Source organism: Methylobacterium sp. 001424705 (genome assembly GCF_059816145.1).
On sequence record NZ_JCBANU010000010.1, the window covers coordinates 1 to 111640 of the forward strand.

At 70.9% G+C, this 111640-nt stretch carries 108 protein-coding genes, 1 tRNA gene and 1 riboswitch (1 of these 110 cut by a window edge); of the genes, 52 read left to right on the forward strand and 57 right to left on the reverse strand.

Annotated features, from left to right (window positions below):
* The first annotated feature begins 274 nt into the window (after positions 1-274).
* Positions 275-2335: a M23 family metallopeptidase gene (locus AC6EUL_RS09515; protein ID WP_499869938.1), complete on the forward strand. Its 2061-nt coding sequence runs from the start codon at positions 275-277 to the stop codon at positions 2333-2335.
* A gap of 57 nt (positions 2336-2392) precedes the next feature.
* On the opposite strand, the gene gluQRS is transcribed toward AC6EUL_RS09515, so the two are convergent.
* Genes gluQRS through AC6EUL_RS09530 form a run of 3 tightly spaced genes read right to left on the reverse strand, consistent with a single transcriptional unit; the run spans position 2393 to position 5737 of the window.
* Entirely contained in the window at positions 2393-3298 is a 906-nt protein-coding gene (gene gluQRS / locus AC6EUL_RS09520) for a tRNA glutamyl-Q(34) synthetase GluQRS (RefSeq protein WP_499869939.1), read from the reverse strand.
* A 28-nt stretch (positions 3299-3326) separates the two neighbouring features.
* Positions 3327-3608 carry a hypothetical protein gene (locus AC6EUL_RS09525; protein ID WP_056219807.1) on the reverse strand — a complete coding sequence of 94 codons (282 nt, stop codon included), beginning with the start codon at positions 3606-3608 and terminating at the stop codon, positions 3327-3329.
* Positions 3609-3646: 38 nt separating this feature from the next.
* A complete protein-coding gene (locus tag AC6EUL_RS09530) occupies positions 3647-5737 on the reverse strand; it encodes an ATP-binding protein (protein ID WP_499869940.1) in 2091 nt (696 codons plus the stop codon).
* 221 nt (positions 5738-5958) lie between these two features.
* Between AC6EUL_RS09530 and trpA the strand changes: the two genes are divergently transcribed.
* From trpA to AC6EUL_RS09550, 4 genes are all read left to right on the forward strand, one after another.
* Positions 5959-6816, forward strand: coding sequence for a tryptophan synthase subunit alpha (gene trpA / locus AC6EUL_RS09535; RefSeq protein WP_056355232.1), 858 nt, complete (start codon positions 5959-5961; stop codon positions 6814-6816).
* Positions 6817-6878: 62 nt separating this feature from the next.
* Positions 6879-7787, forward strand: coding sequence for an acetyl-CoA carboxylase, carboxyltransferase subunit beta (accD, locus tag AC6EUL_RS09540; protein ID WP_499870004.1), 909 nt, complete (start codon positions 6879-6881; stop codon positions 7785-7787).
* Positions 7788-7832: 45 nt separating this feature from the next.
* Positions 7833-9158 (forward strand): bifunctional folylpolyglutamate synthase/dihydrofolate synthase, encoded by a 1326-nt coding sequence (locus AC6EUL_RS09545; protein ID WP_056278431.1) that lies wholly within the window; start codon positions 7833-7835, stop codon positions 9156-9158.
* 130 nt (positions 9159-9288) lie between these two features.
* Positions 9289-10155: an outer membrane protein gene (locus AC6EUL_RS09550; RefSeq protein ID WP_499869941.1), complete on the forward strand. Its 867-nt coding sequence runs from the start codon at positions 9289-9291 to the stop codon at positions 10153-10155.
* Between the two features lie 198 nt (positions 10156-10353).
* Here the strand turns inward: AC6EUL_RS09550 and trxA are convergent, their stop codons facing one another.
* On the reverse strand, positions 10354-10674 hold the full coding sequence (trxA, locus tag AC6EUL_RS09555) for a thioredoxin (RefSeq protein ID WP_055956782.1): 321 nt from the start codon (positions 10672-10674) through the stop codon (positions 10354-10356).
* A gap of 328 nt (positions 10675-11002) precedes the next feature.
* Here trxA and AC6EUL_RS09560 point away from each other — a divergent pair, with 328 nt between their 5' ends.
* Positions 11003-12286, forward strand: a complete 1284-nt coding sequence (locus tag AC6EUL_RS09560; RefSeq protein ID WP_056278423.1) for a PQQ-dependent sugar dehydrogenase — start codon at positions 11003-11005, stop codon at positions 12284-12286.
* 44 nt (positions 12287-12330) lie between these two features.
* Here the strand turns inward: AC6EUL_RS09560 and AC6EUL_RS09565 are convergent, their stop codons facing one another.
* The 4 genes from AC6EUL_RS09565 to rpmB form a co-directional block, all read right to left on the reverse strand.
* The gene (locus AC6EUL_RS09565) at positions 12331-12894 is read right to left on the reverse strand and encodes a TetR/AcrR family transcriptional regulator (protein WP_499869942.1); all 564 of its coding nucleotides are present in this window, start codon (positions 12892-12894) and stop codon (positions 12331-12333) included.
* 10 nt (positions 12895-12904) lie between these two features.
* Complete coding sequence (locus tag AC6EUL_RS09570) at positions 12905-13378, reverse strand: nuclear transport factor 2 family protein (RefSeq protein WP_056212347.1); 474 nt, start codon at positions 13376-13378, stop codon at positions 12905-12907.
* A gap of 72 nt (positions 13379-13450) precedes the next feature.
* Positions 13451-14380, reverse strand: a complete 930-nt coding sequence (locus tag AC6EUL_RS09575; protein ID WP_499869943.1) for an AEC family transporter — start codon at positions 14378-14380, stop codon at positions 13451-13453.
* 136 nt (positions 14381-14516) lie between these two features.
* Positions 14517-14822 (reverse strand): 50S ribosomal protein L28, encoded by a 306-nt coding sequence (gene rpmB, locus AC6EUL_RS09580; RefSeq protein ID WP_055956796.1) that lies wholly within the window; start codon positions 14820-14822, stop codon positions 14517-14519.
* Between the two features lie 317 nt (positions 14823-15139).
* On the opposite strand from rpmB, the gene AC6EUL_RS09585 reads away from it, so the two are divergent.
* The 12 genes from AC6EUL_RS09585 to AC6EUL_RS09640 all read left to right on the forward strand — a co-directional run bounded on the left by AC6EUL_RS09585 (position 15140) and on the right by AC6EUL_RS09640 (position 30289).
* The gene (locus tag AC6EUL_RS09585) at positions 15140-16057 is read left to right on the forward strand and encodes a DUF3108 domain-containing protein (RefSeq protein WP_499869944.1); all 918 of its coding nucleotides are present in this window, start codon (positions 15140-15142) and stop codon (positions 16055-16057) included.
* Between the two features lie 410 nt (positions 16058-16467).
* A complete protein-coding gene (locus AC6EUL_RS09590; protein WP_499869945.1) occupies positions 16468-19875 on the forward strand; it encodes a helicase-related protein in 3408 nt (1135 codons plus the stop codon).
* 6 nt (positions 19876-19881) lie between these two features.
* Entirely contained in the window at positions 19882-20157 is a 276-nt protein-coding gene (locus AC6EUL_RS09595; protein ID WP_056380135.1) for an RNA-binding S4 domain-containing protein, read from the forward strand.
* A 234-nt stretch (positions 20158-20391) separates the two neighbouring features.
* Entirely contained in the window at positions 20392-20730 is a 339-nt protein-coding gene (gene fdxA / locus AC6EUL_RS09600) for a ferredoxin FdxA (protein ID WP_056212150.1), read from the forward strand.
* Between the two features lie 435 nt (positions 20731-21165).
* Positions 21166-21756: a CarD family transcriptional regulator gene (locus tag AC6EUL_RS09605; protein ID WP_056212152.1), complete on the forward strand. Its 591-nt coding sequence runs from the start codon at positions 21166-21168 to the stop codon at positions 21754-21756.
* 255 nt (positions 21757-22011) lie between these two features.
* Entirely contained in the window at positions 22012-22884 is an 873-nt protein-coding gene (locus AC6EUL_RS09610; RefSeq protein ID WP_055956812.1) for an RNA polymerase factor sigma-32, read from the forward strand.
* 120 nt (positions 22885-23004) lie between these two features.
* Positions 23005-23805 carry a 4'-phosphopantetheinyl transferase family protein gene (locus AC6EUL_RS09615; RefSeq protein WP_082513923.1) on the forward strand — a complete coding sequence of 267 codons (801 nt, stop codon included), beginning with the start codon at positions 23005-23007 and terminating at the stop codon, positions 23803-23805.
* Between the two features lie 97 nt (positions 23806-23902).
* Positions 23903-23979 (forward strand) — tRNA-Pro (locus tag AC6EUL_RS09620).
* 487 nt (positions 23980-24466) lie between these two features.
* Complete coding sequence (locus tag AC6EUL_RS09625) at positions 24467-26434, forward strand: glycosyltransferase (RefSeq protein WP_499869946.1); 1968 nt, start codon at positions 24467-24469, stop codon at positions 26432-26434.
* A complete protein-coding gene (locus tag AC6EUL_RS09630; protein ID WP_499869947.1) occupies positions 26431-27537 on the forward strand; it encodes a glycosyltransferase in 1107 nt (368 codons plus the stop codon). The genes AC6EUL_RS09625 and AC6EUL_RS09630 overlap by 4 nt, the downstream gene beginning before the upstream one ends.
* Positions 27538-27850: 313 nt before the next feature.
* On the forward strand, positions 27851-29332 hold the full coding sequence (locus tag AC6EUL_RS09635; RefSeq protein WP_056379089.1) for a GumC family protein: 1482 nt from the start codon (positions 27851-27853) through the stop codon (positions 29330-29332).
* 144 nt (positions 29333-29476) lie between these two features.
* Entirely contained in the window at positions 29477-30289 is an 813-nt protein-coding gene (locus AC6EUL_RS09640) for a WecB/TagA/CpsF family glycosyltransferase (protein ID WP_499869948.1), read from the forward strand.
* A 15-nt stretch (positions 30290-30304) separates the two neighbouring features.
* Here the strand turns inward: AC6EUL_RS09640 and AC6EUL_RS09645 are convergent, their stop codons facing one another.
* The 5 genes from AC6EUL_RS09645 to AC6EUL_RS09665 form a co-directional block, all read right to left on the reverse strand.
* A complete protein-coding gene (locus AC6EUL_RS09645) occupies positions 30305-30877 on the reverse strand; it encodes an NUDIX domain-containing protein (RefSeq protein ID WP_499869949.1) in 573 nt (190 codons plus the stop codon).
* Between the two features lie 71 nt (positions 30878-30948).
* Positions 30949-31236 (reverse strand): sulfurtransferase TusA family protein, encoded by a 288-nt coding sequence (locus AC6EUL_RS09650; protein WP_499869950.1) that lies wholly within the window; start codon positions 31234-31236, stop codon positions 30949-30951.
* A 143-nt stretch (positions 31237-31379) separates the two neighbouring features.
* Entirely contained in the window at positions 31380-31781 is a 402-nt protein-coding gene (locus AC6EUL_RS09655; protein WP_499869951.1) for a hypothetical protein, read from the reverse strand.
* A 155-nt stretch (positions 31782-31936) separates the two neighbouring features.
* A complete protein-coding gene (locus AC6EUL_RS09660; RefSeq protein WP_499869952.1) occupies positions 31937-33304 on the reverse strand; it encodes a glutamate--cysteine ligase in 1368 nt (455 codons plus the stop codon).
* Between the two features lie 128 nt (positions 33305-33432).
* Positions 33433-34185, reverse strand: a complete 753-nt coding sequence (locus AC6EUL_RS09665; protein ID WP_499869953.1) for a 16S rRNA (uracil(1498)-N(3))-methyltransferase — start codon at positions 34183-34185, stop codon at positions 33433-33435.
* A gap of 285 nt (positions 34186-34470) precedes the next feature.
* Between AC6EUL_RS09665 and AC6EUL_RS09670 the strand changes: the two genes are divergently transcribed.
* Both AC6EUL_RS09670 and ubiA read left to right on the forward strand, forming a co-directional pair.
* Positions 34471-34935 carry a hypothetical protein gene (locus AC6EUL_RS09670; protein WP_056212170.1) on the forward strand — a complete coding sequence of 155 codons (465 nt, stop codon included), beginning with the start codon at positions 34471-34473 and terminating at the stop codon, positions 34933-34935.
* A 51-nt stretch (positions 34936-34986) separates the two neighbouring features.
* The gene (gene ubiA, locus AC6EUL_RS09675; protein WP_499869954.1) at positions 34987-35940 is read left to right on the forward strand and encodes a 4-hydroxybenzoate octaprenyltransferase; all 954 of its coding nucleotides are present in this window, start codon (positions 34987-34989) and stop codon (positions 35938-35940) included.
* 27 nt (positions 35941-35967) lie between these two features.
* Here ubiA and AC6EUL_RS09680 read toward each other — a convergent pair whose 3' ends face one another.
* Positions 35968-36465: a DUF6101 family protein gene (locus AC6EUL_RS09680; RefSeq protein WP_499869955.1), complete on the reverse strand. Its 498-nt coding sequence runs from the start codon at positions 36463-36465 to the stop codon at positions 35968-35970.
* A 316-nt stretch (positions 36466-36781) separates the two neighbouring features.
* On the opposite strand from AC6EUL_RS09680, the gene AC6EUL_RS09685 reads away from it, so the two are divergent.
* Positions 36782-37609: a 3'(2'),5'-bisphosphate nucleotidase CysQ gene (locus AC6EUL_RS09685; RefSeq protein ID WP_056278149.1), complete on the forward strand. Its 828-nt coding sequence runs from the start codon at positions 36782-36784 to the stop codon at positions 37607-37609.
* Between the two features lie 132 nt (positions 37610-37741).
* Here AC6EUL_RS09685 and AC6EUL_RS09690 read toward each other — a convergent pair whose 3' ends face one another.
* Both AC6EUL_RS09690 and AC6EUL_RS09695 read right to left on the reverse strand, forming a co-directional pair.
* Positions 37742-37972, reverse strand: a complete 231-nt coding sequence (locus AC6EUL_RS09690; protein ID WP_056212176.1) for a hypothetical protein — start codon at positions 37970-37972, stop codon at positions 37742-37744.
* Between the two features lie 208 nt (positions 37973-38180).
* Positions 38181-38390: a cold-shock protein gene (locus AC6EUL_RS09695; RefSeq protein WP_055956856.1), complete on the reverse strand. Its 210-nt coding sequence runs from the start codon at positions 38388-38390 to the stop codon at positions 38181-38183.
* A gap of 289 nt (positions 38391-38679) precedes the next feature.
* On the opposite strand from AC6EUL_RS09695, the gene AC6EUL_RS09700 reads away from it, so the two are divergent.
* Positions 38680-39069, forward strand: a complete 390-nt coding sequence (locus AC6EUL_RS09700) for a hypothetical protein (RefSeq protein ID WP_056212179.1) — start codon at positions 38680-38682, stop codon at positions 39067-39069.
* Positions 39070-39076: 7 nt separating this feature from the next.
* Here AC6EUL_RS09700 and AC6EUL_RS09705 read toward each other — a convergent pair whose 3' ends face one another.
* Positions 39077-39295, reverse strand: coding sequence for a hypothetical protein (locus AC6EUL_RS09705; RefSeq protein WP_499870005.1), 219 nt, complete (start codon positions 39293-39295; stop codon positions 39077-39079).
* Between the two features lie 168 nt (positions 39296-39463).
* On the opposite strand from AC6EUL_RS09705, the gene AC6EUL_RS09710 reads away from it, so the two are divergent.
* On the forward strand, positions 39464-40039 hold the full coding sequence (locus AC6EUL_RS09710; RefSeq protein WP_499869956.1) for a type 1 glutamine amidotransferase domain-containing protein: 576 nt from the start codon (positions 39464-39466) through the stop codon (positions 40037-40039).
* Between the two features lie 94 nt (positions 40040-40133).
* On the opposite strand, the gene AC6EUL_RS09715 is transcribed toward AC6EUL_RS09710, so the two are convergent.
* From AC6EUL_RS09715 to AC6EUL_RS09740, 6 genes are all read right to left on the reverse strand, one after another.
* Positions 40134-40430, reverse strand: coding sequence for a hypothetical protein (locus AC6EUL_RS09715; RefSeq protein WP_056278139.1), 297 nt, complete (start codon positions 40428-40430; stop codon positions 40134-40136).
* A 369-nt stretch (positions 40431-40799) separates the two neighbouring features.
* Positions 40800-41651, reverse strand: a complete 852-nt coding sequence (locus AC6EUL_RS09720; protein ID WP_056212184.1) for an NAD(P)-dependent oxidoreductase — start codon at positions 41649-41651, stop codon at positions 40800-40802.
* 113 nt (positions 41652-41764) lie between these two features.
* Positions 41765-42967, reverse strand: coding sequence for a pyridoxal phosphate-dependent aminotransferase (locus AC6EUL_RS09725; protein ID WP_056212186.1), 1203 nt, complete (start codon positions 42965-42967; stop codon positions 41765-41767).
* Positions 42968-43220: 253 nt separating this feature from the next.
* Positions 43221-44621 (reverse strand): sulfate adenylyltransferase subunit CysN, encoded by a 1401-nt coding sequence (cysN, locus tag AC6EUL_RS09730; protein ID WP_499869957.1) that lies wholly within the window; start codon positions 44619-44621, stop codon positions 43221-43223.
* A gap of 1 nt (position 44622) precedes the next feature.
* A complete protein-coding gene (gene cysD, locus AC6EUL_RS09735; protein ID WP_499869958.1) occupies positions 44623-45579 on the reverse strand; it encodes a sulfate adenylyltransferase subunit CysD in 957 nt (318 codons plus the stop codon).
* The gene (locus AC6EUL_RS09740) at positions 45576-46403 is read right to left on the reverse strand and encodes a phosphoadenylyl-sulfate reductase (protein WP_499869959.1); all 828 of its coding nucleotides are present in this window, start codon (positions 46401-46403) and stop codon (positions 45576-45578) included. Before AC6EUL_RS09740 ends, cysD begins: the two co-directional genes overlap by 4 nt.
* 266 nt (positions 46404-46669) lie before the next feature.
* On the opposite strand from AC6EUL_RS09740, the gene AC6EUL_RS09745 reads away from it, so the two are divergent.
* The 5 genes from AC6EUL_RS09745 (at position 46670) to AC6EUL_RS09765 (ending at position 52179) form a co-directional block, all read left to right on the forward strand.
* Positions 46670-47176: an Lrp/AsnC family transcriptional regulator gene (locus tag AC6EUL_RS09745; protein ID WP_056212195.1), complete on the forward strand. Its 507-nt coding sequence runs from the start codon at positions 46670-46672 to the stop codon at positions 47174-47176.
* A gap of 109 nt (positions 47177-47285) precedes the next feature.
* Positions 47286-49061, forward strand: a complete 1776-nt coding sequence (locus tag AC6EUL_RS09750; protein ID WP_499869960.1) for a diflavin oxidoreductase — start codon at positions 47286-47288, stop codon at positions 49059-49061.
* A gap of 130 nt (positions 49062-49191) precedes the next feature.
* Complete coding sequence (locus AC6EUL_RS09755) at positions 49192-50997, forward strand: NADPH-dependent assimilatory sulfite reductase hemoprotein subunit (protein WP_499869961.1); 1806 nt, start codon at positions 49192-49194, stop codon at positions 50995-50997.
* Positions 50998-51215: 218 nt separating this feature from the next.
* Positions 51216-51413: a hypothetical protein gene (locus tag AC6EUL_RS09760; protein ID WP_055956893.1), complete on the forward strand. Its 198-nt coding sequence runs from the start codon at positions 51216-51218 to the stop codon at positions 51411-51413.
* Positions 51414-51555: 142 nt separating this feature from the next.
* The gene (locus tag AC6EUL_RS09765) at positions 51556-52179 is read left to right on the forward strand and encodes a TetR/AcrR family transcriptional regulator (protein WP_056379065.1); all 624 of its coding nucleotides are present in this window, start codon (positions 51556-51558) and stop codon (positions 52177-52179) included.
* Between the two features lie 4 nt (positions 52180-52183).
* On the opposite strand, the gene pyrF is transcribed toward AC6EUL_RS09765, so the two are convergent.
* From pyrF to AC6EUL_RS09785, 4 genes are all read right to left on the reverse strand, one after another.
* Positions 52184-52879, reverse strand: a complete 696-nt coding sequence (pyrF, locus tag AC6EUL_RS09770) for an orotidine-5'-phosphate decarboxylase (protein WP_056278119.1) — start codon at positions 52877-52879, stop codon at positions 52184-52186.
* A gap of 79 nt (positions 52880-52958) precedes the next feature.
* Positions 52959-53603, reverse strand: a complete 645-nt coding sequence (locus AC6EUL_RS09775) for a uracil-DNA glycosylase family protein (protein WP_499869962.1) — start codon at positions 53601-53603, stop codon at positions 52959-52961.
* A 61-nt stretch (positions 53604-53664) separates the two neighbouring features.
* Positions 53665-55884, reverse strand: coding sequence for a xanthine dehydrogenase family protein molybdopterin-binding subunit (locus tag AC6EUL_RS09780; protein ID WP_499869963.1), 2220 nt, complete (start codon positions 55882-55884; stop codon positions 53665-53667).
* Positions 55885-55951: 67 nt separating this feature from the next.
* Complete coding sequence (locus AC6EUL_RS09785; RefSeq protein ID WP_056212209.1) at positions 55952-56407, reverse strand: (2Fe-2S)-binding protein; 456 nt, start codon at positions 56405-56407, stop codon at positions 55952-55954.
* Positions 56408-56699: 292 nt separating this feature from the next.
* Here AC6EUL_RS09785 and AC6EUL_RS09790 point away from each other — a divergent pair, with 292 nt between their 5' ends.
* The gene (locus AC6EUL_RS09790) at positions 56700-58235 is read left to right on the forward strand and encodes a sensor histidine kinase (RefSeq protein WP_056278104.1); all 1536 of its coding nucleotides are present in this window, start codon (positions 56700-56702) and stop codon (positions 58233-58235) included.
* Positions 58236-58240: 5 nt separating this feature from the next.
* Here AC6EUL_RS09790 and cobT read toward each other — a convergent pair whose 3' ends face one another.
* Complete coding sequence (cobT, locus tag AC6EUL_RS09795; protein ID WP_499869964.1) at positions 58241-59278, reverse strand: nicotinate-nucleotide--dimethylbenzimidazole phosphoribosyltransferase; 1038 nt, start codon at positions 59276-59278, stop codon at positions 58241-58243.
* Between the two features lie 102 nt (positions 59279-59380).
* Here cobT and cobS point away from each other — a divergent pair, with 102 nt between their 5' ends.
* From cobS to AC6EUL_RS09810, 3 genes are read left to right on the forward strand one after another with little or no spacing between them, the layout of a single operon-like run.
* The gene (gene cobS, locus AC6EUL_RS09800; protein WP_056212214.1) at positions 59381-60199 is read left to right on the forward strand and encodes an adenosylcobinamide-GDP ribazoletransferase; all 819 of its coding nucleotides are present in this window, start codon (positions 59381-59383) and stop codon (positions 60197-60199) included.
* Positions 60200-60250: 51 nt separating this feature from the next.
* Positions 60251-60466: a DUF1289 domain-containing protein gene (locus AC6EUL_RS09805; protein WP_056212216.1), complete on the forward strand. Its 216-nt coding sequence runs from the start codon at positions 60251-60253 to the stop codon at positions 60464-60466.
* Positions 60463-61152, forward strand: coding sequence for a retropepsin-like aspartic protease family protein (locus AC6EUL_RS09810; RefSeq protein ID WP_499869965.1), 690 nt, complete (start codon positions 60463-60465; stop codon positions 61150-61152). Before AC6EUL_RS09805 ends, AC6EUL_RS09810 begins: the two co-directional genes overlap by 4 nt.
* Positions 61153-61230: 78 nt before the next feature.
* Here the strand turns inward: AC6EUL_RS09810 and AC6EUL_RS09815 are convergent, their stop codons facing one another.
* From AC6EUL_RS09815 to AC6EUL_RS09825, 3 genes are all read right to left on the reverse strand, one after another.
* The gene (locus AC6EUL_RS09815; protein ID WP_499869966.1) at positions 61231-64332 is read right to left on the reverse strand and encodes an autotransporter family protein; all 3102 of its coding nucleotides are present in this window, start codon (positions 64330-64332) and stop codon (positions 61231-61233) included.
* 305 nt (positions 64333-64637) lie between these two features.
* Positions 64638-65666, reverse strand: a complete 1029-nt coding sequence (gene dusA, locus AC6EUL_RS09820) for a tRNA dihydrouridine(20/20a) synthase DusA (RefSeq protein WP_082513851.1) — start codon at positions 65664-65666, stop codon at positions 64638-64640.
* A 51-nt stretch (positions 65667-65717) separates the two neighbouring features.
* Positions 65718-66374, reverse strand: coding sequence for an urease accessory protein UreE (locus AC6EUL_RS09825; protein ID WP_056354851.1), 657 nt, complete (start codon positions 66372-66374; stop codon positions 65718-65720).
* 208 nt (positions 66375-66582) lie between these two features.
* On the opposite strand from AC6EUL_RS09825, the gene AC6EUL_RS09830 reads away from it, so the two are divergent.
* Positions 66583-66852 carry a YMGG-like glycine zipper-containing protein gene (locus AC6EUL_RS09830; protein WP_056212224.1) on the forward strand — a complete coding sequence of 90 codons (270 nt, stop codon included), beginning with the start codon at positions 66583-66585 and terminating at the stop codon, positions 66850-66852.
* Between the two features lie 87 nt (positions 66853-66939).
* Here AC6EUL_RS09830 and AC6EUL_RS09835 read toward each other — a convergent pair whose 3' ends face one another.
* Complete coding sequence (locus tag AC6EUL_RS09835) at positions 66940-68187, reverse strand: TIGR03862 family flavoprotein (protein WP_499869967.1); 1248 nt, start codon at positions 68185-68187, stop codon at positions 66940-66942.
* Between the two features lie 188 nt (positions 68188-68375).
* On the opposite strand from AC6EUL_RS09835, the gene AC6EUL_RS09840 reads away from it, so the two are divergent.
* Complete coding sequence (locus AC6EUL_RS09840) at positions 68376-69401, forward strand: TerC family protein (protein WP_499869968.1); 1026 nt, start codon at positions 68376-68378, stop codon at positions 69399-69401.
* Between the two features lie 168 nt (positions 69402-69569).
* On the opposite strand, the gene AC6EUL_RS09845 is transcribed toward AC6EUL_RS09840, so the two are convergent.
* The 3 genes from AC6EUL_RS09845 to AC6EUL_RS09855 form a co-directional block, all read right to left on the reverse strand.
* Positions 69570-70325 carry an N-acetylmuramoyl-L-alanine amidase gene (locus AC6EUL_RS09845; RefSeq protein WP_056212229.1) on the reverse strand — a complete coding sequence of 252 codons (756 nt, stop codon included), beginning with the start codon at positions 70323-70325 and terminating at the stop codon, positions 69570-69572.
* Complete coding sequence (locus AC6EUL_RS09850; protein ID WP_056212231.1) at positions 70322-71047, reverse strand: molecular chaperone DjiA; 726 nt, start codon at positions 71045-71047, stop codon at positions 70322-70324. Before AC6EUL_RS09850 ends, AC6EUL_RS09845 begins: the two co-directional genes overlap by 4 nt.
* Before the next feature lie 157 nt (positions 71048-71204).
* Entirely contained in the window at positions 71205-72080 is an 876-nt protein-coding gene (locus AC6EUL_RS09855; protein ID WP_499869969.1) for a collagen-like protein, read from the reverse strand.
* Between the two features lie 231 nt (positions 72081-72311).
* On the opposite strand from AC6EUL_RS09855, the gene AC6EUL_RS09860 reads away from it, so the two are divergent.
* The 3 genes from AC6EUL_RS09860 (at position 72312) to AC6EUL_RS09870 (ending at position 75350) form a co-directional block, all read left to right on the forward strand.
* Positions 72312-73154: an ImuA family protein gene (locus AC6EUL_RS09860; RefSeq protein ID WP_499869970.1), complete on the forward strand. Its 843-nt coding sequence runs from the start codon at positions 72312-72314 to the stop codon at positions 73152-73154.
* Positions 73051-74631, forward strand: a complete 1581-nt coding sequence (locus AC6EUL_RS09865) for a Y-family DNA polymerase (protein ID WP_499869971.1) — start codon at positions 73051-73053, stop codon at positions 74629-74631. The genes AC6EUL_RS09860 and AC6EUL_RS09865 overlap by 104 nt, the downstream gene beginning before the upstream one ends.
* 107 nt (positions 74632-74738) lie before the next feature.
* On the forward strand, positions 74739-75350 hold the full coding sequence (locus AC6EUL_RS09870) for a TY-Chap domain-containing protein (protein ID WP_499869972.1): 612 nt from the start codon (positions 74739-74741) through the stop codon (positions 75348-75350).
* Here the strand turns inward: AC6EUL_RS09870 and thiC are convergent.
* Positions 75329-77221, reverse strand: coding sequence for a phosphomethylpyrimidine synthase ThiC (gene thiC / locus AC6EUL_RS09875; RefSeq protein WP_056212238.1), 1893 nt, complete (start codon positions 77219-77221; stop codon positions 75329-75331). The two genes, AC6EUL_RS09870 and thiC, sit on opposite strands and share 22 nt — an antisense overlap.
* Positions 77222-77301: 80 nt before the next feature.
* A riboswitch (TPP riboswitch) is annotated at positions 77302-77410 on the reverse strand.
* Between the two features lie 149 nt (positions 77411-77559).
* Between thiC and AC6EUL_RS09880 the strand changes: the two genes are divergently transcribed.
* Positions 77560-78297 carry a BA14K family protein gene (locus AC6EUL_RS09880; protein ID WP_499869973.1) on the forward strand — a complete coding sequence of 246 codons (738 nt, stop codon included), beginning with the start codon at positions 77560-77562 and terminating at the stop codon, positions 78295-78297.
* Positions 78298-78404: 107 nt separating this feature from the next.
* On the opposite strand, the gene AC6EUL_RS09885 is transcribed toward AC6EUL_RS09880, so the two are convergent.
* The 3 genes from AC6EUL_RS09885 to AC6EUL_RS09895 form a co-directional block, all read right to left on the reverse strand.
* Complete coding sequence (locus AC6EUL_RS09885) at positions 78405-78659, reverse strand: hypothetical protein (RefSeq protein ID WP_056354828.1); 255 nt, start codon at positions 78657-78659, stop codon at positions 78405-78407.
* A 125-nt stretch (positions 78660-78784) separates the two neighbouring features.
* Positions 78785-79006 (reverse strand): hypothetical protein, encoded by a 222-nt coding sequence (locus tag AC6EUL_RS09890; RefSeq protein WP_056354824.1) that lies wholly within the window; start codon positions 79004-79006, stop codon positions 78785-78787.
* 186 nt (positions 79007-79192) lie between these two features.
* Positions 79193-80008, reverse strand: a complete 816-nt coding sequence (locus AC6EUL_RS09895; RefSeq protein WP_499869974.1) for a zinc metalloprotease — start codon at positions 80006-80008, stop codon at positions 79193-79195.
* A 264-nt stretch (positions 80009-80272) separates the two neighbouring features.
* On the opposite strand from AC6EUL_RS09895, the gene AC6EUL_RS09900 reads away from it, so the two are divergent.
* The 3 genes from AC6EUL_RS09900 (at position 80273) to AC6EUL_RS09910 (ending at position 82821) form a co-directional block, all read left to right on the forward strand.
* The gene (locus AC6EUL_RS09900) at positions 80273-81118 is read left to right on the forward strand and encodes an alpha/beta hydrolase (RefSeq protein WP_499869975.1); all 846 of its coding nucleotides are present in this window, start codon (positions 80273-80275) and stop codon (positions 81116-81118) included.
* Positions 81119-81143: 25 nt separating this feature from the next.
* Complete coding sequence (locus AC6EUL_RS09905; RefSeq protein WP_056278054.1) at positions 81144-81518, forward strand: hypothetical protein; 375 nt, start codon at positions 81144-81146, stop codon at positions 81516-81518.
* Between the two features lie 208 nt (positions 81519-81726).
* Positions 81727-82821, forward strand: a complete 1095-nt coding sequence (locus tag AC6EUL_RS09910; protein WP_056379146.1) for an acyltransferase family protein — start codon at positions 81727-81729, stop codon at positions 82819-82821.
* Positions 82822-82825: 4 nt separating this feature from the next.
* Here the strand turns inward: AC6EUL_RS09910 and AC6EUL_RS09915 are convergent, their stop codons facing one another.
* Positions 82826-83683: a glutamine amidotransferase-related protein gene (locus tag AC6EUL_RS09915; protein ID WP_499869976.1), complete on the reverse strand. Its 858-nt coding sequence runs from the start codon at positions 83681-83683 to the stop codon at positions 82826-82828.
* Between the two features lie 145 nt (positions 83684-83828).
* Between AC6EUL_RS09915 and AC6EUL_RS09920 the strand changes: the two genes are divergently transcribed.
* Positions 83829-84122, forward strand: a complete 294-nt coding sequence (locus AC6EUL_RS09920; protein WP_499869977.1) for a hypothetical protein — start codon at positions 83829-83831, stop codon at positions 84120-84122.
* Positions 84123-84132: 10 nt separating this feature from the next.
* On the opposite strand, the gene AC6EUL_RS09925 is transcribed toward AC6EUL_RS09920, so the two are convergent.
* Positions 84133-84342 carry a hypothetical protein gene (locus AC6EUL_RS09925; RefSeq protein ID WP_056212257.1) on the reverse strand — a complete coding sequence of 70 codons (210 nt, stop codon included), beginning with the start codon at positions 84340-84342 and terminating at the stop codon, positions 84133-84135.
* Between the two features lie 180 nt (positions 84343-84522).
* On the opposite strand from AC6EUL_RS09925, the gene AC6EUL_RS09930 reads away from it, so the two are divergent.
* The 3 genes from AC6EUL_RS09930 to AC6EUL_RS09940 all read left to right on the forward strand — a co-directional run bounded on the left by AC6EUL_RS09930 (position 84523) and on the right by AC6EUL_RS09940 (position 87785).
* Positions 84523-84846, forward strand: coding sequence for a hypothetical protein (locus AC6EUL_RS09930; RefSeq protein WP_056212260.1), 324 nt, complete (start codon positions 84523-84525; stop codon positions 84844-84846).
* A gap of 60 nt (positions 84847-84906) precedes the next feature.
* Entirely contained in the window at positions 84907-85356 is a 450-nt protein-coding gene (locus AC6EUL_RS09935; protein WP_499869978.1) for a GNAT family N-acetyltransferase, read from the forward strand.
* Between the two features lie 227 nt (positions 85357-85583).
* On the forward strand, positions 85584-87785 hold the full coding sequence (locus AC6EUL_RS09940) for a transglycosylase domain-containing protein (RefSeq protein WP_499869979.1): 2202 nt from the start codon (positions 85584-85586) through the stop codon (positions 87783-87785).
* Positions 87786-87898: 113 nt separating this feature from the next.
* Here AC6EUL_RS09940 and AC6EUL_RS09945 read toward each other — a convergent pair whose 3' ends face one another.
* From AC6EUL_RS09945 to AC6EUL_RS09955, 3 genes are all read right to left on the reverse strand, one after another.
* Entirely contained in the window at positions 87899-89416 is a 1518-nt protein-coding gene (locus tag AC6EUL_RS09945; RefSeq protein WP_499869980.1) for an FAD-dependent monooxygenase, read from the reverse strand.
* Between the two features lie 115 nt (positions 89417-89531).
* Positions 89532-90809 (reverse strand): OprO/OprP family phosphate-selective porin, encoded by a 1278-nt coding sequence (locus AC6EUL_RS09950; protein WP_499869981.1) that lies wholly within the window; start codon positions 90807-90809, stop codon positions 89532-89534.
* Positions 90810-90892: 83 nt separating this feature from the next.
* A complete protein-coding gene (locus AC6EUL_RS09955; protein WP_499869982.1) occupies positions 90893-91732 on the reverse strand; it encodes an aldo/keto reductase in 840 nt (279 codons plus the stop codon).
* 273 nt (positions 91733-92005) lie between these two features.
* Between AC6EUL_RS09955 and AC6EUL_RS09960 the strand changes: the two genes are divergently transcribed.
* Positions 92006-93073: an adenylate/guanylate cyclase domain-containing protein gene (locus AC6EUL_RS09960; protein ID WP_056212270.1), complete on the forward strand. Its 1068-nt coding sequence runs from the start codon at positions 92006-92008 to the stop codon at positions 93071-93073.
* Positions 93070-93552 (forward strand): YaiI/YqxD family protein, encoded by a 483-nt coding sequence (locus tag AC6EUL_RS09965; RefSeq protein ID WP_499869983.1) that lies wholly within the window; start codon positions 93070-93072, stop codon positions 93550-93552. Before AC6EUL_RS09960 ends, AC6EUL_RS09965 begins: the two co-directional genes overlap by 4 nt.
* An 88-nt stretch (positions 93553-93640) precedes the next feature.
* On the opposite strand, the gene AC6EUL_RS09970 is transcribed toward AC6EUL_RS09965, so the two are convergent.
* The 9 genes from AC6EUL_RS09970 to AC6EUL_RS10010 form a co-directional block, all read right to left on the reverse strand.
* Positions 93641-93916: a BrnA antitoxin family protein gene (locus AC6EUL_RS09970; RefSeq protein ID WP_056278029.1), complete on the reverse strand. Its 276-nt coding sequence runs from the start codon at positions 93914-93916 to the stop codon at positions 93641-93643.
* Between the two features lie 23 nt (positions 93917-93939).
* A complete protein-coding gene (locus AC6EUL_RS09975) occupies positions 93940-94164 on the reverse strand; it encodes a hypothetical protein (RefSeq protein ID WP_055956977.1) in 225 nt (74 codons plus the stop codon).
* A gap of 304 nt (positions 94165-94468) precedes the next feature.
* Positions 94469-95398: a DMT family transporter gene (locus tag AC6EUL_RS09980; RefSeq protein ID WP_499869984.1), complete on the reverse strand. Its 930-nt coding sequence runs from the start codon at positions 95396-95398 to the stop codon at positions 94469-94471.
* Positions 95399-95455: 57 nt separating this feature from the next.
* Positions 95456-96724: an arsenic transporter gene (locus tag AC6EUL_RS09985; RefSeq protein ID WP_056278021.1), complete on the reverse strand. Its 1269-nt coding sequence runs from the start codon at positions 96722-96724 to the stop codon at positions 95456-95458.
* A 51-nt stretch (positions 96725-96775) separates the two neighbouring features.
* Positions 96776-97891 carry a metallophosphoesterase family protein gene (locus tag AC6EUL_RS09990; RefSeq protein WP_499869985.1) on the reverse strand — a complete coding sequence of 372 codons (1116 nt, stop codon included), beginning with the start codon at positions 97889-97891 and terminating at the stop codon, positions 96776-96778.
* A gap of 5 nt (positions 97892-97896) precedes the next feature.
* Positions 97897-99222 (reverse strand): MFS transporter, encoded by a 1326-nt coding sequence (locus AC6EUL_RS09995; RefSeq protein ID WP_499869986.1) that lies wholly within the window; start codon positions 99220-99222, stop codon positions 97897-97899.
* Positions 99223-99380: 158 nt separating this feature from the next.
* On the reverse strand, positions 99381-100922 hold the full coding sequence (locus AC6EUL_RS10000; protein WP_499869987.1) for a glucosamine inositolphosphorylceramide transferase family protein: 1542 nt from the start codon (positions 100920-100922) through the stop codon (positions 99381-99383).
* Between the two features lie 66 nt (positions 100923-100988).
* Positions 100989-102296, reverse strand: coding sequence for an NAD(P)/FAD-dependent oxidoreductase (locus AC6EUL_RS10005; protein WP_056212286.1), 1308 nt, complete (start codon positions 102294-102296; stop codon positions 100989-100991).
* A gap of 117 nt (positions 102297-102413) precedes the next feature.
* Positions 102414-102893 (reverse strand): DUF2721 domain-containing protein, encoded by a 480-nt coding sequence (locus tag AC6EUL_RS10010; RefSeq protein WP_056212365.1) that lies wholly within the window; start codon positions 102891-102893, stop codon positions 102414-102416.
* 208 nt (positions 102894-103101) lie between these two features.
* On the opposite strand from AC6EUL_RS10010, the gene AC6EUL_RS10015 reads away from it, so the two are divergent.
* Complete coding sequence (locus tag AC6EUL_RS10015) at positions 103102-103302, forward strand: hypothetical protein (RefSeq protein WP_056212289.1); 201 nt, start codon at positions 103102-103104, stop codon at positions 103300-103302.
* A 116-nt stretch (positions 103303-103418) separates the two neighbouring features.
* On the opposite strand, the gene AC6EUL_RS10020 is transcribed toward AC6EUL_RS10015, so the two are convergent.
* From AC6EUL_RS10020 to AC6EUL_RS10030, 3 genes are all read right to left on the reverse strand, one after another.
* The gene (locus AC6EUL_RS10020) at positions 103419-104648 is read right to left on the reverse strand and encodes an adenylate/guanylate cyclase domain-containing protein (RefSeq protein ID WP_056212291.1); all 1230 of its coding nucleotides are present in this window, start codon (positions 104646-104648) and stop codon (positions 103419-103421) included.
* Positions 104649-104789: 141 nt separating this feature from the next.
* On the reverse strand, positions 104790-105809 hold the full coding sequence (locus AC6EUL_RS10025) for a helix-turn-helix domain-containing protein (protein WP_056278004.1): 1020 nt from the start codon (positions 105807-105809) through the stop codon (positions 104790-104792).
* 111 nt (positions 105810-105920) lie between these two features.
* Complete coding sequence (locus AC6EUL_RS10030; RefSeq protein ID WP_056379012.1) at positions 105921-106817, reverse strand: helix-turn-helix domain-containing protein; 897 nt, start codon at positions 106815-106817, stop codon at positions 105921-105923.
* A gap of 104 nt (positions 106818-106921) precedes the next feature.
* Here AC6EUL_RS10030 and AC6EUL_RS10035 point away from each other — a divergent pair, with 104 nt between their 5' ends.
* From AC6EUL_RS10035 to AC6EUL_RS10050, 4 genes are all read left to right on the forward strand, one after another.
* Positions 106922-108475 (forward strand): sensor histidine kinase, encoded by a 1554-nt coding sequence (locus AC6EUL_RS10035; protein WP_499869988.1) that lies wholly within the window; start codon positions 106922-106924, stop codon positions 108473-108475.
* Positions 108468-108890, forward strand: a complete 423-nt coding sequence (locus tag AC6EUL_RS10040) for a response regulator (RefSeq protein WP_499869989.1) — start codon at positions 108468-108470, stop codon at positions 108888-108890. Before AC6EUL_RS10035 ends, AC6EUL_RS10040 begins: the two co-directional genes overlap by 8 nt.
* Before the next feature lie 85 nt (positions 108891-108975).
* Positions 108976-109599, forward strand: a complete 624-nt coding sequence (locus AC6EUL_RS10045) for a response regulator transcription factor (RefSeq protein WP_499869990.1) — start codon at positions 108976-108978, stop codon at positions 109597-109599.
* 163 nt (positions 109600-109762) lie between these two features.
* Positions 109763-110701 (forward strand): pirin family protein, encoded by a 939-nt coding sequence (locus tag AC6EUL_RS10050; RefSeq protein ID WP_499869991.1) that lies wholly within the window; start codon positions 109763-109765, stop codon positions 110699-110701.
* A 202-nt stretch (positions 110702-110903) separates the two neighbouring features.
* On the opposite strand, the gene ggt is transcribed toward AC6EUL_RS10050, so the two are convergent.
* Positions 110904-111640, reverse strand: the final stretch of a protein-coding gene (gene ggt, locus AC6EUL_RS10055) for a gamma-glutamyltransferase (protein ID WP_499869992.1). It continues 841 nt past the right edge of the window; 737 of the gene's 1578 nt are visible here — the last part of the coding sequence; its start codon lies beyond the right edge, outside the window; its stop codon occupies positions 110904-110906.

The window sequence follows — 111640 nt, forward strand, 5'->3', positions numbered from 1 at the left end:
CCGCCAATCGTCAGGAGATGCAAAAGCAAGCCGCCAACCCCGTTGGCCGCCCGCCGATGAACCGGGGTATACGGATCACTCCCAGACCCGTCAACTGCCGGAAACGAAAAAACTTCCCCGTGGGTGTCACGGCGCCCCTCCCCTCCTCCGGTGACGGGCGCGCCGAAACGTGCCTCAATCTCGACATGCTGGGCCACGACATCCGTCGCCGGTCGCTTCGCAGCGCCCTGCGCGGGGACTCCGCGTCGCCGATACACAAATCAGGAATGTCAGAGTGAAGCGCGGCCGTCTGAAGATCGGGGAGCGGGACGGCCCAACGGAGGCGCGCGCGCCGGGACGGTCGCCGAACGGCAGCCTTCCGGCCCTCGATCTCCTCGGTCCCGACGCCGCGCGGATCGACCGGCGCGACGTCAATCTGCGCTGGCTCTGCGCCAGCGCTCTCACCGGCCTGACGGGCGCGGCGCTGATCGGCGCGGCGATCCACGTCTCCCTGCAGAGCGAGGTCTCCTTCGCGGCGATCCCCGAGCGAGCCTCGAACGCCGTTCGGCCCGCCCTCAGCGACGGCACCGCCAACGTGGCCCGCAAGAGCGACCGGCTGGTGCGGAACCTGATGATCGCCTCGGCCAAGCAGAGCTTCCGCTCGCCCGTGACGGTACGGCTCGGCGACCGCGAGATCATCAAGGTGCGGCCCTTCATGCGCGTCTCGACCGCGCTCTCGATGACGACGGGCGTCTTCGCGACCGAGATGCCGCGCTTCGATCCGATGAAGCTCAGCACGGACGAGCCCCTGGAACGCGCGCCCGAGTCGGGCCTGGCGGATGCGCCGGGCGCCGAGGTCTCCGTGATCAAGCGCGATCTCGCCGGGATCGACGTCGAGGCCGGCGCCCCGGCCCTCTCCGACGACGACGTGGCGGCGCAGATCGAGGAGGAGCGGCGCCTCTCGGCCGAGGCGGGCCGCCGGGCCGCGATCCCGATCGCGCCCCAGATCATGCTGTCGCGGACCCTGCAGCAGGGTATGGCGGCGTCACGCTTCGATCCGGCCGCACGCCTCGGCGACGAGGGCTCGCCCTTCAAGTCCATCGACGTCCTGGTGGTGCCGGAGAACGTCACCAGCCTAGCCAAGAGCGGCGCCGGCTCCGAGCCGCCCCTCGTCGAGGAGCGCGACCTCGCCCTCAAGCGCGGCGAGACGCTGGAGGCCGCCCTCAAGAACACGGCGCGGGCCGGCGACGACCAGATTCGCGGCATCGTGGCCGCCCTCGGCGGGCGCACGCGCACGGCCGACCTTTCCGAGGGCCAGCAGTTCCGGGTCCAGGTCGCACCCGGGCCACGGCCCGGCGATCCGCGTCAGGTGACCCGCGTGGTGCTCTACGGCGAGAGCGGCATCGAGGGGATCGCGGCGATCAATGATCGCGGCACCTTCGTTTCCGTCGCGCCGCCGACCGAGGACGCCCCCTCGCGGGCGGCGCCGGCGGTGGCGGACGCTTCCGAGGACGGCGAGGAGGACGGCGGCACGGGTCCGCGCCTGTATCAGAGCCTCTACGAGACGGCAGCCCGGCACGACCTGCCCCGCGGTGCCGTGGACGACCTGGTCAAGATCTTCGGCTACGACGTCGATTTCCAGCGCCGGATCTCGCAGGGCGACAGCCTCGACGTCTTCTATACCTTCGATGACGAGGTGGCGCAGGGCTCCACCGAACGGCCGGAACTGCTCTACGCCTCGCTCAATCTGGGCGGCGAGGTGCGAAAGGTCTTCCGCTTCCAGTCCCCCGACGACGGGACGATCGACTACCTCGACGAGCAGGGTCGGTCGCTCAAGAAGTTCCTCATCCGCAAGCCGATTGCCGACGGCATCATGCGCTCGGGCTTCGGCTATCGGCGCCACCCCGTGCTCGGCTACGCGAAGCTGCATACCGGCGTCGACTGGGCGAACCCGATCGGCACGCCCATCGTGGCCGCCGGCAATGCGACGGTGCTTAAGGCGGATTGGGATTCGGGCTATGGCCGCCGAGTGGAATTGCAGCACATCAACGGCTACGTCACGACCTACAATCACATGTCCCGCTTTGCCCGCGGCATCACCGCCGGCGCCAAGGTGCGCCAGGGCCAGGTGATCGGCTATGTCGGTTCGACCGGCCTCTCCACGGGTGCCCACCTCCACTACGAGGTCATCATCAACGGGCACTTCGTCGACCCGATGAAGATCCGCGTCCCCCGCGGGCGCGAACTCGACGGGCGAATGCTCGCGGAGTTCACCCGCCAGCGCGAGCAGATCGAGGGCACGATGCAGAAGTCGCGCACGGCCTCCGCCATGGCCCAGCGCGACGCGATGCGCTGATCCCGGCCCCGACGGTCCCGTCCCTCATATCTGCATTCTCGGGCTGATCGCCGCCGCTCAGGCGAAACCGAGGCGGGCCCGTATGCCCGCCGGGCTCTCGCCGGACGCGCGCAGGTCGGCGAGGGAACGCGAGCCGCGGGATTTCGCGAGCTTCTCGCCCGAGGCGTCCCGCAGCAGGGCGTGGTGATGGTAGCGGGGTGACGGCGCCCCGATCAGGGCCTGCAGCAGGACGTGCAGGTCGGTGCTGGCGCGCAGGTCTTCGCCTCGGACCACGTGGGTGATGCCCTGCACGGCATCGTCCATCACGACGGCGAGGTGATAGCTCGTCGGCACGTCCCGGCGGGCGATGACGGGGTCCCCCCACCGTGCCGGATCGGCGGCCTCGTCCCGCTCGATGCCGATTTGGCGGACAGCCCCCCTCCCCTCCCCCGCCGCGACGGCGAAGGTCCGCACCACGTGCGGGCCGGGTGACGCGGCCAGGGCCCGGGCCGTGTCGAGCCGCCAGGTATGCGGCTCGCCAGCGGCGCGTCGCCGATCGGCGACCCTCTCGGGCAGGGCCCGGCAGGTGCCCGGATAGAGCGGCGCTCCGTCGGGGTCGCGGGGCACCGGCGCGCCGCGGCCGGCGTCGGCCTCCACCACCGCGGCGATCGCGCCGCGGGAGCAGAAGCACGGATAGGCCAGACCGCGCTCGGCCAGCGCGGAGACCTGGTACCGGTACGCGTCGAGATGTTCCGACTGTCGGCGCTCGGGGAGCGCGAACCGCAGGCCGAGCCAGGCGAGGTCCTCACGGAGGCCCTGGATCAGCTCCGGGCGCGACCGGACCGGATCGATGTCCTCGATCCGCAGCAGCAGGCGGCCGCCGATGCCCCGCGCGAGGGCGTCGTTCAGGAGGGCGGAGGCGGCGTGTCCGAGATGCAGGCGGCCGTTCGGGCTGGGGGCGAAGCGGAAGACCGGGGCGTTCACGGACGGATCCCTCCCGGCCGCCGGTCGATCAGCCGCCGACGCGGCGCAGGCAGCTCTGTTCCTTCGCCACGCAGGCGATCCCCGGCAGGGAGCAATGGATGCCCCCCTCGCCGCGCTGGCAGACGCGGCAGCCGTCGCCCCACTCGGCACAGGCCGTGTCCTCGCTCGGCGCCACGCTCGCCCTGGGGTGCGACGGCGCCGGTACGGCGGCCCCGATCAGCACCGTCGCGGCGGTGAGGGCGACCACGCCCCAGGCGACGCGGCGGTCGTGGGTGCGCGTCGGCGCGTCGGATATGCGGTCATCGGCCATGGCGCGGTGTTCGCGCGGGCGGACCGGCGTGTCAACGTTCACGCGGCTGCCGCACGACCAGCCAGCAAGTCCGGCAGGGCCCGGAGATCCAGGGGCTTGGCGAGAAAATGATCGAAGCCGGCCGCTCGGGCCTCCCGCTCGTCGTCGCGGCCCGCATTGGCGGTGAGTGCGATGAGCCGGAGTGCGGAAGCGCGAGGCCCGCTCTCGCCGGCGCGAATCCGTCGGGCGGTCTCGAGCCCGTCGAGCCCGGGCATGCGGATGTCCAGGAGGGCGAGATCGAAAGGCGCCGCGTCGGAGGCTTCGCGGATGCGAGCGAGCGCCTCCTCCCCGTCCCGCGCGAGGACGACGATCGCCCCGAGGCGTTGCAGGGCCTTGGTGGCCAGGAGGGCGTTGATCGGGTTGTCCTCGGCCAGGAGCACGCGCGGTCCGCCGGAGATCGGGGCAAGCAGAACCTCCGATCCTGGCTGAAGGGCGGCCCCGTGCGCGGCCTCGTTCGGCGTCGCCGGCCGCTCGCCCCGCGGGGGGGCCGGCGCGAGCAGGCGATCGAACAGCGAGCGGGCGCGCACGGGCTTCACGAGGTAACTGTCAAAACCGGACGCGGCCGGCGCACCGAAGTCGCGTCGATCGAAGGGGGAGAGCAGCACCAGGCAGCAGCGCACGCCGTGCCGCCGCGCCTCCCCGGCGAGGGCTCGAACGGCGGCGTCCCCGAGGGTCCGATCCGCCAGGAGGGCGTCGAAGGCGGCCCCCGGCAGCGCGGCGAGTCCCGCCTCGAGGTCCGGCACCACCCGGGCTGAGGCCCCGGACCGCGTCAGCCGGCGCGCGAGGTAGGGCGCCTGGAACGGCGAGCTCGCCACGATGAGGACCCGGCGTCCCGCGAAACCGGGCGGGCGCTCCCGTTCCGCCTCGGCGACATCGAGCGGAAGGGCGACGGTGAAGGTGCTGCCCGTGCCGAGGCGCGACGTCGCCTCGACATGGCCACCCATCCGGGTGACAAGGCGACGCGTGATCGCGAGGCCGAGCCCGGTTCCCTCGTGCCGTCGGCTCGCACTGTCGTCGCCCTGCTCGAACTCCTCGAACAGGCGCGGGATGCGGTCCTGCGGGATGCCCGGACCCGTGTCCGAAATGGCGATGCGCAGATGGCCGTCCCCGTGGGTCAGTTCCACCCCGACGCCACCGGTCCCCGTGAACTTGATGGCGTTGCCGGCGAGGTTCACGAGGATCTGCCGGACCCGGTCCGCGTCGCCGATCACGAGGCGCGGGACGTCGTCGGCGACGTCCACGGCGATCTCGATGCCCTTGTCCTGGGCGCGGGGCGCGAGCAGCTCCACAACGCCCTCGGCGATCTCGGCCGGATCGAAGGGCTCGGCGGCGAGGTCGAGGCGTCCCGCCTCGATCCGTGAGAAATCGAGGATGCCGTCGATTAGGGTCAGCAACGCCTTGCCCGAGGTGCCGATGGCCTCGACGTAGGTGCGCTGCTCCGGATCGAGCCCGGTCTCGAGGACGAGGTCGGCCATGCCGAGAATCCCGTTCAGCGGCGTGCGGAACTCGTGGCTCACGGTGGCGAGGAAGCGCGACTTCGCCACGTTGGCGGCTTCGGCCCGGGTCAGGGCCTCGTCCAGGGAGCGGGCGGATTCGACCCGCTCGGTGATGTCGGCACCGGCACGCAGCCATTGGGTCTCGCCATTGCTGCCCGGCACCGCCATCTCGATGAACGTGTACCAGCGCGGCGTCCCCGTGGCCGGGGCGAGCCGCATCTCGATCCGGCGGACGCCGTCCGCCTGCCGCACGTTCTCGCAGGTCTCCAGCACCTCCGGCTGGCGGGTCGTGCCGAGGAGCGACAGGGGCTCGGCCCCGACGAGACGGCCGAAGCCCGCGTTGGCGAAGGTGATCCGGCCCTGGGAATCCCGTTGGACGATGATCTCCGTCGTGGCCTGCACCAGGGCGCGGTAGCGCTCCTCGTTCTCGGAGAGGCGCCAGATCCGGTCCTCGAGATGCTCGGTGCGTCCTTCCTCTTGCGCGACCGGCCGGGGGCCAACTCTAGCCCGATGGCTGCGCGCGCGCAGAAGCCATCCCGCCAGGAACGCCAGGCCGGACGGGAGAAGGACAAGGACGATGTCCGGCAGAGTCATGCAGCCAGCCCCTGGCGGGTTGGGACCCCACCGGGGGCCGACCATGCCGCCCGAGGTTGAAGGCCGGCTTTCGAAAGGCTGTTAAAGGTTCGTTGCCGGCCCCCTTCGGGATTGACGCGGCGCGCCGTACGCTTCACGGGCCGGTCGCGATGGTGTAGGCGCGGCGGCTTGATCCCGGGCCGCGCTCCCGGCGGCTCCGAGGAACGCGAGACGTGAGTGTCATGACGGCTACGAGTTCGGCAAATCCCGGTCAGGCGCGGATCGCCGCCGCCTTCGCGCGCTGCCGCGCCGAGAAGCGGGCGGCCCTGGTGACCTACGTCATGGCCGGCGACCCGGATGCCGAGACCTCCCTGAAGGTCCTGCAGGCCCTCCCGGCCGCGGGGGCCGACATCGTCGAGTTCGGCCTGCCCTTCACCGATCCAATGGCCGACGGCCCGGCGATCCAGGCGGCCGGCCTGCGCGCGCTCAAGCACGGGCAGGGTGTGGTGCGGACCCTCGACCTCGTCCGGCGCTTCCGCGCGGGAAATACCGAGACGCCGGTGATCCTGATGGGATACTACAACCCCATCCATGCTTACGGCGTCGCGCGTTTCCTCGACGATGCCCTGGCGGCCGGCATCGACGGCCTAATCATCGTCGACCTTCCGCCGGAGGAAGACGACGAGCTCTGCCTTCCGACGCTGGAGAAGGGCCTCGCCTTCATCCGGCTCGCCACGCCGACCACCGACGAGAAGCGCCTCCCGGCCGTCCTCGCGAACACGGCGGGCTTCGTCTACTACGTCTCGATCACCGGCATCACCGGTACGGCGAAGCCGAACTTCGACCGGGTCGCGGAAGCCGTGGGCCGGATCCGGCGCCACACCGACCTGCCCATCGTCGTGGGCTTCGGCGTGCGCACCGGCGCGGATGCCGCCGCGATCGCCCGCGGCGCCGACGGGGTGGTGGTCGGCTCGGCCCTGGTCGATGCCATGCGGGCGACTCTCGACGAAGAGGGCGCGTCGAAGGGCGGGACGGTCGAGGCCGTCAGCGCCCTGGTCCGCGAGCTGGCCGAGGGCGTTCGCTCCTCGCCCCGCGCCTGACGCAATTTACAGAGACCTTTCGGCTCGCTCGCTTCGAGCCCGCACAAGGACGCCGTCGCATGATGGTTGAACCGATGAACTGGATCTCGGAGGTCGTTCGCCCCAAGATCAAGACGTTGTTCAAGCGCGAGACCCCGGAGAACCTCTGGGTCAAATGTCCCGACACGGGCCAGATGGTCTTCCACAAGGAGGTGGAGAGCAACCATTGGGTCATCCCGGGCTCCGAGCACCACCTCAAGATGAGCGCCCAGGCGCGCCTCAAGATGATGTTCGACGAGGGCACCTGGATCGACGTGCCCCTGCCGGAGGTCGCCGCGGACCCGCTCAAGTTCCGCGACGAGAAACGCTACGTCGACCGCCTGAAGGACGCTCGGGCCAAGACCGGGATGACCGACGCCTTCAAGGTCGGCTTCGGCCGGGTCTCCGGCCTGCCGATGACGCTGGCGGTGCAGGACTTCGCCTTCATGGCCGGGTCGCTCGGCATGGCGGCAGGCGAGGCCTTCGTGCGCGGCGCCGAGACCGCCCTCGACAAGCACACCCCCTACGTCCTGTTCTCCGCCTCGGGCGGCGCGCGCATGCAGGAGGGCATCCTGTCGCTGATGCAGATGCCCCGCACCACCGTGGCGGTGCGCCGGCTCAATGCCGCCAAGCTGCCCTACATCGTGGTGCTCACCAATCCGACCACCGGCGGCGTCACCGCGTCCTACGCGATGCTGGGCGACGTCCATCTGGCGGAGCCCGGTGCGCTGATCTGCTTTGCCGGCCCCCGCGTCATCGAGCAGACGATCCGTGAGAAGCTGCCCGACGGGTTCCAGCGCGCGGAATACCTGCGCGACCACGGCATGGTCGATCAGGTCGTGCACCGGCACGCCCTGAAGGACACGATCGCCAACCTGTGCGGTCTCCTCATGAACCAGGAGCCCGGAGCGCAGCCGGCCCGGACGGCCACGCCGGTCCCTGAGCCCGTCTGAGGCGCCACACCCCGCTCCCTTCCCTTCGCGACACGACGTTCGATCATGGATTCCTCCGACGCGCTGATGGCGCGCTTCCTCGCCCTCCACCCGCGCACGATCGACCTGTCGCTCGGGCGGATCGAGCGCCTGCTTGCCCGGCTCGGACATCCCGAGCGCAAGCTTCCGCCGGTGATTCACGTCGCCGGCACCAACGGGAAGGGCTCGACCATCGCCTTCATGCGGGCGATTCTCGAGGCGGCGGGGCTGGCGGCCCACGTCTACACCTCGCCCCACCTCGTGCGCTTTCACGAGCGCATCCGCATCGGCGCGATCGGCGGCGGCCACTTCGTGCCCGAGGACCAGCTCGCCGATGCCTTCGCGCGCTGCGAGGCCGCCAACGAGGGCGAGCCGATCACGGTGTTCGAGATCACCACAGCGGCCGCCCTGCTGCTGTTCTCCGAGCAGCCCGCGGACGTGCTCCTCCTGGAGGTCGGCCTCGGCGGCCGGGTGGACGCGACGAACGTGATCGACAGTCCCGCGGCCGCGGTGGTCACGCCGATCGGGCGCGACCATGCGGAGTACCTCGGCGACACCGTCGAGGCCGTGGCCACGGAGAAGGCCGGAATCTTCAAGAAGGGCTGCCCGGCGATCATCGCCGCGCAGGACTACGCCGAGGCCGATTCCGTGCTCTGCCGCCTCGCCGAGGCCGCCGGGGCCACGCCGATCCGGGTCGGCAACCAGGATTTCTCGGTCCATGCCGAGCGTGGGCGACTCGTCTACCAGGACGATCTCGACCTGTTCGACCTGCCGAAGCCGCGCCTGAACGGCCGGCACCAGTTCACCAATGCGGGCACGGCGATCGCTGCCCTACGCGCGGCCGGCTTCGGCGATATCGGCACCGCCGCCATCGAGGCCGGCCTGAACTCCGTCGAGTGGCCCGGACGCCTGCAGCGGCTGAACCGGGGACGCCTGTCCGAGCTCGTGCCGCCGGGCGCCGAGCTCTGGCTCGACGGCGGCCACAACATCGACGGCGGGCGCATCCTCGCCGCCGCCATGGCGGATCTCGGCGAGCGCTCCGACGTGCCGCTGGTTCTCATCGTCGGGTTGCTGGGTACCAAGGACGCGGAGGGGTTCCTGCGCAATTTCATCGGTTTGGCGCGGGTGCTCGTGGCGGTTCCGATCGCCGGCCAGATGGCGGCCAGACCCGCCGACGAGGTGGCGAGCATCGCGGCGGAGGTCGGCCTGAACGCGCAGTCCGCGCCGAGTGTCGAGGCCGCCCTGGAGAGCCTGGCCGATATCGCGTTCGAGCAGCCGCCACGCATCCTGATCTGCGGTTCGCTCTACTTGGTGGGCGCTGTGCTGACCGCGAACGGGACGCCTCCCACCTGATTTTCCTTAACTTTTCCCGGGGTTCGCTCCCGACCACGTCAGCTCTGCTGTGTGACCCTGGCGCTACATCTTGGCTGTGGAAACTGCAGTAGGTTCTCCCTCGATCGGGCATATCGCTGGGGATCAAATAATGAAAAAGCTTCTTACGTCTTTCGCGGCCTTCACGGCCCTCACCGCGGCCGCTTCGGCCGCTGACCTTCCGCGTCGCGCGGCGCCCCCGGTGTTCGTGCCGGTGCCGGTGTTCACCTGGACCGGCTTCTACGCCGGTTTCAACGCTGGTTACGGCTTCGACGCCTCCAGCAACAACCAGCCGACCGTCATCGGCGTGAACGGCGCCAGCACCCTGGTCCTGCCGGGCACCACCGCTGTCGTCGCCTTCCAGAACGGCCAGAGCAACGACGGCTTCGTCGGCGGCGGCCAGATCGGCTACAACTACCAGTTCACCCCGGGCTCCGGTGTCGTGATCGGTGTCGAGGCCGACGCCCAGTACGTCGACTTCGGTCGTGAGCGGAACCGCTTCTCGGCCACCGGCCCGCTGGCCGCCCAGCAGGTCTTCAACCCGGCCGGCGTCTCGGGCCTCGACTACTTCGGCACCGTCCGCGGTCGCCTCGGCTACGCCTTCGACCGCACCCTCGTGTACGGCACCGGCGGCTTCGCCTACGGTTCGGGCGGCGGTCGCGACTTCGGTCTGACCAACCGCAGCCGTGACGACTTCCAGACCGGCTGGGCTGCCGGCGGCGGTATCGAGTACGCGCTCCCCACCGACTCGTTCCTGAACTTCTTCCGCTCTTCGGCCGTGACGCTGAAGATCGAAGGTCTGTACGTGAACCTCGACCAGGGCAACCGCAACAACGGTGTCTTCGCCGTCAACAACGCCGGCCAGGAAGTCAGCGTCACCAGCCCGGGCGTCGTGCTCGTCAGCAGCGGCCGCCAGGTGCGCGACACCGAGTTCGCCGTCGTCCGCGCCGGCCTGAACTACAAGTTCGGCTCGTACTAAGCCGACACTTCGGGTCTCGAGACGGAGAAGCCCGGCCGAAAGGCCGGGCTTCCTTCGTTTGGGGCTTCACCCTGTTAGGCGCCCGCGCGGATGCGGGACTCCCGCCCGCGAAACGAAAAAGCCCGGCTTCGCGCCGGGCCCTTTGCATTTCAGGACCACGCCGCAGCCGCCGAGTCGGCGACCAGGCGAGCCAAGGGCTCAGGCGCTGGCCTGGATCCAGCGGGACAGATCGCCCTTCGGTGCTGCGCCGACCTTCTGGCTCGCGAGCTGGCCGTCCTTGAAGATCAGCAGTGTCGGGATCGAGCGGATGCCGTACTGGGCGGCGATTCCCGGGTTCTCGTCGACGTTGACCTTCGCGATCTTCACCTTGCCCTGGAGATCCGCCGAGATCTCCTCAAGGGCCGGGCCGATCTGGCGGCAGGGGCCGCACCACTCGGCCCAGAAATCCACTACGACCGGCTCCGCGGACTGGAGAACGTCCTGCTCGAAGCTCGCGTCGGTCACTTTCACCGTCGCCATGGGGAAACTTCCTTTCCGGTTCCGCGCCTGCGGACCCACCTCTTCGCCGTCATCGCGCCGCGAGACTGTGCGCTGTCGACCAGACTTGGCGATGGCGCGGGGAACGGTCAAGGCATCCCGCACGGTAAGCAGGGCTGACCTCCATCCGGAACGGGGATTGTCCACGGCCCCCGCGCCGCCCGCCCAAGCGATCCGCACCGTCCCAACCCTCGTCAAAGCGTGTCCGTCGCCCCATGTCCCTCTCGTCCCTGCCCCGGCGGGCCGATCGGCCGGCCGACGGGGCTCGATCCGAAGCCAGTCCCGGGACCGGCATGGAGGAACATCCGACGTGAAGCGCACCCCGTATCGCCTGCTCGCCACCGCAGCCCTCCTCAGCCTCGGCACAGCTGTCCATGGGCAGGAGCCGGCAGGGACCGAACCCAGGCAGCCCCGGGTGGGCGGCGATGCCTTCGCGGCACCCACCAGCCCGGCGACCGGCAACAGCCCGGCGGAGACGGAAGCACCGAACGCGCCTTACAAACCCCTCCTGCCGAACCAGACCCGGGCCCCGAAGCCCGAGGTCGCTACCAAGGTGAAGACCGAGGTGGTGGCCAAGGGCCTCGACAGCCCCTGGGCGATGGAGTTCCTACCGGACGGCCGGATGCTCGTGACCGAGAAGGCTGGCAAGCTGCGGATCGTCGCCAAGGACGGCACGCCCGGTCCGGCGATTCCGGGGGTGCCGAAGGTCGACGCGCGGGGTCAGGGCGGTCTGTTGGACGTCGCCCTCAGCCCGAGCTTCCCGGCTGACCGGCGGATCTATCTCAGCTATTCGGAGCCGCGCGAGAAGGGCAACGGCACCAGCGTGCTCCGCGCCAAGCTGATCGAGGAGAACGGCGTCGCCCGTCTCGACGAGGTCAAGGTGATCTTCCGGCAGATGCCGACCTATGACGGCGACAAGCATTTCGGCTCGCGCCTCGTGTTCGCGCCCGACGGCAAGCTGTTCGTCACGGTGGGCGAGCGCTCCGACAAGGCCACCCGTGTCCAGGCGCAGGATCTCACCAGCGGGCTCGGCAAGGTGTTCCGCATCGACACCGACGGGAATGCGCCCAAGGACAACCCGTTCTCGGGCGGCGAGAAGGCCAAGCCCGAGATCTGGTCCTACGGACACCGGAACGTCCAGGCGGCCGCCCTCGACCCGCAGGGCCGGCTCTGGACCGCCGAGCATGGCCCGAAGGGCGGCGACGAGCTCAACCGGCCTCGCCCGGGCGTGAATTACGGCTGGCCCGAGGTCACCTACGGCCTGGAATACAGCGGCGAGAAGATCGGCGAGGGCAGGACCCAGGCAGGCGGGACCGCGCAACCGGTCTATTACTGGGATCCGGTGATCGGGCCCTCGGGGATGGCCCTCTATACCGGTGACGCCTTCCCGGACTGGAAGGATGCCTTCCTCATCGGTGGCCTCGTCAGCGAGGGCCTCGTCGTGGTGAAGCTCGACGGCGACAAGGTCGTGACCGAAGAGCGTATTCCCCTGCAGGCCCGCATTCGGGATGTCCGGGTCGGCAGCGAGGGTGCGGTCTACGCCGTCACCGAGGGAGCGGACGGCAAGATCCTGAAGCTGACTCCCGGCAGCTGAGCCCCCCATCTCAGCCCGGCGGCCCGGCGGCATGGCCGCCGGCCTCAAGGTGACGGGATCAGGCGGAACCGCACCCGCTCCAGGGTCCGCCCGAAAGCCGCGGGCTCGTCCAGGGCGCGCGCCAGGACAAGCCCTCCTTGAATCGCCGCGATGGCCTCCTCGGCGAGGTCGGCCGCCGCCTCCGGGCCGTGTCCGCTCCGCCGCAACGCAGCGGCCAGCGCATCACTCCAGGCCGCGAAGTATCCGGCGATGCGCGCGGCGAACCGATCCCGTCCCCCCGTCAGGGCGAAGGCCCCGACGAGGCAGGCCCGGCCGCCGGAGCGAAAATAGGTGTCGGTTTCCGACAGCATCCGGGTGATCGCCGCACGCGGATCGGCCTCTTCGCGCAGCGGCGCGTAGATCCGGGTCTCGAACCATGCCTCGATCGCCGCGAGCACGGCCTCCGCCATCTCCGCCTTCCCCCCCGGGAAGGCGTGATAGAGGCTCCCCTTACCGAGACCGGTGCGTGCCCCGAGAAGCGCAAGGCTGGCGCCCTCGTAGCCGCGCTCCCGGAACACCTCGGCGAGGACCGGGATCGCGGCCGCCCGGGCGCCCTCCCCCTGTCCCATGCCGAGATCCCTAGAGACCAAGCTCTGTCAGGCCCGGGTGATCCTCCGGACGCGGCGCGGAGCGGTCCCACCGGAACTTGCGCTCGGATTCGGGGATGGCGAGATCGTTGATGCTGGCATGACGGTCGCGCATCAGGCCGTTCGCGTCGAAGGCCCAGTTCTCGTTGCCGTAGGCGCGGAACCATTGCCCGGACGCATCGCGGAATTCGTAAGCGAACCGCACCGCGATCCGATCGCCGCCGTGAGCCCAGATTTCCTTGATCAGGCGATAATCCAGTTCGCGTGCCCACTTGCGCTGGAGAAAGGCGACGATGGCGGGGCGACCGGAAAAGAACTCCGCCCGGTTCCGCCAGCGGCTGTCCGGCGTGTAGGCGAGCGCGACCCTCTCGGGGTCGCAGCCGTTCCAGCCGTTCTCGGCGGCACGCACCTTCTGGATTGCGGTTTCCCGGGTGAAGGGCGGCAGCGGCGGACGCGCTTCGGACATGACGGCATCTCCCTCGTCCATGATCGACGCCTCGGCATCTGTACCGATCGGTACAAACGCCTGCACGAATCGTCAAGCGTGTCCGAGGATCGTGAGCCAGACGATGGTCGTGACGATCGCCAGCAGGGTCGAGAGCATCACGGCGGCGGCGACCACGCCGGTCTCGGTCTTATAGCGCGAGGCCAGCAGATAGGCGTTGATCCCCACGGGCATGGCCGCGAACAGGGTCGCCACGCCGGCATAGGCCGGCGGCATGGTGAAGACATGGAAGGCCAGCACCCAGACCGCGAGGGGATGGATTACGAGCTTCAGCCCGGTGATGACCATGGCGCTGGGCAGGTCGTGCAGGACCCGGTAGCGCACGAGCCCGGCTCCGAGGGCGATGAGCGCGCAGGTCGAGGCTGTCCCCGCCAGGGCGTCGACCAGGGACTTGACCATTCCGGTGGGGGCGAGCCCGAGCCCCTTGAGGGCGAGTCCGGCGATGAGCGCCAGGAAGATCGGATTGCGCAGGAGAACCAGGGCGAGACCGCGCAGGCGCCTCAGGATCGAGGCCTGCCCGTCCGCCTCGATCAGGAAGGTCGCGCAGCCCATCATGAGGGGCAGGTGCACTGCCAGCAGCATGAAGAGTGGGAAAGCCCCCTCCTCGCCATAGGCCTGGAGGATCATGGGCACGCCGATGAAGACGGTGTTCGACTGGCTGGAGGCGAAGCCGTGCAGGATCGCGCCGCGCCGCTCCACGCCCTTGCGCCGCAGGCTGAGGAGGGAGCCGACCAACCAGGACAGCCCGGCGCCGCCGAAGTAGCTGACCCAGTAGGACGGCGTGATCTCGCCGGTCAGGCCCGAGCGCGTCAGCGTGGAGAGGATGAGAGCCGGAACGGCGATCGAAAAGACGTATTCCGACAGGCCGTCGCTGACCTTGTCGGACAGGAAGCCGGCCAGGGCCGCGATCCAGCCGATCAGGATCAGCCCGAAGATCGGGGCGACGAGCGACAGGATGGTCATCGAAGGCGAGCCGGTGCTCCAACGCGAACGGTCGCCGTACGCGCTGAGCGTGCGGCGACCGTTCGGGAACCTGGACGGAGGCGTTGTGGGGGACCGCCGGCGGTGCGCGCCGGAGTGATTCGATCCCGCCGAAGCCTCAGGCGGCGGCGGGGGTCTCGACTTCGGCGAGCTTCTTGTGCAGCTCGCGCTTGAGGAGGCGGGCCGTCTGCGACAGCTCGATCTCGCGGGCCTTGATCAGGAAGGCGTCGAGACCGCCACGGTGCTCGACCGAGCGCAGGGCGTGAGCGGTGACGCGCAGGCGCACCCGGCGCTTGAGCGCGTCCGACTGCAGCGTGACCTGGCACAGGTTCGGCAGGAACCGGCACTTGGTCTTGCGGTTCGAGTGGCTCACGAGGTGGCCGGTCTGCACGGCTTTGCCCGTGAGTTCGCAACGGCGCGACATTGTTCTATTTCCCGTCTCGTTCCGCATGTCCGACAGGCTGGCGGGAAACCAGAACCGCGTCGCGGCAAACGGCTTCTCGCACGCCAGGCCCGGTGGAGCGGCGTTCTCGTTGAAGGCGCGAGCCTATAGGGGACTGTGCCCCTCGGCGTCAAGGTCCGAGGCGATCTTTCACGCCGTTTCGCGGACCGGCGGCCCGCGGCGTGCAAGCCTGGCTGTTCCGCGCCCAACGATGTGTTAACCATGAAGACGGACGATGCCGGCGAGATGTCTCCGGTCCGTTCGACCGGAGACCGACAGCCAACCCCGAGTCCCCAGCCATGTGCGGCATACGCAAGCGCCCCGCCCCGCTCTCCCTCCTCGGCGCCAGCCTGCTGACGCTCGCGGCCCTGCTCGCCGCCCCGGCGGCGGAAGCCCGCGCCAAGGCCGGCCGGTCGGCCTCCAAGGCGGCCGCCGCCGTCACCGTGGACTACGACATCGCTTTGGCCGGCCTAACCATCGGGAACGCCCAGGTGGCCGGCGCCTTCGAGGGGTCCGGCTACCGGATGGACGTCTCGGCACGCCTCACGGGCCTCGCCGGCGTGGTTACGGGCGGCATGGGCTCGGCCCGCGCCAGCGGCGCCATCGCGGCGGCGCCGCAGCCCAATACCTTCGCGATCGCCACCAAGACCACGAATTCCGGAATCGCCGTGCGCATGGCGCTCGCCCGCGGCACCGTCACCCAGGCGGAGATCACCCCGCCCCTCATCGACATGGGCGACCGGGTTCCGATCACCCCCGCCAACAAGCGCGGCGTCATCGATCCGGCGAGCGCCCTGATGATGCCCGTGCAGGGGCGCGCCGACCCGATGGACCCGGCCAACTGCAGCCGGACCCTGCCGATCTTCGACGGTGCGACCCGGTTCGACGTCGTGCTGAGCTACGGCGAGACCCGCAGCGTCGCCAAGCCCGGCTACAATGGTCCCGTCCTGGTCTGCAACGCGCGCTACACGCCCATCGCCGGCCACCGTCCGGACCGGCCGGGCGTGAAATTCATGGAGGACAACCGCGAGATGTCGGTCTGGCTCGCGCCGGTCGAGGGCACCCGCGTGCTCCTGCCCGTGCGCATCGCGGTCCGAACCACCGTCGGCACCAACATCATCGAGGCGACGCGCTGGACGCAGACCGGCGGACAGCAGGGCAGCACCACGGCGTCGGCGCCGGGCACTCCCGTCACGCAGGCCAGCCTGGCCCAGTGAGACGGCGCGCCGAATCGCGAATCGACCGGCCCTGCGCGCTGGTCGCGCTGCTTGTCCTGACGGGCGGCGGGGCCTTGGCGCAGGCGAGCCTGTCCACGGGCCCGGATTGCGGCGGCGATGCTTATTCGTCGGCCCAGGTGATCGAGAACCGCCCGCCCCGGCGCGGCCCCCTCACGGCGGTGCCCGACACCCTCTGCGCCGATGTCGCACCGCAGGGGGGCCAGCCCCCCGTCGAGATCGGAGTCTACCCGAGTCTCGGTACACCCGGCATGCCGCCACGGGATGGCAGGCGGGGCGATGGCGACCCATATGAGGCGCTGCCGCCACGGCAGCGCCGACCCTGACGGCGCCGCGGCGGTCTCCCCCGTTCCTGAGCCTGCCGGCCTCGCCGAAGGGACCGCCCCCACCTCATGATCCGCCCCTCCCTCTCCCCGCAGGCCCGCGCACGCGGCGTCACGGCGGTGCTCGGGCCGACCAATACCGGCAAGACTCATCTGGCTATCGAGCGCATGCTCGCCCATCCGACCGGCATGATCGGCCTGCCCCTCAGGCTGCTCGCGCGGGAGGTCTACCTGCGGGTCGTCGCCAAGGTGGGGGTCGACAAGGTCGCCCTCGTCACCGGCGAGGAGAAGATCAAGCCGGACCGACCGCGCTACTGGATCTCCACCATCGAGGCGATGCCGCGCGACCTCGACGTCGCCTTCGTGGCGATCGACGAGATCCAACTCGCCGCCGATATGGACCGGGGCCATGTCTTCACCGACCGCCTGCTGCACCAGCGCGGGCGGGAGGAGACCCTGCTCATCGGATCGTCGACGATGCTGCCGCTGGTGCAGTCGTTGATCCCCGGCGTCCACACGACGACGCGACCGCGCCTGTCGCAGCTCACCTTCGCGGGCGAGAAGAAGCTCGGCCGACTGCCCCGCCGCTCGGCCATCGTCGCCTTCTCGGCCGAGGAGGTCTACGCCATCGCGGAGCTGATCCGGCGCCAGCGCGGCGGCGCGGCGGTGGTGCTCGGCGCGCTCTCGCCGCGGACCCGCAACGCGCAGGTGGAGCTCTATCAGTCCGGCGACGTCGACTACCTCATCGCCACCGACGCGGTCGGCATGGGCCTCAACCTCGACGTGGACCACGTCGCGTTCGCGGCGAACTGGAAATACGACGGCACCCGCTTCCGCAAGCTGACCCCGCCCGAGATGGGACAGATCGCCGGCCGCGCCGGGCGCCACCTCTCGGACGGCACCTTCGGCTCGACCGGACGGTGTGCGCCCTTCGAGCCCGAGATGATCGAGGCGCTGGAGACCCACGACTTCGAGCCCCTGCGCGTCCTGCAATGGCGCAATCCCGACCTCGACTTCTCCTCCCTGAAGGCGCTGCAGGAAAGCCTGGACGAGCACCCGCGCGAGAAAGGCCTCACCCGCGCGCCCATGGGCGAGGACCAGTCGGCCCTCGAGATCCTGATGCGCGAGGACGACATCCGCGACCTCGCCAACAGCCCCGCCAACGTGCGCCGGCTCTGGGACGTCTGCGGCGTCCCGGACTACCGGAAGGTGCATCCGCAGACCCATGCCGACCTCGTCGCCCAGCTGTTCCGCTTCCTCATGCGCGGCATGGCGGGGCGCATCCCCGACGACTGGTTCGCCAAGCACGTCGCCATGATCGACCGCACCGACGGCGACATCGACGCGCTGTCCCAGCGCATCGCGCAGGGGCGGACATGGACCTTCGTGGCGAACCGTCCGGATTGGCTCGTTGATCCAGTGCATTGGCAGGGCGAGACGCGTCGGGTAGAGGACAGGCTGTCTGACGCCCTGCACGAGCGCCTTGCGAGCCGTTTCGTCGATCGGCGCACCAGCGTCCTGATGCGGCGCCTGAGAGAGAATACGATGTTGGAAGCTGAGATCACCGCCGGCGGGGACGTCACCGTCGAGGGCCAGCATGTCGGCCATCTGCATGGCTTCCAGTTCGTTCCGGATCCCGGTGCGGAAGGACATGAGGCCAAGACTCTGCGCAGCGCGGCCGAGAAGGCGCTCAGCGGCGAGATCGAGGCCCGCGCCGAGCGGTTCTCGTCGGCCGCGGACGCCTCCCTCGTGCTGAGCCACGACGGCGTCATTCGCTGGACCGGCGATCCGGTGGCCAAGCTGACGCCGGGCGACAAGCTGTTCGAGCCGCATGTCCGCCTGCTCGCCGACGAGCAGCTGACCGGCCCGGCCCGCGACAAAGTCGAAGCCCGGCTCGTCGCCTGGCTCAAGGCCACCGTGGTGCGCCTCCTCGGCCCGTTGATGGAGATCGAGACCGCAGCGGACCTCACCGGTCTCGCCAAGGGCATCGGCTTCCAGGTGGTGGAGTCCCTGGGCGTGCTGGAGCGTGCCAAGGTGATGCAGGAAATGCGCACCCTCGACCAGGACGGACGCGGAGCCTTGCGCCGCCACGGCGTCCGCTTCGGCGCCTACCACATCTTCCTGCCGGCCCTGCTCAAGCCGGCGCCCCGGACCCTGGCGGCCCAGCTCTGGGCCCTGAAGAACGGCGGCCTCGACCAGCGCGGCCTCGACGAGATCGCCCATCTGGCGAGCTCCGGCCGGACTTCGATCAAGGTCGATCCCGAGATTGCCAAGGGCCTGTACCGCGCGGCCGGCTTCCGGGTCTGCGGCGAGCGCGCCGTGCGCGTGGACATCCTCGAGCGCCTCGCCGACCTGATCCGGCCGGCCATCGCCTACCGCCCCGGCACAACGCCGGGCGACGCCCCGATGGGCGCGGCCGACGGCGACGCCTTCGTGGCGACGGTGGGCATGACCTCCCTGGTCGGCTGCTCCGGCGAGAATTTCGCCTCGATCCTCAAATCCCTCGGCTACGCACCCGAGACCCGTCCAGGCCCGGCGATCACCGTGCCGCTGCTCCCGGCGGCGGCGACCCAGCCCATCGTTCCCGCCGCGACCGCCAGCACCGACCCTATCGGCCCCGAGACGGCAGCCGACGAGAATGCTCCGGCCGAGGCCGCGGGCGAGATGGCGCCCGAGAGTGGGACCGACACGACTCCGGCCGGCGAGAGCGCGGCATCGGCCGAGATTGCCGAGCCCGAGATCGCCCCCGGCTCGACCGAGGATTCCGTTGCCGCCGACGCTCCCGAAGAGGCCGCCGGGGCCAGCCCGACCCAGGAGACCTCGTCTCAGGACAGCCCGCCGCGGGACGATGCGGCCGACGCGGTCGCCGAATCTGCCGAAGACGCTGCGGCACAGCCCGTCGCCGACGCCGCGGCTGTCGCCGAGGCGACGGAACATCCGCCGGAGAACGCCGACTTCGCCCAGCCTGAGGACGCCTCCGCGGAGGCTCAGGCCGAGACGGCTGACGGCGAGATGCCGTCCGACGTTTCCACGGCCGAGATCGCGACCGTCGAAGTCTGGCGGCTTCAGCGTCACCAGCGCCATGCCAACCCGCGTCAGAATCGTCCGCGTGGCCAGAGCCGCGACGGCGGCGCCCCGAACCGCGCCGCGGGCGAAGCGCGCCCCGACCATCGCCGTCCGGGCGGTGGAAGTGGCGAGGGCCGCGACCGTCCGCGCAGTGGCCCGCCTGGGGATCGGCCTGAGGGGGGACGCCGCGGCGGCCCCGGCGAGGGGCGTCCGGATGGGGGGCGGCCGCAGCGCCGCGAGCGCTTCGAGCCGGGCCGCACGCGACCCGAGCGTCGGGACGAACCACGGGCGGCGCCCCGCGACGAGCCGCGTCCGCAGCGGCGCGAGCGGGCTCCGGATCCGGATTCGCCGTTCGCCAAGCTCGCCGCCCTGAAGGCGCAGCTCGAGGCCGGGACCGACCGCAAGCGTTGAGGTGGAATGAAGCCGGGACGTCAGCGGCTCGACAAATGGCTGTGGTTCGCGCGCTTCGCGCGAACCCGATCGCTCGCGGCACGCCTCGTCACCGATGGCTATGTCCGGGTGAATGGAAAGCGGGTCGATGCGTCCGCCACCGCCGTCGCCCTCGGCGATGTGGTGACGGTCGCCGCGGCGCACGCCACGGTGATCGCCCGGATCCTGGATCTCGGCGAGCGGCGCGGCCCGGCGCCGGAGGCCCAGCAGCTCTATAGGATCGTGGGGAGCGACCTCGAATAGGCCGCCCGCCCGTGTCGCCCGCGCGACACCGGAGACACGGTGGTGCAGCAGGCCCGCTGACGCGCTTGTCAGCCCCTCGGACAGGGTCTAGAGCCAGCGCGACTCCATCTTGCCCATGCGACCCCGCATCACCGCCACCCCGCATTAAGGCATCCGTGCAACGATCTGCGCGAGCGACCATGCATCGGCATCGGGACGCTCCCGGCGATGCCCGGATCAAGGACTGAAGGCCCCATGACCTACGTCGTCACCGACAACTGCATCAAGTGCAAGTACATGGACTGCGTCGAGGTCTGTCCGGTGGACTGCTTCTACGAAGGCGAGAACATGCTCGTCATCCACCCCGACGAGTGCATCGATTGCGGCGTCTGCGAACCGGAATGCCCCGCTGAGGCGATCAAGCCCGACACCGAGCCGAAGCTCGAGACCTGGCTGAAGGTGAACGCGGACTACGCGCGAACCTGGCCGAACATCACGCAGAAGAAGGACGCTCCGGCAGACGCCAAGACCTGGGACGGCGTTGCCGGCAAGTTCGAGGCGCATTTCTCGGCCAATCCCGGCACCGGCGACTGATCGCCGCGCGGGGGTTCGGTGCGGTCCGTCATGGACGACGCGCACCTGACGGAGCGTTCACGAAGAGGCTGTGGAGGGCTGGCCCGCGGTCGCCCATCCCATGGCCCGGCGCCGGCAATCCTTTGATTCGTCGGCTGGTTTGTGTTATCACAAATGCCTGCCGTCGTTCGTGCCCGACGTGCTGCCTCCAGCCATCACTTGATGGGTCTCACACTCAGCTGTGGACTGGGGTCGCATGCGATCGATCGCTGAAGGCTCAGGTGCTTTCGGCGAACGCTCTCTCGTTGCGCGATCATCGGCGTGCCCGGGAACCGGCGGTTGTGCGTCACTGATGCAGATCCTTCGGACAAGGGGCTGAAGCCGGGTGACCCACCCCGGATTACAGGGTTCGGCGCGGCGTTCAAGGCCGCGCAATGTTCTGGAGGCGCTTCTCGCATGACCACAGCCAAGAAGACGACGGCAGGCCGCCAAGGCTTCAAGACCGGCGAAGCGGTCGTGTACCCAGCCCATGGTGTCGGTCGCATCACCGCCATCGAGGAGCAAGAGATCGCCGGCTATAAACTTGAGCTGTTCGTTGTGTCCTTCGAGAAGGACAAGATGGTCCTGCGCGTCCCCACCGCCAAGGCCAACAGCGTCGGCATGCGCAAGCTCGCCGAGCCGGATCTCGTGAAGAAAGCCCTGGATCTCCTCACCGGCCGCGCCCGGGTCAAGCGGACCATGTGGTCGCGTCGCGCCCAGGAATACGAGGCCAAGATCAACTCTGGCGACCTCCTCTCGGTCACCGAAGTGGTGCGCGACCTCTATCGCTCCGAGGCTCAGCCCGAGCAGTCCTACAGCGAGCGTCAGCTCTATGAGTCGGCCCTCGACCGGGTCGTGCGCGAGATCTCGTCGGTGAACCGCATCACCGAGACCGAGGCCCTGAAGCTCATCGAGCAGAGCCTTGCCAAGTCCCCGCGCCGCGCCAAGGGCGAGGCCGAGGCGGAAGGCGAAGCCGAGGGCGACGACCTGCAGGAAGAGGCGGCCTGACCACCAGACCCATCATCCCGGACGCAGTCCGGGACACCCCGTTTCCCGAAGCCCGGCGCGCACGCGCCGGGCTTTTTTCATGGTCGAGACGGCGACGCGTCGCACGCTCACGAGACCGTGTGAAGCAAGCCGCCTGCGGAACCATCCCGGCGACCTCGGGTTGTCGCGTTGCCAGGCACAGGTCCTCTGCCCGATTACCATCGGCGACGTCGACTTGTGGTCAGAAGCACACGTTTCATCGAGGCGGAGGCGGGAATGGCGGACATCGCAGGGATACGGCGGCAGTTCATACGCACGGCGATGGAGGCGCCCTTCCTTGCGCGGGATGAGGAACGGGGTCTCGCCGTCCGTTGGAAGGACGAGCGCGACGAGCGAGCCCTGCATGGGCTGATCTCGGCGCACATGCGTCTCGTCATCGCGATCGCCGGGCGCTTTCGGCACTACGGCCTTCCCATGGCCGACCTCGTCCAAGAGGGCCATGTGGGCCTGATGGAGGCGGCGGCCCGCTTCGAGCCCGAGCGCGAAGTTCGCTTCTCCACCTACGCCACGTGGTGGATTCGGGCCTCGATCCAGGACTACATCCTCCGCAACTGGTCCATCGTTCGTGGTGGCACGAGTTCCGCCCAGAAGGCGCTGTTCTTCAATCTGCGTCGCCTGCGCGCCCGCCTTATGCAGTCGACCGAAGAGCATGTCGGCGACGAGATCCACCGACGCATCGCGACGGCCATCGGCGTGTCCCGGGAGGACGTGGCCCTGATGGACGCCCGGCTCTCGGGCCCCGACATGTCCCTGAACGCGCCGGTTGGCGAGGAGAGCGAAGCCTCCTCCGAGCGCATGGACTTCCTCGTCGACGGAGCCGCGCTTCCGGATGAGACGGTCTCCGCGACGGTGGACGGCGAGCGCCGTTTGATCTGGCTGAACGAGGCCCTGACTGTTCTGTCCGAACGCGAGCTGCGCATCCTCAAGGAGCGCCGTCTCGCAGAGGACCAAGCGACCCTCGAGGCCCTTGGTCATCGGCTCGGCATCTCGAAGGAGCGGGTCCGGCAGATCGAGAATCGCGCTCTTGAGAAGTTGCGACGCGCCCTGGCCGAGCGCTTTCCCCAGACCGGTGGCAACGTCTACGCTTGAGACGTTGTCGGCGCTTCGCGAAGCCCCGCGAAACGTGGGCTTTCGCGGGTTGCGCGGACCAGCTTAAAGCACTGTCCACGCTCACCATACGGGCTTGACTGGGGCAATGACCGCAGTTGGATGGATCGGCTCATCGTGAATGATGCGGCGCACGGTGTCGCGGAGGAGGCGACGCCCGCCGCCCGGGGTTGGAATGGTGCCGTGCCTTGCCCCGGTGCCGGTACGGCAGTCTGGCGGATCGACCTCGCGCTTCGCATGGCCCTTCCTCCCGAACAATCCGCTTGGCTGTCGCAGGAGGAGCACGACCGCGCCGACCGTTTCCTGCGGGCCGAGGATCGTGCGCGCTTCGTTGAAAGCCACGCGGCGCTTCGCTTGATCCTCGCGGGATATGGGGATCGGCGGCCTCAGGACCTGATTTTCGCGCGGGAAGCCGGCGGACGGCCGGTCCTGGCGTCACATCCTCGGGCAGGCCTTCACTTCAACCTGTCGCATTCGGGATCTCTTGCACTGGTGGGCATCTCCACTGCCGCCCCGATCGGTGTCGACGTGGAGGCGATCAGGCCGGTTGGCGACCCGCTCACGATCGCGCGCGCCCATTTCCATCGGAACGAGATCGCGGCCCTGACACAGGTGCCGCAGTCCCGCCAGGGGCCGACGTTCTTTCGGCTCTGGACGCGGAAGGAGGCCGTGGTGAAGGCGCTGGGCACCGGCTTGATGGGCGCGCTCGACGGCTTCGACGTCAGCGCCGGTGATCCTTCCGGCCCTGCCATCGCCTGGGAGGATATGGACCCCGTGGCCTCCGGATGGTCGCTCTCCGACCTCGACCTTGGAACGGAGGCAGCCGGTGCCGTCGCTATCCCGCTGCCCGGCCAGTCCTGCCACCGATACCACCTCCCGAAGGACTGGGCCGCGCGGGCTTGAGAACGGCCTCGTCCGACAATTTCCCGCAAGGAAGCGCTTGCGGCCCGGAGGAGGGCTCGCTATACGTCCGCTCGCCGGCCCACCAAGCCGGCGTTGTCGGAGTGTAGCGCAGTCTGGTAGCGCACCACGTTCGGGACGTGGGGGTCGCAGGTTCAAATCCTGCCACTCCGACCAGTATCATCAAGACCCTGTCTTTCCCGAGATCATCGAACACCAGAAGCTGTCCGGCTTTTCGTGCGAATTATCCTGACGGGAGCGCCTCGCGACGTCACGATCTCGGCCGATCGACGTCCCTCTTCGCCTGAAAATTCGGCCCGCGCGTTCGCGTGACAGGCAAGCCCCTGTCCGCTCGGACTGTCCGTCTGGAGTGAGGCGATCGCACGTTGGGGGTACGTCGGGGTCGTCCGCCGGAATTCAGCTCCGCGCATACGGACGATTCAGATCTTCCCCCGCATCCTGTGCGGCGGCCCTCGGCATTCCCGACGGCGCCCAGGCAAGCAGTGGTCGGGCGAAGGGTGATCGGGCAAGCGTGACGGACTTATCGGACAGATCCGTCGCGCAGCCGACGGTCGATGGAGTCGCGGACCGCTTCGGACCCCGTGCGCATGGCATCGCGGCCTGGCCCTTCGGACCACCCCGTCCCGCTCTGGTCGTTCCGCCCTTGACGAATCGTGCCTGGCCTCGCCTGCGTGTCGTCACGCTGGTCCATAGCTCGTGCGACGGGCCGCTCGCCGCCACCCGGGCGTCCGTGGAGGCTCAGGGCTATCCGAACCTCCGCCACGACCTCATCCCGTTGGCAGAGGGCGCGGTGCAGTTGCCCGTCATCGTCGCGGACGAGGGGTGGGACGCTCTTCTGGTCCTTCGTCCGGGGGATCTTCTGGCCCCGGATGCGCTCGCGGCCCTCGGCCTGCAATTCCTTCTCAGTGGCGCCGATGTCGTCGTCGGCCTGCGAGTCGTCTTCGATATGGGACCACTCGGTCTCGACGCACCGGCGGCGGCGCCGGGGACGCTCGTCGATCCCGCGCCGCCGGACGGGCCGCTCGCTCCCTTCACCGGCGGCGAGGTTCTGCTCAAGCGCTCCTGCGTGCAGGCCGCCGGCGGCCTCGACCCCGAGGCCGCGCATCCAGTAGCCGCCCTCTGGCCCCACCTCGTCCGACAGGGCGCCGCACTCGCACGCGTAGGCCGACCGGTGCTCCTGCACTATGCGCCGGGCAACGTTGCGCCCGCGATGGCCTCCGGCCTCTCGGTGGCTAGCCTGACCGACCAGGGTCAGCTTGGCGGCGCCGGGATCGCCCACCGGCGCCTATGCGATGCGCTTGCCCTTGCCGGCCACGCCGTCGGCGATCACTGCCTCGGGGCAGAATCGCCGCCGGCCGCGGCCGAGTGGGTCGAGCGGTTTCCGCAGACGGAGCATGCCCTGTCGCAGGGCAGCTACGATGTTGTCCTGGCGGGTAACCTTCATGGCGCGACCCGCCGCACCACGATCCTGGGGCGGCTCGCCCGCACCGTTCCGGTCGCCGCCGTTCTGCACGATCTCTTCCCCGTCACCGGGCGCTGCGCCTCCCCGTCCGGCTGCCCGATCATCGCCGAGGGATGCGACGCCCGCTGCCCCTCGCCCAACGCCTATCCGCAGTTGCTGCCGCAGCGGATCGCCGGCGTTTATGCGGAAAAGCAGGCGATCCTCGCGGGACCCGAGGGACCCTTCCTGCTCGCGGCCTCCGACTGGTCGGAATCCGCGGCGCGCGCGCTGGCGCCGGAGGGGACACGCGTCCACCGCATCGACCTGGCTTTTCCGACGGGGGTGTTCCGGCCCGGATCGCGGGAAGCCCTGCGGCGCGAACTCGGCTTGCCGTCCGGTGACGTCCTCGTCATGTTCGCCGCCGTGATCGCGGACGCGCCCAGCAAGGGGACCACCGAGCTGACCGCGATCCTGCGCCGGGTCGCCCGGCCGGGGCTCCGTTTCGTCGCGGTCGGGCGGCTCGACGATCCGGATTCCCTGGGAATCCCGGATTTGATCGCGGCGGGTCCCATCGGCGACGAGGCGACGCTGGCAGCCTGGTACGGTGCCTGTGATCTCGCCATCACGGCGAGCCGCCAGGAGACGTTCGGCCAAACCCCCGTCGAAGCCGGGCTGTGCGGAACTCCGACCGTCGCCTATCGCACTACCGGTCTCGCCACCGCCGTCCTGGACGGGGTCTCGGGCCGCCTCGTCTCACCGGACGGGGGCGCCCTCGAGGACGCACTCCGAGCGCTGATCGCCGATGCTTCCGAGCGCAGACGCCTGGGAGCCCTGGGGCGGATCGCCCTCGAGAGCCGCAACAGCCACGCCGCCTGTGCGATGCGCCTGAACGACGTGTTCGTCGCGCGCGGGATCCTGCCGGCCTCGGCCGGGGCCGGACGTCTCCGCTTCGCGCCGGAGATGCTGTCGACCTTCGCGATGGCGTTGGACCGCGCGCCCGGACGTACGGGCCTGATCCCCGGCGACGCGTCGCGGGGAGTCCGCTTGGCCCGGCGGGCCAAGCACGCTCTCGTGGGTCGCGACATGCCGCCGTGGCTGCGCCGGCTCCTCTACGCGGTCGCGGCGCTTCGGAGAACGTTCCGGCCCGTTCCCGGCGGAGAGGCGCGATGACCGTGCCGTCCGAGCCGCGCCGCCTCTATCTCGATCACACCCATCTGCGCGGGCACGTCACCGGGATCGAGCGCGTCGCCCTCGACCTGTTCACGTCCGACACGCTCCATCCGCACCCTGTCACCACGGTCCGGGCGCGCGGGATCGCCGGCATGATCGCGGCCCAGCATCTCGGCCTGCCCCTACGGGCCCTGCGCGATCCCTCGGCCCTGTTCCTCTTTCCGGGGTTCCCCCCGGGGCCGCTCTCGGTCCTGCGCCGTCGCCAATGCATCACGTATGTGCACGACACCTTTCTGCTGACGCGCCCAAACGACCTCAGCTGGAAGAGCCGCCTCTACATGGCGCCGAGCTTCGCCTTCGCGCTGCGCTTCGGGCGCACCTTCCTCGTCAACTCCCGCACCACCGGAGAGGCGGTAAGGACCTTCTGCGCCCGCGAGGCCCTGGTGGCCCTGCTGCGGCCCGCCGTGCGCGATGTATTCGGACTCACCGACCTGCCCGCAGGCCCGCCGCCCGCCCCCGGCATGCCGCTTCGGCTGCTCTGCATCGGGACCATCGAGCCGCGGAAGGACTACCCGTCCGCGCTCGCGATCGTCGCAGCCCTGAATGCGGGCGGGGTCGCGGCGGAACTCCATGTGGTCGGCCGGGTCGGCTGGGGACACCATGCGTTTCTCGCCGCACCGCCGCCGTTCCTCACCCTGCACGGCTATCTCGACGACGGGGCCCTGCGCGGCCTCGTCGCCCGGTGTCATCTCCTGCTCTCGACTTCGAAGGCCGAGGGGCTCGGGTTGCCGCTCCTCGAGGCTCAGCACGGCGGGCTTCCGGTCGTCTCACCGCACGGACCGGTCTTCTCCGAAGTCCTGGCCGGCTCCGGTTTGCAGATCGAACCCTCCGATCCGGAGGGTGCCGCGGCCGCGATCCTCGCTTGGGTCGAGAATCCCGCATTCGCAGCGGTCCCGGCGGCCGCCCGGGCCAACGTGGCACGCTGGAACCGCTTGGCCGCCGGGGACGCGGCGTGTTTCTCGACATTTCTAAAGGTCGGCCCATCCGCCTACGAGGTCGCGGAAGATCGGCTCGTACAGCCACCCAATCATGACCCAGCATGACGTCGGGCGCAGTTGTGCACAGGCAAATGACGAAGGTCCGGCGGACTACGTAGATCGCAACCTGTCATCAAGCCTGTTCTTGCCAATATCATCTCGATTCCCGGCTTGGACGAGAACATCGTGGGGTGCGGCCATCGCGACGCACAGCGCAGCAGCTCCCTTGGCATAGGTTCTGCGCAGACGACGTTGTTGAGGACTTTTCGGTGGGCGCCTGTTCCGTTTCGAAACAGACCGGCGACAAAACTGGAACAGAGTTGTTCGAGGCGGAAGACAAGAACCGCGCGAGCGGCGACCAGGTCGGGAGACGAGACAGATGTTCGACTTCGGAAGCCCGGTCCGTGGCGAGCCGGTGATCCTCGAGACCAGAGTACCGAGCGGGCTCGACAGCGGCCTGATCCTGCGTCGCCTGTGGCGCGGCACCGGCGTGATCCTGCTCGGCGGGCTCGCGGCCGTGATCCTCGCCGTGGTGCTGCTGAACGCCGTGACACCGACTTACACCGCCGTGACGCAGATCCTGGTCGATCCGGCCGATCTTCCGGTGATCCAGAACGACTTGAGCAACCGGCAGCCCCAGGCGGATAGCGGCGTCTCGATCGCCGAGAGCCAGACGCGGGTGATGCAGTCCGACAACGTCCTGCGGCGAGTCATCGACCGCCTCGATCTGACGCGGGACGAGGAGTTCGTTCCCGCAGCCTCGACAAATCCTCTGGTGCTGAGCCTCAAGGCGCTCCTCGGCATGGAGCCGCCGCCGGCGAGCCGCGAGCCGGTCAATCTCGCCCTCGACAACCTCCGCCTCAAGCTCGGCGTGCGTCGGGCCGAACGGACATTCGTCATCGACGTCTACGTCCAGACCCGGGACCCGGAGAAGTCGGCCCGGATCGCCAATGCCATCGCGGACGCGTATTTCGCGGAGGATGCGGCAGCGCGCACCGATGCGGCGCGCCGTGTCTCCGAGGCCCTGTCGGGCCGTTTGACGACGCTGCGCCAATCGGTCGAGGAGGCCGAGCGCAGGGTCCTGCAATATCGGGTGACGAACAAGCTGGTGACGTCGAGCGGGCGCCTCCTGAGCGACCAGCAGCTCAGCGACCTCAACCAACAGCTCGTCACCGCGACCCTGAAAATGGCCGAGGCCAAGGCCCGCCTCGATCAGGCGCGGCACATGCGCACCGGCGAAGCCGGGACCGCCCTGCCGGAGATGCTGCAATCCCTCGAGATGCAGAACCTGCGGCAGCAATACGCGACGCTCTCGCGCAACACCGCGGAACTCGCCCAGCGCCTCGGCGACCGCCACCCGGCCATGGCCGACCAGTATGCGCAGCAGCGCGATCTCCAACGCCTGATCCAGCGCGAGAAGGAGCGCATCATCGACACCTCGCAGAAGGACTACGACCGGGCCGTGGCGAGCGAGTCCGCCGTACGCCGGAGCCTGGAGCGGGCCAAGACCGAGACGGCGGGCAACGATCGCGCCAATGTCGGCCTGCGCGAACTCGAGCGCGAGCTCGATGCCCGGCGGTCGATCTACGAGGCATTCCTGCGCCGCTCACGGGAGACCAACGAACAGGAGCGCGTGAACAGCTCCAACGTGCGGGTCATTTCGACGGCGACGCCGCCGCGGAGCCGAGCCTGGCCACCCTCCCCCAAGCTGGTGCTGCCGCTCGCCCTGCTACTGGGCATGGGTCTCGGCGCCGCCGCCGCTCTCTGGCTCGGGGCCCGTCGCGACCGACGCGTGATGACCCGTCCGCCTCGGACGAGCGGGTCGACCGGGGCCCGCAGCTTCCGAGCTGTCGATGCCTGAACGCAGCGCCGTCCGCCACGGCTCCCACGATCGATCCCCTCAAACCTCCCCCGCGCCAGCCTCCCCCGAGGCGCGATGGATCAGCCCCGGGTTCCCGTCGCTCATCCTCGGGGTGCGCACGGGACAGGTCCCAAAGGCGATGACATGAGCGTTCGCTTATTCGACATCACGTTCACGCCCGGATCGGCCTCCGACATCCTCGCGACCTCGGCCCGCCAGCCGGCGACTCGGCCGCGCATGATCGTCACCGCGAACCTCGATCACATCGTTACGCTATCGGAGAACGCGGCGTTCCGGAAAGCGTATGAGGGCGCCGTCGCTCACACCCTCGACGGCATGCCCCTCGTCTGGCTCGCCCGGCTCCGCGGGGGCCGATCGGCACAGCGGGTCACGGGCCACGACCTGATCGCGGCCGCCTTCGCTGCGCCATGGCCTGCCGGCCAGCAGATCTTCCTCGTCTGCTCGACGGAGGCCGTCGGGCTCCATCTCACCGAGCGCCTGGTGGCGGAAGGGATCCCGCGCGCTTCGATCGCCTTCACGGTGCCGCCCTTCGGATTCGAGAACGATGAGACCTATGGGGCGCAACTCTGTGCGGCCGTGCAGGCGCACGGGACGACTCTCCTGGTCTTCGGCGTCGGTGCGCCGCGCTCGGAAATCTGGGTCGACCGCCAAGGAAATGCCCTCGGCGGTCCCGTGGTCCTGGCCGTCGGTGAAGCGCTGAACGTCGCGGCCGGGCTGGTGCCCCGCGCGCCCGCCCTGATGCAGCGCTTCGGGCTCGAGTGGTTCTTCCGGTTCTGGCACGCGCCGCACCGGCTGTTCCGCCGCTACTTCGTCCGCTCCTGGGGGCTGATCGGAATTGCCCTGCGCCGATCGCTGCTCGGGACATCCCGCCAGCCTCCCCATGCTGCCCGGCCGCGTCCGACCCCCAACGCGCGGCGCGCGCCCGATACGCCCTGAAGCGTCGAGGAGGTATCAGGCCGCGGCGAACAGGTGCGGATGCCGCAGGCGTAGGGTCAGGATCAATGCCAGGGTCTTGATGTCGGTGACCTCGCCGCGATCCGTCATGGCCGCAAGTTCGCTCAGGGCCATCTCGCGAACGGTGATGTCCTCATACTCCCCGGCAAGGCCGCCGCCGGGACCGACCCGGTCGGGCGCCTCGTACGGGGCCAGGAACAGGTCCATCTGCTCGGTCGAGATTCCCGGCATGCTCCAGCCGCAGGTCACCGGTTCGAGGGCACCGAGACGCAGGCCGGTCTCCTCGTAGGCCTCGCGCCGTGCGCCTTCCTCGGGCTCCGACTCGTCGAGGAGGCCGGCCGGGACCTCCAGCACGGAGGTCACCCCAGCCGCATAGAAGGCCGGGGTCCGGAACTGCTCGACCAGCAGGGCGACCCGCCGGGTCGGGTCGTAGGGCAGTACCGCTGTCGCCCGTCCGTGATCCTCGATCTCGCGCGCCAGGCGTGTGCCGTCGTCCATCGTCACCTCGGCGACGAGAAACCGGCTCCAGCCGTCGTGCACGATTCGGGTGCCGCGGATAATCGGCGCCATTCTGCTCTCCCCCGTCGGATCGCCGAGGCTGCGGCGACCGGATGGGAGGGCCCTAACAGAGCGTTGGCGCATCAATGAGGCGTGAGGCGCGTGTTTTCGGCAACAATCTCGGGGATTGTGCGGCCTCTGCGGATCGTAAACGTCATCCGATCCGCGTCCCGCTCCTGCGCGAGGAGGGTGTAGCCCTCCTCCCTGACCAGATGCGGAATGTCGATCACCGCCATCGGATCGGTGCACGTCACCACCAGGACGGCGCCGGACGGCATCCGGCGCAGGGCTTTCCGGGTCCGCAGGGCCGGCAGGGGGCACTTCAAGCCGGTGAGGTCGAGGTGCTCGGTCTCGCTGCCTCCGTCCGTCATTGGCAACGCATCCCAGCCCGCAGCTTTCCCGCTCACCGCTGCTCTAGCCCCTGAAGGAATGAAAAATCCCGCCGATGGCTTCGACCGTCAGCGGGATCATGGACGTCCGGTCCGGGCGCAAAGCGCACCCGGACGGCGAGACGTCAGTAACCGTAGCCGTAGGCCGGATAGCCGTAGCCATAACCGTAAGACGGGGCGGCATAGTAGCCATAGGCGGGCGCGCCGTAGCCATAGCCGTAGCCCGTTCCGACGTAGCCGCGATCGTAGTAGCCGTAGCGCGGGGCCTGACTGGCGGCGATGGCGCCACCGATGATGCCGAGGGCCGCACCGGCCGCGAGCGCGCCGCCGACTCCGGGCCCGCGACGGTAGCCACCGTGATAGCCCCGGCCATAGCCACGATAGCGCACGGTTTCGATGGCCGCGCCGCCACCGACCTGGGCGGCGCTGAGCGTCGGCATCGGGGCGGCCTGAGCGGCGGTGAAGGAACCGGCCGAGAGACCGATGGCAGTGGTGCCCGCGAGGGCGAAGGACAAGATGCGCGACATGCGAGCGTTCTCCGTCACAGGAAGAGTAAGTTCTGGAAACGGCAAAATTGGCGATCCGTTCCAAATACGCAACAGTCAAGCCAGGATGGCGGGTGTTTTCGTGCACCTTCGCGCTTTTGCCGGCGAATGTGCCCGGCTGCGATGGCGCGAGTCGTTCAGAAGACGCATTCGGTGAAGGCAGGCTCCACGGAGCGCTGCCAGCGGCCCTCGTAATCGACGAGGCGCTCCTCGGCGAGGGAGCGTCCGGCGGCGACGATGGCCTCCAGCGGCTGCAGGAAATGGGTCTCGTCCCGCCCTTGAGCGTCGCGTCGCGCCCGGGCGACAAGCCCGGCGCGGGCGATCGTCAGCGCCTCGGCCGCCACCGCCCCGAGGGATCGACCCGCGATGCGGGCGGCCAGACCGAGGCGGGGAACGGTGGCGCGCAGCCCCTCCCGGTCGCAGGCGTTCCAGTTCTTGGCGATGTCCCAGGCCGCCGCAAGCGAGGCTTCGTCGTAGAGCAACCCGACCCAGAAAGCACCCTGCGCAGCGATCATCGACGGACCGCCCACATCGGATCCGCGCATCTCGATGAAGCGCTTGAGCCGGACCTCCGGGAAGGCGGTCGAAGCGTGGTTGGCCCAATCCGACACCGTCGCGCGCTCCCCCGGCAGCGTCGCGAGCCGGCCGGCCATCAAGTCGCGGAACGAGGCACCGGAGACGTCATGGTAGGTCTCGCCGCGCTTCACGAAGTACATCGGCATGTCGAGCAGCCAGTCGACGTAGGATTCGTAGCCGAAGCCGGGCTCGAAAGCCCGCGGCAGCATGCCAGTGCGGTCGCCATCGGTGTCGCGCCAGATCTCGGACCGGCGCGATAGGAAGCCGTTGGGACGCCCATCCGTGAAAGGCGAATTGGCGAAGAGGGCGGTTGCCACCGGCTGCAGCGCCAGGGCGACGCGCATCTTGGCCACCATGTCGGCCTCGGAGGCGAAATCGAGGTTCACCTGCACGGTGGCGGTACGCAGCATCATGTCCAGGCCGAGGCTGCCGACCTTGGGCATGTACGCCGCCATGATCTTGTAGCGGCTCTTCGGCATCACGGGGGTTTCCTCCCGCGTCCATTTCGGACTCATGCCGAGATCGAGGAAGCCGATGCCGAGACCGTCTGCAACCCGGGTCGTCGCCTCGAGATGCGTCCGCAACTCCGTGGCCGTCGCGTGCACGTCGGCCAGCGGTGCACCGGAGAGCTCGAACTGTCCGCCGGGCTCCAGGGAGATGGCGCCGCCCTCGGCACCGGCGAGACCGATCAGGTGGCCGGCATCCTCGATCGCCTCCCAGCCGGTCTCGCGGCCGAGCCCCTCCAGCAGCGCCCGGATGCCCTTCTCACCCGCATACGGGACCGGGCGGTGTCCGTCGCGGTAGAAGGGCACCTTCTCGTGTTCGGTGCCGATCGCGAAGCGCGCGCGCGGCTTCTCGCCCTCCGCAAACCAGGCGATGAGCTCGTCCCGCGTGGTCAGGGGCGTCGTATCGGACGTGTCGCGCGCCATGCGCTGCCTCTTCAGGAAGGTCGTTCAAAGGAGAGGCGCGCCGGACCGCAGCGGCGTGGCCCCTTACATCGGGTCAACGCGCCTCATAGGCCACGGGACCCGCGCGAACAACGCGGGCAAGCGACGCCTCAGCGAGCGTCGCCGAGCACCGCCTGAATCAGGGCCAGCACCATCACCGCCGCCGTGTCGGCCCGCAGGATGCGCGGACCGAGGGAGAGGGCCACCGTGTTCGGACGTTCCAGGATCATGGCGCGCTCGTCCGGTGAAAACCCGCCCTCGGGTCCGATCAGCACCGCGAGAGGCGGGGCGGCCGCGGGATCGGCGGCCTGCCGGAGAGCCAGGATCGGATCCGAAACCGGGGCGTCCTCGTCGCAGAACACGAGCAGGCGCAAGGGGTTGAGGTCTGCGAGCGCCGCCGGGAGCTTGGCCGCCTCCTGGATCTCCGGCAGTTCGAGGATGCCGCATTGCTCGGCGGCCTCGATGGCGTTCGCGCGCAGGCGATCGACATTCAGCCGCTCGCTCTGGGTATAGCGAGTGTAGACAGGGCGAAGGGTACCCGCCCCCATCTCCACCGCCTTCTGGGCCAGGTAGTCGAGCCGGGCCGACTTCAACGGCGCAAACAGGTAGTGAAGGTCCGCGCGTGGCGGCTGCTGGCGTGTGCGCTCTCGCACGATCAGGTCCGCGCTCTTGCGCCCGGTCGGGGCGATCTCTGCGCGCCATTCGCCGTCGCGCCCGTTGAACAGGAGAACTGGATCGGAGGGCCCGCGCCGCAGGACGTTGAGGAGGTAGTTCGCCTGCGCCCGGTCGAGGGGCAGCGTCGATCCGACGGAGAGGTCGGCCTCGACGAAGAGGCGTGGGGCGGTGAAGTCATAAGCGGCCATACCCGGCGTGGTCGCGTGGGGTGGGTCGGCTGTCAACGGCGCGGTCCCGAACCGCAGCAGCTGATGCAAAGCCGCAACACGCGGCAACATTGCGCCGTAAATCCACGTTCGAATGCGACCCGGCGTTTGCGGCTCGAAAGACGCCACATTCCTATGCCGAAACGAAACCAAGACCGAAAGGCGCGAACTCTTGTGCGCTTCCGGGCACGCATAAGGCCATTCCGCATCCGGTCGCCGGGCTCACCCCCATCGGATCGCGGATGGGGGGAGAAAGGATCTCAAGGCATGTCGTTCAAGACCATCGCGACGCTGGCCGTCGCCCTCGCCGGCACGGCGCTCTTCAGCGAACAGGCCTTCGCGCAGTCCGCCGAGTGCGGCGAGATCCAGCAGACCCTCCAGGCCCGCAAGGACCTGATCGGCAAGGCGAACGCCGCGTCGAACTCGAAGAAGAAGATGACGCCGGCCGAGGCCTGCACCCTGTTCGGCAAGCTCCAGGCCAACGGCACCGCCGGCCTGAAGTGGATCACCGCCAACAAGGAGTGGTGCTCGATCCCGGATTCCTTCGCGGAAGGCTTCAAGGCCGACCACCTCAAGGTGTCGGGCATCAAGACCAAGGTCTGCACCGTCGCGGCCCAGGCCTCCAAGATGGAAGCCCAGGCCCGCGCGCAGGCCCAGAACGGCGGCGGCGGTGGCCTCCTCGGCGGCCCCGGACTCACGGGCAGCCTGAAGATGCCGCAGGGCGCCCTCTGATCCGGTGCTGAAACCTTTCCGGACGAGTCGGCCCGACGCGCCCGTGCGTCCATGGACAGCGTGAGCTCCCCGCACGCTGACCGCCGCGTCGCCGATGCGGTGGCGGGACATTGGGTCGACCGGATCGCGCCGCGCTGGTCCCGGCCCTACCTGCGCCTCGCCCGTATCGACCGGCCGATCGGCTGGTGGCTCCTGCTTCTGCCCTGCTGGTGGTCGGCCTCCCTCGCGGCCATCCGGTCCGGTGCCGCTTTCCCTCACCCGATCCATCTGACCCTGTTCTTCGTCGGCGCCGTCGCCATGCGGGGTGCGGGCTCGACCTACAACGACATCGCCGATCGGGACCTAGACGCCCAGGTGGAGCGCACCCGCTCGCGCCCCCTGCCCTCGGGCCAGGTCCGGGCGCGCCAAGCCGCCGTCTTCCTCGTGCTGCAGGCCCTGATGGGCCTCGCGGTACTGCTCCAGTTCAACGGTCCGGCGATCGGCGTCGGCATCGCCTCGCTGGTCCCGGTGGCGATCTATCCCTTCATGAAGCGCGTCATGCCGGTGCCGCAGGCGGTCCTCGGCCTCGCCTTCGCGTGGGGCGCGCTGATGGGCTGGGTCGCGGTGTTCGCACGCCTCGATGTGCCGGCCCTGCTGCTCTACGCGGGCACCATCGCCTGGGTGATCGGATACGACACGATCTACGCCGTACAGGATATCGAGGACGACGAGATCGCGGGCATCCGCTCATCGGCCCGCTTCTTCGGGCGCCGGATGCGGGGGGCGATCGGTCTGTGCTACGGCACCAGCGTCGGCTTCGTCGCGCTCGCTGCGGTCCTGGCGGGCGCAGGCCCCGTGGGCCTGCTCGGCGTCGCCCTGTTCGGCGCCCATCTCGGGCGACAGGTGCTGCGCCTCGACACGCGCGACGGGCGCGGTGCCCTGACGCTCTTCCGCTCCAATCGGGAAGCGGGTCTGATCCTGTTTCTCGGCCTCGCGGCGGATGCCGCCGTGACGCACATCCTCTGAGTCTCGCTCGGGATCCGGCGACCCGGCTCAGCAGCGGGCGCCGGAGATGATCTCGTTCTCGCCGCGATGGATCAGGGGACGAACCGGCAGCGCGCCGGTCTTGCGGCGGACGAGGAAGCGCGGGCGGCGGCCGTTGAGGAGGCCGTGACGGCGGCGGGTCCGGGTCCGGCCCAGGGCCACCGGGCCGAGTTGGTTCGAGACGCTGGCGAGTTCGCCGTCCTCCTTGACGATCATCCGTGGCAGGCCCGACTTGGCGGCGACGTCACGCCAATGTGCCACGACCTCGTCCTCGCAGAACGGTCCGAGGCGGGTGACGACCCGGCCGGTGGCGTCGACGAGGAGGAGGTCGAAGCGGTCCTCGCCGCAAGCATCCGAATCATCCTCGGCGTAGGCGAGGGCCACGCCGGCGGGCCGCCCCGGGCCCAGGCGGTCGATCACCGGGAGACGCGGCAGCGTCAGAACGGGGGCAGCGCCGACGAAGGTGGCATCCGCCGACATGTCGTTCATGTTCGCGAAAGTGTTCATGGCTCGTACACCCTGTTGGCGCCGGCAACCTCTATGGGCCACCCGTCTATGACAAGCAGATTTACGTCTAACCTCCTCAGGCCAGCTTAAGAGTGAGCGTTAAGCGAGTATGGACAAGGGTGAAGCACGTGGAATGCTCAACGCTTCCTTGCTTCGATCTAAGAGATTTGTCCGTATCGACATCTGCGTCGCTCTCCTTGTGACAACCCGCCCGGCACCCTACAACGAAGGAAGCACCGCCCTCCATGCATCCGTGCCGGGGCGACGGGCTCTTCAACAAGCGCCCAGCCTGACCTCCTGAACCGTATGGAGACGCATGTCCGATCCGATCCCCCCGGAAGCCGCACACGCCCTCGTTCCCGCCCTGCGCGAGACGATCCGCGAAGCGGCCGCCCTCGCGTTGCCGTTCTACAAGGCAGGCGGACAGACGGGGGCGCGGGTCTGGTCGAAGGCGGGCGGCTCGCCGGTGACGGAAGCCGACGTGGCGGTGGACACCTTCCTGAAGGTTCGCCTCAGCGCGATGCTGCCCCGAGCAGCCTGGCTCTCGGAGGAGACCAGCGACAATCCGGTGCGGCTCGATGCCGGCCTCGTCTGGATCGTCGATCCCATCGATGGGACCCGCGCCTTCATGTCCGGGCATCCCGATTGGTCGATCGCCGTGGCGCTGCTGTCGGCCGGGCAACCCGTCCTCGGCTTCGTCCACGCGCCCGTGACCGACACCTTCTATGAAGCCATCGCGGGAGCGGGAGCCACCCGCAACGGACAGACCATCACCGTCTCCGGCCAGCGCGCCGTCGAAGGGGCTCGCGTCACCGGTCCGAAGCCGATGATGGACCGCCTGGCCCGGGGCGCCGGGACGAACGGGCAACAGGCCGAGCTCGTCTCCGTCGAGCGGGTTCCGTCCCTGGCCCTGCGCGTCGCGCGGGTTGCCGAGGGCTCCATCGATGTGGGATTGGTCTCGCCCCATGCGCGGGACTGGGATCTCGCGGGCGCTGACCTGATCCTGCGCGAGGCGGGCGGCACGGTCAGCGATCTTCAAGGCCGTCCCACGACCTACAACCGTCCGGACCCGGTACACGGAGAACTCGTGGCCGTATCCCAGACCTTGCGAAACGATGTCGTGGCGGCGCTGACACCCCGCTGAAAACGCCGGCGGAGGCGGCGCCCGGGTGTCTCGAAACAGGAAAGCTCAGCACCTGGGCGCTGGGCTCGATCGTAACGTCGGCTCGATGACGAGGCGCGTGGTCCGCCCCGACAGGATCAGGGCGGCCTCGGATCAGTGATGCTCGCGGAGGGCGACCGCCTCTGGGGCCATGCCGAACCGCTCGGCCAGATGCCAGCGCAGTTCGCGGGGCGAATGGTAGTTGTAGGAGGTGTCGATCAGATGGCTGAGGTCGACGGTCTTTGCCTCATGAGCCATGGTTTGCTTCAGGTGCCCCACCTTGAAGGTCGCCGCATCGGTGACGGGCGAACGGACGCCGCGGCGTCGGGTATATTCAAACAACATATTTTTCTTGTGTACTTTCAATAACGTGCAGGTTTTGCGTGCCGTGTCTCGGACGCATCGGGCCGGTTGAGCCGCGCGCGTCGTTGGTGTTGCGGGATATGCCGGATGCTAAACCCCTTCTCCCCAGAAGGGTGTCGGTCACCGGCGGCGGAGGCTTCGTGGGAAGCCCTTCAGGGTGACGCCAGCCCGGGGGCTGGCGCCGGGAGCATCAGGCCGCCTGGAGGTTACCAGCCGAGTCCTTGCCGCTGCGCTTGTCGGTCTGAATCTCGTAGGAGATCTTCTGACCCTCGATGAGGTTGCGCATGCCAGCGCGCTCGACTGCGGAGATGTGCACAAACACATCCTTGCCGCCGTCGTCAGGCTGAATGAAGCCGTAGCCCTTGGTCTCGTTGAACCACTTTACAGTGCCGGTATTCACGAAATAGATCCTCGTATCGTTCGTCGATCAACAGCCTGCGTCTGCTCGACACAAGCGGCAGATCCTCTTCGGTAGGCCTGACGGAATCAGCAGGACGTGAGACGCTTGCGGTACAAGATCCCAGCTCACCGATACCCGCTATCTCTCATGTAGTCCGATCATGCGGCGGCAACAAGGCGTTCTACCCGACGGAAACGACCCCGGTTCGGAGCGCCCCTAACGGCGTCCCCTGTGTTATTTGCGCGGCCCAGCGCATATAAGAGTTCCTGAGCAAGCGGTTAGGCGATTCATGGCGGGCATCTCGGTTTCCCTCGAAGGGGCGAACATCCAGCTTTCATTTCAGAAGGACGATCAGGCCACGGCCGTCGTGATGGATGCCCGGGCGGCTCGCGCCCTGGTGCGGGCGGTGGGCCAGCTTCTCACCGCCATCGACGAACCCGACGACAGCGATCTGCCCGAGGACATGTCCGACGAGGAGATTGCGATGCTCGACGTCACGTCGTCGGCGATCGAGATCGGTACGGACGAAAAAGGCCAGGCCGTCGTGGCCCTCCAGGCTGGCGCCCTGCCCCCGTTTCAGCTTCGCCTGACGGATGAAGAGGCCCGTCACGTGGCGACGAGCCTCTCCGAAATCCTGAGTGCACCGCGCGACGTGCGCGCGTCGCACGGGGACCACTGACCCCCCCCTACATCCGGACGCCGGGATCGGTCGGACCGCCCGGCAGGTAATCCGGCTCCGAGCCCGGGCCTACCGGCTCGTCGATCCCCGGATCGTTGACCGGATACGGTGTGCGCGGCCCCGTCGGTCCGATATCGGGCTGCTCGTCCGGCGGGGGCGGCGTCGGCAGATCGCCCGGAATTCCACCCGGCAGCGGCTCGGGAATCGGCAGGCCGGGATTGGCCATCTCGTGATTGGCCATGCGAAGCCTCCTGTCTGTCTGAGGGATGTGCGGACCAACACGGCCGAGCGCGGCCAGGTTCCCGCGCCCGAAGGGCCCGTCCGTTACCCGTGCGGAACCCGCATCTCACGGGACCTGTTCAGTGCCATATCTTTCGCATTCCGGAGACAATCCATGTCTAACATCAGGCAGGCCAAGGTTTTAATCCTCGCCACCGATGGCTTCGAGGAGACCGAGCTCACCGTCCCGCAGAGCAGGCTCAAGGAGGTCGGCGCCACCGTGCACGTCGCGGCGCCGCAGTCCCGCACGGCGAAGGAATCCATTCGCGGGTGGGACAAGACCGATTGGGGCAAGAACGTCGCGGTCGACAAGGATCTCGAGTCCGTGTCACCGCAGGACTACGATGCCCTCGTCCTCCCGGGCGGCCAGATCAACCCGGACAAGCTGCGCCTGGAGCCGAAGGCCCTCGCGGTGATCCGCAACTTCGTGGATTCCGGCAAGGTGGTCGCTGCCATCTGCCACGCGCCTTGGCTGCTGATCGAGGTCGGCGCCGCGAAGGGACGCCGGATGACCTCGTTCGAATCGATCCGGACGGATGTGGTGAATGCGGGCGCGGACTGGACGGACGAGCCCGTCGTGTCGGACCGGGGCCTGATCACGAGCCGCAACCCTGGCGACCTCGACGCCTTCTGCGCCAAGATCATCGCGGAGATCCAGGACGGCAATCACGCCAGCCGCGCCGCCGCCTGACCGATCCACGATCCCGTCGTCAACGGTCGCACGCCCCGGATTCGGGCGTGCGGTCCGTGGCATGGCCGGCTGACGGGCAGTCGGGACTTTGGTCCTAGCGCTTGACGGCCGTCTTCTGCACCTTCGCCTTCTCGGGCGCCGCACCGGCGAAGAGTTCGGAAAGGTGGCGCTGGTCGAGGGTCTTGGCAAAATCCGCAGCCGGCTCCGCCGGGACGGCAGGCTCTGCGTGCCGCGGCGTGATCGATCCGGTGGTGATCGGGTCGGGAAGCTCGGCCTGAGCGCGAAGCGGAAGGGTCGGCTCGCGCTGCAGGCGCAAGGTCCAGTGAGCGGCGGTGGAGAGCGCAGCGACCGCGAGGATCGCCTTGATGCCGCCCGTAAGGAGGCGTCTCATAGTGGTCTGGCCCGAAACTACGCAGTGGCACACGACCGGTTCCCCGGCCGATCCCTACACTTGCCGAGGATCCTTAACGACCGGGACCGGGATGCAGCCGAAGACCGTCCCGGGATGAGACGGAGCCGATGAGGTGGGCCTTGCGCCAAGGCTGCGGTTCCTGTTCCCCGCGTCCCTGACACGCCTGTCGCCACCCGGCCCACTAGGCCTCACAGGAACCATGCAGAGAACTGGTCCGCACCGCCCCGTCACGACAAGCCCCGCTGCCATGCCAAGCCCGAGAGGGTTCGCGAAACCATCGAGCGCTTCGGCAGCAGGGACCGCCGATGTAGGCGGCGCCGATGGAGCCGGCAACCGGCTTCCCCCGCGTCATGACGGCTGCGACGATCCGCACGCCGCCGCGAAGGCTCGCAGGCGGGCGCTGTCGCCCGCCTCGTCCGCGCCGGACAGACGCGCATAGAGGTCGGCCGCGCCGGCGAAGACCTGGCGCCCGGCGGCATCGTCACCGAGGAAATCGGCGATCTCGTGCATCTCGGCGACCCAGCGCTGGGCTTTGGGAAGCATGTCGGGCAGGCCGCGGGCGAAGCGCGCGAGGAGAGCCGGCTCGGTTTCGGCGAGCTCCGCCCGCAGGGCTTCGCCGGCGCCCGCCCGTTCGGCCCCCAGCACCATGAGGGCGGCCAGAGCGGTGAGGCCCTTGTTGATGCCCGCATAGGCCATCTTCAGGCCCGAGGCCGCGCCGATACCACCGGTATTCACCCTGAGGTCGACACCGAGGTCGCGAAGAGGTCGCGCGGATTCGGCGGCATCGCCCGACACGTGGAGGCGCGGACCGGGGGTGCCGGGTTTCGGCGGCAGGCCAATGATCGCACCGTCGAGGAAGGCCGCCCCGGTCGGCGCGACGATCCCGGCGATGCGTCGGACCGTCACGACGTTTACCGCGTTGCAATCGACGTAGACGGGCTTGTGCGCCGCCGCCGCGAGGATCGGCGCCAGAGTGATGGCGAGGGCCTCGGCATCGGCCGGCGGGACGATGGAGAGCAGCAGGTCGGCCCGCATCAGGCCGGGCAGGTCGGTGTCGGTCATGCCGGCGGCGAGCGCCCGCGCCCGGGTCCCCGGGCTGCGTCCGTCGAGGACGGTCAGGACTTCGGCGCCGTTCCCGGTGAGGCGCGCGGCGAGTGCGCTCCCCATCGCGCCGGCGGCCAGGATGGCGATCGTCGTCATGGGCACGGACCTCCGGAAACGAGAACGACCGCGCCGCGGCTCTCGGCCGGGGCGCGGTCGTTCGAGGGACGCAAGATCCGGGCGAGGCCCGCGGGCCGCGCCGGACGCCGCCTTCAGCTCAGGGAGCCGCAGAAGCGCTGGATCCGGGTGCAGGCCTCTTCGAGGGCCGCGTTGGAGGTGGCGTAGGAGATGCGCAGGTTGGGGCCGAGGCCGAAGGCCGAGCCGTGGACGGCCGCGACGCCCTCCGCCTGGAGCAGCTCCACCACGAAGTCCTCGTCGGTCGCGATGGTCTTGCCCGCCGGGGTCTTGCGCCCGATGGTCTCGGCACAGGACGGATAGACGTAGAACGCGCCCTCGGGCGTCGGGCACTTCAGGCCCTTGGTCTGGTTCAGCATCGACACCACGAGGTCGCGGCGGGTGTGGAAGGCCTTGCGGAACTCGGCGAGGTGGGCCTGCGTCCCCTCGAGGGCCGCCACCGCGGCCCATTGCGAGATCGTCGAGGCGCCGGAGGTCTGCTGGCCCTGGACGAAGTCCATCGCCTTGATCAGGTGCTCGGGGCCGGCGGCGTAGCCGATGCGCCAGCCGGTCATGGCGTAGGCCTTAGAGACGCCGTTCATCGTCAGCGTGCGCTCGTAGAGGCCGGGCTCGATCTGGGCCGGGGTGACGAATTCGAAGTCGCCGTAGGTCAGGTGCTCGTACATGTCGTCGGTGAGCACCCAGACCTGCGGGTGGCGCATCAGCACGTCGGTGATCTTCTTCAGCTCGTCGCGGGCATAGGCCGCGCCGGAGGGGTTCGAGGGCGAGTTGAGGATGATCCATTTGGTCTTCGGGGTGATCACCCGCTCCAGCTCCTCGGGCTGCAGCTTGAAGTCATGGGCCATGTCGGTCTCGGCGAAGACCGGGGTGCCGCCGCACAGCACCACCATCTCCGGGTAGGAGACCCAGTACGGACGCGGGATCACCACCTCGTCGCCGGGGTTCAGGGTGGCGAGGAGGGCGTTGTAGATGACGTGCTTGCCGCCGGTGCCGACGATGGTCTGGGACGGCTTGTAGTCGAGCCCGTTCTCGCGCTTGAACTTCTTGGCGATGGCCTCGCGCAGGGGCACGATGCCGGAGACGGGCGGGTACTTGGTCTCGCCGCGCCGGATCGCCTCGATGGCCGCATCCTTGATGTGCTGGGGGGTGTCGAAATCCGGCTCTCCGACGGAGAGGCTGATCACGTCCATGCCCTGCGCTTTGAGCTCGCGCGCCTTCTGCGTCATCGCGATGGTCGCGGACGGCTTCACGCGGGACAAGGCGTCGGCCAGAAAGCCCATGGGTGGTCACTCCCGTCTGTTTTCGAAGGTCGGATCGAGCGGCGCGGACCCTAGTCGCGCCGTCGCGCACGGGCAAGGGAGATGGGCAAGGGAGATGGGCGAGGGAGATGACCCCCGCCGCATCGATCCCCCCTTGCAAACGGCACCGGCGCGCAGCGAACGCAAACCGCCGCGGCTCCGGGAGGAGCCGCGGCGGTGAGGCCGTCGGGGGTGGTCCCGCGGGCCCGGCGCTGCCGGGCCGGGTCCGGACCCGTCAGATCCCGCCGAAGACCCAGCGCAGCTTCGACAGGAAGCCGCCGCCGGAGCGCGTCTCGCGCACCTCCGCGGGCTCGTCCTTGACCGGGGTCGCCGCCGCATCGGCCTGGATCAGGCCGAGGGCCGCCGTGTCGGTGGTCTCGCGGTCGATCAGGATGAAGCCGCCGGTGTCGCGGTTGGCCGTGTAGGCGTCCACCGCCACCGCCCGGTCGAGGGTCAGGGTCACGTCGGCGATGTCGTTGGCGGTCAGGCGCGCGGCCGGCTCGGGGTTGCCGGTCTCGGGATCGATCCGGGTCCGGATCGTGGAGACGACGGCGTTCACCGTCACGGTCCCGATCTTGGCGAGCAGGGTGGCGCCGGGCAGCAGCTCGGTCTCGGCCGCCCAGAACAGGCGGGCGTCGAGGCTGTCCGTCACCCGCATCGGGGCGTCCGCGGTGACGATCACCGAGCCGCGCGAGGCGTCGATCTCGTCGGCGAGCACCAGGGTCACCGACTGGCCCTCCACCGCATACGGCAGGTCGCCGTCGGCGGTGACGATGCGGGCGATGGTCGAGGTCCGGCCCGAGGGCTCGACGATGACGGCGTCGCCCGGGGCCACGCGGCCGCTGGCGATCAGGCCGGCAAAGCCCCGGAAATCCGAGTTCGGCCGGTTCACCCACTGCACCGCCATGCGGAACGGGGCGGCCTGCTCCTCGACGCGGACCGGGACCTCTTCGAGGTACTGGAGCAGCGGGGTGCCGGTGTACCAGGGTGCGGCGGCGCCCGGCAGCACCACGTTGTCGCCGTTCTTGGCCGAGAGCGGGATCGCCCGGATCTCGCTGAAGCCGAGGGGGCCTGCGAAGGCGTTAAAGGCCGACAGGAGCTCCTCGAACCGGGTCTGCGACCAGCCGACGAGGTCCATCTTGTTCACGGCCAGCGCCACGCGCTTGATCCCCAGCAGGGAGACCAGGAGCGCGTGCCGCCGGGTCTGCCGGGTGAGACCCTGGCGGGCATCCACCAGGATCACGGCCACGTCCGCCGTGGAGGCGCCGGTGGCCATGTTGCGGGTGTACTGCTCGTGGCCGGGGGTGTCCGCCACGATGAAGGAACGCTTGTCGGTGGAGAAGAAGCGGTAGGCGACGTCGATGGTGATGCCCTGCTCGCGCTCGGCCTGGAGGCCGTCCACGAGGAGCGCCAGGTCGATCTCGGCGCCCTGCGTGCCGTGCTTGCGCGAGTCGCGCTGCAGGGCCGTCACCTGGTCGTCGAAGATCTGCTTGGTGTCGTGCAGCAGGCGGCCGATCAGGGTCGACTTGCCGTCGTCGACGGAGCCGCAGGTGATGAAGCGCAGGACTTCCTTGTTCTGGTGGGCGGACAGGAACGCGTCGTAGCCGAAGGCTTCGGGTGACTGATGGATCGTCATCTTAGAAATAGCCCTCCTGCTTCTTGCGCTCCATGGCGCCCGCGCCGTCCTTGTCGATGACCCGGCCCTGGCGCTCCGAGGTGCGGGCGGCCAGGGTCTCGCCGATGATCTCCGGCAGGGTCGCGGCGCCGCTCTCGACGGCGCCGGTGAGGGGATAGTCCCCGAGGGTGCGGAAGCGGACCGATACCTGCTGGGGCGTCTCGCCGGGGTTCAGGGGCAGCCGGTCGTCGTCGACCATGATGAGCTGGCCCTCGCGCTCCACCACCGGGCGGGGCTTGGCGAAGTAGAGCGGCACGATCGGGATCTGCTCCTGCTCGATGTAGAGCCAGACGTCGAGCTCGGTCCAGTTCGAGAGCGGGAACACCCGCAGCGACTCACCGCGCTTCTTGCGCATGTTGTAGAGGTGCCAGGGCTCGGCGCGCTGGCGCTTCGGGTCCCAGCGGTGCTGCGCCGTGCGCAGGGAAACGATGCGCTCCTTGGCGCGCGAGGCCTCCTCGTCGCGCCGCGCGCCGCCGAAGGCCGCGTCGAACTTGTGCTTGTCCAGGGCCTGGCGCAGGGCCTGGGTCTTCATCACGTCGGTGTGCACCTCCGAGCCGTGGCTCACCGGACCGATGCCGCGGGCGAGACCGTCCTGGTTGGTGTGCACGATGAGGTCGAGGCCGAGTTCCTTCGCGCGCTGGTCGCGGAAGGCGATCATCTCCTTGAACTTCCAGGTGGTGTCGATGTGCATCAGCGGGAACGGCAGGCGCCCCGGCGCGAAGGCCTTCAGCGCCAGGTGCAGCAGCACCGAGGAATCCTTACCGATGGAATAGAGCATCACCGGGTTCTCGGTCTCGGCGACCGTCTCCCGCATGATGTGGATGCTCTCGGCCTCCAGGCGCTGGAGGTGGGTGAGCCGGGCGGACCGGCTCGCCCCTTGGGCGGTGGCCGCGTGGGTGGTGAGGGGGGCGGCGCTCATCGGGCCATCTCCAGGGCGTTCGAGGTTCGGGTCGTTTCGAAGGCGGCCGCTTCCTGGCCGGGCGCGACATTCCGTTCGGGCGATCGCTCGTCGGGTGGCTGCTCTTCGGGGGCGTGGACGTGCAAGCCGCATTCCTTCTTGGACGCCTGTTCCCACCACCAGCGGCCGGCGCGCTCGTCCTCGCCGACGCGAATCGCCCGGGTGCAGGGCGCGCAGCCGATGGAGGGGAAGCCGCGATCGTGCAGCACGTTGTAGGGCACGTAATTGTCCGCGACGAAGCGCTCGACGTCGGCGCGGGACCAGTCGGCCAGGGGGTTGATCTTCAGGAGGCCGCGCCCCTCGTCGGCCTCGGCCAGGGGCGTGTCGGCCCGGTTGGCCGACTGCCCGGCCCGCAGGCCCGTGAGCCAGCCGGCAGCGCCCGCGAGGGCCCGGCCCAGGGGCTCGACCTTGCGGAAGCCGCAGCAGGCCTGCCGGGCGGCGACCGAGTGGCGGAACCCGTTGATGCCGGACTCGGCCACGAAGCGCTCCTCGGCCTCGCGCTCGGGCGCATAGGCGCGGATGCGGATGCCGTAGGCCGATTCGGTCTCGGTCCAGGTGTCGTAGGTCTCGGGGTAGAGCCGCCCGGTGTCGAGGGTGACGATCTCGGTCCGGCCCTTGTGCATCGCGACCGCGTGCGTGAGCGCCTGGTCCTCGATGCCGAGGCTGGTGGTGAACACGATCCGGCCCGGCACCGTCGCCTCGATCAAGGCGATCCGGGCCTTCAGGTCGCGGCCCGCCATCGCGGACGCGAGGTCCCGCGCCGCGTGTTCCAGTTGAGAGCTCATGAGAGACTTCGCGATGTACCGTGGTGGAGGTGGCTTGGTGGCGAATGTGGCGATGTGACTTGTCTGGCACCTGAAATGTTCGCTATAACGAACGCTGTCAAGGCATGGCGGCCATCGATACCGGGCAACTCCCCGGTGCCGCGCCCCCATTGCCGAAACGGGCCGCAGGGGCATTCTGTTGCTCGACGAAGGAAATTCCTTCTCATTATGCGGCCACGATGTGCCGACCAGCACGTCGCCGCGTCTCACGAACCCGCGAGGCCAGCTTGGATTCGATCGACCTGAAGATCCTGGCGCTGCTGCAGCAGGACGCCACCCTGTCCATCGCCACCATCGGCGAGAAGGTCGGCCTGTCGCAGACGCCCTGCTGGAAGCGCATCCAGCGGCTGGAGGCGGACGGTGTCATCGATCGGCGCGTCGCCGTGCTCGATCCGGTGAAGCTCGGCCTGGGCCTCACCGTCTTCGTCTCCATCGAGACGGCGGATCACTCGCGCGAATGGCTGGAACGCTTCGCCGAGACCGTCTCGGCCATGCCGGAGGTGCTCGAGTTCTATCGCATGGCCGGCGACGTGGATTACATGCTCCGCGTCGTCGTTGCCGATATGCGCGCCTACGATACGTTCTATAAGCACCTCATCGCGACTCTGCCCCTCAAGAACGTGACCTCCCGGTTCGCGATGGAAAAGGTCAAGTCCACCACCGCCCTGCCCCTTCCGGCCCCGCCCGCCAACGGACGCTTCACGCCGACGCTGTCGGTGGTGGCCGGGGAATAAAATTCTCTTCCGCCCTGCACACGCAGGCAGCTCCTTCTACCGTGACGTCGTTCTGTAAAACGGACAACTCCGTTGACAGCCGGCCTCTCAGGACGACATGGCTTCCCACATGGCACGACACGCGATCATTCCCCGCACGGCTCCCTTCGGCGACACCGAACGCGCGAGCCTCGACGCCGTCCTCGGCGCCGCCTCCCCGATTCAGCGGGCCTGGCTCGCGGGCTTCCTCGCCGGCCTCGACGCCAGCGGTGCGCCGCAGGCCGCCACCGTCCCGGCCGCGCCGCCCAAGGCCGCCGAGCCGCTGACCATCCTGTTCGCGAGCGAGTCGGGCAACTCCGAGAAGCTCGCCGGCGACATGGCCAAGCTCGCCCGCAAGAACGGCTTCAAGCCGAAGGTCCTCGACTTCGCCGATCTCGACATCGCCAGCCTCGCCAAGGAGAAGCGCATCGTCGCCATCGCGGCGACCTGGGGCGAAGGCGAGCCGCCGGCCCGGGCCGTGCGCGCCTACAACGAACTGATGGCCGACGGTGCGCCGCGCCTCGACGGCGTGTCCTTCGGCGTGCTGTCCCTCGGCGACACCTCCTACGCGGAGTTCTGCGCCATCGGGAAGGCGCTCGATGCCCGCTTCGAGGCCCTGGGGGGCACCCGGGCCCATGACCGCGCCGACCTCGACCTCGATTTCGAGACGCCGGCCGCCGCCTGGATCAAGGATACCCTGAAGGCACTGGCGCCGCCCCCGAGCGCCGACAACGTCGTGGCGGTGGACTTCGCCGCGCGCGCTGCCGGCGACGAGGAAGAGGAGGCCGAGCCGAGCCGCGAGCCCCGGGTCGTGGAGGTCATCGACCACGTCAACCTGAACTCGTCGCGCTCCGACAAGGAGACGATCCACCTCGCCCTCGAATTCGAGGACGGCGCCCCCGCCTACGAGCCCGGCGATTCCCTGGAGATCTATCCGGAGAACGACCCGGCCCTGGTGGACGAGATCCTGGCGGCCACCGGCCTGTCCGGCGACGCGGCCCTGCGCCAGGCCCTGCTGGCCGAGCGCGACATCACCACCCTGTCGGCCACCACCGTCGAGCGCTTCGTCAAGGCGACGGGCCATGCCGAGGCGCAGAAACTCATCGACAGCGGCGAGGCCAAGGCCTGGATCGAGGGGCGCCACCTCATCGACCTCATCCAGAGCTTCCCGGCCACCGTCACGGCCGAGCACCTCACCACCATCACCCGGCCCCTGCCGCCGCGGGCCTATTCCATCGCGTCCTCGCGCAAGGAGGTGGGCGACGAGGTCCACCTCGTGATCGCGGCGGTGCGCTACGAGACCCACGGCCGGGCGCGCAGCGGCGTCGCCTCGACCCACGTGGCCGACCGGATCCGCAACGGCGCCAAGCTGCGGGTGAAGCTGAAGCCCAACCGGCACTTCCGCCTGCCGCAGGACCCGGCCACCGATATCATCATGGTCGGCCCCGGCACCGGTGTCGCGCCGTTCCGCGCCTTCGTGCAGGAGCGCCGCGCCGTCGAAGCGCCCGGCCGCTCGTGGCTGTTCTTCGGCGACCGGCACTTCACCCACGACTTCCTGTACCAGCTCGAGTGGCAGGACGCCCTGGAGGACGGGTCGCTGTCGCAGATCGACGTGGCCTTCTCGCGCGACCAGCCCGAGAAGGTCTACGTGCAGGACCGGATCGCCCAGCACGCCAAGGAAGTCGTCGCCTGGCTCGACGGCGGCGCCAGCTTCTACGTCTGCGGCGATGCCACCCGGATGGCCAAGGACGTGCGCAACGCGGTGGTGAAGGCCTTCCAGGACGTGAAGGCCCTCAGCCCCGCCGAGGCCGAGGCCGCCGTCGCCGCCCTGGAGCGCGCCCACCGCTACCAGCAGGACGTCTACTGAGACCCCTCCCTCCCCCTTGTGGGGAGGGACCAAGGGTGGGGGTGGCGCAGGATCGAGCGCTCGCGGTGCCTCCTGCACCACCCCCACCTCCAGCTCCTCCCCACAGGGGGGAGGAGAGTTCCCGAACCGGATGCCCGCCATGGCCGACAAGACCACCACCCGCACCTACGAGACCCCGCCCACCGACCGCCCGATCTCGGAAGCGGAAGCGGCGCGCGCCGCGGGCCTGGCCGCCAACGAACACATCAAGATCGCCAGCGGCTACCTGCGCGGCACCCTGGCGGACGGCCTCCTCAAGCACGCCACCGGCGCCATCTCCGAGGATGACGGTCAGCTCGTGAAGTTCCACGGGATGTACCTGCAGGACGACCGCGACATCCGGGCCGAGCGCACCAAGAAGAAGCTCGAGAAGGCCTACAGCTTCATGATCCGCCTGCGCATCGCCGGCGGCGTCGTCACCCCGAAGCAGTGGCTGGCCCTGGACGACATCGCCACGACCTATGCGGGCGGGGCGCTCCGGGCGACCACGCGCCAGACCTTCCAGTACCACGGCGTCATCAAGTCGAACCTGAAGCGCACGATGGCGGCCATCGACGCGACGCTCCTCGACACCATCGCGGCCTGCGGCGACGTCAACCGCAACGTGATGGCGGCGACCAACCCGGCCCAGACCGGCGCCCACAAGGCCGCCTACCAGCTCGCCAAGGACATCTCGGACTCGCTCCTGCCCAAGACCAGCGCCTGGCGCGAGATCTGGCTCGACGGCGAGCGCGTGGTCGGCGGCGAGGACGCGGCGGAGATCGAGCCGATCTACGGCAAGACCTACCTGCCCCGGAAGTTCAAGACCGTGGTCGCCGTGCCGCCCTCCAACGAGGTCGACATCTTCGCCCACGATCTCGGCTTCATCGCCATCCTCGACGAGAAGGGCGGGGTGACGGGCTGGAACGTCACGGTGGGCGGCGGCATGGGCATGACCCACGGCGAGACCGACACCTTTCCGCGCACCGCCGACGTGATGTGCTTCGTGGCGCCCGAGGATGCCCTGAAGGTGGCGGAAGCCGTGATGACGGTGCAGCGCGACTGGGGCAACCGCAAGGTCCGCAAGAACGCCCGCCTGAAGTACACCATCGAGCGCTACGGGCTCGCCGCGTTCCGGGCCGAGGTGGAGACGCGCGTCGGCAAGCCGCTCGCCGACCCGAAGCCCTTCGCCTTCACGGCCAACGGCGACCGCTACGGCTGGACCGAGGGCGACGACGGGCGCCACCACCTCACGCTCTACGTCGCCTCGGGCCGGATCAAGGACTACGAGAACGGCCCGCAGCTGCTCACCGGCCTGCGCCGGATCGCCGAGATCCACGAAGGCGACTTCCGCCTCACCGGCAACCAGAACGTCATCATCGCCAACGTGCCGTCCGAGAAGCGGGCGGAGATCGAGGCCCTGGTGGACCAGTACGGCATGCTGAAGGGCGCCAGCGCCCTGCGCCGCAACTCCATGGCCTGCGTCGCCCTGCCGACCTGCGGCCTGGCCCTGGCCGAGAGCGAGCGCTACCTGCCGAGCCTGATGGACGAGCTGGAGGCGAGCCTCGCCTCCCACGGCCTGCAGGACGACGAGATCACCATCCGGATGACCGGCTGCCCCAACGGCTGCGCCCGGCCGTTCATCGCCGAGATCGGCCTCGTCGGCCGCGGGCCCGAGCGCTACCACCTCTATCTCGGGGCGGCCTTCGACGGCTCGCGCCTCGGCAAGCTCTACGCGGAGGATGTCACCGCCTCCGAGATCAAGACCCTCCTCGGCCCGCTCTTCGCCGCCTATGCCCGGAACAAGCAGGCCGGCGAACGGTTCGGCGATTACCTGATCCGCGACGGCTACGTGACCCGGACGACCAACGGCCCGGATTTTCACGACAGCACGGGCGCGCTGAAGAGCGCCGCCTGATCCCGGAGCGCCCGGGCTCCGTGACGCCGGGAGGCCATCCCCCCCGCGGCCACGGACCCGGCGGCAATCTCCGCAAGACCAGGATAGCTGCGGCGCACCATCGGACAGTGCGGCGCGGGGACGCCCAAAGCTAACGGTCAAGCTCGAACTTCGTTAACCGGGAGCGCAACCGTTCCCGTGCCGGCCCGTTGTCTGATGAGACAGCCGGGGAGGCCCTCATGGCCAAGCATGAGATCTTGAATTTCTTCGAACATCGGCGCGACGGCGCCTGGGTCTGCGTGAAGCCCTTCACGTTGACGACCAAGAGCAGCAGCGTCGACATCCGCCAGGGCATGCGCTTCGACTACGGCAAGCGGATCGGCGGCGTCGATCTGGCCGAGTACCTGGAACAGCTGGGCTCGCAGTTCGGATCCTGATCCGTTCCGATCCGGTTCCAGCCCGAAACTGTCCGGCGCCGCGCGGTGCCGGGCCGCGTCGTGCGTCGGCAGGCCATCGGCGAGGGACGGTAGGGCGCGGCGTGTTTTTGACGCCAGCGTGGCAACAGCCTAGTTAAACGCCATGACCCGTACAGCGGCCCTCGTCCGCGACATCCCCGACGAAGCGGCCCCCACCACGCGCTGCCGCATTCTCGCGACGGCGGAAGAGGCGTTCCGGCTCGTCGGCTACCAGAAGACCACCGTCGCCGACATCGCCAAGACGCTGCGGATGAGCCCGGCCAACGTGTACCGCTTCTTCGAGTCGAAGAAGGCGATCCACGAGGCCGTCATCAAGCGCCTGATGGACGACACGGAGCAGCGGGTGGCCCAGGCCGCCGCCGCGCCGGACCGGACCGCCGCCGCGCGGATCGCCGGGGTCGTCACGGTCATGCACCAGGCCTGCGTCGAGCGTTGCGAAGCGAACCCGCGCCTCCACGAGATGGTGGAAGCGGCCATCACCGAGAGCTGGGACGTCTGCCGCGCCCATGTGGACCAGATCGGCTCGGTCCTGCGCGAACTCGTCCAGGCGGGTGTGGCGGCCGGCGAGTTCGACGTCGCCGATCCGTCGACCGCGGCGGCCTGCATCCATACCGCCGTCATCCGCTACTGCCATCCCGCCCTGGTCAGCCATTACCCGGACGCGGGTGCCCCGCCCCTCGACGCGATGATCGCCTTCCTGCTGGGAAGCCTGCGCGCCAGGAGCTGAACCCCTATCGCATCTCCGCGACGATGCCCTGCGCCACCGCGCGGGGGTCCGCCGCCTGGGTGATGGGACGCCCCACCACGACGTGATCGATCCCGATCCGGCGCGCCCCGCCGGGCGTCATGACGCGCTTCTGGTCGCCCGCCTCGGCGCCCGCCGGCCGGATGCCGGGGGTGACGATGGCGCGGTCCGCCCCGATCCGGGCGCGCACCGCCGGGGCCTCGGCGGCGCTGCAGACGATGCCGTCGATCCCGGCCTCCGCCGCCTGGCCGGCGCGCCGGGCCACGAGGTCCGCCACCGGCAGGGCATAGCCCGCCTCCACCGCATCGGCGTCGTCGTAGGAGGTCAGCACCGTGACGGCGAGGATCCGGGGGCCGTTCGCACCCCGGCCCCGGATCGCCGCCCGCATGGTCTGCGGATAGGCGTGGACGGTGAGGAAGGTGGCGCCGAGGTCGGTGAGGGCCCGGACCCCCTCCTCCACGGTGTTGCCGATGTCATGGAGCTTGAGGTCGAGGAAGACCTTGTGGCCGGCGGCGGCCAGGCGCGGCACCAGGGCGAGCCCGCCCGCATAGGCCAACCGGTAGCCGATCTTGTAGAAGGTCGCCGCATCACCGATCCGGTCGACCAGACGTTCGGCCTCGTCCACGGTGCCCACGTCGAGGGCGACGATCAGGCGGTCGCGCGGGTCCAGCAATGCGGTCATGGGGCTCTCCAGTTTCGCCGCGAGCGATCCCGCGCAGGGCCGTTCCTGTCAACGGGCGATCCCGCCGGGGGGAACGCCGTCAACGGGGCGCCATCGCCCGCGCCACCTCGGCCTTCAGGACCGGCAGCAGCTCGGCCTCGTACCAGGGATTGGCCTTGAGCCAGCCGCTGTTGCGCCAGGAGGGATGGGGCAGCGGCAGAACCCGCGGCGTGCCGGGGCTCGCCAGGATCTCGCGCCAGCGCCGGACCGTGTCGGTGAGCCCGGCCTTGGAGCGGCCGAGATGCCAAGCCTGCGCGTATTGCCCGATCACCAGGATGAGTTCGAGGTTCGGCAGGCCGGCGAACAGCTCGTCCCGCCAGCGCTCGGCGCATTCCCGGCGCGGGGGTTTGTCGCCCCCCTTCGCGTCGTAGCCGGGAAAGCAGGCCCCCATGGGTACGATGGCAAGGCGGCGCGCGTCGTAGAAGGCCGCCTCGTCGAGGCCGAGCCAGTCCCGCAGGCGGGTGCCCGAGGGATCCATGAAGGGGATGCCGCTCTTGTCGGCCCGGTTGCCGGGCGCCTGGCTCGCGACGCAGAGCCGGGCCGAGGCCAGGCCCTGGACGATGGGGCGCGGCTCCTGCGGCAGGGGCGCGCCGTAGCGCGGCGCATCCCGGCAGATCCGGCAGGCGCGCAGGCGCGCCACGGTGGCGTCGAAGGGCGTCTCGATGGGCTTGATCTCGGAGAGCATGATGCCCTCCGAGATAGGCGGCGCCGGAGCCGCGGGCGAGGGCCCGTGTCGTCGCGCCGGCTCAGGCCCCCTTCAGGCCGCTGAGGTCGAGGGGCAGCGAGCGCAGGCGCTGGCCGGTGGCGGCGAAGATCGCGTTCGAGATCGCCGGGGCGATGACGGGCACGCCGGGCTCGCCGATGCCGGTGGGCGCGGCGGTGGAGGGCACGATGTGGACCTCGACCACCGGCATCTCGCTCATCCGGGTCGGCTCGTAGGCGTCGAAGTTCTTCTCCTGCACCACGCCGTCCTTGAGCGTGATCTTGTTGCGCAGGACCGAGGACAGGGCGAAGCCCACGGCGCCCTCGACCTGGGCGCGGATCACGTCCGGGTTGACCGCGATGCCGACATCCACCGCCGCCACGATGCGGTTCACCTTCACCTTGGCGTCCTCGGCCGTCACGTCCGCCACCATGGCCACGTAGGAGCCGAAGGATTCGTGCGCCGCGACGCCGAGGCCGCGATTCTTGTCTCGATTCTTGTCGGCGCCCTTCTTCGGATCCCAGCCGGCCTTCTCGGCGGCGAGCTTCAGGGTGGCGGAGAGGCGCGGCGCGCCCCCCAGCAGCCCGAGGCGGTAGGCGACGGGATCGGCGCCGGCCGCGTGGGCGAGCTCGTCGATGAACACCTCCATCGCCTGGGCGGTGTGGGTGTGGCCCACCGAGCGCCACCACAGCACCGGCACGCCCTCGCGGGCGTTGTGGACCTCGAAGCGGTAGGCGGGCAGCGCGTAGGGGGTGTCCGAGGCGCCCTCCACCGTGGTCGCGTCGACGCCGTCCTTCACGATCATGGTCTCGAAGGCGGTGCCGATCATGATCGACTTGCCGATGGTCCGGTGCTCCCAGCCCGTGATCCCGCCCTTGGCGTCGAGGCCGGCGCGGAGGCGGTGGACCACCATCGGCCGGTAGAAGCCGCCGGCCATGTCGTCCTCGCGGGTCCAGACGAGGTGGACGGGAGCCTTGCCGCCGGTGGCGCGGACGATGGAGGCGGTCTCGGCGAAGTAGTCGGCGCCCGGGGTCGCGCGCCGGCCGAAGGAGCCGCCGGCCCATTGCGTGTGCAGCCGGACCTTGTCGGTGGTCACCCCGAGCGTGGCCGCCACCACGGCCTGCTCGATCGTCTGGAGCTGGCAGCCGGCGAAGACGTCGTAGGTGCCGTCCGAGGCCTTCTCGATGGTGGCGTTCAGGGGCTCCATCGCTGCGTGGGCGAGGTAGGGGAAGGTGAACTCGGCCTCCAGCACCTTGGCCGAGCCGGCGATCGCGCCGGCGGCGTCGCCCTTCTTCGAGGCGACGAGGCCGGGCGTCTCCAGGCGCTTGCGGTGATCAGCCAGGATCGCGTCGGACGAGCGGGTCTCGGCCGCGCTGTCGTCCCAGGTGATCTTGAGCGCCTCGCGGCCCTTCATAGCCGACCAGGTGTCACGCGCCAGCACCGCGACGCCGGTAGGGATCGTGAGCACGTCGACCACGCCCGCCACCGCGCGGGCGGCCTTGTCGTCGACGGTCTTCACGGTGCCGCCGAAGCGGGGCGCATGGGCCACCACCGCGGTCAGCTGCCCGGGGCGGCGGATGTCGAGGGAGTAGATCGCCGTGCCGTCGGTCTTGGCCACAGAATCGGTCCGCGGCACCTTCTTGCCGATGAGGGTGAACTGGCTCGCCTCCTTGAGGCGCGGTTCCTTCGGCACCGGCTGGGCCGCGGCGGCTTCCGCGAGTTCGCCGAACCGGGCCTGCCGGTTCGAGGCCGCGTGGCGCACCGTGCCGGATTCGACCGTGATCTCGGAGGCCGGGACCGTCCAGCGCTCGGCGGCCGCCGCCACCAGCATGGCGCGGGCGGCCGCCCCCGCCTTGCGCAGCTGGACCCAGGAATTGGCGATGGCGGTGGAGCCGCCGGTGCCCTGGACGGGGCCGAAGGCGAAGTTGTTGTAGAGCGTGGCGTCGGCCGGCGCGAAGGTGGTGCGGATGGTGGCCCAGTCCGCATCGAGCTCGTCGGCCAGGATGGTGGCGAGGCCGGTGGTGTTGCCCTGGCCCATGTCGAGGTGCTTGATCACCACCGTCACGGTGTCGTCGGCGGCGATCCGCACGAAGGCGTTCGGCATCGGCGGCAGGGCCGAGAGGTCGGGGCCGGGGGCGGCCTGGGCGAACTTCGCCGGGTCGAGGGTGAAGCCGATGACGAGGGCCCCGGCGGCCACGGTGGCGCCGCCCAGGAAGGCGCGGCGGGACGGCACGGGCGGGGCGGCCTGACGGACCTTCAGCATGGGGGGCTCCAGTTCAGACGCGAGAGTCGGAAAGATCGGGAATTCGGGGTCGCGGCGGGCCTGAGGCTCAGGCGAGGGTTCGCGCCGCCTCGTGGATCGCCGCGCGGATGCGCTGGTAGGTGCCGCAGCGGCAGACGTTGCCGTCCATGGCCCCGTCGATGTCGGCATCGGTGGGCTTCGGGTTCCCGGACAGGAGGCCGATCGCCGACATGATCTGGCCGGACTGGCAGTAGCCGCACTGGACCACGTCGAGGCCGCGCCAGGCGGTGCGCACCGCTTCGGCGACCTTGCCGGAGACGCCCTCGATGGTGGTGATCTGGGCCGCCCCCACATCGCCGATGCGGGTCTGGCAGGCGCGGACGGGCTGGCCGTCGAGATGGACCGTGCAGGCGCCGCACTGGGCGATGCCGCAGCCGTACTTGGTGCCGGTCTGGTTGAGGTGGTCGCGCAGCGCCCAGAGGAGCGGCATCTCCGGGTCGGCATCGACCTCGTGGGAGACCCCGTTGACGGTGAGTTTCAGCATCTCGGCCTCCCGATTGCAGTTTGGAACGAGGCTAAGCGTTGCTTGATCGTAACCATGTGCGGCAGCACACCCCGGCAGACCGCATTCCATCGCCGCACCGTGGCCAAGCGCCCCTGAAATCCTTGCCGGAATCCTGTTCACAGGCCGCCGCCGTGATGCGGATTCCGACAATCCGCCCGGTTCCGGCAGGCGCTTCTTAACATATCCGGCGCAGGTTCCGAGCGGTTGTATCCCGGCCTCTCCGCGGTCCCGATCTCGACCGCGACGCCCCCTCCGACTCCTCGCGACGGTGATGACCGACCTGACTGCCGAGATGATTCAGCGCGGCCGCGGCCCCTCCGCCCAGGAGGCGGCCCGTCGACGCGAGGTGGCGCGCGACATGCGATCGGCGCGGGAGAAGCTCACCTCGACGAGCGGGCTGGAACGTGCCTTCGACTACGAGCTGATCCGGGTCTACGCGCAGTACCGATCGGGCGCGGTCATCCCCCTGGCGCTGCTCGGCCTCGCGGTGGCGGGGATCGCGGCGGTCTGGACCCCGCCGGCCCTCGCGGCGGGCTGGGGGCTGTGCCTCCTGGCGACGGTGACGGTCTCCAAGCTGCTCACGCGCCGCTTCCTGGCCCAGGACCCGGACCTCGTCTCGGTGCGGAGCTGGCGCCGCACCTTCATGGCCGCGGAGTTCCTCCAGAGCACGGCCTGGGCGATGATGGTGCTGGTCGGCGCCTCCGGGGCGCGGACCTTCGTGCTGTTCGGCCTCGTCATCGTGGCCGCCATGGCGACGATGCTGGCCGCGACCCTGCCGGCCGCCGCCGGGGCCGCCCTGGTGCCCCTGTGCATCGCCGCCCTCTCGCTCCTGGCGGTGTCCCAGGACATGAACACGATGATGCTGGTCACCATGGTGGTCGGCGCGCAGCTGTTCTTCCTCGGCCTCGGGCGCCGCGTCTACGCCTCCACGGTGGAGGCGCTGCAATCCCAGGCGGAGAAGGATTCGATCTTCGGCGAGCTCGAGCAGGCCAAGGCCAATTCCGACGAGGCCCGCCGCCGCGCCGAGGAGGCCAACCTCGCCAAGTCCCGCTTCCTGGCCACCATGAGCCACGAGCTGCGCACGCCGCTCAACGCCATCCTGGGCTTCTCCGAGGTGATGAAGAACGAGGTGTTCGGCGTCCACGTCGCGCCTTCGTACAAGGAATACGCCTCCGACATCCACGACAGCGGGATGCACCTCCTCAACCTGATCAACGAGATCCTCGACCTCTCGCGCATCGAGGCCGGGCGCTACGAGCTCAACGAGGAGGCGGTTCAGCTCGGCCACGCCGTGGAGGAGTGCCGCCACATGATGGGCCTGCGCGCCCGCGGCAAGAACCAGGTCGTCCACGAGTTCATCGACGGCAGCCTGCCCCGGCTCTGGGCCGACGAACGGGCCCTGCGCCAGATCGTGCTGAATCTCCTGTCGAACGCGGTGAAGTTCACGCCGCCGGGGGGCGAGATCACCATCAAGGTCGGCTGGACCTCGTCCGGGGGCCAGTACGTCAGCGTGAAGGACAGCGGCCCCGGCATCCCCGAGGACGAGATCGGCACCGTGATGTCGTCCTTCGGACGCGGGTCGCTGGCGATCAAGACGGCCGAGCAGGGCTCGGGTCTCGGCCTGCCCATCGTGAAGGGCCTCGTCGACCTGCACGGCGGCAACTTCCAGCTGAAGTCGAAGCCGCGCGAGGGCACCGAGGTCGTGGTGATCTTCCCCGCGAGCCGCGTGATGGAGACCCTGCCGGCGCTGGAAGTGCCGGGGGAATCCCAGGCCGCCCCCGCCGAGAAGCGTGCCCGGGCCGCCTGAGGGCGTCAGCCCGCGCTGCGCTCCGAGACCCCGGCCTGGGCGAAGGTCGCCATGTCCCGGTGGCAGGCGAGCGCGCCCTTGAGGAGGCCCAGGGCCAGGGCCGCGCCGGAGGCCTCGCCGAGGCGCATCCCGAGGGCCAGCAGCGGCACGAGGCCCAGGCGCTCCAGCACGTCCGCATGGGCCCCCTCCGCCGAGACGTGCCCGGCGAGGCAGTGGTCGAGGAGCGTCGGGTCGAGCCGGTGCAGGAGCGCGGCGGCGGCGGTCGCCACATAGCCGTCGAGCACCACCGGCACCCGCTGCAGGCGGGCCGCCAGGATCGCCCCCGCCATGGCGGCGATCTCGCGGCCGCCGAGGCGCGCCAGGATCTCCAGGGGATCGTCGAGGTGGCCGGCATGCTGGGCGAGGGCCGCCTCCACGGCCGCGACCTTGCGGGCGAGCCCCGCCGCGTCGACGCCGGTTCCGCGCCCGACCCAATGGGCGGCCTCTCCCCCGTAGACGGCCGCGTAAATCGCCGCCGCCACGGTGGTGTTGCCGATGCCCATCTCGCCCAGCGCCAGGCAATCGGTCCCGGCGGCCACCGCCTCCATCCCGAACGCCATGGTGGCGACGCAGGCCTTCTCGTCGAAGGCCGGCCCGACCGTGATGTCGCCCGTGGGCATGTCGATGGCGAGGTCGAACACCTTGAAGCCGAGGCCGTAGGCGGCGCAGATCTGGTTGATCGCCCCGCCGCCGGCCGCGAAGTTGTCGAGCATCTGGCGGTTCACCGCATCCGGGAAGGCCGAGACGCCCCGGGCGGTGACGCCGTGGCTGCCGGCGAAGACGCAGACGAGGGGACGGTCGAGGCTCGGCTGGCCCTTGCCCTGCCAGGCGGCGAGCCAGGAGACGAGATGTTCCAGGCGCCCCAGGGAGCCGGCGGGCTTGGTCAGGGTGGCGTCGCGCTCGGCCACCATCGCCACCGCGTCCCGGTCCGGCCCCGGCAGGGATTCGACGAGGCGGCGGATGTCGCCGAAGGGGCTCTCGGGGGCGGTCGTCTCGGAGGTCATGGAGCGATTCCGGTGGCCGGCCCCGGTGCCAGGATGGCGGGCCGCCCGTCGCGGGAGCTATAACGCTCCGGGCACGGGTGGTGAAGGCGAGGCAGGGTCGCGATGAACGAGGAGGCCGAACCCGCCTTTCCGGGGGCCCGCCTGGCCTACGACCTGGCGGGCTGCCTGCGCTTCTACTCCCGCCTGCCCGTGCCGGCGCTGCCCGGCGAGGGCGACCCGCACGCGGTCCCGGACTTCCGCACCCTCCCCCGGATGCTGCCCCTGGCGGGCTTCCTCCTCGGCCTGCCCGGAGCCGGGGTGCTGCTCGCCGCCTGGGGCCTCGGCCTCGGGCCCTTCCTCGCCGCCGCCCTCGCGGTGACGGCGGGCGTCCTGGTGACGGGGGCCCTGCACGAGGACGGCCTCGCCGACGTCGCCGACGGATTCGGCGGCGGGACCACGCCCGCCCGGCGCCTGGAGATCATGCGCGACAGCCGCATCGGCGCCTATGGCGGCGTCGCCCTGATGCTGTCCCTGGCCCTGCGGATCGGCGCCCTGGCGACGCTCCTCGACCGGGTCGAGCTCCTGGCGGCGCCGGCCCTGCTGCTGGCCGCCGCGCTCTCGCGAAGCGCCGCCCTGGCGCCCCTCGCCCTGCTGCCGCCCGCCCGTGCGGACGGCGCCGGCGCCGCCGTGGGACGTCCGAGCCGGCGGACCCTGGCCACCGCCGGGGCCCTCACCCTCCTCGTCGCCCTGGTGGCCCTGGTCCTCGGCCTTCCAGTGCCCGGCCTCGTCCTGATGCTCGGCCTCGGCCTCGGCGCGTCCCTCGCGGTCACCGCCCTGGCGCGACGGATGATCGGCGGGCAGAGCGGCGACGTGGTCGGTGCCGCCCAGCAGGCGGCCGAGATCGCCGCCCTCATCGGTCTCCTGGCGGCGGTCCCCGCCTGATCCGCGGCCGGACTTGATCCGGACGCCATGGCCCTGGCATGGACAGGGGCGATGACCCAGCTCCGCCCCAAACCCTCCAGCCCCTGCACGAAGCTCTGCCTCCTCGATGCGGCCACCGGCCTGTGCGAGGGCTGCGGCCGGACCCGCGACGAGATCGCCCTCTGGGGCTCGATGTCGGAGCCCCAGCGCCGGGCGGTGATGGCCACGCTCGACGCACGCCTGCGGAACGCCTTCCCGACCCGGGCCCCGGCCCCGGCGGCGTCATGATCCTGGTCGGACTGCTCATCCTGGGCGGCGCCCTGGCGGTGCTGCTCCTGTCCGATGACACCCAGCGCATCGCCGGGATGGAGCCGGACCAGTTTGCCCAGCTCGCCATGAGCGCCGGCCTCCTCGCCGTGGTGGCGGCGGGATTCTGGCACCAGTTCCGGGGCCGCGTGAGCGCGAACCTGACGGCCCTGCTGCTCTGGGGCGCCCTCGGGGCCGCCCTGGTGGCCGGCTACGCCTACCGCGACGACGCCCGGATCATCGGCGACCGGATGCTCGGGGCCTTGCGCCCCGGCAGCGCGGTGACGGGGTCGGACGGCACGGTGACGATCACCCGGCGCAGCGACGGCAACTTCCACGTCCGGGCCGAGGTGAACGGCCAGCCCCAAGGCTTCCAGTTCGACACCGGCGCCAGCTCCGTGGTGCTCACCGCCGAGAGCGCGGCCGCCCTCGGCATCCGCCCGGCGGAGTCCGAATTCAGCGTCCGGGTCTCCACCGCCAACGGCGTCACCGTGGCGGCCCCGGCCTTCCTCGACAGCCTCCGGGTCGGGGGTATCGTCGCGCGGCGGGTCCCGGCCCTGGTGAGCCGGCCGGGAGCCCTGCGCGAAAACCTCCTCGGCATGAGCTTCCTCGACCGCCTCGCTTCCTTCGAGGTCCGCGGGGACCGGCTGGTGCTGCGCGGCCGCTGAGGTTCTTCGCCGAAGGAGACGCCGCCCGGCCGACGGGGCGGGCGGCGTCTTCGCGTCTCCGACCCGGCCGGTCGCGTCTCAGAACCGGTAGGTGAAGCTGCCCTTCACCGCGTGGTCCTGGCCGCGTTCGCCGACCTGGCCGGTATAGGCCACGCCCAGGGTGGTGGCGCGGTCCACCCGCACGTCGAGGCCGGCCTCGGCCACCAGCGCGTCCCGGCCGATCGGCGTGCCGGCCACGAGGAAGCTCGGACCGGTGCCGAAGCCGAGGAGCGCCTTTGGCACCACGTCGCCATAGGCCCGGCGATAGCCCATCAGACCGTGCAGGGACACCGGCGCCCCGGAGCCCAGGCCCAGGTCCAGGCTGGTCTGGCCGCGCACGCCCACCGTGGAGGTCGCCACCTCGGTGGTCTGCGCCGCGCCCGTCAGGGCGGCGAGCCCCCCGGTCTCGGCGAAGCGGTCGCGCCCGATCGACACGTAGGCCCCGCCCACGAAGGGCTCGAGGTAGGTCGGCTGCAGGGCGGACGCCTGGAGCGCGAGCGCCGGCGCCGCACCCAGCACGATCCGGTATCCGATTTCGCCGAAGCCCTGCAGGGTGGAGCCGCCGATGCGGGCCGTGTCGCTGTCGGAGACGCCCGCGAAGGTCACCGCCCGGCGCAGGCGGCTCGCCTGGTCGGCATAGACCGCGCCGAGGCGCAGAGCGAAGGCCCCCCGCGCGAAGCCGCCATAGACGCCGCCGAAGCCGCTCTCGATCGTGCCGGACGCGAGCCGTCCGGCGCTGTCGAGGCTGGTCAGCGTGTAGCCGCCCGTGAACCCGAGGCGGAAGCCGGCTTCGAGGCGCAGATCGGCGCCGAGCACGAAGCCGGAGGTCTGGCGCGCCAGGGACGCGGCGTTGCCGTCACCGCGGGCCTGGCCGAAGCTGCCGAAGCCCTGACCCCAGAGCCCGAACACCTGCGGATCGAGTACCCGCATGGGCACGGGCACCACCGGGGCGGCCCGGCCCGGCAGGTCGGCGGTGTAGGTCGCCGGAAGGGCGCCGTAGTCGGCGGCCTCGCCTGCGCCCCAGCGCAGGCGGTCGAGGATCGCTTCGCGCACGAAGAAGGCGGTCTCGAACTGGGCGCCGGCCGCGCTGGCGTGGATGTCGCCGGTAAGCGCCCCGAAGGCGGCGCGGGCCTCGGGCGTGCTCAGCCCGACGGTGCGGCCGTAGAGGGCGGCGCCCGCCCCGGCCGCCTGGATAGCGTCGGCGACGCTGCCCTGGTTGCGGGTCTGGGCGATGGTGGAGAAGGCGACGTCGTTGCGGGTCAGGGTCAGGTCGACCGCGTTCGCGCCATAGCCCAGGGTGGGCGTCAGGAAGGCGAAGTTGGCGGTGACGCCGGAGAACTGGCCCTGCACGCCGCCGCCGGCGGTCAGGACGGTGTAGCGGGTGCGCGGATCGTAGGCGCCGTCGGCCGCCAGCACCTGGACGGTGCCGCCCGACAGCGTCGCGGTCCCCGCCACGGCGAGGCGGTCGGCCTGGCCGGCGGCGTTGGCCTCGACACGGAGGGTGGTGCCGGCGGCGAAGGCGGCGTTGCCGGCCACGTTCAGGGTGCCGATGGAATTGCCCGGCGCCACCACGGCCCCGGACTGGGCCACGAGCCCGCCCACCGTGCCGGCGCCGCCGAGAAGACCGCCCGTGCCCACCGTGACGGTCCCCGCGATGGTGCCGTTGGCATAGAGGGCCCCGGTCTGGCCGATGGTGACGTCGGTGGCGACACGGTCGCTCGCGGCCATCGACAGCGTGCCGACGACGTTCCGGAAGTAGCCGGCGGCGCTGTAGAGGTCGATGCGCGCCCAGTAGCTCAGCGGCATGCCGTAGAAGGCGCTGAGCGCGTTCGTCTCGGTGTTGACGATGATCTGATTGATCGTGCTGTCCTGGAGCGCGCCATAGAGGCCGCCTTTCGGCGCGATCTGCGCGGCCGCGCTGCTGCTACCGCCATACAGAGGCGCAAGCAGAATGGCGGCATCCGGCCCGCCGGCAGGTGCGGCTTCGCGCGGCGCCTCGGCGAAGGTGAGGACCGGCAAACCATAGGTCAGGCGCGACTGGTACAAGGCCTGATTGGCGGCGGACGGGAGATAGGGGTTGCCCCCCGTGTTGGCCGCGCTCGTGGCGCAGGTCGCGACGGCGGCGCCGCAGCCGGCCGACAGGTAGCTCTGGAGTTCGCCCTGGGCCTGGGTGAAGAGCGAGGTCAGGTTGATGGCCGTGCCGGTGGTGGCGGCATTGTCGATATAGGCCGGGTTGGTGAAGGCCTGCGCGAGATTATAAGCCGAGAAGGCGCGACTTCCGATGATGTCGAGCGGATAATGGACGCCGAGCACGATGCGGCTGTCGCCGTATTCCGAGCCGCGCATGAGCATGCTCTGGTAGAGCGACGGCGTCAGCATGCCGAGCAGAATCGAGTCGGTAATCCCGTAATTGGTGTGGCCGCTGGGGAACGAAGGGTTGGTGGTCAGGCCATTGATCGAGGTCGGATCGAACGGGTCGATGCCCTTCGGACGGACCTGGACCGGGCGCGAACTCCCGTAGACGTCCTGTCCGGCTTGCGTGTTGGTCACGCCGGCAGCGATATCGAGGACGCTCGTCGTCGCGTTGGGCAGCCCGTTGTAGCGGGGCAGCGTGTATCCGGCAGGCGCGACGGCGGGAACCGGGACATAGCCGGCCGGCGTCACGCTCGGGTTGTTGGCCGCACCGTTGGCGAAGTAGTTCTTCGCGACGCCCAGATCGGAGCTGGTAAACTTGTAGGCCCGGTTCAGGAAATCAAAAGTCCGGGCCAGCGGTCCCGTCGTGTCCGTGCTGGCGCGGATGCCCTGCTGATAGAGCGGACCCAGCACCGGGCCGTAACCACCCACCGGCTGGATCGGGTTGATCGTGCCCGGCACTCCCGGATTGCTCTGGATGGCCTGGAGCGGGAGGCCGCCGGCCAGATTGTCGGCCGGTCCGAGCTTCACCACCGATCCGTCGACCAGGGTGATCGAGCCGAGGAAGGGGGTGCCGCCCGGGAGGGCCTTGCCGCTGATGGCGAGGGCGCGCTGGTCCGGCGTCGACTGGTTGTTGATGGCGATGGCTTGCGAGAGGTTGCCTTGCAGCGTCGCCTGGCCAATCGCACTGGCGTTCAGGGACAGGAACGGTGCGAGCAGGTTCAGCACATTGGCATTGGACGGCGTGATAGTCGCGGTCTGTGCCTGCGCAGAGGCTATACCCGATGCCGCGAGAATGATGGCCGCACTCGAAACACTGTATTGGAATCGCATCGTTCGCCCCATCGAATCCGCTGGTCGGATCGATGGTTGAAATACCGAAAACTACAGCCGTAAATTGTTCATAATGATGCCACAATCTAAGCTGTGATCTTGCGTGCCATATCAGCAACAATCGCAATGCACTTCCTGAATATTGCGCCAGCAAACAAGAAGACGCCCGCTTCTAGTTATAGAGGCCCGGACGGGGAGGCTCAGGCGGCATCCTGTGCCCCGTCCCTGTCCGGAATGGCCGGATCGGAAGCCTGACCGCCGCGGGAGACCCGATTCACTGCCTCCCGCAGGGTCGCGAGGCCGGCCTCGGGCTGGAGGCCGAAGGTGGAGAGATGCCGGCGATAGGCGCGCGCGCCCGGGCGGCCGTTGAACAGGCCGAGCATGTGTCGGGTCACCGCGTGCAGGCGCACGCCCTCCTGCAGCATTCCGGCGAGGACGGGCTCGAAGGCCGCGATCGCGGCGAACGGGTCGGCCGCCGGGGCGGGCTCGCCGAACAGGACCGGATCGACGTCGAGGAGGATCGCCGGGTCGCTGTAGGCGGCCCGGCCGATCATGACGCCGTCGACCTCCGCCAGACGGGCGACCGCGTCCGCGAGGGTGGCGATGCCGCCGTTGATGGCGATGGGCAGCGTGGGATGGGCCCGCTTCAGCCGGGCCACCCGCGGATAGTCGAGGGGCGGCACGTCGCGGTTCTCCTTGGGCGACAGGCCCTGGAGCCAGGCCTTGCGGGCATGCACCACGAGGCCGTCGACGCCGGCCGCGACCACGGCGTCCGCGAGGGCGTCGAGGGCCCGCTCGGGGTCCTGGTCGTCGACGCCGATGCGGCACTTCACCGTGACCGGCACCGACACGGCCGCCTTCATGGCGGCGACGCAGTCGGCCACCACGGCGGGCTCGCGCATCAGGCAGGCGCCGAAGCGCCCGTCCTGAACCCGGTCGGACGGGCAGCCGACGTTGAGGTTGACCTCGTCGTAGCCGAAATCCTCGGCGATGCGGGCGGCGTGCGCGAGGTCGGCCGGATCTGAGCCGCCGAGCTGCACCGCCACCGGGTGCTCCAGCGCGTCGAAGCCGAGCAGCCGGTCGCGCGGGCCGTGGATGACCGCCCCGGTGGTCACCATCTCGGTGTAGAGGCGGGCGTGCCGCGACAGGGTGCGGTGGAAGGCCCGACAGTAACGGTCGGTCCAGTCCATCATGGGGGCGACGGAGAAGCGGAGGTCGCGGGCGATCATCCGGCGGACATAACGGTCCGCGCCGCCGGCTTCAACGCGGGGCGGCTCCGCTCAGTGGTCGTGCTTGCAGTCCGGCCCGTGCACGTGGCCGTGCGCGCCGTGCTCTTTGGCAGGGTCTTTGGCACGATCGTGCGCGTGGGCATGATCGTGCCCATGGGAATGGGTGTGCGCGTGATCATGGCCGTGATCATGGTCATGCCCCGCATGGGTATGGCCGTGATCGTGATCCGCGTGGTCGTGCGCGTGGTGCCCGTGATCGTGATGATCGTGGCCGCACTGGCTGTGGTCGTGGGCGGCGCGCTCGGGCTTGAAGGCGCGGGTGACCGGCGTGGCGGCGCAGCCCTGGCCGCGCACCAACTCGGCGGCGCTGCGGGGCACGTAGAGCACCTCGGCGGCGATCTCGGCCGGCACGTGGCTGCCGCCGAGCTGCCAGGCGAGGCGCAGGAGCCGGGCCGGGTTCTCGGCACGGACCTCGAGGAGCGGCTCGCCGGCGGCGCGGATCGCGACGAGGCGCCCGTCCTCCAGGCGCAGGGCATCGCCGTCCTCGAAGGCCGCCGCCTTGGCGAGCGCGAGGGTCAGGCTCAGCCCGCCTTCCCCGGTCAGGCTGTCCGGGGGGGCCTGCCGGGCGGCATGGTCGAGCACGATCGTGTCGACGATCGCATCGGCGCGGACGGCGACCTTGCGGACGATGGCGGTGGCGCGCTGCATGGAGTCCTCGCGGCGGGATGGGCGGACGGCGCCGCCCGGATGGGCCCTGATCGGCGCATCACTAGAGGGTTTTTCGACGAAACGGAAAGGCGGGACGGAACCTGAGCCGTTTCGCGTGCATTTCTCGCGCGGAATGCTTAAGCTCGGGCGGCACGAACATCACGGCCGAAGGCCGGGTCACGACGACGCACAAGGGAGTCTCGGAACCATGAAGAAGCTCATCGCCGCCACCCTCGCGGGTGCTCTCGCCCTCTCGGTCGGCGCCTGCAACACCCCGCAGGACCGCGCCCTCGGCGGCGCCGGCCTCGGCGCCCTCGCGGGTGCCGCCATCGGCGGTGCCGCCACCGGCCGCGCCGGCGGCGCGCTCGCGGGTGCCGCCATCGGCGGTGCCGGCGGTGCCATCGTCGGCGCCTCCACCGCCCCGCGCTGCCCCTACGGCACCTACCGCGACGCCTACGGCGACGTGTACTGCCGCTGAGACCCGGCAGCGCGCGGCCCGGAACGGCCGCGCCGGACCATCAGGCTCCCTCTCCCCCGAGAGGGAGCCTTTTTGTGAGACGGCGAATCACGCGCCTCGGGCGGCGTCCCGCGCGATCCAGGCCAGCATGCCCGCCGCAGCCGCGCGGCCCGAGGCGAAGGCCCCCTGGAGGAGGTAGCCCCCCGTCGGGGCCTCCCAGTCCAGCATCTCGCCGGCCACGAAGGTGCCGGGCCGCCGGACGAGCATGAAGCCGGCATCGACGTCGCCGAAGTGGACCCCGCCCGCCGTGGAGATCGCCCGGTCGAGGCCGCGCGGCGCCAGGAGACGGAGCGGTACCGCCTTGATCAGGGCCGCCAGGGCCTCGGCGGCCACGGGCAGCGGGTGGGCCGCCTCGCGCAGGAGGCCGATCCCCACGGGCGTCAGCGCCGCGGCCTTGCGCAGGCGGTTGGCGAGGGAGAGCCCGGGTTTCGGATCGCGGAGCGCCCGTGCCAGCGCGGCCTCCTCCACGTCCGGCCGGAGATCGATCTCCAGCCGGGCCTCGCCGCGTTCGGTGGCGGCCCGGATTCGATGTGCGAGGGCGTAGATCGCCCCGCCCTCGATCCCGTCGGCGCTGATCACGGCCTCGCCCCGCACGCGGATCCCGTCGAGGCTGAGGGCGATCCGCTTCAGGGGCGTGCCGGCGAAGCGCGCGGAGAAGACCGGCGACCAGGCCACGGTGAACCCGACATTGGCGGGCTTGAGGGGCGCCACCGCGATGCCGTCCCGTTCGAGCAGGGGCACCCAGGCCCCATCGGAGCCGAGGCGCGGCCAGCTCGCGCCGCCGAGAGCCAGGAGCACCGGGCGGTGCGCGGGCTCGACCCGTCCGTCCGGGGTTTCGAAGACCGGGCCGCCCGCGTCCGACCAGCCGGTGAAGCGGTGACGGGTGCGGATGCGGACGCCCAGCCCGTCGAGGCGCTGGAGCCAGGCCCGGAGCAGCGGCGAGGCCTTGAAGGCCTCGGGAAAGACGCGGCCGCTCGACCCGACGAAGGTCGGCTGGCCGAGGTCGTCGCACCAGGCGCGCAGGGCGCTCGGCGGAAACGCCGCGATCGCCCCGGCGAGGGCGTCCTCAGCCGGCTGGTAGCGCGCCAGGAAGGCCGGCAGCGGCTCGGAATGCGTGAGGTTGAGCCCGCCGCGTCCCGCGATGAGGAATTTGCGCCCCACGCTCGGCATCCGGTCGTAGAGGGTCACGGCGTGGCCGGCGCGGGCCAGAATCTCCGCCGCCGCGAGGCCGGCCGGGCCGCCGCCGATCACGGCAGGCCCGTTCAGGCCCGGGCCGTTGCGTTCGCTGTCAGTCATGCATCCTGGGAAGCCGGCGGGGGTCGGCCCTGTCAAGCGTGACGGCGCGATGCCCTTGATTCGCCCGGTTCAGAGTCCCAACTGCGCCTCATCGGCTGCGGGCCCCTCTGGCGGGATGCTGCATGATGCGTTCCGTGATGTCGGAGCCGATGCTTTCTCTCCTCAAGAAGCATCGACGGTCCTGCGTCATGATTGATTTTCTGTCTTACGAGTGGCTCGGCAAGCCCGTGTGGATGTGGCTCGGGTTTCACGCCCTCGTGGCCGGGTTGCTGGCCTTCGATCTCGGACTCCTGCATCGCGACAAGAACCACGAGATCGGCGTGAAGGAGAGCCTGCTCCTGACGCTGTTCTACTTCACCCTGGGCATGATCTTCGGCGGCTGGGTCTGGTGGTATCTCGGGCCCCAGGCGGGCCAGGAATACGTCGCCGGCCTCGTGGTCGAGAAGTCGCTGTCGATGGACAACGTCTTCGTGATCGCCGTCATCCTCACGGCGCTCGGCATCCCCCGCGCCGCCCAGCACCGGGTCCTGGTCTGGGGCATCCTCGCGGCCGTCCTGCTGCGCGGGCTGATGATCGGCCTCGGTGCGGCCCTCGTGCACCAGGCCGCCTGGGTGCTGTCGATCTTCGCCGCCTTCCTGATCTTCGCCGGCCTCAAGATGCTGCTATCGAAGGACGAGGAGCCGGGCGACATCCGCGAGAACCGGGCCGTCCGGTTCCTGCAGCGGGTCCTGCGCATCACGCCCGAGCTGCACGGGCAGCACTTCGTCGTGCGCAAGCCCGACCCGAAGACCGGCAAGACCGCCCTCTGGCTGACGCCCCTGGCCCTGGCGCTCATTCTCGTGAACGGCGCCGACGTGATCTTCGCCGTCGACAGCGTGCCGGCGATCTTCGCCATCACCACCGACACTTTCGTGGTCTACACCTCGAACATCTTCGCGATCCTCGGCCTGCGCGCGCTCTACTTCGCCCTGGCCGCGATGGTGGACCGCTTCGCCTATCTCAAGACGGCGCTGGCCTTCATCCTGATCTTCATCGGCGGCAAGATCGTGGTCGCCGACACCTTCGACCTCGTCCACGTGCCGCCGTGGGTCTCCCTCGCGGTCACCGTCGTGTTCCTCATCGCGGGCATCGCCTACAGCCTATGGCGCACCCGCGGCTCGGTGACGGAAGAGGCGCACGGGCATGGCGGCGGGGCGGTACAGCACCGGGCCTGAGCCGGCTCCCAGAGGTGAGCCGGGATCTCCCGGCTCACCCGAGCGGGATCGCAGGCCGCACGCCCGCGAAGTGCCCGTCGGCCCTGGCGCAGGCGCCTTCCTCTCTAGAGGCTCCGCGCCCACCCTCTTCCGCAGGAGGACGCGAGCGGAAGCGCGCCCTCTCGTCCCCTACCGTCCCGGCAGCGCCGCGATCAGATCCCGCAGGGTCGTGATCGTCGAGGCGTCGGCGACACCATCGATGCGGGCCGGACGGAAGTGGCGCTGGAACGCCGTCACCACCGCGCCCATGCGGGCATCGAAGGTGGCGCTCACCGGCAGGTCGTAGCCGTAGAGGGCGAACATCGCCTGCAGCGCCTCGATCGGCGGCCCGGCATCGCCCTGCGCGAAGAAGCGGCCGTCGCGGATCGGGGCCGGCGGCACCCAGTGGCCGATGCCGGCGCGGGCGAGGGTCTCCCAGGGGAAGTGCTCGCCCGGGTCCTCCTTGCGCTCGGGGGCGATGTCGGAATGGGCGAGGATCCGGTGCGGAGCGAGGCTCCAGCGCTTGGCGAGATCGCCGCACAGGGCGATCACGGCCTCGATCTGTGCCGGGGGGTAGGCCGGCAGGCCGCCCGCATGGCCACCATTGACGATCTCGACGCCGAGGGAGCGCGAATTCACGTCGCTGAGCCCGGCCCAGGAGCCCTGGCCCGCATGCCAGGCCCGGCGCCCCTCGGGCACCATCTGCACCACGCGGCCGTCCTCCAGCACCACGTAATGGGCCGAGACCTCCGCCACGGGGTTGGCAAGGCGCTGCAGGGCGACGGCCGCGCTTTCCATGCCGGTGTAGTGCAGGATGAGGAGATCCACCGGGCCGGACCGCCGCTCGCCGTGATTTGGCGACGGGTGGACGCTGGTGGCGACGGCGCTCTCGGGCGTCGGTTTCACGTGAGGCCCCGTTCGGCGCTGATCCGGTCATAGGCGGCGTTGATGGCCGCGAGCCGGCGGGTGGCGATGGCCACCGCCTCCGGCGGCAGGCCGCGCGCGATGGCCCGGTCGGGATGGTTCTCCCGCACCAGGGCCCGGTGGGCGGCCTTCAGCCCGGCATCGTCGACGTCGTGGTCGAGGCCGAGGACGAGGTAGGGATCGTCGGAGAGCCGGACGTGGCGGGCGGCGATGCGGCGGAACGCGGCCTCGTCGTAGCCGAAGGTCTCCGCCACCGCCCGCAGGTAGCGCTCCTCCGCCTCGTGGATGGCGCCGTCGGCCTTGGCGATGTGGAACAGGCCGTCGAGCACGTCCTCCAGCAGGGCCGGCTCGTCGTGGAAGGTGGTGGCCAATTGCCGGGCATAGGCCTCGAAGCCGTTCGCGGTGCCCTTGGCGAGGTCGAACAGGCGCTGCACGCCGGGCCGGGCGCGCTCGTCCACCTGCACCACCTTGGCGAAGGCCTCCACCTCGGCCTGCGTCACCACGCCGTCGGATTTGGCCATCTTGGCGGCCAGGGCCACGAGGCCGGTGGTGAAGACCACGTCGCGCGGCGTGGTGCCGAACAGCGCGCCCTCGCGGTCGACCAGGAAGTGCCCGGCCACCCCGCCGACGAGGCCGCCGAGGGGACCGCCGATGGCGAGGCCGAGGCCGGCCCCGCCGAGCTTGCCCCAGATGCCCAGGGTCATCGGACGACCCCGCGGGTGCAGGGAACGGGGCTGGCAGGGGCAGGGAGCATGGACGGTATCGACACGGGTGGGATCGACTTCGGCGCGAAACGAAGCGCGTCCTTACACCGGACGGCTCCGTTTCGGCGAGGGGCGATCGCCCGGGTCGTTCGTCCCCTCAGCGCCGGGCGCAGAGGCCGACGAGGCCCTGGCTCTCGGTGGGGCAGGCCGCGCTCAAGGTTCCGTCGGCGCCCGCCGTCACGATGGCGCTGCCGCCCTTCAGGCAGAGGGCCGAGGCGAGGATCTCGGTGCCCTCGCAGGTGATCGCGCAGCCCGAGGCCGGGCAGGTGTCCTGGCGCACCACCCGGAACGGGGATGCGGGTGCGGCGGCCGCCAGGGCGGCCTGACCGGGCTCGCCCTTCTGACCCGCCGGGCCGCGCTCGCCGGCCGGCCCCTTCGCGCCCGTCTCGCCCTTCGGTCCGGCGTCCCCCTTCGGACCCGTCTCTCCCTTGGGGCCGGGTTCCCCCTTCGGTCCGACCTCGCCCTTGGCACCCGGCTCGCCCTTGACACCCGGCTCGCCCTTGGGCCCCAGGGGACCGGGCAGGCCGGCGACGCCCTGCGGGCCGGCGGGGCCGGTCTCGCCCTTGTCACCCGTTTCGCCCTTCTGCCCCGTCTCGCCCTTCGGGCCGGGCTGGCCGGCGGGGCCGCAATTGGCGATGACCGCCTCGCGCTCGTCCTCGCCCGCCTTCAGGGTGGCGATGCAGTTGGTGGGCACGTAAGGCAGGCGGAAGACGAAGCGGCCCCGGCTGTCGGCGATGATCGAGATGTCCTCGTCGAGCACCACCACGGTGCCGGGCTTGCGCACGCTGCCGGAGATGCGCAGGTCCCCGTTCTCGAAGCGGGCATCGTAGACCTGGATCGGCTGCGACACGACCTGGGGCCGGCGCGCCTTGGCCTCGCCCCGGGGCTGGGCCGCCGTCTGCGCGGCGGCGGGGAGGCCGCCCGCGACGGTGATCAGGCCCGACAGGACCACGAGGGCACGAGCGAAACGCATGGAGTTCTCCCGGCTGATCCGCGTCTTGTGCGCGGCAGGTGAGGAGTGCTGCCCTGCCCTCGCTATAGGGTCAAGCGCGGCGGATCGGCCGGCCCGGAAACCATCGTCCACAAGCGTCCACAGCCGTCCACAGGCCAAGTCCCTGTGAGCAGGCGAAATTCCGAATCCCCCCGGAAACCGATTGAGTGTGTTCCTGTTTTGTTCTTAGCGTAGCGGGATGGAGCGGAGCCGATGAGACAGAGCCCTGAAGACCCTCCCGATGCCGAGACCGAGACCTTGCCGGCGGATCCGCCACATCCGGATGCCGCGAATCCGGGTGCGCCCCCGGATCTGGCAGCCCTGCGCGCCCTCGTGGCCGATCGCGGAGGCGCATCCGTCCTCCGGGGCGCCCTGCCCCTCGGCATCCACGACGTCGATACGCGCCTCGCACAGGGCGGCCTCGCCCTCGGCCAGTTGCACGAGATCGCCCCGGCGCAGGCGGGCGACGAGCCGGCGGCGCTGGGCTTCGCCCTTGCGCTGGTGGCGCGCCACCTCGCCCGGGTGCGCGGCGAGGCCCTGCTCGTGGCGGGCCGGGGGCATCCCCTCCCCTACGGGCACGGGCTGGCCGGGCTCGGCCTCGATCCCGGCCGCCTGCTGCTGTTCGAGGTGGCGAGCGACGGGGACGCCTACCGGGCCCTGGAGGAATCCCTGCGCGCGCAGGGGCTGGCGGCCGTGGCGGGCCTCATCGATGCCGCCCTGCCCCTCGCCGAGAGCCGCCGGCTCCACCTCGCGGCGGCCCGGACCGACCTGCTCCTCCTCGTCCTGAGGCCGCCGGAGGCGGAGAGCCCCAACGTGGCGGCGACACGCTGGCGGGTCGCCGCCGGCAAGGCCCTGCGCGACCGCTTCGGCTGCATCGAGCGGCCGTGCTGGCAGGTGACCCTCGACCGGAGCCGCAACGGGCGGACCGGACATTGGCTTCTGGAGTGGGATCATGCCGCGCATCGTTTCGGTCTGGCTGGAGCACTGGCCGGTCACGCGGCTGAGGCGGGCGCAGGCGGCGTCCGTCCCGAGCGGCGCGCCCAGCGCTCGGGCTGACGGCGACCGCGACAGCGGCCCGATGGTCGTGGCCGCCATGGAGGCCAACGGCCTGCGCCTGGTGGCGGTGGATTCCGCTGCCCGCGCCCTCGGCCTCGTGCCCGGTGAAACCCTGGCCCGGGCCCGCGCCCGGATCGGGACGCCGGTCGCCGTCCATCCGGCCGATCCGGAGGCCGATGCCGCCGCCTTGCACCGCCTCTGCCTGTGGGCCAAGCGCTACACGCCCGTCGTCGCTCCCTACGGCCCGGCGGAGGGCGGCGACGGGTTCTTCCTCGACATCGCGGGGGCGAGCCACCTGTTCGGCGGCGAGGCCGCGCTGGTGGAAGACCTCGCTCAGCGGCTGTCGACCGGCGACATGCCGGCCCGGATCGCCCTCGCCGACACGCCGGCCTGCGCCTACGCCTTGGCGCGCCACGGCGGGGGCGGCCTCGTGGCCCCGGGCTGCAACGCGGAGGCCCTGCACGCCCTGCCCGTCTCGGCCCTGCGCCTCGATGGGGCCACGGCGCAGGCCCTGGCCCGCCTCGGCCTGCGCCGGATCGGCGACCTCGCCACGGCGCCCCGGGCGCCGCTGGCCCGGCGCTTCGGCGAAACCCTGCTGCTGCGCCTCGACCAGGCCCTCGGACACCGGCCCGAACCCCTGGTCAACGCCGAGGACCCGCGCGAATTCCAGGCGGCGCGCGGCTTCCTCGAACCGATCGGGCAGCCGGAGACCATCGTGGCCACCGCCATGGGTCTGATGGAGGGCATCGCCCCCCGGCTGGAAGCGGCCGGCCTCGGCGCCCGGGCCGTACGGCTGACCCTGACCCGCGTCGATGGGATCCTGCGCAGCCTCGACCTCGGCCTGAGCCTGCCGACCCGCTGCCCGGCCCAGATCGGACGCCTGCTCGCCCTGCGCCTCGACCGCCTCGGCCCGGCCCTCGATGCCGGCTTCGGCTTCGAGACGGTGGGCCTCGAGGTCACCGCCACGGGCCCGATCGCGGCACGCCAGACGGCCCTGATGGAGGCCCCCGGCGGGGGCGAAGGCACCGAGCATCTGGGCGATGCCCTGCGCCAGCGCCTCGGCCGGCGGATGATGCGCCTCGGGTTTCGCCAGACCCACCTGCCCGAGCGGGCCGAGGCCGTGGAGCCGTGGCGCGCGAGCCTCCCCGCCCAGGCGGGCCGACCCGATCCGGGAGCCCGCGCGCGCCTGCCGCCGCGCCCGCTGGTGCTGCTCAGCCGGGGCGAAGCGGCCGAGGACGTCATCGCGCTGGCCCCCGACGGGCCGCCGCACCGCTTCCGCTGGCGCCGGCGCCTGCACCACGTCGCCCATGCGGACGGACCCGAGCGCATCGCCGACGAGTGGTGGCGGGCGCCGGGTCTGCTGCGAGACTACTACGTGGTCGAAGACGAGGCCGGCCGCCGCCTCTGGGTCTATCGCGAGGGCTTCCCCACGATGGAGGCGCCCGCGCGCTGGTTCGTGCACGGGCTGTTCGCGTGACGCGACGGGGGAGAACCGCGCCGGGGCGATGCCGCGCCACGCAACCTGTGATAGCACTCCGCGCGATCGGGCACGCCGGCCCGGGGCGGAAACGCAGGGCCATCGGAATGATCCCCACCGGACGGGCGTGGAATCGGGTGCGGCCGTTCGCGGCGGCGCTGCCGGGGATCGTCCACGTCCCGACCTCGGACGCCGCTTCGGACGCTCGCGGCCGCGCCGCCTTCGTCGCGGCTCATCGCTGCGAAGTGGTCACGCGGCTGAGCAGCATCCACCTGCACGGCCCGCGCAGCACGTCCCGGGATCGGTTCCTCACCGTGAGCATCGTCCGGACGGATCAGCGCTACGTGCAGTGCATCTTCTTCGACGAGGATACGCGGATGGGCTGCGAAGCCGCGTCGGGCCGGTACGCGCAGGGGCCGGAGGCGTCTGGCGATGTCCTGCCCGACTCCGCGAAGGCGGCCCTTCATCGGCTGGGCTTCGTGCAGCTCCGGCGGAACGAGAACTATGAGCGGGAGATTTCGCTGGGCACGCCGCCCGACTTCGATGCCGCGGCCGATGTCATGATCGGCACGCTCTCCGATGCCTACGACGCGCGCGCGCACACGCCTCTGGAATTCCACGCACCGCGGGCGGTCCTTCCCCGCGATGCCTGTCCCGGGCCGGTCAGCGAAAACCAGCCGGCCCGGGACGCGGGGGCCTACTCCGCCGCGTCGACGTAGAGCTTGCCACCCTCGGCCTGGAACTCGGCCGATTTCGCCGCCATGCCGGCCTCGCGCTCGGCCGCGCTCAAGGGCGCGGCCTCGCCCAGCACCTGGCCGGCCGCCTCCATCGCCAGCACCTCGGCGCGCAGGTCCTGCGTGATCTTCATCGAGCAGAACTTCGGGCCGCACATCGAGCAGAAATGGGCGACCTTGTGGGCGTCCTTCGGCAGGGTCTCGTCGTGGTAGGCGCGGGCGGTGTCGGGATCGAGGGAGAGGTTGAACTGGTCCTCCCAGCGGAAGTCGAACCGGGCCCGCGACAGGGCGTCGTCGCGCAGCTGCGCCGCCGGATGGCCCTTGGCGAGGTCGGCGGCATGGGCCGCGATCTTGTAGGTGATCACGCCTTCCTTGACGTCGTCGCGGTTGGGCAGGCCGAGATGCTCCTTCGGGGTGACGTAGCAGAGCATGGCGCAGCCGAACCAGCCGATCATGGCGGCGCCGATGCCCGACGTGATGTGGTCGTAGCCGGGGGCGATGTCGGTGGTCAGCGGGCCGAGGGTGTAGAACGGCGCCTCGCCGCACTCCACGAGCTGCTTCTCCATGTTCACCTTGATCTTGTGCATCGGCACGTGGCCGGGGCCCTCGATCATGGTCTGGCAGCCCTTGTCCCAGGCGATCTTGGTCAGTTCGCCCAGGGTCTCGAGCTCGGCGAACTGGGCCGCGTCGTTGGCATCCGCGATGGAGCCGGGGCGCAGGCCGTCGCCGAGCGAGAACGACACGTCGTAGGCCCGCATGATGTCGCAGATCTCGTCGAAGCGCTCGTAGAGGAACGATTCGCGGTGCCCGGCCAGGCACCAGCGCGCCATGATCGAACCGCCGCGGCTGACGATGCCGGTGACGCGGCGGGCGGTGAGCGGCACGTGGGCGAGGCGCACGCCGGCATGGATGGTGAAGTAGTCGATGCCCTGCTCGGCCTGCTCGATCAGGGTGTCCTTGAAGACCTCCCAGTCGAGCTTCAGCGGGTCGCCGCCGACCTTCTCCAGAGCCTGATAGATCGGCACCGTGCCGATCGGCACGGGCGAGTTGCGCACGATCCACGAGCGGATGTTGTGGATGTTGCGGCCCGTCGAGAGGTCCATCACCGTGTCGGCGCCCCAGCGGGTCGCCCAGACCAGCTTCTCGACCTCCTCGGCGGCGGACGAGGTCACGGCGGAATTGCCGATGTTGGCGTTGATCTTCACGAGGAAGTTGCGGCCGATCGCCATCGGCTCCACCTCGGGGTGGTTGATGTTGGCCGGGATGATGGCGCGGCCCCGGGCCACCTCGTCGCGCACGAATTCCGGCGTGATGAAGGCAGGCAGGGCGGCGCCGAAGCTGTTGCCGTCGGCCAGGGCCGCCTGGGCGCCCTCCAGCATCGTCTCGCGCGCCAGGTTCTCGCGGTGCGCGACGTAGATCATCTCCTCGGTGATGATCCCGGCGCGGGCGAACTCGTACTGCGTCACCATCTGGCCGGGCGCGGCCTTGCGGATCTCGCGGGTGGCCGGACACGGGGCCACGAGCTTGTCCTCGGGCACGAAGCCGTTGTCCTCGGGCTTGACCGCGCGCGGGGTCACGGTGGCGTAGCCGCGCCGGGCGATCCAGGGCTCGCGCACCAGCGGAAGGCCGGCCCCGAGGTCGATCCCCGCATCCGTCTCCGTGTAGGGACCCGACGGATCGTAGACCCGCACCGGCGCCTCCTTCGGATCGCTCAAGGTGATCTCGCGGAACGGTACCCGGATGTCGTCGTGCCCGGCCACCGCCGCGTAGACCTTGCGCGAGCCCATGATCGGGCCGGTGGTCACCGTGGGCGCCTGCCCCTGCGGCAGATCCTTCGGAAGAACGGGTGCATTCATCGGGTTCGCTCCTGGCGTGGGAGACGATCCGGACTCGCGAACGGCGGTGTCGGATGGGACGACGCCTGAACATGCGCGCCGCGTCTTGGAATTCCCGTCCCTCCGCCGGTACGAACCGGATCAGGTTCAAGGGTCAGGGCGTCGCGCCCAATCTCAGCCCCCGCACTCGGAGCTCCCCTCGGAATGCTTCCAGATTCGAGGTCGGCGGCCGTTTTGTCAATCGCCGGCCCGACGAACTGAGACGGAACAGGGCCTGAAACGAACTTTATCGTCAGGCCCCGCGTTCCTTTACCAGAAGTTCGATCCTCGGGATCGGCATGCGAACGACAGGTTCTCCCATGAAGCGCATACTCCTGGCATCGGCCGCCCTGGTCGGGGCCCTCTCGATGATTCCCGCCTCCGCGGACGCACGTCCGGGCGGCGGCGGCGGTGGTTTCCGTGGCGGTGGCGGCGGCTTCCACGGCGGCGGCCTGGGTGGCGGCGGATTCCGCGGCGGCAACTTCGGCGGCGGTGGCTTCCGCGGTGGTCTCGCCCAGGGCGGCGGGTTCCGCGGCGGCAATGTCGGGGGCAACTTCGGCGGCGGCGGGTTCCGCGGCGGCCTCGCGCAGGGTGGCTTCAACCGCGGCGGGACCATCGGCGTGGGCGCCGGTGCCGTCGGTGCCGGGGCGGGCCTCGCTGCCGGCAACGGCTTCCGGGGTGATCGCGGCGGCTTCAACCGCGGTGGGTTCAACCGGGGTGGCGCCTATGCCGGGCGCGGCTACGGCTACCGTCGCGGCTATGGCGGCCTCGGCCTCGGGCTCGGCCTGGGTCTCGCCGGCGCCGGGATCGGCTACGGCCTCGGCAGCGCCTATGGCGGCTACTACGGCGACGACTATTACGCCGGCGGCTATGCGCCGGCCTATTACGGCGGTTACGCGCCCTATGGTGGCGGCTATGCCGCGACGGGCTACGAGGCCACCCCGGAGGTCGCGACCAGCGGCGAGGACGTCGCTTACTGCGTCCAGCGCTTCCGGTCCTACGACCGCCGCACCGGGACCTATCTCGGCAATGACGGTCAGCGCCACGCCTGCCCGTAACGGCTGACAGGCTCCGGGACGATCAGAAGGGCTCCGCCGCGCGGCGGGGCCCTTTCGCGTCCGCGGGGCACTTTGATCGGGGGTGCGGAGGCCGGACGCGTCGGGCCTCACGAGCCCTGCAGGCTCTCGGCGAAGTCGTCCGGCACCTCGCCGAAGCTGCCGAGGATCGTGGCGCTCTCCAGTTCCCCCGTCTCGTCGTCGGCCACAACCTTGATCGCCGCCGTCCCGGGAAAGCGGGCGGCCATCGCCTCGGCCTTCTTCAGGGCCCCGCTCTCCGTCACCGCCACCTCACGGTCGCCCGGCGAGAGCCGCTTGCGCTTGAGCACGAAGGTCTGCACCAGGAACGTCGTCTTGAGGGCCATCGCAGGGTCTCTCCACCGGGCCGCGCCGGATCGCGTCGGATCCGGATACCGAGCGCACCTAGCACGAAAGCCCGGTTCCCACGCGACCCGAACGCCGCGGACAGGCCCGGGCCGCGCTCCTCCGCTCAGGCTGTCGGTTCGTGTGGTGCCTCGAGCCGCTGGATCAGGCGCCCCCCGTCCCAGAGCTCGACCGAACGGCCGTCCATGAAGGCCCGTGCTCGCTCCAGCGCCTCCGCCTCGGTGCAGCCCGCGAGGGACTTGGTGCGAAGGACGCGGCCGGCATTGTTCAGCAGCAACACGCGGTAGGCCGACGGCGGCGTCCCCTGCCCCGGCGCATCGTCCCGCATGCCCCCCTCCCGCCTCGACGATCGCGACGGGCCGGTGCGTCGCCCCGAATTCAAGACGAACCGCGCACCGGCTCCGCATGCGTCGCAAGAGTACGGCTCGGCTCGTTAACGTACACACCGCATCGGCAAATCATTCCACGATGGGTTCAAGTCTTCCGTTCGCGGTGGTCGCCCCGCACGAGCGGATCACCACAGGCGCACCAGCCGGAAACCTGCGATCACATCTGCGAGATCGATGCCGAGCAGGTCCGTCAACAGCAAGCTGGCGCGGAACAGCGGCCGGGTGAAGGCGGCGGAGACGAGGAAAAGACCCAGCAGCACCAGCCCCGAATGCCGGGCCATCCGGTCCGCGAAGGCCCAGGGCGGGGATGGCGGCGAAGCCGGCGGGCCGGAGAGCCAGGGTCGGACGATGCCGTAGCCGTCGAGCCCTGGGATCGGCATCAGCCCGAGCACCAGGGCTGTGCCCTGGAACAGCACCGAGACGGCGAGCACCGCACGCAGCGTCTCGGCCTTCGGACTGGCCAGGGCATAGAGCAGCGCGAGAACGACGAGGAAGAGGACGCTCATCGCCGGGCCGGCGGCGGCCACCGCCGATTGCCGTCCCCGGCTCAACCCGGCCTCGGGCGGACCGCCGACGCGGCCTGGCAATCCCACGTCGCCCGGAAATCCCACGCCCCCCGGAAATCCCACGCCCCCCATGATGGTGAAGAGCGCCGGCAGCAGCATGGTCACCACGGGGTTGGGGGCCCGCAGGGGATCGAGGCTGAGCGCGCCGGTCGGGGACAGGCCCCAGAACAGCGCGGCCCGGGCATGGCCGTATTCGTGCAGGCACAGGCCCAGCACCCAGCCGGACATCAGGAACACGAAGGCGGCGCCCGAGCCCGCGAGCGCCCCGGCGCCGATGCCGAAGCCGACTCCGCAGAAGATCAGCCCGATGAGGAGCGCGTTCGGGCTCAGGCCGGGACCGCCCATGCCCTCCGCGCGGCCGGACGCGTCCCTCATGCCACGCCGCGCCGGACCGGTGCGGGCGCGGCGGACCGGTGACGCGTCGTCAGGAGGCGGCTTTGGGGCCGGAGGCCGCTTCGGGGAGGGACGGGCGCGGGAGCATTCACGCGACGCAACATCGCTGGTGACACGCCAAAGTCCAGCCCTACCTCTCGGAGACGCCCCAGTGTCCCCTCCATCCCCAGGGTCCGGCGCGGTTCGGCGCCCCGCCACGACGGTCCGGGGTCGTCGCTCGGTCGCGGCTTCCCCTTCATCGAGCGCATGCGCCTTCTCGCTTCCCTCGTGGCCACCGCCATCCTCGCTCTCTCCGTCCTGGCCGTGACCCTGCTGACCGTCTTCCAGCGGCACCTGATCTATCCGGGCGCCTTCCGCAGCCGAGCGCCCGCACCCGCCCGGCCGGCGCCCCCGGGCACGGAGGCGATCAGCCTGCCCACGGCCGACGGCGAGCGGCTGTTCGGGTTCTGGCGCGCGCCGGAGCCGGGCTGTCCCGTGGTGCTCAGCTTCCACGGCAACGGCTCGCGGCCGGAGCCCGGTGCGGCGCGCTTTGCCGGCGCTCCCTGGCGCGGGGCGGGCTGGGGCGTCCTCGCCATCGCCTATCGCGGCTATCCCGGCTCGACCGGGAGTCCGAGCGAGGCGGGGCTGATCGCCGACGGACAGGCGGCCTACGCGATGGTCCAGGCGCGGGTCCCCGGAACCCCGGTGCTGCTGCACGGCCACTCCCTCGGGGCCGCGGTGGCGGTGGCCCTGGCCGAGGCCCGGCCGCATCTCGGCCTCTATCTCGAGGCGCCCTTCGACTCCCTCTCCGCCATCGTCGCCGGGCGCTTCCCCTTCCTGCCGACCAGCCTGCTCCTTCGGGACACCTTCCGGTCCGATGCGCGCATCGCCGCAGAGGGCGGTCCGATCGTCATCGTCCACGGCCGGGACGATCCGGTGGTGCCCCTCGCGCATGCCGAGCGGCTGGCGGCGCAGGCCGGTCCGCGCACGCGCCTGACGGTCATCGCCGGCGACCACGTCTCCATTCTCGGGACCCAGGACCGCGAGGCCGCGGCCGTGTTCCAAACGAACGACCCCGCCCAGCGCCGGCCTGTTCCGGCAGCGGTCCACTGACGCACGCATCCGACGGGAGACACCCTTGGGACGACGAGCCCGACTCTGGCGCGACGACGACCCGGCGACGCACGGTCCGCAGGCCAAGTCTCCGGTGATCTGCCCGCTCTGCGAGCGGCCGATCCCGCCCCATGCCAAATCGAGTCTGCACCACCTGACCCCGAAGCTGAAGGGCGGGGCGCGGGCCGGCACCGTGCGCCTGCACCAGATCTGCCATTCGGCGATCCACGCCCGCTTCAGCGAGGCCGAGATCGCCCGGCGCCTCGCCGACGTCGATGCCCTGCGGGCGGCGCCCGAGATGGCGGAGTTCCTGGCCTGGGTCCGCACCAAGCCGGACGACTTTCACGCCGCGACCCGCATGACCCGCGACCGCCGGGGCGCCAAGCGCGACCCGCATTGAGGGCGGCGAGGGGTGGCCGCACGCGGGCAAGGCGTGGCCCAAACCGGAGCCGGTCACGGCCCGGCCTTTACCCTCCGTTCGGCATGATCCGCGGGCGGTCCTCGCCGTATCGCCATCCTTAAGACCTGGCGCCGAAGGATCGCGGTCCTGTGGGCGGGGGCGGATCATGGCGGCGGTCGCGGTGGGACAAGGCACGGCGGAAGGAACGGTGGACGGAACGGGGCAGCGCGCAGCGGGATCCCCGCGGGATGCCGCCCGGCTCGCCTGGGTGGATGTCGCCAAGGGCCTGTGCATCATCCTCGTGGTCATGATGCATGCGACGCTCGGCACCGGAATCGCGATGGAGGGCGAGGGCTTCCTGCACACCGTGGTGGCCTTCGCGCGCCCGTTCCGCATCCCGGACTTCTTCCTGCTGTCGGGCCTGTTCCTCGGCCGGGTCATCGACCGCGACTGGCGCCTGTTCCTCGACCGGCGCCTCGTGCACTTCGTCTACTTCTACGTCCTCTGGGTGCTGATCCAGTCGGCCTTCAAGTACGGCCCGATCACCGACGGAGCCGGGCCGGGCGCCTTCGTCGCCCACCTCGCCCTGGCGGTGGTCGAACCCTACTCGACCTTGTGGTTCATCTACCTGCTGGCGGTGTTCTCGGTGCTGACCAAGGCGCTGCGGCCGGTGCCGACGGCCTGGCTCCTCGGCGGGGCGGCACTGCTGCAGGTCCTGCCGATCCATACCGGTTTCGAACTGATCGACGAGTTCTGCGACCGCTACGTCTGGTTCCTGGTCGGCTACCTCTTCGCCGCGCGCATCTTCACCTTCGCCGATCTCGTGCAACGCCACGCCCGCGCCGCGCTGCTCGGCCTGGCGCTCTGGGCCATGGTCAACACCGCGATGGTCTTCGTCCCCACGGGCTTCCCAGCCGTGCCGGTCCTGGCGAACCTCCCGGGCCTCGCCCTCGTCCTGAGCGGCGCCGGCGCCCTCGCGATCGTCGCCATCGGGGCCCTGATGTCCCGGGCCGGCGGGCCGGTGACGGCGGCGCTGCGGGCCTGCGGCCAGCGCTCGATCGTGATCTACCTCGCGTTCTTCCTGCCGATGGCCCTCACCCGCACGCTGATCGTGCGGTCGGGGGCGATCACCGACATCGGCTGGGCGAGCCTCGTCGTCACGGTGGTGGCGATCCTGGTTCCGCTGGGCTTCGAGCGGATGATCCGTCACACGCGCCTGTCGTTCCTGTTCGTGCGACCGCGGGCCTTCCACATCGTCGGCGCCCGCCCGCGGCCGGGCGCTCCCGCCCTGCGCGCGGTCTGAGCCCTCAGGCCGCGGCCTCGACCCGCGGCCGGACGAGACGGTCGAGGAAGTTCCCGATCTCCGCCCGCCGGCGGGCCGGCTCCAGCAGGTCGGGGCCGAGCCGGTGGCGGGCGATCCGGTCCCGGTGTCCCTCCGGGTCAGCATGGATGCGGCAGAGGTCCGCCGCATAGGCCTCCACCGCCGCGCGGTCGGGCAGCGCGCCCGCCTCCACCACGTCCTCGGCGCTGAGGCGCAGCATCGCGGCCAGGGCGTCGAGATCGAGTTCGGGGTGGTACTGCGTGCCCCAGAACACGCCGGCCCCGTGCCGGATCTCGATCGCCTGGACCGACAGGACCGCGTTGCCCGCCAGCACCGTGGCGTGGGCCGGCGGCGTGATGACGGCGTCGAGATGCATGGCGGGGGCATCGAAGCGCTCGCCCCGCCCGGCGAGGAGCGGGTGCGCCCGCCCGGCCTCGGTGCGCACGAGATCGCGCGAGAATCCGTATTCCGGACCCTTCGGGTTGCGGGCCGCATGGCCGCCGGCCACCACCGCGGCGACCTGGACGCCCCAGCACGAGCCGAAGACCGGAAGCCCGGCGCCGAGGGCTTCGCGCACGAGGTCGATCTGGCGCCGCACGGCGTCGGACGCGTCGCAGACGTGGAGCGTCGATCCCGTGAGGAAGAGGGCGTCGAAGCCGGCGAGCCGCGTCCCGGGGGACAAAGCCGCATCGGCGTCGGCCGGGGTGATCAGGGTGCAGTCGACCCCGGGTGAGATCTGGCGCAGGACCTCCGCATAGGCTTGCGCCGAGGTGACGCCGGTGGCTGAGACGTGATCGGCCCGTCCGGACCGGTCGTTCCCATCGGCCACGAGGAGGTGCAGCATGGATGCGGTCCCATCCGGCCCCGGGGGCCGGCCAAAGGGACGGGGAACGATCCCTGCCTGCCCTCGTTCCCGTCAGGCGGGACGCCGGATCGCCGCATGGCGGTCGGCGGCGATCCGCACCGAGAGCCCACGATCGGAGGCTTCGATGGCCATGCGACGTCCCGCGACCGCCCCACTCGGTCGCGCCCGCCCTCGGTGGGCCTCCCTGGGTCTCGCCCTCGCCGGTCTGGTGCCCGGCCTCGCTCCGGCGCCCGCCGCGGCGCAGTACATGGCCCTGACCGCCCCCGCGCCGAAACCGGCCGCGCCCGAGCCGCCGAAGCCGGTTCCGCCGCCGACCCGAGCGGCGGAGCAGGCCTTCGACGGACACCTGCCGAACCAGCGCACGGGACACGGGCGCGAGCGCGTGGTGCGCGACATCTGCATCGGCTGCGACCGCTGACCCCGATCGATCAGGTGTCCGCGCGGGCGCCTCGCGTGATCGCCTCCACCATGCCCTGCGACAGCCGCACGAACTGGCCGGTGCCATGCCCGCGCGCATCGAGGAGTTCGGCGAAGACTGGCTTGGCCGGCTCGTAGGCCAGGGCGTCGCGGGACCGCGGCCTTCGGCGCTTCTCCCGGAGGCGGTCGGCAAGGGCGGCAGGAACGAACGGATCGCGCAAGTCCGGCAGGCTCCTCGTCACGGCCCGCGCGGGTGGGAACCCGCCGGGCGAGGCCCGGGCTTAGGTCCAGGGTGGTTGCGGGAAGCTTAAGGCCGGGCCGCCCGTCACGCTCAGAACCCGCGATCACGGAACCGTATTCCCGCGGCCGTGGTTGGGTCTGCCGAACAGGGAGAAAACTTGATGTCTGACAGCGTGTTGGCGACCGTGACCGTTCCGTCTCTCAGGGCCGCCCGCGTGGCACGGGATCGTCTGTCGCGCGCCGGCTTCGCCCGCAACAGCATCGAGATCGACCGCGTGGACGACGACGCCTTCGAAGTGTCGATCGCGACCCGGCCGGAGAACCATGCCCGGGCCGAGCGCATCCTCAGCGGCTCGCCCCTGGGCAACGACCTGCGGGCCGCAGGACAGGCCGCGGCGAGCCGCTTCCAGGACAATCGCGGTCTCGCCCTCGGTCTCGCGGCCCTGGCGGGCTTCGCCCTGTTCGGCCTGATGCGCCGGGACTAGAACCACCCGCAAGACCCTCGCTCCGCCGGCTCCGGCCGGGGGAGCCGACCGGAGCGATGCGTGGCGAGCCGTTACGGGCTGGAGATCCGGGCGGCGAACGGCAGCGACGCGGCGGGCCTCGCCGAACTTCTGCGCGGCACCGGCCACCCCGCCGCGAGCGAGACTTTGGCCGAGCGGATCGAGGCCCTGCGGCACGGCTCGGGCGCGGCCCTCGTCGCGGTCGACTGGGGTCCGCCGAGCGGCCTCGTCGTCCTGCACTGGTATCCCTCCCTCACGGCCAGCCTGCCCACGGCGCAGATCACCACCCTGCTGGTGGATCCCGAGGCCCGACGGCGCGGTATCGGCCGCCTTCTCCTCAAGGCGGCCTCGCAGGCGGCGCGCTCGGCCGGATGCGGCGAGATTCAGTTGCTGGCCCGCCACGACCAGGCGGATCTGCAGGCCTTCGGCGCCGCCACCGGATTCAGCGATCACGGCTCCGTCTCGGTCCGGCCCCTGCGCAAGAAGGGGTGAGCAGGCCCGCCGGGTTGCGGGGGTCGAGCGGGCGCCCGCGCGGCCGCTCCCGCCGCCCCGGTCGCCCCCTGAACATCCGGTGCACGAACCGCGCGGGCCGTCGAATTTCCCCTGGTTTTTCAAGGCTTTGAAAAATCAGCCGGTTAACACCCCTTAAACCCGCCGCAATTACCGTGCGCAAGCAGGGTCGCTCGAATCGCGAACGAACCTTGGGGCAGACGGGACGCATGGCGAAGGGACGTAGAGGCGCGGGCAGGGGGGAGCCGAACTTCGACGCGCCCGAGGGCCGTGTCGGGGACCCGGCCGATCTCGATCTGCGGCTCTCGCGCGCCGATCGCGCGGGAGGCGGCGTGGCACGAGGCGAGTCAGGTTCACGGGGCGGCCGCGGCGCGAAGAGCCGTGCCCCCGCCCCATCACGGGCGCTGCGCAAGGCGCCGCGCCGGGCCCGCCGCTCGATCCTCGGCCGGCTCGTCTACGGCGTCCTCGTCCTCGGCCTCTGGGGCGTGATCGGCATCGCGGGGCTCGTGGCCTACCACGCGTCGCAGCTGCCGCCGATCGACCAGCTCGCGGTCCCCAAGCGCCCGCCCAACATCGCCATCCTGGCGAGCGACGGTTCGCTCCTGGCCAATCGCGGCGAGACCGGCGGCCGGGTGGTCGGCATCAAGGAACTGCCTCCCTACCTGCCGCGTGCCTTCGTGGCCATCGAGGACCGGCGCTTCTACAGCCATTTCGGCGTCGATCCCGTCGGCATCGCCCGCGCGGTCGCCCAGAACGTGACCCGCCGCGGCGTGTCGCAGGGCGGCTCGACCCTGACGCAGCAGCTCGCCAAGAACCTGTTCCTCACCCCGGAACGCTCCGCATCGCGAAAGATCCAGGAGGCGATCCTGGCCCTCTGGCTGGAGCACAAGTACAGCAAGGACGAGATCCTCGAGCTCTACCTCAACCGCGTCTATTTCGGCGCCGGCGCCTACGGCGTGGAGGCCGCGGCCCAGCGCTATTTCGGCAAGCCCGCCAAGGCCGTGACGCTGGCGGAGGCGGCCATGCTCGGCGGCCTCGTGCAGGCGCCGTCGCGCCTGGCGCCGAACCGCAACCTGCCCGCCGCCCAGGCCCGTGCCGCCCAGGTGCTCGCCGCCATGGAGGAGCTGGGCTTCGCCAAGCCCGCCGACGTCAAGCTGGCGCTCGCGACCCCGGCCCGGCCCGCCGGCGTACGCGGCGGCGGCTCGGCCAACTACGTCGCCGACCTCGTCATGGATGTCCTCGACGACTTCGTGCCGAAGTTCGAGAGCGACATCGTCATCGCCACCACCGTCGAGACCGGCCTTCAGGCCGCCGGCGAGAAGGCGCTGGTGGACGAGCTGAACCAGAAGGGCGGCCGCTACAACGTCGCTCAGGGCGCCCTCGTCTCGATGAAGCCGGACGGGGCGATCCGCGCCCTGGTGGGCGGGCGCGACTATGCCCAGAGCCAGTTCAACCGCGCCACCACGGCCAAGCGCCAGCCCGGCTCGTCGTTCAAGCCCTTCGTCTACCTCGCGGCGGTCGAGCACGGCCTGACCCCCGATTCCGTGCGGGAGGACGCCCCGATCAGCATCAGGGGCTGGAGCCCGGAGAACTATTCCCGCGATTACCGGGGCGCGGTGACCCTGCGCGACGCCCTCGCGCTCTCCCTCAACACCGTGGCGGTCCGCCTCGGCCAGGAGGTCGGGCCCAAGACCGTGGTGCAGACGGCCCAGCGCCTCGGCATCTCCTCCCCGCTGCAGGCCAACGGCTCGATCGCGCTCGGCACCTCGGAGGTGACGCCCCTGGAGATGGTGGGCGCCTACGCCGCCTTCGCCAATGGCGGCACGGGGGTGATCCCCTACGTCATCGCCAGCGTGAAGAGTGCCGACGGCAAGGTGCTCTACCGGCGCAAGGACGGCGGCCTCGGCCGCGTCATCGACGCCAACGCGGTCTCGATGATGAACGCCATGATGCACGAAACCTTCGTGAGCGGCACCGCCAGGAAGGCGGAGGTTCCGGGCTGGGATCTCGCCGGCAAGACCGGCACCAGCCAGGACTTCCGCGATGCCTGGTTCATCGGCTACTCGGCCACCCTGGTGACCGGCGTCTGGCTCGGCAACGACGACGGCGAGCCGACGAAGAAGGTCTCGGGCGGCAACCTGCCGGGCGAGATCTGGAAGGCCTACATGACCGTGGCGCTGAAGGGCCAGAGCCCGGTGATGCTCCCCGGCGCCAATCGCTGGCGCAACCGCGGCCCGTCGTCCGAGCCCGCCGTCACCAACAGCACCCCGGGCGGCCTGATCGGCGCCCTCCTGGGCGAGCCGCAGGCCGCCGCCCCGCCGCGCCCGGCCGCCCGCCACGCGGATGCGAGCCGCGGCCCGAGCCAGGACGACCGCAACTTCCTCGAGAAGCTGTTCGGGGTCGGTGAGTAGCGCCGGCTCCGGATCCCCTCCAATCGTTGCTGCGGGGTGACGGGTCCGCGCTTCGCCCAGGCGCAGCGCCAGCTGGCGGATACGGTCCTGGCTCCGGTCCAGCCGGACCAATGTCAGTCGTCCGCTCCCCAGGTCAGCCCGTGCTGCGCCTGGAAGGCGGCCAGCGTCGAGACGGAGGCTTGCCCATCGGCGAGGGCCACGTAGCCGTCGGGCCGCACGAGGTAGAGGGCGTCCCGGGCAAGGCCGACGCGCTCGGCCTCGGGGCTCCAGGCGCAGACGTGCAGGCGCAGACCCTGCTGACCGCACCAGCGCGCCAGGTCCGGCGCCGCCGCCCCGTGGACCCGCACCCGCCATTCCGGGTCGTCCACGTCCGCGCCCGGCACCCAAGGCAGCCGGTCCCCGCCATGGACCCGGCCCGCCCGGCCGGCGCTGAGCGCGCTGTGCCGGTAGGCCAGGGCGATCTGCGCGATCGTTCGGAACAGGTAGCGCCGGAGGGCCGGGGAACCGGCGACGAGCCGTGCCAGCAGGGGCGCGAGGGTGGTCCGCCCGAGCTGCGCCAACGGGGTCTCCGACGTCGCCAGGGTAAACACCCGGTCCGTCGTCGCGACGAGCCGGCGGGCAAAGCCGATCCGCTCGGTCTCGTAGGTGTCGAGCAAAGCGTCGTCGGCACGCCCCCGGAGACAGGTGGCGAGCTTCCAGCCGAGATTCATCGCGTCGCCGATGCCGGTGTTCATGCCCTGCCCGCCGGCCGGGCTGTGAATGTGTCCCGCATCCCCGAGTAGGAAGGCGCGCCCGTCGCGAAAGCAGTCGGCGACCCGGTGATGCACCCGGTAGGTCGAGAACCAATTCACGGTCCGCGGCGCGATCCGCAGCCGCTCCAGCGCCGTGACGGCGATCTCGTCGAAGGTCAGGCGCTCGCCGCGACCGGCCTGATCGTCGCGCATCGTTCCGACGAGGCGCGCCCGCCCGCGCTCCGCCAGGGGGAACACGGCGAGGAAATCGGCGGCCCCGTCGAGGTTGAGATGGATCTCGCCGTCGATGGCCGGGCCGTCCGCGGCGAGATCGGCGACGTAGAAGAAGCGATCGTAGGTGCCGCCCGGGAACCCGATGCCCAGGGTCTCGCGCACCGTCGAGCGGGCGCCGTCGCACCCGGCCAGATAGGCGGTCGCCACCTGGGCCGGCGCTCCCTCGGCCGTGCGCAGGGTGGCGACGACGCGCGCCCTGTCCTGCGTGAACCCGATGAGTTCGGTGCCTCGCTCAACCCGGATCCCGGCCGCGGCGAGACGATCGATCAGGAGCCGCTCGTGCGCGTCCTGCGGGTAGATCAGCAGGAAAGGATAGGGCGTCGGGTTCCGCGGGTCGGCCGCGAAGGCCACGCGGGCGCGCCGGGTGCCGGCGGTCCAGACGTTGACGGCCGGCACTCGGTGCCCCGCGGCGGCGACCGCCCCGGCGAGGCCGAGGAGGCGGTAGAGTTCGAGGGTGCGCGCCTGGATTCCGAGCGCCCGGGAGGCGGTGCCGGGCCCCGCTGTCCGGTCGATGATCCGGACGCGGATGCCGAGCCGTGTCAGCCACAGGGCGAGGACCAGGCCCGTGGGCCCGGCGCCGACGATCAGGACTTCCGTGCGTTCCATGGATCGTCATGCCGACCCGGATCGCCGGGCGCGGCCCGGCCTGCCGGCGCATCGTAGCATCGCCCCTGGGGCCGGCCGCAAGCCTGCCCAACGGGCTTAGGCCATCCCGAACCGCCTACCAGTAGAGCTGAAACCGCCCGATGAAGCTGTCCGCGTCGATGGTGCGGCCGCCCTGCACCGCCGACGGGCTGGTATGCGAGCGGACGTAGTCGGCGACCACGCGGATGTTGCGGTCGGGGTACCAGTTCAGTCCGACCGTGACGTCGCGCTCGACGCCGCCGCGAATGCCGGCATCGTCGAGGTCGATGGCGCTGAAGCGGGTGCCGAGTTCGAAGACGCCGATCCCGCCCCGCGAGACACGGTCGGCCTCAGCCACCTGCACGCCGGAGAAGATCGCGTAGGTGGCACCGTAATCGGGGGCGAGCTTGTAGGCGCGGCCCTTGCCGTTGAGAATGAGGCTGGCCTGGACGTAGCCGCCCTGGAAGCCGACCGTGCGGGCGCCCCCGAAGCGCTCCACCTCCGTGCGGATGTACTCGGCCTGGACCAGGAACGGGCCGTCGCGATAGGCCGCCTCGAGGCCGATGCGGCGGACGCCCGACGCGTCGCGGATGGCGCCGGTGTCGACGAAGTCGCGCTGGTACAGGAACGCCTCGGACCGGCTCGACAGCGACAGCCCCTGCCCGTCGCGGGGCAGATCGCGAAAGCTTCCGGCGAGGCCGAGATGCAGCACCCGGTCGTCCTCGTGGATCGGCGCGTAGGTGGCGCGCCCCGTGGCGGCGACGCCCTCGCTGCCGACCCCGGTATTGGCGTTGCCGCCGAAGACGCTGGCTACCACCGTCCAGTCCTCTCCGTGGCGGCCGAGCGCGAAACCGAAATTGCGGGCCGGCGCGAAGGCGTCGGCGAGCGAGCGCTCGGTGAACAGGGTGTTGTTGTCGCCGGTTAGCTGGTCGAGGCTGAAGGGCTCCTTCATGTTGCCCACCGTCAGGAGGGTGTTCGCGAAGCCCGTATAGGCGGCGGCCGCGTCGTTGATCGGCCGCATCGGGTCGGCGAAATCGTACTGGAGGGCGAGCTCCAGGCTCTTGCCGAGGGTGAGATAGCTCTCGATCCAGGCCCGGCGCACCGCGAAATTCTCCGGGAAGGGCTCGGGAAAGCCGGGCTGCCGGATGGCCGCCGCCCCGTAATCGAGCTGCAGCTTGCCGCCGATGCGCAGCTTGGCGACATCGGGGAAGCGCAGGGTGATGCCCTTCTCGTCGATCGTCAGGGTCTCGCCGTTGGGCTGGTCGGGATTGCGCGTATCGGGCCGGCTCTTGTCGGTCTTGGCGTCCTCGGACAGCGCAGGGGTGCCGGCGAGGCAGCACAGGCCGAGGACGACCGGATCCAGCCATCGCACCATCGCACGCATTCCTCACAGGGGCCCGGCGCGGACCGTCCGCGCCGGATCGTCCCCGGCCATTGGCCACAACTTCGCCCCGGCCGCTACAGCATCGGCAGGCTGCGCGGGTGCGGACCGCGCGGGAAGGCCGCCTCGAGGGCGGCGCGATCCTCCGACGTCAGGCCGATCGACCCCGCCGCCGCGTTCGCCCGGGCCCGCTCGGGCCGCGCCGTCTTCGGAATGGTGAAGGTGCCCTCCTCCCGTGTCAGGAACGCGACGGCGATGGCCCGCGCCGTGGTGCCGTGCGCCTCTGCCAGGCGGGCGAGCACCCGGCCTCCGGCGCTTCCGGCCTCGGGGAAGTCGCCGCTCCCGAAGGGCGAATAGCCGACCAGGGCGACGCCGTTGCGTCGGCACCAGGGCAGCACCGCGTGCTCGATGGCGCGCTCCTTCAGATGGTAGAGCACCTGATTGCAGGCGATCTGGCCCGGCCCCGCGATCGCCAGGGCCTCGTCGAGATCGGCGACGTCGAAGTTGCTCACCCCCCAGGACCGGATCTTGCCCGCCTGCTTGAGGGCGGAGAAGCCCGCGATGGTGTCCTCCAGCGGGTAGCGGCCCGGCCAGTGCAGCAGGTAGGCGTCGAGATGGTCGGTGCCGAGGCGCTTCAGCGAGCGCTCGCAGGCGGCGACCACCCCCGCCCGGCTGGCATTGCCGGGCACCACCTTCGACACCAGGAACACCTCCGCGCGCCGGCCCGCGATGGCCTCGCCCACCAGGGGCTCGGCCTCGCCGTACATCTCGGCGGTGTCGATATGCGTCAGGCCGGCGTCGAGGCCCGCCCGCAGAGTCGCGACCGCGGCGGCGCGGTCCGCCTGGTCGAGGTGCCACGTGCCCTGTCCGATGACGGGCACCGCCGGCCCCGCCGTCCCGAAGGTTCTACTCCGCATCCGCCTCGCGCTCCCAGAATGGTGATCTCCTCTGGCAACGCATGGCGGCCACACCGGTCCCCGATCCGCGGGCCTGCGTCACCTTGGCCTTACTCGCGCCATCATGGGGCGATGATCAGGACGGGGTTCGAAGCTCGGCGCGCCAAGGGGCGCCGCCGCCTCCGGACCCATCCCCGAAGGGGTCCATCCGTTGCGCAGCGCTGCACCCTCCCCCATCCTGGCCGGATCGCCGCGGCCGGCCCCCGCCGGGGCACCGCACGAGGGACGCCGCTGATGCTGCCGCAGCACCGCTGGTTCTGGCTCCTCATCCTCTTCGCCTGCGGCGGCGCGGGTCTCCTCTACAACGTGCTGTTCGCCGGCGGCGCGACGCCCCTCGCCGGCCTGACCTACGGCCTGGCCGTGGGCGGCACGACGCTCGCCTTCGACCGGGGCATGATCCTGGGCGGCCTACAGGCGCGGATGCGCCGGATGCCGGCGAAGCTCTACGTGCCGGCGGCCGAGCTCGCCTACGTGCTGATGATCGCCGCCGGGATCGCGCTGGGCGGGTTGCTGGTCTGGGCTCTCGGACTCACCGACGACGACCTCAGCCACGCCGTGCGGATCACCCCGCGGGTGCTGGCCTACTGCCTCGCGGTCTCGGCGATGCTCGTCTTCGTCATCCGCATGCGCGATCTCATCGGCGGCGAGGTGTTCGTGAACTTCCTCGTGGGGCGCTACCACCAGCCCGTGCGGGAGGAACGGATCTTCCTGTTCCTCGACGTCGTCGGATCGACCGCCTTCGCCGAAACCCACGGCGACCTGAAGGCCCAGGCGTATCTCGGCGCGGTCTTCGCAGCCCTCGCCGAGCCCGTCCGGCGCAACGCCGGCTCCATCGACGACTATATCGGCGACATGGCGATGATCACCTGGCCGATGGCCCGCGGCCTGAAGGATGCGCGCTGCGTCGCCTGCGTGTTCGACGTGATGGACCGCCTGGACGCGGAATCCGAGGCCTGGATGGCGCGGTTCGGCACCGTGCCGCGCCTGCGCGCGGCCCTGCACGGCGGCTCGATCGTCACGGCGGAAGTCGGAGTCGACCGGCACAAGATCGCGTATTTCGGCGATGCGGTGAACGTCACCGCGCGCATCGAATCCCTGTGCCGGCCCCTCGGCACCGAGATCCTCGTCTCGGACGACCTGCTGGCCCGGATCGCGCGCCTGCCCGCGGGCATCCGCGCCCGAGCCCTCGGCGCCCACGCCCTGCGGGGGCGCGGCCAGCCCCTCAGCGTCTCGACCCTGGAGCGCGTCGGGACGGAGACGGTGGAGTCCGGCGTACCGCCGCACGCGGTCGCCGCGCAGTGAGCGGGGTCGAGCCGACCCGGTCCATCGTCGTCTACATCGACGCGGATGCCTGCCCGGTGAAGGACGAGACCTACCGGGTCGCCGGCCGATACGGGCTGCACGTCTGTGTCGTCGCCAACAGTTTCCTGACGCTGCCGCGGGAGCCGTGGATCGAACGGGTGGTGGTCAGCGACGGGTTCGACGCCGCCGATGACTGGATCGCCGAGCGAGCCCGGCCCGGTGCCATCGTCGTCACCGCCGATGTGCCCCTGGCCAGCCGCTGCGTGAAGGCGGGCGCCGACGTGCTCGCCCCCACCGGCAAGCCCTTCAGCGAGAGCGGCATCGGCATGGCGCTGGCCACGCGCAACCTGATGCAGGACCTGCGCGAGGCCGGCGCGATCACCGGCGGGCCGAAGCCGTTCTCGGCCCGCGACCGCTCGGCCTTCCTCGGCGCCCTCGACCGCACCGTGATGCGGCTGAAGCGGGGCGGCTTCGGCTAGGCTTCCGAATCCGAACCGTCGACCGGTGCGGCAGAGCCGATGCCCCCACGACCAGGCCTCGCGGCGGCGTTGCGCCGTGCGGCCCGGCCTACAGCCCGGCGGCGGCCTTGAGCGCCGCGTTGATGCGATCCTGCCAGCCCGGACCGTCCTTCTGGAAATGCTCGAGCACGGCGCGGTCGAGGCGCAGGCTGACCATCTCGCGGGCGCCGGGCACGACCGAGGCCGGGGCGGCCGGCGTGGCCGAGATCGTCTTGGCCGTTCCGACGGGCTTGGCGGTCTCGACGGGTTTGGTGGTGGCGGCCTTGAAGGCCGCCTCGGCGGCCTGTCGCGGGTCGCTCGGTCGACGGGAGCGGTCGAATGCCATGGCTTCTCCTCCGCCGGGCCGTCTCAGGACCGCTTGCGCTTGGGCGCGGGCGGCGGGGCGGCGGCCTTCGCTTCGGCGTCGGCGGCCTCCTTGGCCAAGCGCAGGGCCCGCAGCTTCACCGTCCGCTCGTCCACGGCCTTCACCGAGGCGAGATGCTCGGCCATGGCCTGGGCGCCTTCCTTGGCCATCCGCTCGGCCCGCTCGGCGCGCTCCTCGGATCGGGTCCGGGCGTCGGTCTCGTCGCTCATCGCATTCCTGTCCTTGAACCCTCCCGCACGCGCTCGGCGCGGCGTCGCAGATGCCCGTCGGCGCGGCCGCGTGGGCGGTCCGGGCGCCGGATTTCGGTGACCGATCAGGTCGTGACGCGCGCCGGACTCGGCCGGGAGACGGCAATTGGGCGGCACGAGAGGCTGTCCACACACCCTTGACGCGGATCGGCTCCGGGCGGGATCGTCGGAGGTTTAGCACGCCGGGCGCCGAAAAGGCCAACGTTTCCCGGCGGCTGCAACCGCTTGTCCTCAAGCTTCGCGTTTTCGAATACGCAATGGCCGCTCAAAACACTGAGATGAGGACGATGCCGGCGACCATGAGGGCGGCGCCGCCGAGCCGGGCGGGGCCGGCCTTGACCTGCTTCATGCCGACCCAGCCGAAATGGTCGAGAGCCACCGAGGTCAGGAGATTGGCGGTGATGAGAAGGCCGTTGAAGGCACCCGCCCCCACCTTGTCGACGAAGAGGAGGCCGCCGAACACCGCCACCGCCCCGGTAATGCCGGCCAGCGGCATCCACCAGCGCACGCCGGACACGTCCTGGCGCGTCGGCAGCGGCGTCGGGCGCACGAGGAACACCAGCACGAACACGAACACGACGGGCAGGAAGGAGACGGTGGCGGCGAGCCAGGGGTTCACCAGGGCGCCGCGCAGCTGCGAATTCCAGACGACGCCGACGGCCTGCAGGATGCCCGCGATGACGATGAAGGGGTAGAGCAGCTTCGGGTTGAGGCCGTGACCGCTATCCTTGTCCCCGCCCGTGTCGGCGGTGGTGCGGGCGATGAAGAACACGCCGACCGCCATCAGCAGACCGCCGAGCCAGGGCATGAGCTTGAAGCCGCCGCCCTGGAGGCCGAACAGGCCGAAGGAATCCATGGCGAGGGAGGCCAGGATGTTGGCCGTCAGGGTCAAGCCGTTGAAGGGCCCGGCCCCGACCTTGTCGATGAAGGCGAGCCCGCCGAACACCGCCACCGCGCCGGCGACGCCGCCGAGCGGCGCGTACCAGGGCATCTTGCCGAGGGTCTCCAGGGTGGGGAGCGGCGTCGGCATCACGAGGAACAGCGTAGCGAACACGAACACGATGGGCAGGAACGAGACCGAGGCGGCGAGCCAAGGGTTCACAAGCCGGCCGCGCAGCTGCGCGTTCATCGAATTGCCCAGCGCCTGCAGGACGCCCGCGACGAGGATGAAGGGATAGAGCAGTGCGGCGTTCACGGGGGACCTTGGGCTAGGGACTTTGGACCGGAGACTTCGGGCTGAGACGCGAGGGAGCTAGACGAGGAGCAGGCCGGCGAGCGCTAGCAGCAGCGCGGGCGGCATGACGAGCAGGCCGAGCTTGAGGAAGCGCCAGAAGCCGACGTCCTGGCCCTCGCGGCGGATCGCGGTCAGCCACAGGATGGTGGCCAGCGAGCCCGTCACCGAGAGGTTCGGACCGATGTCGACCCCGATCAGCACCGCGCCCGCGACCGTGTCGGGCACGTGGGCGGTCTGCACCGCGGCACCCGCGATGAGGCCGGCGGGGAGGTTGTTGACGAGGTTGCAGAGCACCGCGATCAGGGTGCCGGCGCCCCAGGCGGTCTCGACGGGCGAGGCGGCCGCCGCCTGCTTCAGCGCATCGGCGATCATGCGCAGGACGCCGGTCTTCTCCAGTGCCTCGACCAGCACGAACAGGCCGGCGACCAGGGGCAGCACGCTCCAGGACACGTCCTTGGCGACCTCGACGAGGCCGCCGCGCTTCATCAGGAGGACGGCCGCCGTGGTGAGGCCACCGGCCACGAAGGTCGGAAGGCCGAGATCGAGCCCCAGGGCGGAGGCGCCGATGAGGACGCCGCCGGTGGCCACGATGCCGAGGCCGGCGACGAGCCCGGTCCGCGACAGGCGTACCGTTTCGACATCGGTGGCGACCTGCTGGTCGCGCAGAACGGAATTCTGCGTCAGGCGAAGGGTGGCGTAGGTGGCGACGATGGCCAGCACCGAGGGCAGCGCGAACATCGCCAGCCACTGCGTCAGCGGCGGCATGTGCTCGGCGAAGACCACGAGGTTGGCCGGGTTCGAGATCGGCAGCACGAAGCTCGCCGCATTGGCGATGAAGGCGCAGATCAGGAGGTAGGGCAGCGGGTTCTCGACCTTGGCGGCCTTGGTGGCGGCGTAGACGGCCGGGGTCAGCACCACCGCGCAGGCATCGTTGGAGAGGAAGACCGTCACCACGGTGCCGACGACGTAGATCAGGGTGAACAGGCGGGTGGCCGAGCCCTTGGCCGCCCGCACCGCGATGCCGGCGAGCCAGTCGAACAGGCCCTCCTTCCGCGCCACCTCCGACATCAGCATCATGCCGACGAGGAAGAGGTAGACGTCCGTGCCCTTGAGAACGCCCTCCCAGGCGGTCCCGGCCGGCATCAGGCCGAACACCACGAGGGCGGCGGCGCCCAGAACGGCCCAGATCGCCTCCGGCCAGGAGAAGGGACGGGTGATCACCCCCAGGGTGGCCACGGCGGCGATCGCCCATGTGACGAGGTTCGGGGTCAGCGTCAGCGCACCCATCGGGTTCGGAATCCTTGGTCGGAAATGAAAGTCGGGCAGGGCGGATGCGCCCTACCAGTGGCGCCCGTTGCGGTTCGGGCCGAGCTGGGTGCCGAGGATGCCCCGGTCCGGCCAGGCGCCGACGGAATCCGCGTCGCTGCCGAGGCCCTTGGAGCGGACGAGGGCGCCGACGTCGCCGGCCGGCTCGATCTGGTCCTGGCCGACGCCGCCCTCGGAATCCTGGGCGCGGACGGTGAGGCGTCCCGCGCCGGGGGGCCAGTCGACCGTGGCGCGGAAGCGGCGCTCGCCCTCGGCGCGCCGCATCGGGCGCCAGGGACCGCCGTCGATGCTGAACTCGCAGACCGCCGTCCGGCCGGCACCGAGCACCAGGGCGCGGATCTCGGTGGTGCCCGAGACGATGTGGTCCTCGGCATGGGCGAGGCGGCGGTCGGCCGGCGCGGTGATCACCACGAAGGGCCAGCCCTGCGCCAGTTCCTTGAAGCGCCAGCTCACCACGCCGCGATCGATCGCCGCGATGGTGTAACCGACCGGCCCCTCCTCGATCTGGCCCGTCGAGCGGGTCGCCGCGTAGATGGTCCGGCCGTCATTGGCGAGTTCGTTGTAGTGGGTGTGCCCCATCTCGACGAGGCGGATGCGCGAGCCGTGCACGAGTTCTGCGACCGTCGCAGCCTCGCCCTCCCCCGTCAGGTCGGCGGGGTAGCTGTGCATGAACAGGGCGCAGTCGTGCCCTTCCGCCTCGGCGGCGTCCGCCTCCCGCCGGAGCCAGGCGACCTGCCCGTCGCCGAGGCGAAAATCCGGTCCGCCGGAGCCCGGCCCGCACATGTCGAGGAACAGGCAGCGGGTGCCCGACACCGTCACCGCATAGGGCAGCCGCGGCACGCCGAGGCCGGCATAGAACGCCGCGAGGCTCCCGCTCTCCATGTCGTGGTCGCCGGTGATGACGTGGAAAGGCCGGCGCAGGCGGTCGAGTTCGGCGCGCACCAGGGCGTACTGCGCGGGCGTGCCGTTGTCGGCGTTGTCGCCGGGCAGATAGACGAAGTCGACCCCGTCCACGGCGTTGATCTGGTCCACGATGGCGTGGAGGTCGCGGGCGTTGTCGGCGTCCGCATCGGTGAGGTGCAGGTCGCCGATATGGGCGAAGGCGAGGATGTCGTCGGTGGCGGTCATGGGGGTCAGGCCGCCGGCGCGGGGACGGGCGTCAGGCCGCCACCGTCGGCGCCGGAGCGGCCGGGCTCGTAGCCGCGCGTCTCCGGCATCGCGAAGAGGTAGAGGGCGAAGCCCAGGCCCGCGATGGCGGCCAGGGACAGGAACGCGGTCGAGTAGCCCGCCGACACGATGATCAGGCCGGCGAGGGTCGCGCTCAGCGCCGCGCCCAGGCTCTGGGCCGTGGCGACGGCCCCCTGGGAGACGTTGAACCGGCCCGTGCCCCGGGTCAGGTCGGCGACGATGACGGGGAAGAGGGCGCCGTAGATGCCGGCGCCGACGCCGTCGAGGAGCTGGACGCCCACGAGATAGAACGGGTTGTCCGACAGGGTGTAGAGCACGCCCCGGATCGCCAGGACGCCGAAGGCCGCGAGGAAGATCGGCTTGCGCCCGATCGCATCGGCCTTGGCGCCGACGAACACCGCCACCGGCACCATCACCAGCTGCGCGGCCACGATGCAGATCGCGATCAGCGAGGTGGCGTTGTCCTTGCCGGAGAGCTTCGTGAGCAGCTGCCCCACCGAGGTGAGCATCGCGGCGTTCGAGAGGTGGAACAGCGCGGCCAGCACCGCGAAGAGCAGCAGGTACTTGTTCTTCAGGAGCGCGGTGAGGCCCGACGGTTCCTCCTCGCCCTCGGTCCGGGCCTGCGTCTCGGTCTGGTCGAGGCCGCGGGCGAGATCATTGTCGATGGAATCGGCCGGCACCATCAGCATGGCGCCGATGCTGCACACGGCGAGCAGCGCCATCAGCCAGAACACCACGATCGGTCCGAAGAAGTAGGCGGTGCCGCCGGCGATCGCCGCCGAAGCGGCGTTGCCCGCATGGTTGAAGCCCTCGTTGCGGCCGATGCGCTTGGCGAACAGCTTCGGGCCGACGACGCCGAGGGTGATGGCGGCCAGCGCAGGCGGGAAGATCGCCCCGGCGATGCCGGCCACCGATTGCGTGGCGGCCACCACGTAGAAATTCGTGATGAAGGGCAGGACGAGGCAGCTCAGCGTGACCGCGATGGCCGCCGCGATGACGATGGCGCGCTTGTGATTGGTCCGGTCGATCAGCGCCCCGGCTGGCGTCTGGGCGATGAGGCCGGCGATGCCCGCGATGGTCATGACGAGGCCGGTGGTGGCCTCGTTCCAGCCCTGGTCCGGCCCCCGCACGGCGATCAGGTAGATCGCCAGGTAGGGACCAAGCCCATCGCGGACGTCGGCAAGGAAGAAGTTGAGCGCATCGAGCCCCCGCAGGACACGGGCCGACGGATTTCGCATCGGAGCGGTGCGGGAGGAGAGCGGCTCGGCCATGAGGGGCCCTTCCGGACGTTCGAGCAGGACGATGTGAGATCGGGCTCGCAGGGGACCGGATTCCTTGCCCCCACCAGCGGTGGCACAAGCGTGCGCGCCGATGATTGTTCCTGGGGCGGGATTAAAATGTCCGTGATGACGTAAGTGGCTGCGAAACGTCAGGTTTCGGAGGCACCGCCCGCCCCGCCGCGGAAGCGCCGGCGGACGCGTCCGGCCCCGTCGATGAATTCAAAATGCGGCGTTCGGTTGAGGGTGTGCAGGCCCGTGCCCGGGAAGCGCGGCCCCGCACGCAGGATCATCTCCACGCTCTGGGCGTAGCCCGCCGCGTCGAGGCGCCGGATCCGCGCGAGGCCGAGCGCCCCGCCATAGCCGTCGCGGCAATCCTGCACCGGCCGGAACAGGGCACCGTCCCGGGCGACGATGCGGCCGCCGGACCGGGCGGCGGCGATGTCGATCAGCACCGGATTTCCGGGATGCGCGGTCCACGGCCCGCGGAAATCCGGCGCGGACCAGAGGTGCAGGCTGTCGGAATACGATCCCCAGGCGGCGAAGGGGCCGTCATGCTCGCCGTCGTCGCGCACCGTCGCGAACAGCCACCAGCGGCCGTCGTGCCGGAGAAGAGTCGGATCGCTGGCATTCAGGCCGGAGATCAGGGTCGCCTCCTTGACCCAGCCGCCGGGGAAGGCGGTGGCGCGGTAGAGATCGAGGGTTCCGGTGGCGCCGCTCTCGGGCACCATCCAGTAGGCACCGCCCTCCGCGAAGACGAACGGATAGGAGAGGTGGTGGGCGGCCTCCAGCACCGGCACCGGTGTCCCGAGGGGGCCGTCGGCGCCGAAGCACACGGCCGAGATCACGCCCTTCTGCAGGACGTGGCTGTAATCCTCCACGAACAGCACCGTGCCGGCGGCATCGGCGATCGGGAACGGATCGGCGTAGAAGCGGCGCCCGTCGTCCGGAAGCGTGTGCCAGCCGGTCTCCGGATGGGCCTGGAGGTCGATGAGGTCGGGACCGGCGAGCCGGCGCCAGCCGACCCGCCAATGGGGCGCCCAGGTGCAGAGGGCATAGAGCCGGCGGGCGGCCATCCGGGCACAGGTGCGGGTGGCCCGGGCCGTGAGGGCGGCCGCCGTGAAGCCCGTCGGCGCCGGGCCCGGGATCGGGACACCCTCGGGCGCGAGCCGCGGCCCAGCTCCGCCGAGGGCGGCCAGGATCAGGCTCGCGGTCCGAACGAGAGCATCCTCGAAGGCGGTGAGCATGATGCCCCGCGCCTCGGTTCCGACCCGGCCGGAGGCGACGATCCGCCCGTCCTCGGTCAGGCTGACCACGGGCGGGCGCCCGGCCAGCAGCGAGGCGAGCAGGGCCGCCTCGCCGCAGGCCCCGTCGAAGGCGAGGCGCCAGACCGGGACGCCCGGCGGACCCGCCGCGTCGCCGCAGAGGTCGAGGACGAGGTCGGGCATTCCGTCGGCCGGGGCGGCACCGGCCAGAAGGTCCGCGCGTTCGACCCGCAGGGCCGGCCCGGTACGCGGCAGCCTTCGCAGCATCGTCTCGAGCCGGAACAGCAGCGCGGCGTTGGGCGGCAGCGCGCCTGGTCCCGGCGACAGGTCGAGGGACACCGAGAGCCCCGGGCGGCGCAGGAGGCGTTCGATCAGCCGGAGGTGCCAACGGCGGCACATGCCCCCGTCGAGGCGAACGCTCAGGCGCATGGAGACGGATGTCCTCGGACGAGGGAGTGGTGCGGCCCCCCGGCATGGCGCCTCCGGCGGGAGGCGTCAATCCGCGCGTTCGCGCGCCCGAACCGGGTTCCACCGCGGCCAGCCGAGGAGGCGCTGTGGCGCGAAGGGCGCCACCGGAACGGCGGGCGCGGCGCCGGTGGCGAGATCGGCCACCAGGCGCCCGGTGATCGGCCCCGTGGACAGGCCGATATGGCCGTGGCCGAACGCGAAGATCAGGCCGCGATGCCGGGGTGCCGGGCCGATCACCGGCAGGCCGTCCGGGGTCGAGGGGCGCGCGCCCATCCAGGGGCGGTTGTCGAGGCTCGCGCCCAGGCGCAGCGTTCCGCCCGCCTCCTGCGCGGCGGCCTCGATCTGGACGTAGTCGGGGGGAGCCTCGCGGGCATTGAGTTCGACGCCGGAGAGGACGCGCACGCGCCCCTCCCCCATCGGGGCGATGATCGAGCCGGCGCCGGTGTCGAGCACCGGGCGGGTCAGCGGCGGGCTGTCGGGATGCAGGGCGTAGTGGGCGTGGTAGCCGCGCTCCGCCGCGAAGGCGAAGCGGTAGCCGAGGCCGCGGGCGATCTCGCCGGAGGCGGCGCCCGCGGCCAGGACGACCTGGCGGGCCCGCACAGTGCCGCCGTCGTGGCGGATGCACCAGCCCTCCCCCTCGGGCTCGAGGTGCGTCGTAACCATTCGGAGCGTTCGTCCGCCGAGCCCGAGATAGAGGTGTTGATAGGCTTCCAGCAGCCCGCCCGGATCGCTCACGGCGCCGGTCTCCGGCAGGAGCATGCCGTGGGCGTAGGCCCGGATCAGGGCCGGCTCCGCGGCGCGGATGTCGTCCGGGTCGAGGATCTCGAAGGAGACGCCGTGCCGGCCCAGGATCGCCCGCTCCAGGGCCGCGCCGGCGAAGGCGGCGTGCGTCCGGTAGAGCTTGATCCAGCCGCAGCGGCGCAACAGGTGGCCGGCGCCCGCCCGCTCGGCCAGGGCGAGATGCGCGGGCAGCGCCGCGCTGGTCAGGGGCAGCAGGGACGCGGCGGCCCGCTCCCAGGCGGAGGTTCGGGCGGAGGCCAGGAAATGCGCCGTCCAGGGCAGCACGCGGGCGACGTGGGTGTGGCGCAGGCGCAGGCCCCGGTCGGCGTTGCGCAGGTACGTCGGCAGCTTGGCCCAGAGGGCCGGGCTCGACATCGGAAAGATCGAGCCCCGGCTGATCACGCCAGCATTGCCGTAGGAGGTCCGGGCACGCGCCTCCCCGGGATCGCAGAGCAGGACGTCGAGGCCCCGGTCCCGCAGGGCGATCGCCGAGGCGAGCCCGACCATGCCGCCGCCGATGACGACCACATCCGCCTTCATTGTCTCGACGCTCATCGGACCTCGTCCCATCCCTGCCGGCGGACTGGCGCGTATCAGGGTGCGGCCCGTTGATCGAGACCGCCCGCACGCACGCCAGCCCCTCGTCCCCCGCGAGGCCGGCCCGCGCGCGGCTCAGGATGCGCCGCGTTCCCCCGCATGCTCCTGCTGGCGGTCGACCTCGTCCCGGATGCCGCGCCCGGCCATCAGGATCTCGACCAGGAAGGCGCAGACCGCGACCACGGTGCAGACCAGCGCCACGCCGAAGCAGGCGAACAGGATCGAGGCGGTCGCGGCATCGCGCAGGGCCCCGACGAACAGGGTGAGCACGGCGATACCGGTCATGACCGCGCCGGTGGAGGCCAGGACCACGGCGCCGTCCAGCACGAAGGAGCGCCGCCGCAGATACGACAATTGCCGGGAGAGGCGGACGGCCTCGTGCGGGTCGGCGGTCCGCAGACCGGCAGCCGCCGCATCGACCTTGTCGGCGACGCGGCCGAGGCGCGTCGAGAAGACGTTGAGCAGGGTCGCGAGCGCCGTCAGCAGGAACGCGGGCGCGAGGGCGATCTGGATGACGTGGGCGATGTCGTCGGGTGCGACGGGCGTGGGGGACATGAAGGCCTGATAGGCCAAAGCGCGACCGGCCGGAATACGCTCCGGTGCCCCCGAGGCGACGGGGGCAGCGTGTCCCAAGGCTCCGATCCCCGATCCTGCGACGCGACCGGGGAACCGCCCCCCGACAAGACGGTTGACGCTTACATTGGATCTGTTCTAATTCGTAAGTAGCAGCGGCGGCACGCCGCGCAGGATGGAGATCACCGACATGGCGAACGCGAAGTGCGAGAGCTGCAAGTTCTTCGACGAGCACAAGGTCAACGGCGCCGCCGCGGCGGCCGACGAGGGCCTGTGCCGGTTCAATCCGCCGGTGAGCCAGCCGGGTCCGTCGGATCACGGCCTGTGGCCGGTGGTCGGCTCGGCCGACTGGTGCGGCCACTTCGCGCCCGAGATGTCCGCCGCGGAGTAAGCGACGGCGTCGATCCCGCTTCGACCATCCCGAAGGCCAGCCGCGAGGCTGGCCTTTCCCGTTCCGGGGTCCTGCGGTTTCGGATAGCGCCTTGGTTCAGCGCGCCGGCCGCGGCGTCACGCACCGGCCTCGGCGTCGTCCGGGAAGGCCAGCACCTCCAGGGGATCGCCGACGCCGCGCAGGGGAAAGGTCCCGAGGGGCACGAGCTGGTGTCCGTCGCTGGAGCGGGCCGCGAAGGCGCCCGAGAACAGCACGCTGACGTCGAGGACCTTGGTCAGGCTCTCCAGCCGGGCCGCCACGTTCACGGCGGGCCCGATGATCGTGAAGTCCAGGCGCGAGCGCGAGCCGATGTTGCCGTACATCACCGCGCCGACATTGACGCCGATGCCGTAGCCGAGGCGCGGCTGCCCGCGCTCGGCCCGCGCCGCGTTCAGCGCCCGCATGGCGGCGCGCGCCTCCAGGGCGGCGGATTGCGCGGCGGTGCAGGCGGCCGGCGTGTCGAGGTGGAAGATCGCCAGCAGGCCGTCGCCCATGAATTTCAGGATCTCGCCCCCGTGCCGCTCGATCGGCAGGGAGATCGCGTCGAAGTAGTCGTTCAGCAGGGCGATGACGTCGTCCCGCGGCCACAGCTCAGAGATCTCGGTGAAGCCGCGCAGGTCGATCACCATGATGGCAGCCTCCACGGTGACGCCGCTGCCGCGCCGGGTCGCCCCGTTGAGGATCATCTCGCTGGCATGCGGTCCGACATAGGTGTCGAGGAGCAGGCGGGTCAGGCGGTTCTTGTGCCGGACCTCCGTGACCACCGACAGGGCCGGCAGGAGCGAAGCCAGGAGATCGAGGTCGTCGGGCGCGAACCCGCCGGGCCGATCGGCCGAGAAGGTGACGATGTGGCTCTTGCCGAGGGTGTAGTGCAGCGGCCAGGCGACGTAGTCGGTCAGGCCCTCCGCGCGCAGGTCGCGGTAGATCCCGTAATCCGTCGCCGGCTGCGCCGGCTCTTCCAGGCGCTTCCGGACCCGCTCCGCGCCGTTGAAGATCTCGGCGGCCGGGCTCAGCTTGAACTGGTCGGTCTCGACGATGCCGTACTCGAAGTTCTGCAACGCAGCCGCCTCAAGGCCGGTCCGCCAGAGGATGCGGGTTCCGAGCCACAGGGGATGATGCGTCCGCAGGTGGATCGTGCCCCGCGCCACCGGGATCCCGGCTTCGCGCAGGCGCCGGCAGAATGCCACGAAGATATCGTCGAGGAAGCGCTCCCCCCGGGTTCCCGCCAGGAGCCAATCGAGCATCTCCCCGCGCAGCTGGGCCCGTGCGAAGCGACGGGTCTCGTCCTGGTGCAGGGGACTGTTCATGGCCGCGCCTCGCTGCCTGCTGTCGCCGTCCGAGCCGGGTCCGGCGTGCCGGGACCGGCCGGTGATTCCGCGATCATGGAGCCGTCGGCCCGCGCGCACCAGGGCGCCTCCACATTAAGGCGCGGTCACGCCGATGCCCTGTCACGCCGAGATCTTTCGGGGATCCACGCCCGGCTCCTCCGGCTCGACCATCCGGCGCCAGCGCCCGGGGCTCACACCCGCCTCGCGGGCGAAGACGCGGGTGAAATGGCTCTGGTCGGCGAACCCGCAGGCGAGCGCGATCTCGGCCAGCGACGGGCCGGGCCCCCGCATCAGGGTCTTGGCCCGGGCGATGCGCTGACGGACGAGCCAGACATGGGGCGAAACCCCGAGGGACTGGCGGAACGCCCGGGCGAAGTGGCTCACGGAGAGGCCGCACGCCACCGCGATCGCCTGCAGGCTCGGCGTGTCGCCCAGCCCTGCGCGCAGGCGGTCCTGGGCGCGGCGCAGCTGCCAGGGGGCGAGCCCGCCCCGGGCCGGCTCCGCGGCGAGGCCCGGATCGGCATGGAGGCCGATCAGATGCGCCCCGATGGCCCGGCCGATCTGCAGGCGAAACACGGCCGCGCCGCGATCCGGCCGATCGAGCGTAGCGGCGGCGCTGGCGGCGAGGTCATGGATCGTCGGGTCGACCAGGACCCTGCCGTCGACCGGCTTCAGAGCCTCGAGCGGATCGATGTCCCCGAGGCCCATGCTCGCGGCCACCTCGACGAGGATCCGGCGCGACAGCCAGATCTGCACCGCGACGCCCCGATCGTTGGTTGGGGGCCTGATGCGGCGATCGAGGAGCGTGACGGCGCTGGCGCAGATGCGCTCGGGGGCGGGTCGGAGGGGACCGCCCGCCGGCCAGCCCCCGTCATCGGCCCGCTGCACGCGGATCAGCAACCCCTCGCCGTAGGTCTGCGGCTGCGGTGCCGTCGTTCGCCCGACGGCGGGGAGCTCCGAGACCACGATGCCGTCCGTCTCCGCATCCGGCGACCGGGTCGTGCGAACGGGTTCGGGACCGGGCTCCCGCGGGGGTTCGACCGCGCGCGGGCGCTGGCCGGGCTCCAGGGCGGGCCGCCGGCGGCGTGGCAGCGGCGGAATCGCGAGCCGGGCCGCAGGGGTGTCGGCTGACCGATGCATCCTCGTCTCCACAGCAGACCTTCGGGTGAGGACACCCTGCCGGCGGGACGGGGCAACGGTCTTTCGCAGACTTGCTCGGCCGTTACGCGATCCTGCTCTTTGCCGGGCGCCTCAGGGCGCAAGCTGCCGGTATTCCCCCGGCGTGCAGCCCGTCACCCGCTTGAAGGCGGTGCTGAAGGCGGCCTGGCTCGAGAAACCGGACGAGAGGGCGACATCCACCAGCGGCAGCTTGCGCTCGGCCAGGAGCCGGCGGGCGCGCGCCAGCCGCTCGGCGCTGACGAAGCCGTAGGGCGTCTTGCCGGTGACGCGCTTGAACAGGCGCGCGAAGTGGAACGGGCTGAGGCAGGCGGCGGCGGCGAGTTCGGTCACGCCGAGGTCGCGATCGAGGTTGTCGCGGATGAAGGCGATCGCCCGCTGGATGCGCTCGGGACAATCGTGGTCGCCGCAGACCGGATCGGCCCGGTCCGGACGGTCGTGGCCGTAGGCCTGCGCCACCCGGGCCGTGAGGGCGAGGGCCGCAGCCTCCACCATCATCCGGCCCGCCGAGGATTCCCGGACGAGTTCGCTGAGGATCGACAGCCCGATCTGGCGGATCAGCGGATCCGGCACATCGGCGAGGTAGCGCACGGTGTCGGCGCGGATGCGGGCATCGCCGTAGAGGTTCGCCAGGGCCGCGAAGCGCTCGGCCGGCAGGTAGATGTGCAGGATCTCGGTCAACGGGGCCGAAATGTTGATGTCGTCCTCCCCGACGCCGACGGGGCAGAGCCAGATCGTGCCCGCCTCGACCGCCGTCCGCTGGCGGAGACCGGCGCCCTTGCGGCTGACATGCGCCCCCGGAACGCGGCGCGTCGCCAGGGTGATCTCCATCTGGGTCGGTACGATCGCCGGCAGATCGCCGGCCGGATGCGAGCGCAGCTCCGCCGCGACCCCCTGCCACTGCCGGCCCCGGGAGGTCGCAAGCAGGCCGGCTCTGGGAAACTTGTGGGCGCTGTGCCGGTGCAGATCCATGCCCGCACCGTGCAATCCTTGCGTCGGGCGCGCCATTATACAGGTGTATCGGAGACCCCCGGGCGCGGTCCCGCTATCCTGTCGGACCCCGGTGGATGAGGTGCATGCGGCACGGTTTCTCGCGGCAACGGTTCGCACGCCCGACGGACCCGCGACAGGCGCTGCCGCGCCAGGTCTTCTCCCGCTGGCCCAGCCGCGCCTCCACCTCGGCCCATGACGGTCCCATCGGCATCGACGATCTTCCGGCCTGGATGCTGGCCGCGCCGCCGGGGCGGGGCCGGGCCCGGGCGACGGCCATCGGCACGGCGGCCCTGCTGATCCTGCCATCCATGGGCCTCGCCGGCCTCGCGGGCTGGGCCGCCGCGGCCCGGGGCGGGGCGCCCGCCCTCGTCCTCGGCGCACTCGCCCTCGTCGCCGGGGGCGCGGCCCTCGCCGTGGCGGCCCGACAGGCGCAGCGGTACCGGATCGGCGAGACGCGCCTGGAGGCCATCTTCGAGCGGTCCGGCATCTCGATGTGGCGCGAGGACTGGACGGCGGCGGGCGAAGCGGTGATGGCCCTGCGCCGGGCCGGCACGGTGGACATCGAGTCCCACTTCGCGAGCCGGCCGGAGGCGCTTCGCGCCCTGCGCCGGCAGGTCATCGTCACCGACGTGAACGGCTTCACGGTCGAGGAGACGGGCGCCTCCGGCAAAGACGCCTATCTGGGTCCCCTGGACCGCCTCCTGCCGGACACCGACCAGACCTTCGTGCAGTGGCTGGTGGCCTTCGGCCGGGGCGACCGCTTCTTCCGCTCGGAAGCCCACGTGGTGCGCGCCGACGGCAGCGAGATCGACATGCTGTTCACCGCCATGCTGCCCCGGGACCTGGCGGGCTTCTCCGAGATCGTCGTGACGGCCCTCGACGTGACGGCCTTCAAGCAGGCCCAGAAGCGCTTCGCCCGGGCCGACACCGAACTCGCGCGCGCCTCCCGCATCACCACCGTGGGGGCGCTCAGCGCCTCCATCGCCCACGAGGTCAATTCCCCCCTGGCGGCCATCCTGGCCAACGCACAGGCCGCCACCCGCTGGCTGCGGCGCCCGGTGCCGGATATCGGCGAGGCCGCGGCGGCCCTCGACGACGTCGTCACCGAGGCGACCCGCGCCCGCGACGTGATCGCCCGGACCCGGTCCTATCTCGGCAACGCCCCGCGCGCCTCCGCCCCCGTGGACCTCCTCCAAGCGGCCCGCGACGCGAACCTGCTCGTCGAGGGCGAACTGCGCCTGCACCGGGCCGCCGTCCACATCGCGGCCGAGGGCGCGATTCCCTGGATCGACGCCGATGCGATCGGCCTGCAGCAGGTCTTCGTGAACCTGCTCCTGAACGCCGCCCAGGCGATGGCGGAGGGGGACGGACCGCGCGACGTCACCGTGACGATCCGGGCCACGGGCGAGGCGGTGACGGTCGACGTCACCGATACCGGCCCCGGCATCGCGCCCGAGCGGCGCGCCCACATCTTCGAGCCGTTCCACTCGACCCGGGCGGGCGGGATGGGCATGGGCCTCGCCATCTGCCGCAACCTCATCGATGCCCATGGCGGCGACATCTGGGCCGATGCCGCGCCCGGGGGCGGGGCCGCCTTCCACTTCACCCTCCCGATCGCCGGACCCGCCCATGGCTGAGCCCGCCGCCGGAGATTCCGCCACCCGGAACGCGGCCCCGCGGGCGCCCGTCGTCGCCATCGTGGACGACGACCCGGCGATCCGCTCGGCCCTGTCGCGGCTCGCCCGCTCCCTCGGCTACGCCCCCGCCTCCTTCGCCGGGGCCGAGCCGCTCCTGAACGCGGCGGACGATGCGGGGATCGCCGTCGTCGTCACGGACGTGCAGATGCCGGGCGTGAACGGTCTCGACCTCCTGCGGCTCCTGCGCCTGCGCCGACCGACGCTGCCGGTCATCGTGATGACGGCCTATCCGAGCGAGTCGAGCCGTGCGCGGGCGCTGGCCTCCGGCGCCTTCGCCTACCTTGCCAAGCCCTTCGACGCCGAGCAGTTCAAACACTGCCTGGGCAGCGTCCTCGGCATCACGCGCCACCCGTGATAGGCAGGTGCCTCATCCGCAGAAGATGCACCGGGCTGGCCCGTATCTTGTAAGCTTGCCCAGTGTATTCGCTTTCCTTGGAAAGATGTCCGAAGCGACCGTCCACATCGTCGACGATGATCCGGCCTTGCGTTGCGCGCTGATGCGTCTGTGCCGGTCGAGCGGATTGCTTGCGGTCGGTCACGGAGACGCTGCCGCACTCGCCGCGACACGGGTCCGGACGGCACCGGAATGCATCCTCCTCGACGTTCGTCTTGCCGGGGAGAACGGCCTCTCGGTCCAAGAGGCCCTGCGTTCGGCCGGCAGCACCGTGCCGATCATCTTCCTGACCGGCTTCGGCACCATCCCGATGACGGTGCGGGCGATGCGCGGCGGCGCGGTGGAATTCCTGACGAAGCCGGTGGTGGCCGAGGTCCTGCTCGATGCCGTGCACCGGGCCCTCGAAGCCGATGCGGCGGTCCTGGATGCCCGCCGCGCCCGGGAGGCTTTGGCCGAGCGTCTGCAGGCCCTGACCCCGCGCGAGCTGGACGTCATGCGCTGCGCCATCGGCGGCCTGATGAACAAGCAGATCGCCGCCGAACTCGGGATCACCGAGATCACCGCCAAGGTCCATAAGCGGCGGGTGATGGAGAAGATGCAGGCCCGATCCCTGGCCGACCTCGTGCGCATGGCCGACCAGATCGGCGTGGCGGCGACCCGCCAGCGCTGAGGCACGGCGCGAAGGTGCAAAGCGAAGCCGGATTCGACAATCCCATCCCCTCCCCCGGCCTCCAGATGCGAGCGGGCCGGCACCCGGGCCGGCGCCGCCTGCCGGGCGAGGCGGTCGGCACGGGATGATCCGGCTTGGCGGCCATGACACGGGAGGACATCGAATGAGCTGGCACAGTGCGGAGGACCCGATCCCGGGCGACCGCTTCACCTGCGACGCGATCAAGACCCTGATCGTGCCGCGCTCACGGGACCTCGGCTCCTTCGCGGTCCGGCGTGCCCTGCCGTCGACCGAGTGCCGGATGGTCGGCCCGTTCATCTTCTTCGACCAGATGGGCCCGTCCGAGTTCCTGCTCGGCCAGGGCATGGACGTGCGGCCCCACCCGCATATCGGCCTGTCGACGGTGACCTACCTGTTCGAGGGGGAGATCCTGCACCGGGACAGCCTGGGCACCGCGCTGCCGATCCGGCCGGGCGCGCTGAACTGGATGACGGCCGGGCGGGGCATCACCCATTCCGAGCGCACCGGGGCGGACCTGCGCCGGACCGGCTCGACCCTGTTCGGCCTTCAGAGCTGGGTGGCGCTGAGCCGCCAGGACGAGGAGACCGCGCCGGCGTTCGAGCATTACGAAGCCGAGGCGCTGCCGATCCTCGGCGGCGAGGGCAAGACCGTCCGGTTGATCGCCGGCGAGGCCTTCGGGGCGACATCGCCGGTGCGGACCTCGAGCCCGATGGTCTATGCCGACGTGAGGCTCGAGGCCGGCGCAGTGCTGCCCCTCGACCCGACCTACGACGAGCGTGCCATCTACACGGTCTCGGGCGCCATCGACATCGCCGGGGACGGGTTCGGCCCGGGCCAGCTCCTCGTCTTCCGGCCGGGCGACCGGATCAGCGTGCGGGCGACCGAGACCGCCCGCTTCATGGTCCTGGGCGGCGAGCCGATGGACGGCCCGCGCCACCTCTGGTGGAACTTCGTCTCCTCCCGGCCCGAGCGGATCGAGCAGGCCAAGGAGGATTGGCGCCAGGCCCGCTTCGACACCGTGCCGGGGGAAACCGAGTTCATCCCCCTGCCCGAGCAGCCGGCCCCGGTGCGCTACCCGTGAGCCGGATGCCCGCGCCTCAGACCCTCTCCGGTTGATTCCTCCGGCGCCCTTCGCGCGCCGGTCCCCTCTCCTGGAAGGAGAGGGACAGGGCGAGGTGTGTGACTTCCGCGGATGGGGTACGGCGCTCACCCCGACCCTCTCCCCATGGGAGAGGGGGCCTGTCCCGACCGGTCCAATCGACGCGATCGACCGGAAAGAACGTTCAGTAGCCGAGGGCGCAGCCGTCCTTGCGCGGATCGGATCCGGCGGCGCGCATGCCCGTCGCCGGGTCGATCCAGATGATCTGGCCGCCGCCGATCGGGACCGGGGCCGGCACCGTGACGTGCCCGCGCGCGGCCAGCCCCTCGGCGAGCCCTGGAGCGAAGCCGGCCTCGAACTCGACCCCGCCGCCATAGGCGAAGCTGCGCGGGGCATCGAGGGCCTCCTGCACGTCGAGGCCCCGGTCGATGATGCCCGTGAGCAGCTCGACATGGCCCATGGCCTGGTAGTGCCCGCCCATCACGCCGAAGGGCGCCACCACGGCGCCGTCGCGCATCAGCATGCCGGGGATGATGGTGTGCATCGGGCGCTTCGAGGGCGCGATGGTGTTGGGATGGCCGGGCTCGACCCGGAACGAGAAGCCGCGGTTGTGCAGCAGCACGCCGCTCTCCGGCGCGGTGATGCCGCTGCCGAAGCCCTGGAAGATCGAGTTGATCAGCGAGATCGCGTTGCCGTCGCGGTCGACCACGCAGAGGTAGACCGTGTCGGTGTGCCGGATCTCCGGCCACAGCATCGGCGCCTGCGCGTGGGCCATGTCGATGGCGCCGTGCGCCCGCGCCTGCCAGGCCTGGGAGAGCAGGTGCTCCACCGGCACGGCGTTCACGACCGGATCGGCGAAGAGCGCGTCGCGGTGGTGGTAGGCCTGCTTGCAGGCTTCCGCGAAGAGGTGGACCCGGTCCA

Coding starts and splice junctions, on each gene's coding strand:
- AC6EUL_RS09525 (WP_056219807.1), bottom strand. CDS start 3,608: ATGGCCGATGACCGCATATCCGACGCGCCGACGCGCACCCACGACCGC.
- AC6EUL_RS09530 (WP_499869940.1), bottom strand. CDS start 5,737: ATGACTCTGCCGGACATCGTCCTTGTCCTTCTCCCGTCCGGCCTGGCG.
- trpA (WP_056355232.1), top strand. CDS start 5,959: ATGACGGCTACGAGTTCGGCAAATCCCGGTCAGGCGCGGATCGCCGCC.
- accD (WP_499870004.1), top strand. CDS start 6,879: ATGGTTGAACCGATGAACTGGATCTCGGAGGTCGTTCGCCCCAAGATC.
- AC6EUL_RS09545 (WP_056278431.1), top strand. CDS start 7,833: ATGGATTCCTCCGACGCGCTGATGGCGCGCTTCCTCGCCCTCCACCCG.
- AC6EUL_RS09550 (WP_499869941.1), top strand. CDS start 9,289: ATGAAAAAGCTTCTTACGTCTTTCGCGGCCTTCACGGCCCTCACCGCG.
- trxA (WP_055956782.1), bottom strand. CDS start 10,674: ATGGCGACGGTGAAAGTGACCGACGCGAGCTTCGAGCAGGACGTTCTC.
- AC6EUL_RS09565 (WP_499869942.1), bottom strand. CDS start 12,894: ATGGGACAGGGGGAGGGCGCCCGGGCGGCCGCGATCCCGGTCCTCGCC.
- AC6EUL_RS09570 (WP_056212347.1), bottom strand. CDS start 13,378: ATGTCCGAAGCGCGTCCGCCGCTGCCGCCCTTCACCCGGGAAACCGCA.
- AC6EUL_RS09575 (WP_499869943.1), bottom strand. CDS start 14,380: ATGACCATCCTGTCGCTCGTCGCCCCGATCTTCGGGCTGATCCTGATC.
- rpmB (WP_055956796.1), bottom strand. CDS start 14,822: ATGTCGCGCCGTTGCGAACTCACGGGCAAAGCCGTGCAGACCGGCCAC.
- AC6EUL_RS09585 (WP_499869944.1), top strand. CDS start 15,140: ATGTGCGGCATACGCAAGCGCCCCGCCCCGCTCTCCCTCCTCGGCGCC.
- AC6EUL_RS09590 (WP_499869945.1), top strand. CDS start 16,468: ATGATCCGCCCCTCCCTCTCCCCGCAGGCCCGCGCACGCGGCGTCACG.
- AC6EUL_RS09595 (WP_056380135.1), top strand. CDS start 19,882: ATGAAGCCGGGACGTCAGCGGCTCGACAAATGGCTGTGGTTCGCGCGC.
- fdxA (WP_056212150.1), top strand. CDS start 20,392: ATGACCTACGTCGTCACCGACAACTGCATCAAGTGCAAGTACATGGAC.
- AC6EUL_RS09605 (WP_056212152.1), top strand. CDS start 21,166: ATGACCACAGCCAAGAAGACGACGGCAGGCCGCCAAGGCTTCAAGACC.
- AC6EUL_RS09610 (WP_055956812.1), top strand. CDS start 22,012: ATGGCGGACATCGCAGGGATACGGCGGCAGTTCATACGCACGGCGATG.
- AC6EUL_RS09615 (WP_082513923.1), top strand. CDS start 23,005: ATGGATCGGCTCATCGTGAATGATGCGGCGCACGGTGTCGCGGAGGAG.
- AC6EUL_RS09630 (WP_499869947.1), top strand. CDS start 26,431: ATGACCGTGCCGTCCGAGCCGCGCCGCCTCTATCTCGATCACACCCAT.
- AC6EUL_RS09635 (WP_056379089.1), top strand. CDS start 27,851: ATGTTCGACTTCGGAAGCCCGGTCCGTGGCGAGCCGGTGATCCTCGAG.
- AC6EUL_RS09640 (WP_499869948.1), top strand. CDS start 29,477: ATGAGCGTTCGCTTATTCGACATCACGTTCACGCCCGGATCGGCCTCC.
- AC6EUL_RS09645 (WP_499869949.1), bottom strand. CDS start 30,877: ATGGCGCCGATTATCCGCGGCACCCGAATCGTGCACGACGGCTGGAGC.
- AC6EUL_RS09650 (WP_499869950.1), bottom strand. CDS start 31,236: ATGACGGACGGAGGCAGCGAGACCGAGCACCTCGACCTCACCGGCTTG.
- AC6EUL_RS09655 (WP_499869951.1), bottom strand. CDS start 31,781: ATGTCGCGCATCTTGTCCTTCGCCCTCGCGGGCACCACTGCCATCGGT.
- AC6EUL_RS09660 (WP_499869952.1), bottom strand. CDS start 33,304: ATGGCGCGCGACACGTCCGATACGACGCCCCTGACCACGCGGGACGAG.
- AC6EUL_RS09665 (WP_499869953.1), bottom strand. CDS start 34,185: ATGGCCGCTTATGACTTCACCGCCCCACGCCTCTTCGTCGAGGCCGAC.
- AC6EUL_RS09670 (WP_056212170.1), top strand. CDS start 34,471: ATGTCGTTCAAGACCATCGCGACGCTGGCCGTCGCCCTCGCCGGCACG.
- ubiA (WP_499869954.1), top strand. CDS start 34,987: ATGGACAGCGTGAGCTCCCCGCACGCTGACCGCCGCGTCGCCGATGCG.
- AC6EUL_RS09680 (WP_499869955.1), bottom strand. CDS start 36,465: ATGAACACTTTCGCGAACATGAACGACATGTCGGCGGATGCCACCTTC.
- AC6EUL_RS09685 (WP_056278149.1), top strand. CDS start 36,782: ATGTCCGATCCGATCCCCCCGGAAGCCGCACACGCCCTCGTTCCCGCC.
- AC6EUL_RS09690 (WP_056212176.1), bottom strand. CDS start 37,972: ATGTTGTTTGAATATACCCGACGCCGCGGCGTCCGTTCGCCCGTCACC.
- AC6EUL_RS09700 (WP_056212179.1), top strand. CDS start 38,680: ATGGCGGGCATCTCGGTTTCCCTCGAAGGGGCGAACATCCAGCTTTCA.
- AC6EUL_RS09705 (WP_499870005.1), bottom strand. CDS start 39,295: ATGGCCAATCCCGGCCTGCCGATTCCCGAGCCGCTGCCGGGTGGAATT.
- AC6EUL_RS09710 (WP_499869956.1), top strand. CDS start 39,464: ATGTCTAACATCAGGCAGGCCAAGGTTTTAATCCTCGCCACCGATGGC.
- AC6EUL_RS09715 (WP_056278139.1), bottom strand. CDS start 40,430: ATGAGACGCCTCCTTACGGGCGGCATCAAGGCGATCCTCGCGGTCGCT.
- AC6EUL_RS09720 (WP_056212184.1), bottom strand. CDS start 41,651: ATGACGACGATCGCCATCCTGGCCGCCGGCGCGATGGGGAGCGCACTC.
- AC6EUL_RS09725 (WP_056212186.1), bottom strand. CDS start 42,967: ATGGGCTTTCTGGCCGACGCCTTGTCCCGCGTGAAGCCGTCCGCGACC.
- cysN (WP_499869957.1), bottom strand. CDS start 44,621: ATGACGATCCATCAGTCACCCGAAGCCTTCGGCTACGACGCGTTCCTG.
- cysD (WP_499869958.1), bottom strand. CDS start 45,579: ATGAGCGCCGCCCCCCTCACCACCCACGCGGCCACCGCCCAAGGGGCG.
- AC6EUL_RS09740 (WP_499869959.1), bottom strand. CDS start 46,403: ATGAGCTCTCAACTGGAACACGCGGCGCGGGACCTCGCGTCCGCGATG.
- AC6EUL_RS09750 (WP_499869960.1), top strand. CDS start 47,286: ATGGCACGACACGCGATCATTCCCCGCACGGCTCCCTTCGGCGACACC.
- AC6EUL_RS09755 (WP_499869961.1), top strand. CDS start 49,192: ATGCCCGCCATGGCCGACAAGACCACCACCCGCACCTACGAGACCCCG.
- AC6EUL_RS09760 (WP_055956893.1), top strand. CDS start 51,216: ATGGCCAAGCATGAGATCTTGAATTTCTTCGAACATCGGCGCGACGGC.
- AC6EUL_RS09765 (WP_056379065.1), top strand. CDS start 51,556: ATGACCCGTACAGCGGCCCTCGTCCGCGACATCCCCGACGAAGCGGCC.
- pyrF (WP_056278119.1), bottom strand. CDS start 52,879: ATGACCGCATTGCTGGACCCGCGCGACCGCCTGATCGTCGCCCTCGAC.
- AC6EUL_RS09775 (WP_499869962.1), bottom strand. CDS start 53,603: ATGCTCTCCGAGATCAAGCCCATCGAGACGCCCTTCGACGCCACCGTG.
- AC6EUL_RS09780 (WP_499869963.1), bottom strand. CDS start 55,884: ATGCTGAAGGTCCGTCAGGCCGCCCCGCCCGTGCCGTCCCGCCGCGCC.
- AC6EUL_RS09785 (WP_056212209.1), bottom strand. CDS start 56,407: ATGCTGAAACTCACCGTCAACGGGGTCTCCCACGAGGTCGATGCCGAC.
- AC6EUL_RS09790 (WP_056278104.1), top strand. CDS start 56,700: ATGACCGACCTGACTGCCGAGATGATTCAGCGCGGCCGCGGCCCCTCC.
- cobT (WP_499869964.1), bottom strand. CDS start 59,278: ATGACCTCCGAGACGACCGCCCCCGAGAGCCCCTTCGGCGACATCCGC.
- cobS (WP_056212214.1), top strand. CDS start 59,381: ATGAACGAGGAGGCCGAACCCGCCTTTCCGGGGGCCCGCCTGGCCTAC.
- AC6EUL_RS09805 (WP_056212216.1), top strand. CDS start 60,251: ATGACCCAGCTCCGCCCCAAACCCTCCAGCCCCTGCACGAAGCTCTGC.
- AC6EUL_RS09810 (WP_499869965.1), top strand. CDS start 60,463: ATGATCCTGGTCGGACTGCTCATCCTGGGCGGCGCCCTGGCGGTGCTG.
- dusA (WP_082513851.1), bottom strand. CDS start 65,666: ATGATCGCCCGCGACCTCCGCTTCTCCGTCGCCCCCATGATGGACTGG.
- AC6EUL_RS09825 (WP_056354851.1), bottom strand. CDS start 66,374: ATGCAGCGCGCCACCGCCATCGTCCGCAAGGTCGCCGTCCGCGCCGAT.
- AC6EUL_RS09830 (WP_056212224.1), top strand. CDS start 66,583: ATGAAGAAGCTCATCGCCGCCACCCTCGCGGGTGCTCTCGCCCTCTCG.
- AC6EUL_RS09835 (WP_499869967.1), bottom strand. CDS start 68,187: ATGACTGACAGCGAACGCAACGGCCCGGGCCTGAACGGGCCTGCCGTG.
- AC6EUL_RS09840 (WP_499869968.1), top strand. CDS start 68,376: ATGATTGATTTTCTGTCTTACGAGTGGCTCGGCAAGCCCGTGTGGATG.
- AC6EUL_RS09850 (WP_056212231.1), bottom strand. CDS start 71,047: ATGACCCTGGGCATCTGGGGCAAGCTCGGCGGGGCCGGCCTCGGCCTC.
- AC6EUL_RS09855 (WP_499869969.1), bottom strand. CDS start 72,080: ATGCGTTTCGCTCGTGCCCTCGTGGTCCTGTCGGGCCTGATCACCGTC.
- AC6EUL_RS09860 (WP_499869970.1), top strand. CDS start 72,312: ATGAGACAGAGCCCTGAAGACCCTCCCGATGCCGAGACCGAGACCTTG.
- AC6EUL_RS09865 (WP_499869971.1), top strand. CDS start 73,051: ATGCCGCGCATCGTTTCGGTCTGGCTGGAGCACTGGCCGGTCACGCGG.
- AC6EUL_RS09870 (WP_499869972.1), top strand. CDS start 74,739: ATGATCCCCACCGGACGGGCGTGGAATCGGGTGCGGCCGTTCGCGGCG.
- thiC (WP_056212238.1), bottom strand. CDS start 77,221: ATGAATGCACCCGTTCTTCCGAAGGATCTGCCGCAGGGGCAGGCGCCC.
- AC6EUL_RS09880 (WP_499869973.1), top strand. CDS start 77,560: ATGAAGCGCATACTCCTGGCATCGGCCGCCCTGGTCGGGGCCCTCTCG.
- AC6EUL_RS09885 (WP_056354828.1), bottom strand. CDS start 78,659: ATGGCCCTCAAGACGACGTTCCTGGTGCAGACCTTCGTGCTCAAGCGC.
- AC6EUL_RS09890 (WP_056354824.1), bottom strand. CDS start 79,006: ATGCGGGACGATGCGCCGGGGCAGGGGACGCCGCCGTCGGCCTACCGC.
- AC6EUL_RS09895 (WP_499869974.1), bottom strand. CDS start 80,008: ATGAGGGACGCGTCCGGCCGCGCGGAGGGCATGGGCGGTCCCGGCCTG.
- AC6EUL_RS09900 (WP_499869975.1), top strand. CDS start 80,273: ATGCGCCTTCTCGCTTCCCTCGTGGCCACCGCCATCCTCGCTCTCTCC.
- AC6EUL_RS09915 (WP_499869976.1), bottom strand. CDS start 83,683: ATGCTGCACCTCCTCGTGGCCGATGGGAACGACCGGTCCGGACGGGCC.
- AC6EUL_RS09920 (WP_499869977.1), top strand. CDS start 83,829: ATGGCCATGCGACGTCCCGCGACCGCCCCACTCGGTCGCGCCCGCCCT.
- AC6EUL_RS09930 (WP_056212260.1), top strand. CDS start 84,523: ATGTCTGACAGCGTGTTGGCGACCGTGACCGTTCCGTCTCTCAGGGCC.
- AC6EUL_RS09940 (WP_499869979.1), top strand. CDS start 85,584: ATGGCGAAGGGACGTAGAGGCGCGGGCAGGGGGGAGCCGAACTTCGAC.
- AC6EUL_RS09945 (WP_499869980.1), bottom strand. CDS start 89,416: ATGGAACGCACGGAAGTCCTGATCGTCGGCGCCGGGCCCACGGGCCTG.
- AC6EUL_RS09950 (WP_499869981.1), bottom strand. CDS start 90,809: ATGGTGCGATGGCTGGATCCGGTCGTCCTCGGCCTGTGCTGCCTCGCC.
- AC6EUL_RS09955 (WP_499869982.1), bottom strand. CDS start 91,732: ATGCGGAGTAGAACCTTCGGGACGGCGGGGCCGGCGGTGCCCGTCATC.
- AC6EUL_RS09960 (WP_056212270.1), top strand. CDS start 92,006: ATGCTGCCGCAGCACCGCTGGTTCTGGCTCCTCATCCTCTTCGCCTGC.
- AC6EUL_RS09970 (WP_056278029.1), bottom strand. CDS start 93,916: ATGGCATTCGACCGCTCCCGTCGACCGAGCGACCCGCGACAGGCCGCC.
- AC6EUL_RS09975 (WP_055956977.1), bottom strand. CDS start 94,164: ATGAGCGACGAGACCGACGCCCGGACCCGATCCGAGGAGCGCGCCGAG.
- AC6EUL_RS09985 (WP_056278021.1), bottom strand. CDS start 96,724: ATGGGTGCGCTGACGCTGACCCCGAACCTCGTCACATGGGCGATCGCC.
- AC6EUL_RS09990 (WP_499869985.1), bottom strand. CDS start 97,891: ATGACCGCCACCGACGACATCCTCGCCTTCGCCCATATCGGCGACCTG.
- AC6EUL_RS09995 (WP_499869986.1), bottom strand. CDS start 99,222: ATGGCCGAGCCGCTCTCCTCCCGCACCGCTCCGATGCGAAATCCGTCG.
- AC6EUL_RS10000 (WP_499869987.1), bottom strand. CDS start 100,922: ATGCGCCTGAGCGTTCGCCTCGACGGGGGCATGTGCCGCCGTTGGCAC.
- AC6EUL_RS10005 (WP_056212286.1), bottom strand. CDS start 102,296: ATGAGCGTCGAGACAATGAAGGCGGATGTGGTCGTCATCGGCGGCGGC.
- AC6EUL_RS10010 (WP_056212365.1), bottom strand. CDS start 102,893: ATGTCCCCCACGCCCGTCGCACCCGACGACATCGCCCACGTCATCCAG.
- AC6EUL_RS10015 (WP_056212289.1), top strand. CDS start 103,102: ATGGCGAACGCGAAGTGCGAGAGCTGCAAGTTCTTCGACGAGCACAAG.
- AC6EUL_RS10020 (WP_056212291.1), bottom strand. CDS start 104,648: ATGAACAGTCCCCTGCACCAGGACGAGACCCGTCGCTTCGCACGGGCC.
- AC6EUL_RS10025 (WP_056278004.1), bottom strand. CDS start 105,809: ATGCATCGGTCAGCCGACACCCCTGCGGCCCGGCTCGCGATTCCGCCG.
- AC6EUL_RS10030 (WP_056379012.1), bottom strand. CDS start 106,817: ATGGATCTGCACCGGCACAGCGCCCACAAGTTTCCCAGAGCCGGCCTG.
- AC6EUL_RS10035 (WP_499869988.1), top strand. CDS start 106,922: ATGCGGCACGGTTTCTCGCGGCAACGGTTCGCACGCCCGACGGACCCG.
- AC6EUL_RS10040 (WP_499869989.1), top strand. CDS start 108,468: ATGGCTGAGCCCGCCGCCGGAGATTCCGCCACCCGGAACGCGGCCCCG.
- AC6EUL_RS10045 (WP_499869990.1), top strand. CDS start 108,976: ATGTCCGAAGCGACCGTCCACATCGTCGACGATGATCCGGCCTTGCGT.
- AC6EUL_RS10050 (WP_499869991.1), top strand. CDS start 109,763: ATGAGCTGGCACAGTGCGGAGGACCCGATCCCGGGCGACCGCTTCACC.